The organism is Nocardia altamirensis NBRC 108246 (assembly GCF_001612685.1).
Taxonomy (GTDB): Bacteria; Actinomycetota; Actinomycetes; order Mycobacteriales; family Mycobacteriaceae; genus Nocardia; species Nocardia altamirensis.
In genome coordinates, this window is sequence record NZ_BDAY01000013.1 from 1 (window position 1) to 86,096 (window position 86,096).

Sequence of the window (86,096 nt, forward strand, 5' to 3'; positions counted from 1 at the left end):
CGCGGGCCGGTGGCGGGCGGCGCACCGCGCCTGGCCACCGCCTCGTTCGGCCGCTCGATGCGCTGGGTCGCCTGTGCACCATTCGGCGCGCCTGCGGCAGGCCTGCCCTGCGGGGGTCGCTGCTGCGGCGGCGGGCCGGGCCTGCGCTGCGGCTGCGGTTGCGGCCCACGGAGTTCCCCTGGATAGGGCGCTGGACGCTGCGGCGGCGGGCCAGGCCTGGCACCGGGTGGCGGTCCCTGGCGTGGGTGCGGCTGCTGCGGGGGTCCTGGATGTGAACCGCGTGGAGTACGGCCGCCGTGCGGGTCATCGCCGTAGGGGGAAGTCTCGTAGGGCGAATTCACTGACAAGATCTCCATAACTCGTGACGTTGCTGGTGGCTCGGAGCGGCGGGGTGCGCCGCTGCGGACACGTTGTGGCTCCGCGAGTCACCCGACGGGCAGATGACCAGGCACTTCATTCGGCTGCGGTGCGCCGGTTGGCTCGGGTTCCCGCGCGGCGGCGCGGCGGCGCAGGCGTGTTCCCGAGCACGTAGGACTGCACCAGATGATTCCAGCTGCAGCTTCGGCATACCTCGACGACATGGACCGAGAACTCTTCACGAGTCTCGGCGAGGCGCGTCAGCTCCTCCGGTGCGCGAGCCGATCCTGCCGCCGGACCGAGGGTGTCGCCGTAGACCCAAGATACAAGCGTGAGTTGTTCTTTCCGGCAGATGGGGCATGTGACCTCGCTCCCCCGCCCGTGGAACTTCGCCGCACGCAGCAGATAGGGATTTGCGTCACATACTTCGGCCACGTCGACGCGGCCCGCATACACGTCGGCCAGCAACGACCGCCGCCGAAGGGCGTAGTCGACCACTTGCCGCTGGATTCGCACGAGAACCAGAGTAGCGGTGTTGTCGTGGGGCCGCCCCGGCTCAGGGGTACCGAAAACCCGCTGAAGGGCCGTTTATATCGGCTAGAACTGTAGACAGTTATATCGCTCCGATATAGTTTGGAGTCGCATCCATCGGTTAGGTCTGTACATAGTCAGGGAGGTGAAGCCCGGTGCTCGAGCTGGCAATCCTCGGGCTGCTCCTCGAATCGCCCATGCACGGCTACGAGCTGCGTAAGCGGCTGACCGGCCTGCTCGGCGCGTTTCGGGCCTTCTCCTACGGGTCGCTCTATCCCACGCTGCGCCGCATGCAGTCGGACGGACTGATCGCCGAGGAGATCCCAGCGGGCGTGGTCGCGCGCAGAGCGCGCCGCGTCTACCAACTGACGCCTGCGGGCCGTGAACGGTTCAGCGAACTGCTCGCCGACACCGGACCGCAGAACTACACCGACGACGGCTTCGGCGTGCATCTCGCCTTCTTCAGCCGCACCCCCGCCACGGCGCGGATGCGGATTCTGGAGGGCAGGCGGCGCCAGGTCGAGGAGCGCCGAGAAGGACTCCGGGAGGCGATCAAGAAGGCCAGCGGGTCGCTCGATCGCTACACCCGGCAGCTCCACCAGCTCGGACTCGAATCAAGCGAGCGCGAAGTGCGCTGGCTCAACGAGTTGATTGCGGCGGAGCAATCGACGAAGGCGGCACCACAGAAAGAGGGAAATATCGGCCATGAGTGATGACAAGAAGGCTGACAACGCCAACGAAGTTCGCGTCGCCATCGTAGGCGTGGGCAACTGCGCTTCCTCGCTGGTCCAGGGTGTGCAGTACTACAAGGACGCGGACGAGACCGCGACCGTGCCAGGCTTGATGCACGTCAAGTTCGGCAAGTACCACGTCAGGGACGTGAAGTTCGTCGCCGCATTCGACGTCGACGCCAAGAAGGTCGGTTTCGACCTCGCCGAAGCGATCTTCGCCAGCGAGAACAACACCATCAAGATCTCCGACGTGCCGCCGAGTGATGTTGTCGTGCAGCGCGGTCCGACCCTCGACGGCATCGGCAAGTACTACGCCGAGACCATCGAGCTGTCCGAGGCCGAGCCCGTCGACGTGGTGCAGGTGCTGAAGGCCAACAACGTCGACGTCCTGGTGTCCTACCTGCCGGTCGGCTCGGAAGAGGCCGACAAGTTCTACGCGCAGTGCGCCATCGACGCGAACGTCGCGTTCGTCAACGCGCTGCCGGTGTTCATCGCCTCCGACCCGGTGTGGGCCGAAAAGTTCACCAAGGCAGGCGTTCCCATCGTCGGTGACGACATCAAGAGCCAGGTCGGCGCGACCATCACGCACCGGGTGATGGCGAAGCTGTTCGAGGATCGCGGCGTGCAGCTCGACCGCACCATGCAGCTGAACGTCGGCGGCAACATGGACTTCAAGAACATGCTCGAGCGCGAGCGGCTGGAGTCGAAGAAGATCTCCAAGACCCAGGCTGTCACCAGCAACCTGAAGAAGGAGCTCACCGCCAACGACGTGCACATCGGCCCGTCCGATCACGTCGGCTGGCTCGACGACCGCAAGTGGGCCTACGTCCGGCTCGAGGGTCGCGCCTTCGGCGACGTGCCGCTGAGCCTGGAATACAAGCTCGAGGTGTGGGACTCGCCGAACTCGGCGGGCATCATCATCGACGCGGTGCGTGCGGCGAAGATCGCCAAGGACCGCGGCATCGGCGGACCGGTCATCCCGGCGTCGGCCTACCTGATGAAGTCCCCGCCCAAGCAGCTCGCCGACGATATCGCCCGCGAGCAGTTGGAAGCGTTCATCATCGACGCCTGAGTTCCCCAGCAGCCCTTAGGGAGTCAGAAAAGCCGGTCGGAGTTTTCCGACCGGCTTTCTGCTGTCCGGGGGTGTTCAGTCGAGGGAGACGTAGACCTCGACCGAGGTCGGGCCCGTGTAGCGCTCGATTTCGGCGGTGTGCGAGCGGGTGATGGTGCCGGCGCTCTCGGCCTTGCGCACCTGGGCCCACGCGGTGCGTAGCAGGTCGTAGGGCTTGTCGGAGACGACGAACTTGGCGTAGCGGCCGGTCGGCACGCGGGTCAGCACGTCGCCTGCGTCCATCTCGGCCATCGACGCGACCTCGTAGCCGAGTACGGCGACGGCGTGATCGTTCTGGCCGATATAGGCGGCCACCCGCGGCACGTTCTTGTCCCGCGCCAGGTAGCGGTCCCAGGTGAAGTTGACCAGGTCGAGGTCGCGCGCGGTGACCTCACGGCCTGCTAGCGGGACGGTCAGTCCGGCGACCAGGCTCTCGTCCAACGTGACAATCTCGAAGTCCACAGTGTTGTTCCTACCCGTCGACTTGATCGTCTGCCAGAGCTACGAAGACTTCGACCGTGCGCGAGTCGGGATAGTGCTCCCAATCGCCGGTGTAGGCGCGCACGAATCGGCCTGCCGCCTCGGCGTCCCACACCGAGCGCCAGATGTAGACGACGGTGTCGCCGAGGTTGTCGCCGCTGGCGATGAACCGGGCGAATCGACCGGCGGGCACCCTGGCCAGCACATCGCCGGGGAGTAAGTCGTCGAGGTTGCGGCAGCGGTAGCCGACGATGTGGGTCAGGTACGAATTGATTTCCGGCGCATGGTCGACGTAGGCGGTCGTCGGCGGCCCAGGCAGCTGGCGAGCCAGGTTGCGCTTCCACGCCTCTTCGACTTTCGCGCGGCGCGGTCCTTCGACCGCGAGCGCCGGGCTGCGAAGTACTGTTCCCGCCACCAGCGTCTCGGGTTGGTCAACGACATTGAAATCCACCGGCGTAGCCCCTATGTCTCGTCTGTCTCCAATTGGCGGCGCTCCCGGGCTCCTCCGTGGTCACGCTAGCTGCCACTGCCGGGTCTGCCGCTCGCGCCGCCGTCTTCATTCGGCAGCATTCCCCGCACGGTGGTGTGCCATTCGGGTTTGCCGCTCGCACCGCTGTCTCTAAGTGGCGCCGCTCTCTGGCCCTGCGTGGTGACGCAAGCTACCTCCTTCGGGCCTGACGTTCGCACCGCTGAATCTGATTGGCGCCGCTCTCTGGCCCTACGTGGTTACGCAAGCTACCTCCTCCGGGCCTGAAGTTCGCACCGCGTGTCGTCGCTCGAGCGCATATCCTTCCGCATCGATCCCGCGGCGTCGGCGTCGGCCTGGTCCGACACAGTCGTTATTCGCTCTCACTCTGGCAAACGATGCTGCCATGTCATCCGTTCCCCCGGGGACGCCGAAGGTCACAGCATCATCGCTATCCAGGAACCGGGATGCTCAGCCCGGGAAAAATTTCCATTTCCTTAGGTCCTTCCGGGGCGGGCGGGATGATGATGACCGGTTCCCGCGGCGCGCCCTGCGGCGGATTGAGAATGTCGTAGCTGCCGCCCGAGGGCTTGCTGGTGGTGGGGGCGGCCTGTGCGGCCGCCGCTCCTGGCCCGGGGAACTGCTCGACCGGGGTGCCGTCGAGCGCGTTGTCCATCACCTGCTTCCAGATATCGGCGGGCAGGCCTGCCCCGTAGATATCGCTGCCGCGGGCGGTGCGAATCGGCTGCGATTGTTCGGTGCCGATCCAGACCGCCGTGGACAGCGACGGGGTGAACCCGATCATCCACGCGTCCTTGTTCTGCTTGGACTCGCCGAGTTGGGTGGTCCCGGTCTTCGCCGCGGACGGGCGGCCACCGGCGAGGGCGTGGCCGTTGGAGTACGCCGCGATCGGCGTCATCGCCTGGGTGGTGTTCTCGGCGATGGTGCGCGGAATGCGTTGCTGCCCAGCGGGGAGCTGCTTGCCGACCTGTTGATCGGGGGCGCCGCGATCCAGCAGCACCCGTCCGTCGCCGGTCACCACGCGCTGCACGAAGTAGGGCTGGCGGTACATGCCCGACGCGCCGATCGTCGCGTACGCCGACGCCATGTCGATGGGACGAACGAGGTACTGCCCCAACACGATACCGTTCAGCGGTCGCCCGCCGTCCTCGGTGAGCGTCTTGCCTGGGACGCCGGGGATCTCCTCCGGAATGCCCGCCGCGTGCGCCGCGTCGGCGATCGCCTTCGGCCCGTCGAACATCGACATGGTCAGCCGGTAGAAGCTGGTGTTCAGCGAGCGCTTGAGTGCCTCGGCCATGCTGCACCGTCCGCACGATTCGCCGTCGACATTGGTGATCTTGGTGCCGCGGTCGGTGACCGGTGAGCTGTCCAGCATGCGATTCATCGGCACGCTCTGCTGCTGCGCGGCAATCGCGGCGAACGGCTTGAACGCTGAGCCGGTTTGCAGCGGCGCCTGAGCGAAGTCGTAACCGATGCCGTCGAATCCGCCGAAGTAGGCGCGCACCGCGCCGGAACGCGGGTCGACGGACACGACCGCGGCGCGCAACTCGGGCGGCTGCCCGTCGAGCCTGCCGCGCACCGCGTCGAGCACGGACTGCTGCGCCTTCGCGTCGATGGTCGTGATGATCTGCAGCGCACCGGTATTCAGCTCGTGCTCGCTGATCCCTGCGGAGCGCAGCTCGCGCACCACCTGGGCGCGGATCAGGCCCTCCGGCCCGCGCGCCACGTTGTCGTCGGGGATCTCGCTGAGCGGGATGATGGCCGGGAACTTGGTGGCGTCCCGGTCGCCTGGCGCGAGGACACCCATTTCGACCATGCCGTCGAGCACGTACTGCCAGCGGGCGGTCAGGTCGGGGAGATGGGTCTCCGGGTCGAGGATCGACGGCGTGCGGACCAGCGCCGCGAGCACCGCGCCCTCGGCCAGGGTGAGCTGGTTGACCGGCTTGTTGAAGTAGGCCTTGGTCGCCGCCGCGATGCCGTAGGCGCCGCGGCCGTAGTAGATGGTGTTGAGGTAGGCGGCGAGGATGTCGTCCTTGCTCCACTGCCTGGCCATCTTCGCCGCGATGACGAGCTCGCGCATCTTCCTGGTCAGCGTGCGCTCGGAGCCGAGGAAGGCGTTTTTCACGTACTGCTGGGTGATGGTCGAGCCGCCGCCCGCGTTCTCCCGTCCGGTCAGGTTGTCGCGGGCTGCGCGGAGGAACCCGGACGTGGAATAGCCGGGGTTGCTGTAGAAGTTGCGGTCCTCGGCGGAGAGCATCGCGTCGCGCACCGGCTGCGGCACCTCGGCCAGCGGGATCGGCGTCCGATTGCCGTTCGGCGGAACCACTTTGGCGATCACCGTGCTGCCGTCGGCGGCAAGGACGGTGGCGATCTGGTTGGTCTGCACCGCGGCCGGATCGGGGATCTCGGCGCTCCAGTAGACGAGCACGCACAACAGCAGCGGCACCGCACCGAAGATGACGAAGAGCGCGAGCACCAGTCGCCTGATGCGTTCGGCTCGGGTGCGCGGCGGGCGATTCGGATCGGGGGTCGGAGTTGGCCGCGAAGGTTTGGCCGAGTGTGCATGTCGCTTGCCACGCGCGGGGCTAGTCGTCAGCTCATTCCAGCCTGCCAGCGAGGCATACGGTGCCGCCTGTCTACGCCGTTTGCCGAACGAGCCCACGATCATCTCCTCCCGGAGCGTCGGTCGAAACTCACCTGCACGAACAACGATCGGAAATGGCCCCAGAATCACGACTTTACTCGCGCCCCAGGTGACCGGCGATGCTAGCAGCGCGTGTTTCGCACCGTCTGAAAACGGTGAGACAAGCCCGCATACGGCGGTATTCGGGTCGGCACGGCCGCAGCAGCCTGCCGTGCCGACCCGACGAAACTCAGCTCTTCACGCCACCAGCGGTGAGGCCGGAGATGATCCGACGCTGGAACAGCAGCACCATGATGACCAACGGAATCGACACGATGGTGCCAGCGGCCATGATCGCCGCGTACGGCTCGACCAGCGGGTTGTTCCCGGAGAACCGGGCGACCGCGACGGTCACCGGCTCGGTCGAGCCACTGGAAAGCAGTCGGGCCAACAGGTATTCGTTGACGGCGGCGATGAACGCGAGGATCGCGGTGGTGAACACCGCGGGCGCGGCCAGCGGCAACATCACCAGCCGGAACGCCTGCATCTTGGTCGCGCCGTCGATCCGCGCCGCCTCTTCGAGTTCCCAGGGGAGCTCGGCGAAGAACGAGGCGAGGATGTAGACCGTCATCGGCAGCACGAACGAGATGTTCGGGATGATCATCGCCTGGTACTGCCCGATCCAGCCGAGGTTGGTGAACAGCTGGAACAGCGGGGTGACCAGCACGACCACCGGGAACATCGACGCGCTCAGGATCAGCCCCGACACCAGGTACTTGCCCCGGAAGGTGAGCCTGGCCAGCGCATACGCCGCGAGCACGCCGATGACCAGCGCGATAACGGTGGTGATCGACCCGATGATCACGCTGTTGAGCAACGCTTTGCCGAAGTTGTTGCCTCGGGTGGTGTCGAAGGCGTTGCGGAAGTTCTCCAACGTCACGTGGGTCGGCCACGGGGTGTTGTCGAAGGTGAAGTCGGGGTCGCGGAACGCGGTGACGACCATCCAGTAGAACGGCCCGAGCCCCCACAACAGCACCACGATCACACCGGTGTACAGCCGCACCGAGCGCAGCCGATGCGTCCACGGAACCGATTGCCCGGCAGGCTTTTCCGTTGTCTGTGTCGACATCAGTGTGCCTCCCGCTGTTCTTCCTGCGTCCGAACCGCGTTGGCGCCCAAGACTTTCACCAGCACGAACGCCACCGCGAAGATCATCAGGAAGGTGATCGTCGACAGTGCGGCCGCGCTGTTCGGCCCCTGCCTGACCTGGTCGACCACCAGGATCGACACCACCCTGGTCGCCGGGTTGTTCAGCGTCATGATCGCGGGCAGGTCGTACATGCGCAGCGCGTCCATGGTCCGGAACAACACCGCGACCAACAGGGCAGGCTTGAGCAGCGGCAGCGTGATCTGGGTGAACCGCTGCCAGGCCGAGGCGCCGTCGACCCTGGCCGCCTCGTACACATCGGCCGGAATCACCTGCAGTCCGGCGAGCAGCAGCAAGGCCATGAACGGAGTCGTCTTCCAGACGTCGGCCGCGATCACCGCGAACCGGGCGGCCCACGGGTCGGAGGTCCACAGGATGTGCGTGCCGAAAACCCGGTTCACCACCCCGTCGTACTGGAACATGAACTCCCACAGCCGCGCTGTCACCGCGGTCGGGATGGCCCACGGGATCAGCACCGCCGCGCGCAGCAGCGCACGGCCGCGGAACGTCTTGCCCATCACCATGGCGAAGCCGAGACCGAGCGTGGCCTCCAGCGTCACCGTGATCACGGTGAGGAACAGCGTGACGCCGATGGCCATCCAGAACTGCGAACCGAGGTTGCCGGTCGGGCAGCTGACCGTCTCGCCCGCCGCCTGACACTGCTGCAGCAGCCAGTGCGTGTAGTTCGAGAAGCCTGCGCTGCCGCCCTCGACGAACATGCCGGTCGTCTTGTCGAGGCCGGGATCCTTCTGGAAGGACATCCAGACGGCCCGGACCACCGGGTAACCGATCACGACCGCCAGCGACAGCAGCACCGGGGCTATGAACAGCCAGGCTTTGCCGGAGCGGCGCATTTCCAATGCCAGGGTTTCGCCGAGGCCACGCTTACGTGGCAGGAACTCATCGCTCGACACAGTGCTGGCCGCTCCCGAGGGATCCGACACCGTTTCTCTCTCCTACGGGTCTCGTCGGGTCCGTTTCGCTCTCCGCGCTACGATCCCGCGGTCTCGATGCCCTTCTGCATGCCGATGATCGCGTCGTCGACGGACTTGGTCTTGTTCAGCGCAGCGTAGGCGTTCTCCTGGATGGCCTTCGACACCGGCGTGTAGAACGGCGTGACCGGGCGCGGCACCGCGCTGGCGATGGAATCCTTGAGCGCGGGCAGGTACGGCATCTTCGCGATGAGCGCCGGGTCGTCGTACATCGAGGCGCGCACCGAGGGCAGCGCGCCCGAGGCGACGATGTGCTGGGCGTCCTCGCTGATCAGGAAGCGAAGGAAGTCGAGCGCGGTGGCCTTGTTCTTCGAGAACGCGCTGATCGCGGCGTTGTAACCGCCGAGGGTCGACGCGCCGACACCCTTCTCGCCCGGCAGCGGGGCGACGCCGAACTTGTCCTTCACGGTGGAGGCCTCGCCGCCGACGTCACCGTAGGTGGACGGCCACGACCGCAGGAACATCAGCTTGCCCTGCGCGAAGGCGTTGCTGCTCTCCGGCTCCTTGAAGGTGATGGCTTCCTTCGGGATATCGCCGTTGGCGAAGGCGTCGACGAGCACCTTGAGCCCGGCCCGCGCCTGCGGGCTGTTCACCGTCGGGGACTTGCCGTCGGCGCCGACGAAGCTGCCGCCGTAGGCGTTGATCACCTCGGCGGCGTTCACCGTCAGGCCTTCGTACGGCGCGAACTGGCCCGCGTAGCAGCCGATGTTCTGCTCCTTGGCGATGGTGCACTGGTCGAGCAGCTCTTTCCAGGTCTTCGGCGGCTCCGGCACCAGGTCCTTGCGGTAGAACAGCAAGCCGCCGTTGGTGTTACGCGGCGCCGCGTACAGCGTGTTGTTGTAGGTGGCGCTGGCGACCGGCGGTGAGAGCAGGGCAGAGGTGTCGATGCTGAAGGTGTCCTTGAGCGGCTGGATCCAGCCCTTCGCGGCGAACTCGGCGGTCCACGGCACGTCGAGGGCGACAACGTCGTAGTTGGACTGCTTGGAGCGCATGTGCTCGACCAGGTCGTCGTACTGCTGCGAGGCGTCGTTCGACTGCTCCTTGAACGTCACCTGCTCGTCCGGGTGCGAGGCGTTCCAGCGCTCGATGAGCTGCTTGACCGCACCGGTCTCGGTGGTGTCCTTGCCCTCGACATAGGTGATCGGCCCGCGGCCGGTCAGGTTCTGGCTGGTCGGGCTGCCGCCGCTATCGCTGGAGCAGGCGCTGGTGAACGTCGCCGTCAGCAGCGCGACCGAGACAGCCGCGACCGCGGCCTTCGGTACGAGCGACGTACGTAGGGACGACACCTTTTTCACAGCCATCGCGGACTCCAGATCGATCGTGAGCATTCGCACACCCTGCCGGTTGCACAACGCAAGATACATGGTGTGGGAGTGACTCGCGGGATTGTGACGCGAAGTCCCCGCGATCTACGGACGGATCCACCCCGTCCGCGCTAGTTATGCTCGCTGGTGATGACATCGCAGAATCAGGTTCCCGAGCGGATGCTGACACGCATCGGTGGGCTGCTGCGTCAGGCCGAGTCCACCGACAACGAGCACGAGGCCGAGGCGTTCCTCGCCGCCGCGCAGCGGCTGGCAACGACCTCGTCCATCGATCTCGCGGTGGCGCGTGCCCACATTGCGGGTCGCGAGCGCAGGCCGACGCCGATTCAGCGGGTCATCCCCATCGGCGAGCCGGGCAAGCGCGGGCTGCGCACCTATGTCCAGCTGTTCGTCGCGATCGCGTGCGCCAACGATGTGCGCTGCGATGTCGCGCGCACGTCGACGCAGGTGTACGCCTACGGGTTCGATTCCGATATCGACACCTGCGAGGCGTTGTACGCGAGTTTGCTGGTGCAGATGGTGCGTGCCTCGGATCAGTACATCAAGTCGGGGCAGTACCGCTCGGCCACGGTGGAGAAGGTGGTCACCGAGCGGCGCTGGGGTCGCCGGGTGCAACGCCGCGTTGAGGCGCCGGTGGCCGGCGTGACGGCCCGATTGAACTTCCAGATGGCGTTCGCCGCGCGGATCGGGCAGCGGCTCGCCGCGGTGAAGGCGGAGGTCGAGGCCGAGGCGGTGCCCGAGCAGTCCGCCTCGTCCGGCACCGCACTCGCCTTGCGCAACAAGGAGATCGAACTCACCGACTTCTACACCCAGAACTCGGAAGCGCGGGGCACCTGGCGCGGACCGCAGGCCTCGGCCGGGCATTCGGCGGCGGCCCGCAGGGCCGGTGACCGGGCAGGCAAAGCGGCACGGCTCGGGACGTCTCCCGAACTCGGTGCGCCGCGTGGGCAATTGACGCGCAAGCCGCGCGGTGCGGACGACGGTTCCGCGTGAGCGCCCGCCGAGGACGATGCTCGTGACCGTGCGGGACACGCAGCGCGCCAAGGTATACGACGCCGAGCAGCTGGTCCGTGGCGTGTTCGACCGTGCCGACGAACACGGTAGCCGCACCGTCGAGCTCTACGGCTCGCACATCACGCTGCCGATCGAGCGGCGGTTCGCCTCGGTGGATTCCGTGCAGACCTACGCCGACAAGGTGCTTGCCCTCAATTGGGTTCGCGCCCACTGGGATCGCGCGGGCACGCCGGTGCGCGTCCGCTCCCGTGCCGGGACGACCGCCGCGCACTACGAGTCGGCGGACGCCGTCCTCGCCGTGCCACTGCACACCGACGGCGGCACCGCCTGGGCGCTGCGGGAACTGGTTGTCCTGCACGAACTGGCCCATCACCTGGAGTCCGTACCCGGCTCGGTCGCCGCACACGGCCCCGAATTCTGCACCCGCTACCTGGAATTGGTGGACGGCATCATCGGTCCCGAAGCGGCCCTGCTGCTCCGCGCCACCATGCTCGGCTGCGGCGTCCGTCTCGGCTGAGAACCTGGCCCACAGACCTTCGACACTGTTCACAGGAGTTCTAGCTGCTGTGAACAGTGTGAACCTTCTGTGCTCCGGAGCAGCCCCATACTGGTCGGCCTACACGTTGGTCGGGAACCAAGGGGCAGACCTTCGGCTGTGAAGTCGCTGTGGGGCGGTGCTTTACGGGGCCCAGCCCGCGGGAGGTGTTCAAGCCGACTCTGGTGATGTCTCGATGAGGCGCATGGCCCGCTCGAGTCGGTGGTGCCACCAGGCGGTGCGTTCCGGATCTTGCTGACGGTACTGCTCGGCGAGTGCGGGGTCGGGCTGTGGTGGTGTGCGCGGGACCGGCAGGTAGCCGTCCACTTGACGCAGGGAGTCGGTAACCAGGTCGCCGGTGAGCAGCGACAACGTGCCGAGGCCGCAGGCGAAGTCGAGGGTGGGGAGCGCACCGGCGAGGGCGAGTTGGGCGGCCAGGCCGACACTGGTTTCCAAGGCCGAGGAGACGACGCAGGGCAGGCCTGCCGCTTCGGCGACGCGCAACGCGCGACGGACGCCGCCGAGCGGGGTGCATTTGAGCACCGCGATGTCGGCGGCGCCCGCGACGGCGACCCGCAGCGGATCCTCGGCGCGGCGGATGGATTCGTCGGCGGCGATGCGGACCTCGACGCGGCGGCGGACCGCGGCGAGTTCCTCGATGGTCCGGCACGGCTGTTCGACGTACTCCAAACCGCCTGCGGCCTTGTCGATTCGGGTGATGTGCCGGACCGCGGTGTCGACATCCCATACCGCGTTGGCGTCCACCCGGACGGCACCGCCGGGACCGAGTGCGGCGCGCACCGCCTCGACCCTGGCGAGGTCTTCGGCGAGCGAATCGGGATGGTCGGCGATCTTCACTTTGGCGGTGCTGCAGCCGGACTCGGCGACGATCGCGTGCGCCCGCTCCGGATCGACCGCAGGCACCGTGCAGTTGATCGGAATCCGCTCCCGCACCGGTGCGGGCCAGCCCACCGTCACCTGCTCGAGCGCGGTGGCCAGCCAGCCTGCCGCCTCGCGGTCGTCGTACTCGGTGAACGGACAGAACTCGCCCCACCCGAGCGGGCCACGAATCAGCATCCCCTCGCGCACGGTGATGCCACGGAACCTGGTCCGCATGGGGATCGCGTAAACGATGCTCTCAACAGCGTGATCGGTCATCGCCGCCAGCCTAGTAGGGACGCTGTTCCGCCCCAACCAGCCCGGATTTCCCCTATGGGGACTGAGTAGTTTTGCGGTCCTGCCCGCGCCGCCGGTTCGCGATGCTCGAAGCATGACGACGTACTACCCGATGGCGCAGCCGCAATTCCCGGCTCGGCCGCAGCAGCGGACCTGGGACCTGGTGCTTGCCCTCGTGCTGTATTCCATCGCGGCGGCACTCGGACTGGTCGCCGCCTACTTCACCGTCTTCTTCGCCTTCGCGGCCGACCCGTGTTCGGCGAACAACTGCCGCGACGGCTACCTCGGCGCCGCGTTCGCGGTGTCATGGGGCGGCACCGCGGTGGCGCTGGTCGGCTCGCTGGTGATGGTCATCGTTGCGGCCGTGCAGCGCTGGTACCAGTGGTACTGGCCGGTGCTCGCGATGATCATGATCGTCGCGTCGTTCCTCGGCGGTGTCGCGCTGGCCTCCCAGGTCTACACCGGTTCTTAGCCTTGGCGTTTGAATCGCCGTGTCCGAGGGCAGATCATTCGTATGTGGCCTGGCGAGCACGGGAGTGGGTGCCGGACATCATGCGTGCACTACTCGCTTCGCTGATCGCGCTCGGATGCGCCGGGCTGGCAGTGGCTTTCGTGTCGCTCTACGAGCTGGTCGCGCCGGACAGCAGATACCTGGCGATCGCCCAGGTAGTCGGCTGGGGTGGCGTAGTGGTGGCGCTGATCTGGACGATCGCGCTGGTGATACGAAAACTGCGCTACCGCATGCCGATCGCCTGGACCCCGATGACGGCGGTGCCGCTGATCATCGGATCGTGGCTGCTCGGCTTCCTGATCGCGCTGGTCCTCGCCGAGATCTGACGCGGCGCCCACCGCGAACGATGGGCGCCGGCTCAACTCGAGATCACAGGCGTTCGAGGATCATCGCGTTCGACAGACCGCCTGCCTCACACATGGTTTGCAGGCCGTAGCGGGCGCCGCGGTCTTGCATGGCGTGCACGAGGGTGGTGGCCAGGCGGGTGCCGGAGGCGCCCAGCGGGTGGCCGATGGCGATGGCGCCGCCGTTGACGTTCACCTTGGCGAGGTCGGCGCCGGTTTCCTCGGCCCAGGCGAGGACGACCGGGGAGAAGGCCTCGTTGACCTCGAAGAGGTCGATGTCGGCGATCTGGAGTCCCGCGCGCTGCAACACCTTTCGGGTCGACGGGATTACGGCGGTGAGCATCAGCAACGGGTCGTCGCCGACGACGGCGAAGCTGTGCAGGCGAGCCAGCGGCTTCAGGCCGAGTTCCTTCGCGCGCTCGCTGGTCATGATGAGAACCGCCGCGCTGCCGTCGCTGACCTGGCTCGCGGAGGCCGCGGTGATCTCCCAGCCGATCTGCGGGAAGCGGGCGCTCATCGCCTCGTCGTAGTAGGCGGGACGCAGCTTGGCGAGGGTGTCGAGGGTGCTGCCGACGCGGATGCCCTCGTCGGTCTGCAGCCCGTTGATCGGCGCAAGTTCGCGGGTGAACAGGCCGTTCTTCGTTGCCAGGGCGGCCTTTTCGTGGCTGCCGATGGCGAACTCGTCGAGCTGGGTGCGGGTCAGTCCCCACTTGGCGGCGATCAGTTCGGCGCTGATCCCCTGCGGCACAAGACCTTCCGGATAGCGGGCGGCGAAGCCGACGCCGGAGACGTCCTCGGAGCCGACCAGGTTGGCGCCCATGGGAACTCGTCCCATCGACTCGACACCGGCGGCGACGACGATGTCGTACGCACCGGAGATGACACCTTGGGCGGCGAAGTGGATGGCCTGCTGGCTGCTGCCACACTGCCGGTCCACCGTGGTCGCGGGCACGGACTCGGGAAAGCCCGCGGCGAGCGCGGCCCGGCGGGTCATGTTCATGCCTTGCTCGCCGACCTGGGTGACGATGCCGCCGATCACGTCGTCGATCAGTGCCGGATCGATGCCGCTGCGGTCCACCACCTCGCGCAGGCTGTTGGCGAGCAGGTCCACCGCGTTGACGTTGTGCAGAGCACCGTTCGGCTTGCCCTTGCCGATCGGCGTGCGTACCGCTTCGACGATTACCGCGTCCCTCATGACGCTTCCTTTCGGACCGTGAGCCCGGCGGCCTTGCCTGGCTCTATCAACACATAGTCAGGTTACACCTGGCAATAGTTGAGGAAAGTCAGCATGGCTATGATGTTCGTCATGGCAGCAGTGATGGAAGGGCAGTTGGCCGATCTGAGCTCGTGGCAGACGACGGATTGCTCGATCGCCAAGGCGATGGATCTGGTCGGCACCCGGTCGGCCATCCTGATCCTGCGCGAGGCCTACTACGGCACCACCCGGTTCGACGGTTTCGCCAATCGGGTCGGCATCACCGACGCGGCCGCGGCCAGTCAGCTCCGCAAGCTCACCGAGGCGGGACTGCTCACCAAGCAGCCCTATCAAGAGCAGGGCAAACGCACCCGGCACGAATATGTGCTGACCGATATGGGCCGTGACCTGCTGCCTGCGGTGCTGGCCCTCATGCAGTGGGGCGACGCCTACCTGCAGCCGGGACCGGCGCCGCTGCTGCTTGTCGAGGAATCCACCGGTGCTCCGGTGCGCGTGCAGGTCCGCAGCGAGTCCGGCCGCGAGATCGCGCTGGAAGAACTCGGCGTGCGCGTCAACGACGACTATCTGGACGCCCGCAAGGCGGCCAGGCACTGATCTCGCTCAGTCCTTGCGGACGTTCCCATCCTCGTCCGAGGGGAACCACCGGCTCGCCCATCGATTGAGTGCGGCGACCGCTTCCTGTAGATCTCGGCCCATCTCGGTGAGCTCGTACTCCACGCACACCGGCGTCTCGTCGTAGACGGTCCGCGAGACGATGCCCTCGGCCTCCAGCTCGCGCAGGCGAGTGGAGAGCATGCTGTCGGTGAGTGCCGGGATGGCCCGCCGGATCTCGACGAAATGCTTTGCGCCGAGGAGTAGCTCGCGCAGGATGACGCCGTTCCAGCGCTTGCCGATCAGCTCGATTCCTCGGTGATAGCTCGCGCAGAACCCTGGGCGCAGCTCGAAGTGCGCCGCCACTGCCTCGTCCACGTTCCCACCGTAACACGGATACGTATTGACTCGCATCTCAGTAGTCACTATAAATTTAATAGTGGCTTCGGTTGGGATGAGATCGGGGCTGTCACAACAGAGTTGGAGATGGAAGTGGATACCGTCGACCACAAGAAGACTTTCCGTGCGGCCTGGGAAGATTCGGCCAACACGACATGCGAACTACCGCCGCTCGACGTCAACCAGGTGCTCGCCGATCGCTACGAGCTGGCGAGCCCGCTGATTTTCACCCGAACCATGCTGTGGGACATGGAGATTCGCAAATCCAGGCGTCCGGACATCTACATCCCGTACGTCGTCTCCGGCGCAGCGCAATCATGGGGCGAGGACGATATCTTCGTGCGGAGCTCCACCCAGCGGCTGTGGCTCGCACCAGAGACGTACGGCCTCGTGCTCGAACAGACTCACCTCGACCACGCGAACCAGATCGTCACGTTCATCGGTGCCGCCGAAGTGCCCGGCCCCGACGGCGAACTCCTGCATGCGGGAACGGGTCAGCCGGTCTTCCATGTCGAGCACGGGGTGTCGGGCACCGAGGAGCGACCACTCAACACGTGGCGAATCGTCTCCCTGACCGAGACCCCCGATCCCCGCTTCGTCGAGGTCTTCGACCGAATCGCGGCGAGCCCCTACCTGCCGGGTTTCTTGGAGATCTACATTCGCGAGGTGCTGGAGATCGAACTGACCCGCCGCTGAGCATCTGAGTACACCCCCAAGGTCGCACAAACCCTGCTCGCTATCCACAAAGGCTAGAACCTCTGTGAACAGCATCGAACATCTGTGACCCAGCAAAATCCGCGGCCCTGCCAAATCCGCACCCCTTCCGTAGGTCTGCACCCCCGGGGCTGCTAGAACGTGTCTCGAGTGACAGCACATCGGGGCCGGTTTGCCGAGGAGGGTTTGGCTGGTCTGATGCCGCGTTCGCGCAGGCCCAAGACCAGCCCGACCCGCACCGGTGAGTAGATGGCTTCGTTGATCGCCGCAGAAATGTAGGCGTTACGAAACTGAACAGCGGCGCGATTGACGCGCGGGCGTAGAAAATGGATCTACCTGGGGTATTGACCCGAATCTTGTTGTCACGCTAGCCTTCTGTCGATCGGGCATACATCTGCCCGTGCAAGCCTCAACCTTCCTGGTTGGGGCTACTTTCGTTTCGAGGCCTTCGGCGTATCACGCGCCGGAGGCCTTTCGTCGTTTCCGGGAAGGGATGTCATGTCGATCGGTGCGATCTCCGCTGCGGTGGCAGGTACGGGCTGGACGGTGTTCTGGGTGCAATTACCGGTGCTCGTGCTTGCCGTCGCGGTCATCATTGTGGCGACCACTGCGCTACGGCGCGCCCGCCCGGAGGATGTTCCGCGTGTGTTCGAGGCATTCGCTGCGGCATTCGGCCGCAGGGCCGGTCGCTCGAACCGTGCAAGGCGCCCCTTGAACGCGCCGAAGCGGAACCTGGACGAGGAGGCCCGATGAGCCGTCGACGTGTCCGCCCACCGGACGCATTGGCCAACCTGGTGGCAGACGGGTTTCTCGGCGCGGACCTCAGCCGCGCCATCGCCGGGGCAATGTCACCGGCGGACGCGATATTCGTCCGCCACATGCTCGGTCTCAACCCCGGCGTACAGGGCCGCCGCGACGGCGATCTCGCCCTCTACATCGGTAGTCGCTTGGCAAAGGTACGCGGCAACTCCGACTACATGGCCGCGCTAGCGGCTTACTGCGGTGACCGGCTTCCGGCAGAGAGTCAGGAGCACTGTCGCACCTGCCGAACGTCCTTGGAACGACATCGAAAGGTGCGCAAAGAGTGCCAGCCCTTGTGGTACGAGCTCCTCGCGGCAGGAGAGCCGATACCGCGATGGATGTTCGAGGCGAAAGGACGTCCGCGGCAGTACTGCAGCCAGCGCTGCAAACAACGGGCTTACCGTGATAGAAAACGGGGAACGGACTGAGTCGAAATACCAGGCGCCGCATTGATATCAGACGCGACGCCTGGTCGGTGCTCAGTTCAGGCGACGCCCGTCTTGGGTGGAGAAGAAGTAGGTGTGGGTCGGGTCGGTGGACAACCGCACCCGGGTGCCCTTCGACGGCGGGTTGCGCCAATCTGCCCGCGCCACAATGGTTTCCCCGGCGGCATTGCCCTCGGAGGTGGTGCGGCCGTAGATGTAGGCGTCGGAGCCGAGCTCCTCGACCACATCGACCTCCATCTCGATGCCCGTCCCGGTGCCGTTGCCGAGTTCGAAGTGCTCGGGCCGGATGCCGACCACCACCGAGCCCTCGGCGGCGTCGACGACCGAGCGCGGCAGCGGCAGCTCGTGCCCGCCGAGCGAGATGGATCCGTTGGGCACCGGCAGCGTGAACAGGTTCATCGCGGGCGAGCCCATGAAGCCTGCGACGAAGACGTTGACCGGGTCCTGGTACAGGTCGCGTGGGGTCGCGCACTGCTGCAGCAGGCCGTCCTTGAGCACTGCGACGCGGTCGCCCATGGTCATCGCCTCGACCTGGTCGTGCGTGACGTACACGGTGGTGGTGCCGAGCCTGCGCTGCAGCTGCGCGATCTGAGTGCGGGTCTGCACGCGCAGCTTCGCGTCCAGGTTGGACAGCGGCTCGTCCATCAGGAACACCTGCGGCTGGCGCACGATCGCCCGGCCCATCGCGACGCGCTGGCGTTGACCGCCGGACAGCGCCTTCGGCTTGCGGTCCAGGTACGGCTCCAGGTCGAGCAGTTGTGCCGCCTCGAGCACTCGCTTCTGCGTCTCCGCCTTGGCGACCTTGGCCAGTTTCAGCGCGAAACCCATGTTCTCGGCGACGGTCATGTGCGGGTAGAGCGCGTAGTTCTGGAACACCATCGCGATATCGCGTTCCTTGGGCTCGGCGTGCGTCACGTCGTTGGGGCCGATCAGGATCCGCCCGTCGCTGACGTCTTCCAGGCCGGCCAACATGCGCAGCGAGGTCGACTTTCCGCAGCCGGAGGGGCCGACGAGAACAAGGAATTCGCCGTCTGCGATCTCGAGATTCAAGGCATCGACAGCGGGTTTGGTTGAGCCGGGGTAGAGCCGCGTAGCGCGGTCGAAGGTCACCGTGGCCATGACAAATCACATCCCATCACCGGCAGGAACGTGCCGGACGATCCGAGTAAGGGTTGACCCGCGATGCTACTGGATCTGAGCGACTCGCGCACGAATTGCTCGAGTTCGCTCGCGATAGGTCCAGATCGGCGTCACCGGCCATGCAACTTCCGCATTGTGCAGGCACTCGCACTCCGGTCAATTCGCGGTTCATCGCGCCGCCACGCCGAGCCCACGCCAACGAGATGTTCGATGCCGCCCAGGGCCGTTGGGTCCCGGCGCCACCAGCGACTCCGGCCGGGTTGGCACCTGACAGATCGGGTCCGGCATGGGTCTACGCGACCGGCCCGGCCGTGCTGATCAACCGTCACGACGGCACCGAAGTCCGTGTGCCCCAAGGTGGTTCCGATGGCGCCGACCGGCCATGGACCGACGCGCGCATCCTCGACAACCAAGGCCGCGAACTCGCCCACTACAGCGAGTGGGCTAACGGTAACAAGACTTATCGGCTCGGCCTGAACCACACCGTCACCGTTGGACCCGACAACAAGGTCATCGATCCCAAACACCTCGACCAGTCACCGCTGTGGGACATGCACGACTACAACCGCGATGACGGCTCAGTCACATTCAACCCGAGTGAAGTAGCGATCGATGGAGCCGTGCATCGATTGATGGAAATTCGCAGCCGCCGCAGGATAACTGGCGAGAACTGGTCAGGAACAATTTTCCAGTCACGGCTGAACACGGAGAGAATGGGTCAATCCACTCTGGGCGCGGCGCTGTCCATGAGCACGCCGCCCCGACGCGAGGAAGAGCGAGAAGATGAGTGAGTACACGCCGAGCCTGGTCGGGATATTCGAATTAAGAAGTGGGGGTTTGCATCGCAACATGGAATTCCGACTGTTGGCGGACAGTCGAGCTGCGGTGACGGTCTTCGAGCCTGATGCTATCCCTTTTGCAAGGAGTTGGTATGTTAGTGGTTTCGAATACCTCGGCGGCGAGTACGAGGCGATTCGAGGCGACAATGGTCCTGCTTTTATGCGAACCTTGTTGAAGCCGTATAACATGAGTTACGTATTTCTTCGAGATGAGAGTGTTGAGAGCGCCGGCTCGCGCGTAGAACCTCGAGAAGAAATGGGTGACGGTACACCTGCGTCAGTAGGCATGTATATGTTCAGTAACAGATTTAAGAACAAAGGCCATCGTCGCACCGCTGAATTCCGATTGATGGCAGACGGCCGTGCCTCCGTGACGGTCTTCGATCCGTACGCCGACAATGAGGCGTGGAAATGGTTTGAAGACGGCATAGAAATCCAAGGCACCAAGGGTGTGGTGCGTGCAGACGATGGTCCTGCCTTTATGCGAGCATTGCTGCAGCCGACCGATGAGAGCCGCATCATTTGCCGAGATGAGAGCTCGAATAGCTGACGTTCCTGTTGGCGGGCTTCAGATCTCGGTGCGGTAGTCCGGCATGGTGCGCTTCGTCCAGTCCGTGTGCGGCTTCGGTGACGATGGCGACCGTGCGCTGAACGCTGGATCGGACTTCCGCAGCGCCGGTAGCCTCGATCGGGAAACCCAACGCGACGAGGAGATGCCATGAGTCGAGCGGTGCGGATCGGAGTCCAACTGCAGCCACAGCATGCGCCGAAGTACGGGCTCATTCGTGACGCGGTGCGGCGCGCGGAGGACGCGGGGGTCGACATCGTCTTCAACTGGGATCACTTCTATCCGCTCACCGGTGACCCCACCGGCGCGCACTTCGAATGCTGGACCATGCTCGCCGCCTTCGCCGAGCAGACCGAGCGGGTGGAGATCGGTGCGCTGGTCACCGGCGGCGGTTACCGGAATCCGGACCTGCTCGCCGATATGGCCCGCACCGTGGACCACATCAGCGACGGCCGCCTCATCCTCGGCATCGGCGCCGGCTGGTTCAAGAAGGACTACGACGAGTACGGCTACGAGTTCGGCACCCCGGGCAGCAGGCTCGCGCTGCTGAAGGAGAACATGGCCAGGCTCAGCGCGCGGTTGAAGACGCTGAACCCGCTGCCGACCAGGGACATCCCGATCCTCATCGGCGGCGGTGGCGAGAAGAAGACCCTCCGCCTGGTTGCCGAGTACGCGGACGTGTGGCACAGCTTCGCCGACCTCGATGACCTCGCGCACAAGAACAAGGTGCTCGCCGACCATTGCGCCGCCGTCGGCACCGATCAGGCGCGGATCGAACGCTCGGTGCAGTGGCCTGGCCTCGCGAAGGCGCCTGCCTTTGTGGAGGCGGGTGTTTCGCTGTTCACCATCGGCGTCAGCGGGCCCGCGTACGACCTCAGCGAGGTCGAGCGCGCGATCCGCTGGCGGGACGAGGTGAACCCGGAGCCGGTGAGCGGGCTTGCCTGAGCCGGTGAACCAGAGTTCGGATCACCATGATTCGAACCCCACCGGCCCTGGTCCGACTTGTCCCGTTCCTGGTGGCGGTGCGCTGACGTCGGGGTAGCTGCGGGTTAGCACCTCGCGCGCGGCTAGGGTTATTCATCATGGCTGGTCTGCCCGCTGTGCGGTCTCGTGCGTTGATCGCCGTGATATTGCTTGCCGTTGGCCTCGCGGCCACGGCCTGCGGTTCCGGCACCGAGGGTGATGCGTCGTCGGAACGCAACCTGTGCTCGCCGCCCGGGGTGAGCTCGGCGTCGGCCGCGCCGACGAACCTGGCTTCCGCGCAGACGGCAGGCGCGGACAAGTACACGACCGCGACCACCGCGCCGCTCGCCTCGATCGACACCGCCAAGCTCGGGCTGATCACGCCGGGCAAACTGAGCGTCGGCACACTGTCGGACGCGCCGCCGAGCATCTGCGTGAACGGCAAGGGCGCGTTCACCGGCTTCGACAACGAGCTGCTCACCGCGATCGGCGCGAAACTCGGCCTGCAGGTGCAGTACTCGGGCACCGAGTTCGCCGGGCTGCTTGCCCAGGTCGCGGGCGGTCGCTTCGATGTCGGCTCGTCGAACATCACCACCACCGACGCGCGTCGTCAGCTGGTCGGCTTCACCAACGGCTACGACTTCGGCTACTTCTCCCTTGTCGCGCCGAACAGCAGCGCCATCAAGGGTTTTACCGACCTGAACCGCGGCACCCGCATCGCCGTCGTGCAGGGCACGGTGCAGGACGAGTTCGTGGTCAACACCCTGCACCTGGACCCGGTGAAGTTCCCGGACTACAACACCGCGTACGCGAACCTGAAGTCCGGTCAGGTCGACGCCTGGGTCGCGCCCGCCGTGCAGGCCGAGGGCCTGATCAAGCCGGGTGACGGAATAGCGGTGTCGCAGAACACCTTCAGCTTGGACAACTTCGTCGGCTACGCCGTCGCCAAGACCAACCAGCCGCTGATCGACGCGCTCAACAGCGGGTTGGACGCGGTCATCGCGGACGGCACCTACGCCAGGCTCTACGCCGAGTGGGTGCCGAGGGAGCTGCCGCCGGGCTGGAAGCCGGGTTCCAAGGCGGCGCCGCTGCCGCAGCTGCCGGACTTCGCGGCCATTGCCGCCGAACGCAAGCCCGCCGACGCCGCCGACAACGCGCCGAAATCCACGCTGCAGCAACTGCGCGACACGTTCTTCGATTGGTCGTTGTACCGCAAGGCGTTCCCCGACCTGTTCAAGACGGGTCTGCCGAATACCCTGATCCTTGCGGTGGTTTCGGGTGTGCTCGGCACTGTCCTCGGCATGTTGCTCGCGGTGGCAGGCATCGCGCGGACGCGCTGGCTGCGCTGGCCTGCCCGGGTCTACACCGACATTTTCCGCGGGCTGCCCGCGGTGGTGATCATCCTGCTGATCGGCCTCGGCATCGGCCCGGTCGCCCGCAGCATCACCGGAAACAACCCGTACTGGCTCGGCGCGGTAGCGCTTGCATTGTTGGCATCGGCCTATATCGGCGAGATCTTCCGTTCCGGTATCCAGTCCGTCGAGCCGGGCCAGCTGGAGGCGGCGCGTGCCATCGGGTTCGGCTACCGGCAGGCAATGACCTTGGTGGTGATCCCGCAGGGCGTCCGCCGGGTGCTGCCCGCGCTGATGAACCAGTTCATCGCGCTGATCAAGGACTCCTCGCTGATCTACTTCCTCGGCCTGCTCGCCACCCAGCGCGAGCTGTTCGCGGTCGGCCGCGACCTCAACGCGCAGACCGGAAACCTCTCTCCGCTGGTCGCCGCCGGTCTGGTGTACCTGCTGCTGACCATCCCGCTCACCCACCTGGTGAACTACATCGACCGCCGCATGCGCACCGGTCGGCCGGACCGGCCGATCGACCAGGTCGAGGCCGCCACGATCACGGAAGGGCGCGGTTAGAGATGAGTGCCTCCCTCACCGGTACCGGTTTGCATCTGCGGCTCGGACACAATCATGTGTTGCGCGGCATCGACATTCACGTCGACGCGGGCAAGACCACGACGGTCATCGGCCCGTCCGGCTCCGGCAAGTCGACGCTGCTGCGCGTGCTGAACCGGCTGCACGAGCCGGATCAGGGTGATGTGCTGCTCGACGGCAAGTCCGTGCTCACCGAGGACCCGGACCGGCTGCGGCAGCGCATCGGCATGGTGTTCCAGCATTTCAACCTGTTCCCGCACAAGAGCGTTGCCGACAATGTCGCGCTCGGCCCGCGCAAGCTGCGCGGGTTGTCCAAGGAGGCGGCGCGTGCGGTCGCGGCGGAGCAACTCGAGATTGTCGGCCTTGCCGACAAACTCGACGCGCGGCCCGCGAATCTGTCCGGCGGACAACAGCAACGGGTCGCCATCGCCCGTGCGCTGGCGATGAAACCCGAGATCATGTTCTTCGACGAGGCCACCTCGGCGCTCGACCCCGAGCTGGTGAAGGGCGTGCTCGCGCTGATGGCCGATCTCGCCTCCGGCGGCATGTCGATGATCGTGGTCACCCATGAAATGGGGTTCGCCCGCACCGTGTCCGACAGCGTCGTTTTCATGGACGAGGGCCAGGTCGTCGAGACGGGAACGCCCGATGCCCTTTTCGACAGCGCCGAGACGCCGCGACTGCAGCGTTTTCTGTCCCAGGTGCTGTAGCGTCGCCTAGCGCACCCTTGGTTAACTCCATTGATGCGCACCTGTTAATGTGTTGTCGCTCACATATCCATCTGTCCACGCGAGGAAAGAGGGAGATCTGATGACAACAGCGCACATGGAGCACACCGCGCACGACCACGCGCACGGCCCCAATTGCGGCCACACCGCGGTCGAGCACGGTGACCACGTCGACTACGCCCACGATGGCCATCTGCACCGCGAGCACGACGGCCACTACGACGAGTGCGAGCCGAGTGGCCATGTCGAACACGCCGGCCACGACCACGTGCACGGGCCGGACTGCGGCCACGAGGCCGTGCAGCACGGCGACCACGTCGACTACTTGCACGACGGCCACCGCCACGCCGCCCACAACGGGCACTACGACGACCACTGAGATCGCCCATGGTCGCGGAACAGGATTGCTTCCGCGACCACAGGCGGGCGGCATCGTCGGTGTGAGGTTCTAGAGTCGAGTCCGTGATCGAGGCAATCGAGATTCCTACCGCTGCGGGCACCTTCGATGCGCTGGCCTGCGGGGACGTCGGCGGGCGGGAAGTCATGCTGCTGCATGGGTTTCCGGAGTCGGCCATCGAGTGGGAGTTTCAGCTTCGCGCGCTCGGCGGCGGCGGATGCCACGTGGTCGCGCCTGATCAGCGCGGGTATTCGGCCGGGGTGCGGCCGACTCAGGTCGCCGACTATCGGCTCGAAGAGCTGGTCGGCGACGTCACCGCGATCGCGGACGCACTGGGTTGGCAGCGCTTCGATCTGGTCGGGCACGACTGGGGTGCCTACGTCGGGTGGGCGGCAGCGGCGGAACTGCCTGAGCGGATCCGCAGCTTCACCGCGGTGTCTTTCCCGCACCCCGCCGCATTCTTGCGGGCGATGACCGAGGACGAGGACCAGGCGCAGCGCTCGCAGTACTTCGCACTGCTACGCAAGCCGCGAGTCGCCGAGCGGGCACTGCTCATGGACGACGGCGCTGGGCTTCGGAAGATCTTCGAATGGAAGATCCCGGAGGAGCGCGTCGACGAGTACGTGCACCGGTTCAGCCAGCCGGACGCGCTGACCGCCGCGTTGAATTGGTATCGGGCGATGCACCTGTCCGGCCCGACCGCGCCGGTGACAGTGCCGACCCTCTACGTGTGGAGCACCGACGACACCACGGTCGGCTCCACCGCGGCGTTGGCCACCGAGAAATATGTGACCGGACCCTACCGATTCGAAATGGTCGAGGAAGTGTCGCACTGGATTCCGGAGCAGGCGCCGGAGGAGCTGACCCGCTTGATCATGCAACACCTGCTCGCGCACCGTTCTTGACGTGGTTGGGCGAACCGGATTCGTGCAGGCACCACATCATTAGACTGGGATTGCAAGCGCCACATTGCGTTCGGTGGGGAACGTAGTCCGCGAGGGGACTGTGATGTCGTACGAATGGCCGTTGGATCCCGAAGACCTGTTCGTCGAACGGTATCCGCAGATGTTACGCAGCGGCCTGACCACCACCGATGTCCGCGAGGTCCGCGCGGCGGTCGTCGAGATGTGGCCGGACGCCCCTGGCGGCTGGGTCTACGAATGGTCGAAGCTCGCCGCGCACTATGCGGCGGACGGACGGCATGATCGGGCCGCGGCGGCCTACGGGTGGGCGAAGTTTCCCTGTCTCGCCGACGAGGCCAAGCGTGAGGCCCTCGATCGCCAGCTGGCGCAATATCTGCTTGCGGCACCGGGTTTCGGCGTCGAGTTCGAGCGGCGGATCCTGCGGCTGCCGTATCGCGACGGCACGACCGCGGTGCCCGTGCACCTGTTCACACCGCCCGAACTGCCCGACACCGCACCGGTGCTGCTGGCCAGCGGCGGTGTTGACACCTGGAAGATGGACCTGCACAGCCTGTTCGTCTTCTTCGCCATGCAGACCGGAGTCCGGTTGCTGGCCTTCGATATTCCGGGCACCGGCGAGAGCGCCGTTGCGATGTGCGCCGACGAGGGCGGCCAGCTGGTGGACGGCCTGATCGAGGTGGCCCGAAAACTCGGCGGCGGCAAGGTCGCTCACCTCGGCATCTCGATGGGTGGCTACTACTCGGCCCGCTCGGGCCTGTCCGGTGCGGTCGACGCCGCCCTGGTCCTCGGCGGCCCGGTCGAGCGCGCGTTCACCGAGGACCACCGGTGGCGATACGGGATGTCCGGCATCATCGGCAATGCGCTCGGCTTCGACGCACCACCCACCGACGCCGCCCGCGCCGAAGCGCTGCACGGGTTCTCGCTGCGTCCGCTGCTGGACAAGGACGACAACGCGCCCATGCTCGTCATCAACGGGGCCGACGATGTCCATGTCCCGCAACACGACACGCTGGTCTTCTCGGGTCGCCGCAGTACGGAGGTCGCGCTGCTTCCCGGCACCGGCCATTGCGCGACCAGCGAATTGGCGCAGGTCGTGCCGCGGATGACCGGCTGGCTCAGCGCGACGCTTGCGTCATGAGTGCGCCGAGGTCACAGCATTCGATGATCTTGGTGACGATTCGATGACACGCCGATCCGTTCGGCGCACCGCTCCGAATGCGGAGCATGCCCACGAGTACACGCAACCTGCATGAGCTGCCAACGGAGATCGCCACCGTCATCCGTGCGGTTGTCGCGACCGGCGAAGACGCGGTCATCGCCGACGGCGGCACCGAGATCGCGGTGATCATGTCGATCGCCGACTACGAGCGACTGCACGAGTACGCCGATATGGCCGACGCCGCGCGGCCGGGCTACGTCGGCGAGAGCGAGGTCAAGGCGATGTCCATCGCGGAGATGCTCAATGTGCTCGGTGTCGACCCGACGGCGGTCCGCACGTTCCGAGACTGATCTATACCTGGAAGGTGGCGAAGGCCGACCACAGCAGTGGCGAGTGCTCGATGGTGCGTTCGGTGCGCCAGGCACTCAACTGCTTGCGTTGCCATTCGGCAAGGGCAGCAACCGGATCCGGCTGCTCGTGCGCCGCATCGATGGCGCAGATGGCCTGCTGCAGCGGGGTCGCCTCGGGTGGCGCGCCCGCGATGCGATGGAAGGCGAGGTCGGTCGGCAGCGGCCAGCGGCTGGCCGTCACCAGCTCGGCGCCGCCGCTGATCATGGCGGCGGTGAGGCCGAGCGCCTCGGTGAAGCGCAAGTCGCCGCCGCTTTCGCAGGCGATGAGCGCGACCCGGCTCGGGATCGGCCAAAGATCGTGCCCAGCAGTGGGTTCCACGGTCAGTGTGTGCGTGCCGAGCAGGAAGTCCTTGGCGGACAACGGGCGATGGGCGCGGGTCGGGGCGGCGAAGCCGAGTGTGTCGGCGGTGCAGGCCAGATGGAGTTCGGCCGCCTCGCTCTGCCCCGATTCCGGTGCCGCAGCCGTGACGTGGCCGACGTAGACGAGCCGGCTTGCGCCCGCGCGCAGTGCGGCGCTGAGCCACTCGCGGTCGACATCGGTCCGGCGGAAGACCTCCGTCGGATCGGCCACTGCGGGGCACAGCCTGTCGTGTGCCGCGTAGTCGGCGATGCGTTGGGCCAGTGGGGCATCCGCCGTCATCCGGCCGAGCACCGAGCCGAGCAACGAGTCGGCGCGGAAGCCGGGGATGCGCGGGTCGAGCACCGCGACGATCGGTGCGCCGTTGGCGTCGGCCCAGGTGCGCGCGGGACGCCCTGGCGCATGCGCGATGCTCGCCGGCGCCAGCAGGCTGACGTCGGCGATGTCGATCAACCGCACCTCGGGGCCTGGCGCGATGAGCTCCCACGGCACCTGGGCCACCCGCGGCGATGGTTGCAGCCGAAGGTGCGGGCGCACGCCACGCTGATACAGCTCGTACAGCTGGGCGGCCAGGGCCTGAGGGAGCAGGGCTCGGGAAAGAGCCTGGGCGACTAGGTATTCGGCGTCGTAGTCGGCGAATGCGCCGGTGGTCATGGCGCGTTCGACGCCGCCGGGTTCGGCCGGGTTCGGCAGGGCGGCGGCCAGTCGGTGCACGGCCTCGAGCACCGGTTCACCGGGCAGCATGGCGGCGCCGCGCGGTGCGGTGTCCCCGGTCCACCGCCAGGACATGTACACATCGCCCGCGTCGGCCATGCGCACCACGACGGTCGGTTGCTGTGCGGTCATCGGGTCAACACCAGCGGTCATACGGTCAGCACCAGATCGTCTCGGATCGCGCGGCCATACCGTTGTTCGGCCGCTTCTATGTAGGGAGCCAACGCGATTCGGCCCTCCGCCGCCAAGGCGAGGCGCGGTGGCGGGGAGACCGGCAGTCCGGCGCTCGCCGCGACCCCGGCCAGCGCCACACCCAACCGCACGGGGACGGCAGCTGGCGCGAGGGGTGCGTGGAGTGTGGTGGCACCCGGTTGGGTGGCGGGGTCGACCGGTGGCTCCGGTAGTTGGAACGGCAGCTGCGTGATGTGACCGCCTTCGGCCCGGTCGATGTTCACGGTGGTGCCCGCGCACTGTGTTTCGATCAGGTCGGCGAGCAGTAGTCCGTTGCCCGTCAAGTAGGCGAAGCGGAACGCCAATCGCATGGCAGGGTCGGCGATCTGGCGGTTCCATAGGTCGCGCTGGGTGCCGGTGGGCAGGGTGTAGCGCACGGCGTCGATGGCGAGCGCCGCCGGGACGGCGAGGCCGACCGCCGCGGTGAGCACCTCGATCGACGGCGTCTGTTCGGCCTCGATCGTTGCGTCGATCGCACCCTCCAACAACGTGGCATGCCAGTAATCGAGCTGGGCACAATGCATGCCGAGTCCATGTGCGGCGTAGATCTGGAACGCTTCGGCGAGCAACTGCTCGCACTCCTCGGGCCGTCCCGTTTTGAAGGCCACGGTCGACAACCGGATGCGCAGGTCGGCGGCGTCGAGCACCGCACCGGACGCGACGAAATACGCGAGACTGCGGCCGTAGAGGTCTGCGGCTTTGGCGAGATCGTCGCGACCCTCCGCAAGGAACGCCATGGTCTTGAGCCCGATTCCGGCGCGGTAGCCGAGCCCGGCCTGCTCGAAATACTGCTGACTGGCCTGCAACGGCGCCTCGGCCGCGTCGAGGCGGTCACTGCGGACGAACATGGTGGCCAGATTCTGCTGCGTCTCGGCGACGGCATTACGGTCGCCCGCCGAGTCGAACGCCGCGAGGGCCTGCTCGGCGAAGTCGATGCCGAGCTCGCGCCGCCCGGTCTCGAAATGCGTTGCGGCCAGGTTCATCAGCGGATGCCCGGCCAGGTGCGGTGCGAAACGTAAAGCCGCGTCGAGAGATTCGGTGGCCAGCTCGGCGGCGTAGGCCCACTGCTGCCGATGCATGGCGACGGCGGTCAACGACAGCAGGCACGCGACGCGCAGCACGCCCTGGTCAGTACTGTCTGCCAGCAATTCACGCGCCTGCTCCAACGCGGCCTGCGCCTCGTCGAGCTCGCCGAGGTGCTGTAACGCCTGCGACATGTTGACCAGCGCACTGGGCCGAAGTCGCGGCGCATCAGCAGGCATCTCCGCCAAAGCCTCCCGGTACAGGCCGAGTGCCTTGGTGTGCTCACCGAGTTCGTCGGCCATGCTCGCCGCATTGACCATCGCGCTCAGGCGCATAGTGCCGGTGAGAGTGCGGGCCGCATCTTCGAAGATGCGCAACGCCCCTGTCGTGTCGCCGCGGGAGTACGCATCGGCGCCCGCGGCGAGCAGGGCCGTGCCCTCGTCAGGTGTTTCGTCGTCAGCGGAGGTCATGGCGGAAATCCGAATCGAAGAGGTCCGCCGAGGCGGCGACACAGCGGGCCGGGACGTTGTCGGGCAACTCGTTGTCAGCGGATGTCATGTCAGAAGTCCGATTCCGAGTCGGCTGCCGCGATTTCGGCGAGCAGAGGGAGATCGGCCGTGCTGCCCGGCGCTTCGGCCGCACGGCGCAGCCGGGCCGCGGCCAGCTCGCGCACGCGGCGGCGCAGTTCCGCCTCGTCGGCGGCGCGCGGTGACTGAATCCCCGTGGAAGCGGCTGATTCTGCGTCATCGGCAACGGCGCTATCGGCATCAGGCGTCGCGATTTCCGTGGCAGCGAGGGGATCAGCGATGTCGACGGCGTTGCGACCGACGCCTGGCACCGAGACTTCGACGGACAGAGCTGATTCCGCGCCCTCGGGTGCGGCGACCGTCGCACGCCAGGTGTCGCCGTTCAGCTCCATGGTCGCCGTCACGGCACCGGTTGCCGTGTGGATCAGCGCGTGTGGATGCAGGTGCGGTGGTACCTCACCGCGCAATTGCGGTGCGGCGACCGCCCGCACCTGGACCGTCGTTGTGCCTGCGACGCGCAGCACGTCCCAGGACACCGCGCGTTCGGAGGCATCGAGCAGGCCGGGCGGGCAACGGCGCCAATCCCAGCCGCCGGTCCCTCTGGCCAGGACGAGTGCGCCCGGTGGTGGCGTGGTCGAAGGCCCTGCGGCGAGGGCATAGTCCTCGGCGCGGCCAAGGGCCTCAGGCGCGAGCTGTCTCTCGTCCACCCAGAGGGGCGCATCGGCACCGTCGATGAGCATCTCGCACTCTTCGGCCAGCGCGGCGATCTCGTCGAGGAGCAGCCGGTCGTCCAAGGGTGCGATGGCCTCGATGATCGAGGCGGGCCACCATCGGGACGCCCAGTGCGCGTAGCCGAGCCGCCACGCGTTCGCGACGAGCTCAGGAAGGGCTGGGGCGGCAGGGAATTCGCCGGTGCTGCCCTCGTCCACCGCGAGAGCGACCGCTTCGCCGAACACTGCCCAGATCCACTCCTGCGCCTGCTCGGCATCGTCGAGGACGGCGGCAGGCAGCCGCTGGTCGCCGAGCAGCCCCCAGGACAGGTGCCCGCCCAGCACTTCGAGCACCAGCGTATCGATCGCCGGTACCCCGTCGAGGACGGTCGGCGCGCCATCGGGTCCGATGACGACGAGGTCGTCGTCCAGCCGTCGGATGTGCACGATATCGAGCATCAACTCGCCCTCGATTCCGTCGAATCCGGCCCGGCGGCAAGGGCACTGGCGCTCAGCGCCTGCTTGACCCTGGTCCGGTGGTCGAGCATGACCGAACGGGCGACACCGTCGAGCAGATCCCACAGCTCGTTCGGATCGAACACACCGAGCTCGCGAACATCGCGGCCGTGCAGGCGAACCCACAGTCGCCGCAGGTACGGCCGCCACGGGGTGGACAGCTCGGCGGCGATGGCGGCCAACGGGCCCGCCGGCGCGGCGTCGGTGTCGATCCGCACCGCTAATCGCCGGGCTTGCAGCACATAGGCCTCACGTTGCCAGCGGCTGTTGATGATTCGATGCGCGGCGGTCTCCTCGGCCGCGTCCCCGTGCCGTCGCGCCTGCCCGGCGTCGACTCGATGCCGCCGGGTCGCGGTGCCGATCGGGGAAAGCCCTTGGGCAAGCGTGATGCCCGCTGTCGCCGTCACCCGCAGCGTCTCGTCCAGCAGTGCCAACGGCGCACAGCTCCGCGCGATCTCGGTGGTCACCAGCTCCGGAACGGGCGGCAGTTCGGCACGTTCGGTCGACGCCTGCAATGCCGTGAACACTCGCTCGTACACGGTGCGATCGAACGGAAGTCCCAGCGTTGCTGTCGAGGCCGACGCCCCGACCGCAGGCCGTGGCGGTGCCCGGTGCGCGGTGAGCCCGAGTTCGCCAGCGGAATACCCAGAGTCGCTGCGCCACAGTCGTATTCCGGCGTGGGTGCCCGCATGGGCGGACACCAGGCGATCCAGTGCCGCCTGTCCGTTGTCCCTGCGCTGTGCCAGTCGCGCGGTGGCGCAGGTGTCGAGGAGCGCGCGCAAGGCGGCCGTGTGGTCGGCGCCTGCCGGACCTTGCAGCGGTCGCCGCCCCCAGGCGACCTCGATCAGCCCGGCAAGTTCCGAAGTCCGTTCGGCGACATACTCCTTCAGCGCCTGGGTGGTCCGGCCCGCGGTGTACTCATGAATGTCACGCAGTGCCGCCTCGGCTACCGCCTTGTCCCGCAAGGGATCAGGTAACCCCGCCGTCGTCGCGAGTTCGAAACAGCGCTGGAAGTACAGATCCTGCGGATTGCCCTCGGTGATCCGCAACGTCCGTCGCACCTGCTTGAGCAGGGTGAACCAGGCCGCGGTCGCGCGCAGCACGTCGGCCGCCGCGTGCACCCGTGCCGCGAGCAGCACCGCACCGTCGGCCGTGAGGATCGGCCCCGCGCAGGCCGGATGCTGCACCGGCCGGATCACCAGCGGATCGAGCACGAGCTTCACCGTGCGGCGCAGCGGACCGCCGTGCGGGCCGCTGAGCGGTTCGACACCGTCGAGCTTGCGCCACACCTCGTCGAGCACCATGGCGCGCGGTCGTCGCATTCGACCAGGCTAACGGACTTTTCCCGAATCCGACCCGGCGAAAACCTGGGATCGGTAGGCCGCAGACCGTTCCTACCTTTCTCGTATCGGCCCACCCACTCCCGGGGGGAACGAACCGAGAAGGGCACCGGCCCTTCGCCGAAAGGAAGCATCATGAACACCAAGTCCGTCACCGCCGCCCTCGCCGCTGCCGCCGCCGCGACCGCGCTCTTCGTCACCGGCTGCAGCGACAACGCGAGCAGCACGCCGGCCAAGTCCTCGGCGGCGCCTGCCACGCAGGCGAAAACGACACCGTCGGGCGACTCGTCCGCCTCGGTCGACGGCAAGCAGCTCGCCGCGAAGTTCACCACCACCTGCGCGAAGCAGGCGGGGACGCTGGCACTCGCACTGACCGACACCGCCAACGGCACCTACGGCAACCTGTCCGTGAGCGCCACCATCACCGGCACCGACACCGTCCAGGCGGTGGGCATCGCGGGCAGCAAGGGCGGCGACTCGGGTCAGCCCTACGCGCTCGGCTTCGGCAACGGAATGCCGGGCGGCTCGGCGAAGCTCACCAAGGACGGCAACACCTACAAGATCAGCGGCGAAGGCGTCGGCGCCCCCGACCTGACCAACCCGCTGGCAGGCCCGAAGACGTCGAAGTTCGACGTCACCTTCGCCTGCTCCTCCGTCGTCGGCGGCTGAGCTCACCCCTAGCACCCGAATTGTCCACGGCCCGCTCGAGTTCGAGCTCGAGCGGGCCGACAACACCGGCGCGCACGCCGAATAACCAAGGACCATCATGAAATCCCTCCGCTGGATCGCCGTCGCCATCGCCGCGCTCGCCATCGGTTACTACCTCCTGCACGGCCTGACCTACGTCCGCACCTCCGAGTACGAGCCCGCCGGAATGGGTTGGCTCGGTTGGCAGATGGCGTTGCCGATCATCGCCCTCACCCTTGTCCCGATGGTGTTCGCGTTCACCGGCGAAGGCATCATCGCCGCGTTCACCGGTCGCAACAGCGCCGCCTTCCGTAACGGCCTGATCGGGCTCGGCACCATCACCTCGTTCCGGCAGACCGGCTTGACGGTCAACGAACAACCGCAGGTGCGCATCGAGTTCCGCGTCGAGGGTGTGGACGGCAAGACCTTCGACGCCGCCGCGAAAATGATTGTGCCGCTGACGGAATTGGCGCTGCTGCAACCCGGCGTCGTGCTCCCGGTGCGTTATCTGCCCGACCGGACCGACAAGGTCGAGGTCGACCTGTCCGGCGACCCGGCGACGGCGCAGCAGGCGCTGAACGAGTCGCTGATCCGCAAGGGCATCACGACCAGGCACAAGCTCGACATCGCCGAGCGCGGCATCGCCACCCAGGCGGTGGTGCAGGCGCTGTCGGTCACCGGCACGATCCGGGACGGGCACTCCGAGGTCGCGCTCGGACTGGTCGTCACGCGCCCGGACGGTTCGACCTATCGCACCCAGGTCACGAAGTTCCTGGCGCCGAGCACCATCGGCCAGGTGCAGGTCGGCCGGATCCTGCGGGTGCACTATCTGCCGGGCAACGAAGACGAAGTGGTCATCGCTTTGCCGGTGAATGCCTGACAGGCAAGGCCGACCTCGGCCCGCATCGGGCGGAGGCCAGGCCGGAAGTCCACACCCCGAATGCCGCGTTGATTCGAGTCTCTCGAACAGCGCGGCATTTGTTTTGCTTGGAAATTGCTCGAATTGGTAAGCGTGCCCTAATTGGGCAACTGTTCACCTGATTGTCGTTTCCGGATTGTCCGAATCGTTTACCGTCCGGCTGTGAGCTTGCAGCCCCTCGCCCTCTTTGTGAAGCACGACGGTCAGTCGGCACGTGCCTCCTTGACCTGCGAATACAAATGCGCCAACGCGTGCTTCCACGAAGTCCCCAACACCTCGGCCGGTCAGTACTTCGGCGATATCGTCAGTTCCCTGAATCGGCGCGGACTGATCAAGGGTGGCGCGGCGGCCGTGCTTGCTGTCGGTGCGGGCAGTGTGCTCGCGGCGTGCGGCGACGATGTCGCGCAGACCGGGTCGTCGAGCCCGTCGCCGAGCGGCCCGCCCGGTACCGGCACCGGTTTCACGGCGGTCGCGCCGAACAAGGACGACGCCATCGTGATCCCGGACGGCTACGAGCAGTCCGTCGTGATCCGCTGGGGTGACCCGCTTTTCGCGGACGCACCCGCCTTCGATTTCGAGAAGCAGACCGCCGCCGCCCAGGCCAAGCAGTTCGGCTACAACAACGATTTTGCCGCGTTGCTGCCGATCGAGGGTCAGGCGAATGCCTTCCTGCTCGTGGTCAACCACGAATACACCACGGGCCCACAGATGTTCCGCGGCTACGACAAGGCCAACCCGACCGACGAGCAGCTCGAGATCACCAAGGCCGCGCACGGCATGGCGGTCGTCGAGGTGCGCGGCGAGTCCGGCACCGGCAAGCTGGTGCCCGCCTTCGGCAAGTACAACCGCAGGATCACCGCGACCACCGAGTTCAAGCTCACCGGCCCTGCCGCGGGCAGCGACTTCGTCAAGACCTCGGCCGATCCGAGCGGCACCAAGGTGCTCGGCACCTTCGCCAATTGCGCGGGCGGCGTGACCCCTTGGGGCACTGTGCTTTCCGGCGAAGAGAACTTCAACGGCTACTTCGCCAACGGTGACAAGGTGACCGAGGCCGCCGCGGCCGCGCGGATCAAGCGCTACGGCTTCACCGCCGGCAAGACCCCCAACCAGTGGGAGCGGACCGACAAGCGCTTCGACCTGGCGCAGGAACCCAACGAGGCCAACCGATTCGGCTACGTCGTCGAGGTCGACCCGTGGGACCCGACCTCGACCCCGATCAAGCACACCGCGATGGGCAGGCTCAAGCACGAAGGGGCCACCATCTACGTCACCAAGAACGGTGACGTCGTCTCCTACACCGGCGACGACGAAAAGTTCGACTACATGTACAAATTCGTGTCCTCGCGCAAGGTGCAGTCGGGCGGTGGCGCGTCGAGCATGCGGCACAACCTCACCATCCTGGACGCGGGCACGCTGTATGTCGCGAAGCTGACCGGCGACCATGCCGACAAGATCGACGGCACCGGCGCAACGCCGTCGGACAAGGGCTTCACCGGTAAGGGCCAATGGATTCCGCTGTTGGAGACCGGCGCCGACGGCAAGGGCAAGTCGCTGGTCGACGGCATGAGCGCGGAAGAGGTCGCGGTGTTCACCCGGCTGGCCGCGGACAAGGTCGGCGCAACCAAGATGGACCGCCCCGAGGATTTCGAGGCCAACCCGTACACCGGCAAGGTCTACGTGGCGCTGACCAACAACGACAACCGTGGCGCCGAGGGCAAGCAGGCCGCCGACGAGGCGAACCCGCGCAAGCTGAACAAGAACGGCCAGATCCTCGAGATCGACGACCAGCACACCGGCACCACGTTCACCTGGTCGCTGCTGCTGGTCTGCGGCGACCCGAAGGCGGCGGACACCTACTTCGCCGGCTACGACAAGACCAAGGTCAGCCCGATCTCCTGCCCGGACAACCTGGCGTTCGACCCCTACGGCAACCTGTGGATCTCCACCGACGGCAACGCGCTCAAGTCGAACGACGGCCTGTTCTCCGTGGTGCTCGACGGCGCGAATCGCGGTGAGACCAAACAGTTCCTGACGGTGCCGCGCGGCGCGGAGACCTGTGGCCCCGTGGTCACCGAATCGCGGGTCATGGTGTGCGTGCAGCATCCGGGCGAGGCCGATGACGCCACCCCGGACAACCCCCTGTCACACTGGCCGGACGGTGGCACCGCTCAGCCGCGGCCGTCGGTCGCGGTCGTGTGGAAGAAGAACGGCGGCCGGATCGGCGTTTAGCCGGCCAGCGCCACCACGCCACGAAACCGCCACTGTACCTGCAGGAGTGGCGGTTTCGTGGTTTCTACATGTTGGCGAAGCGCGCGAAATCGCCCTGGGCGCCGCTGTAGACGTTGAGGTCGGTCGGCCCGGGGATGCCGTCGATGCCGCCGCGGTCGGTGGTCTGCCAGAACGTCCAGGTCGGCCAGCCGCCGGGCACCTCGGGGTGCTCGTTGCCGCGGTAGTCGGCGATCCACAGTGGGTACCTGGTGAATTCGTTCGTGTCGGCCATCGCGGTCCGCCAGAAGTACGGATAGGTGTAGATGATCGGGACCCTGCCGGTCAGTGTTTGCACCGTATTCAAGTACCGGCGCGTCCAATCGATCAGCGCGGCAGGCGGTAGGCCACCCGTCGTCTCCAGATCGAGCACCGGAGGCAGGTCGAGTGCGCCGTTCTGGCCGAGCACCACCGTCGCGTACAGCATGGCCTGCGGTTCGGGTGGCAGGTTCGGCCTGGCGTAGTGATAGGTCCCGCGTGCCACCCCTGCGGCCCGCATGATCAGGCTGTCCGGCACGAAGTACGGGTTGAGATAGCTCACGCCCTCGGTGGCCTTCACCATCGCGAAGTCGTGGCCTGCGCGCTTGACCGCGAACCAGTCGATCAGTCTGCCGCCGCCGTGCTGCCAGGACGAGACATCCGGGCCGGTCGGCGCGGCCGTCGCGGTGCCGGACAGTGTTGCCACCAGGATGCCCGATAGCGCGATCAACGACAGCGCAGTGCCGCGGCGACGAAAGGTCGAGCTCCAGCGAAGGTTGCCCATGGCGTTCGACGATAGCCATTTGATGTTGCTGTGGCCAGTGTTGCGCGAGTGCCGATTGCGCACTATTCGCTCAGCCGAGCCAATCCAGCACCGACGCGGCCGTCCACGACTGCTGCATGCTGCCGAGCGGTTCACCGGTGAACGGCTCGTAGTACTCGGCGAAGCTGCCGTCACTGGCCTGGCGCAGACCCTCGGCCCGAAGCATGAACGAGCGCTCCGCCCAGCCGCGCCTGGCGAACACCCAGGAGAACAGCCAGCTCATCACCGGCCACACCGGCCCACGCCAATACTCGCGGGAGCGGAAGTCCCGCGACACCGGCGACGTCGACGGCGGCAACGCATAACGCAGATCCGGATGCCCGCAGAAGCGCGGGCCCTCGAACGTGCGCAGCAGGCTGCGCTCGGTATCGCGCGGCAACCCACCGCACAGCAGCGGCGCGAACATCGACAGCGTCTCGGTACCGATCCAGCGCTGCAGCCGCACATCGAAGTCCCGTGCCGCGCCGGTGCGGGCGTCCGTCGTCGCGATGACACCCGCACGGAAGCGGTCGGCCCACGTGTACAGGTCGCGCACGTCGGCGTGCGGCTGCTTGTACTCCTCGCCGATATGCGCGAGCACCTCGCAGGCGAGCGCGAAGATCCCGGTGACGAACACGTCCTCCACAGCGAAGCTCATCGTCGAGGCGAGCAGATAGTCGTCGTAGCCCGCGCGGCGCATCTGCTCGACCAGCCACAGATACCGGTCGTACTCGCGGTCGCTCGGCCGCTGGGTGCGATCGGCGACCACGAGCACGTCCTCGCGGTGGTACGGCGGCAGGTCGCCGGGAATCACGTTGTCGTAGGCGCGATCCCACCGCGGCGAGTTGTCCATGCCCGATTCCCAGCCGTGATACAGCGTGATCCGGCCGGTCTCCTTCGGGTCCCGTGCGTGCGCCAGCCAGCGGTGCCAGCGCACCAGGTCCGGCCAGCGGCGGTTCAGGAATTCCTCGGCGACCGCGCGGGTGCTGCGGCCGTGCCGCCGGGAGTGGTCGAGGATGCGCTGCACCGCGATGGCGTGCACCGGCGGCTGGGTGATCCCCGAGGTGTCCGGGCCGTCCGGCGCGTTGACCGCCAGCTTGCGGCATTCCCAGCGCGCCGGGCCGGGAAAGTAGCCGTCGACGCCGTTGGCGAAGACGATGTGCGGGATCATCCCGTTCTTCCACTGCGCCGACAACAACGTATCGAGCTCGATCACGGCCCGCTCCACGCTCAGCGGGGCGAGTCCGACCGCGACGAACGCGGCGTCCCAGCTCCACATGTGCGGATACAGCCGCGGCGCCGCGCTGGTCATGGTGCCCAGATCGTTGCCACGCAGCAGGTAGGCGGCACGGGCCGCGAGCTGTGTCGGTGTGAAACCCGGGTGCGCCATCCCCCTATTCTGCGACGCCACCCGCAGGTACGCCCGCTCGGCGGTGGCCTGCCCGGCCTCGGTATGCACGCTCGAATGCCCCGTCCGTAATTCAACGCTCGAGATTTTTCCGTAGATGTCTGCAGCATCGTTCATTTTTCGCGGGCCATTACGGTGGTCGCATGACCAATGCCGTGACCAGCCATCCGCAGCCGACCGCGCTGATCACCGGGGCCAGCCGCGGGCTCGGTGCCGCCATCGCCCGTGAGCTCGCGCCGACCCACGATCTGCTGCTCGGTGCCAGGTCCGTCGATGCGCTGCGCGACATCATGAAGGAACTGCCCGACGCGACCGGCTGGCCGGTCGACCTCACCGACTATCCGGCGGTGGCGGACGCGACCGCGCCGATCCAGCGACTGGACGTGCTTGTGCACAGTGCCGGCGTCGCGGACCTGAACAGCATCGCCGAATCGACCGTCGACCAGTGGCGGAACACCTTGGAAGCCAACCTGATTGCGGTTGCCGAGCTGACCAGGCAGCTGCTTCCCGCGCTGCGCGCCGCCAACGGCCATGTGGTGCTGATCAATTCGGGGGCCGGGTTGCGCGCGAACGCGGGCTGGGCCTCCTACGCGGCGAGCAAGTTCGGGCTGCGTGCCTTCGGCGACGCGCTGCGGCTGGAGGAGCCGGCGCTGCGGGTGACCTCGATCCATCCCGGTCGCATCGACACCGACATGCAGCGCGAGATCATCGCCCACGAGGGGCGGGAATATCGGCCCGAGCAGTTCCTGCGGGCCGAGACCGTCGCCGGCGCGGTGCGCAATGCGGTCGAGACGCCGCGCGACGCGCATCCCACCGAAATCGTGCTGCGGCCCAACCCGAGTTAGTCCGTGCTGTTCAGCTCGCGGACAGATTCGATCGGTATCGTGCCGCTGTTTTGCATGGTCGTCGCACTGATCGACGGTGCGGCGACCTTCTAGAGTGGGGATTCGAAAACTGTGGACAGACGTCGAATGTTGTCGTTGCTCGCGGTCGGTACCGCAGCCGCATTGACGGGATGTGCGGCCGCCGAGGGTGATCCGCTCAACAGCGGGTCGGCGGGAAGCGGGCCGCTGGCACCCCCTGCGCCGCCTGCTCCGCGACTGTTGCCGCCGCCGCCCGGCGGACCGAAGACACCGATTCCCGCCGCGACCATCACCGCGCTGCCGGGGCCGGGCACCAGCATGGCCCTGACGGTGGACGACGGGGCAAGCCCGGAGGTGGTCGGCGCCTACATCAAGTTCGCCAGGGACACCGGCGCCCGGTTCACCTTCTTCGTCACCGCGCACTACGACTCGTGGACGATCCACCGGGACGCGTTGCGGCCCCTCGTCGATTCCGGTCAGATCCAGCTCGCCAACCACACCTGGGATCATCCCGACCTGACCAAGCTGTCCGCCGGTGCGGTGTCCGGACAGCTGGAGCGGGCGAAAACGTTCCTGCGCAACAACTTCGGTGTGGACGGCACCCCGTACTACCGGCCGCCGTTCGGCAGGCACAACGGCACCGTCGACCGGGTGGCTGCCGACCTCGGCTACACGGTGCCGACCATGTGGTACGGCTCGCTCTCGGACTCCGGTGTGATCACCGAGGAGTACCTGATCGAGTGCGCGCGCAGGTACTTTCACCCGCAGACCATCATCATCGGGCACGCCAACGCGCCCGCGGTGACGCACTGCTACGGCCAGCTCGTCGACATCATCAAAGAACGCAACCTCTCGATGGTCACGCTCAACGACGTGCTGCTGCCGCCGCGCTGACCGGCCGCACCCCGAACCCGCCGCACCCCTTCCGATTTCCCGCACACGATGTTCGTGTGCGGGAAAGCAGCGCAGGAGATCAGGCGACGATGTTGATGAGCCTGCCGGGAACGACGATCAGCTTGCGGGGCGGTGCGCCGTTCAGCAGCGCGGCGACCTTCTCGTCGGCCAGCGCCGCTGCCTCGATGGCGGCGTTGTCGGCGTCGGCCGCGACCTGAATCCGGCTGCGCACCTTGCCGTTCACCTGAATCGGGTACTCGACCGACTCGTCGACGAGCAGGGTGGGATCTGCCACCGGGAACGGGCCGTGGGCCAGCGACTCGGTGTGGCCCAAGCGTTCCCACAGCTCCTCCGCGATGTGCGGCGACAGCGGGGCAAGCATCAACACCAGCGGCTCGACCACCGACCGTGGCGCACCGTCCGGGTAGGTCTTGGTGAGGTGGTTGGTCAGCTCGATGAGCTTCGCGCCTGCGGTGTTGTCGCGCAACAACACGTAGTCCTCTTCGACACCGGCGATCGTCTTGTGCAGCAGGCGCAGCGTTTCCGGGGCGGGCTCGACTTCGCTCACCCTGGTGCCGCCGGTCTCCTCGTCCACCGTCAGTCGCCACACCCGCTGCAGGAACCGGTGCGCGCCGACGACATCCTTGGTCGCCCACGGCCGCGAGCTGTCCAGCGGTCCCATCGACATCTCGTAGAACCGGAAGGTGTCCGCGCCGTACAGGTCGTACATCTCGTCCGGCGAGACCGCGTTCTTCAGCGACTTGCCGATCTTGCCGTACTCCTGGAACACCTCGATCTCGGTGCCGGAGTCGGTCCAGAAGAACTTGCCGTCCCGCTCGACGACCTCGGCTGCGGGCACATACGCACCACGTGCGTCGGTGTAGGCGTATGCCTGAATGTAGCCCTGGTTGAACAGCTTTCGGTACGGCTCGGAACCGCTGACGTCGCCGAGGTCGAACAGCACCTTCTGCCAGAACCGCGCGTACAGCAGGTGCAGCACCGCGTGTTCCATGCCGCCGATGTACAGATCGACGCCGCCCGGATCGTTCGGGCCGTGTTCGGCCGTGCGCGGGCCGAGCCAGTACTGCTCGTTCTCCTTGGCGCAGAACGTCTCGGTGTTGGTCGGGTCGGCGTAGCGCAGCTGATACCAGGAGCTGCCCGCCCAGTTGGGCATCACGTTGGTGTCGCGGCGGTACCGCTTGACGCCCTCGCCCAGGTCGAGCTCGACATACACCCAGTCGGTGGCCTTGGCCAGCGGCGGCGACGGCTCGGAGTCGGCGTCGTTCGGGTCGAAGGTGACCGGCGCGAAATCGTCGAGTTCCGGAAGTTGCACCGGCAGCATGGATTCCGGCAGCGCGTGCGGCCGGTCGTGCTCGTCGAAGACGATCGGGAACGGCTCGCCCCAGTAGCGCTGGCGCGCGAACAGCCAGTCGCGCAGCTTGTACTGGATGGTGCCCTTGCCGTGGCCGTCGGTCTCCAACTCGGCGATGATGGTCGCCTTGGCCTCGTCCACGGACAGGCCGTCGAGGTAGCCGGAGTTCACCAGCGCGCCGTCGCCCGAGTAGGCGGCCTCGGTGACATCGCCGCCGGAGATGACCTCGACGATCGGCAGGCCGAGCACCGAGGCGAATTCCCAGTCCCGTTGATCGTGGCCGGGCACCGCCATGATCGCGCCGGTGCCGTAGCCGCTCAGCACGTAGTCGGCGATGAAGACCGGAACGGCCTGACCGTTGGCCGGGTTGGTGGCGTAGGTGCCGAGGAAGACGCCGGTCTTCTCCTTGTTCTCCTGACGCTCCAGATCCGACTTGGCGATGATCGACTTGCGGTAGGCCGCAACGGCATCCGCGGGGTTCGCGGCGTTGCCGTTGGTCCAGCGCGGATCGACGCCGTCGGGCCATGCGGCCGCGGTCAGCGTGTCGACCAGCTCGTGTTCCGGGGACAGCACGACATAGGTTGCGCCGAACAACGTGTCCGGCCGGGTGGTGAAGACCTCGATCTGCTCGCCTGCGGCGTCGAACTTCACCTGGGCGCCGCGCGAACGCCCGATCCAGTTGCGCTGCATCGCCTTCACCTGATCCGACCAGTCCAGGTGGTCCAGGTCGTCGATCAGCCGGTCGGCGTAGGCGGTGATCCGCATCATCCACTGCCACAGGCGCTTACGGAACACCGGGAAGTTGCCGCGCTCACTGCGGCCGTCGGCGGTGACCTCTTCGTTCGACAGCACCGTGCCGAGGCCCGGGCACCAGTTGACCATCGAATCGGTCAGGTACACCAGGCGATACGAATCGAGCAGCGCGCCGCGTTGGGCGGTGGACAGGTCGGCCCACGACCCGCCGTCCGGGACCTGCCGTGCGCCACTGGCGAATTGATCTTCGAGCTCCGTGATCGGCCGGGCGCGGTCCAATTCCTGGTCGTACCAGGAGTTGTAGATGCGCAGGAAGATCCACTGGGTCCACCGGTAGTACTCGGGATCGGTGGTCGCGAACGAGCGCCTGCTGTCGTGGCCGAGGCCGAGCCTGCCCAATTGGCGCTGCATGTTGGCGATGTTCGACTCGGTCGTCACCCTTGGGTGTGCGCCGGTCTGCACCGCGTACTGCTCGGCGGGCAGGCCGAAGGCGTCGAAGCCGAGGGCGTGCAGCACATTGCGGCCGTGCATCCGGTGAAAGCGCGCGAACACATCGGTGGCGATGTAGCCGAGCGGATGCCCGACGTGCAGGCCCGCCCCGGAGGGGTACGGGAACATGTCTTGGATGAACAGCTTGTCCGTCGGCGTTTCACCCGCAAGCGGACCGACCGGGTTGGGCGCATGGAAGGTTCCGCGCTCAGCCCACGTCCGCTGCCACCGCTGTTCGATGCGGCCGGCAAGCTCGGCGTTGTACCGGTGCTCGGGTACATCGCTATCGGTTGCACGAGTGTCCTGCACGGTCCTGCCTTCTTGTCATCGTCGATCCCCGACAAACTTCGTCTATCAGGGTAGAACGTGTGCACCGCAGTACCGAAAATCGGGCTGTGCCGACTCCGTCGGCGTGTCCGCGCCGCTGCTGTGATCCGGGTTACCTGCCCGTCGGTATGTGACTGCGGCGCAGCGGATTCGCGGCTCTCGCGGGTTGGCGTTCGCCTTCGGGCGGAGCCGACAATGCATTGGGTTGCTACATTCGCGCCCGGGAGCGGCGCAATGTGGAAAGCGCTCGTCCGGTGTGGTGACAGGCCGAGTGCCGAACAGTTGCGGGGGAGTGGCCGACGGTCTGTCGCTACCGATGCGCTAGCCTGCATGGGTGTTCGTCGTCGCTCTGCTCCTGTTCGTGCTGGCCCTGGTGGCCGTCACCACCGGTGCGCTCGGGATGATCGGCAGGCTGCCGCGCAACCGCTTCGTCGGAGTGCACACCGAGGCCGCGCTGTCCGATGCCGAGACCTTCCGCGTCGCGAATCGGATCGCCGCCCCCACCTCACTTGCTGCCGGGGCCCTGCTCTTCGCCGGTGGCCTCGTCGCACTCGCCGCGAGTGGCCTCGTCTCGATCCTCGTCGCCGCCGGCGCGGGCATCATCGCCCTGTTCACCCTCGGCGCCGGAGCCAACGCCGCAGCCTCGACCGCCGAAGCCCTCGCGCCGCCCGCCGAAGTCGGTGGCTGCGGCAGTGCCTGTGGCGCCTGCTCGTTGCGCGACGCCTGCCAGCCCGCCAGCTGATCTCACCGCACAGTCACCCGAGCCGATTCGGCTTATCAATGAACAGATCGGTATCCGTCTTCGAATCCTGTTGGCAGCGGTAGGGGGTGGTCCCATACTGAGGGCGGCAGTACTGGCTCTATTCCGGGGTGGATATGGGTGTGATCGACCGGAGCTTCGCGGCGAGCTCCGAATTTCTTGTTTCGGCGGGCGATACCTGGGGGATATCAGGACCCGAATTCCTACGGCTCTACGTGCTGTTCGTGGTGCTGGCGGTGCTACTCGGTATTTGGCTTCGGCTACGGGTGACCCGCGGCGCCATCGATAACCAAGGAATCGCCCAACCCGGTAGCGAGTTGTCGGCGCCCGAAGTGGCGATGCTGTTCGACGACAAGCGCGCGGTGCTGACCGCGCTGGCGCAGCTGCGCAGCCGAGATCTCATCGACTCGGCCGCAGTGCCGCGGCGGCCGATGGAGCAGACGGACCGGCAGGGACTGGACCCGTTCACGCTGTCGGTGTACGAGCGGATCACCTCGGGAGTCAAACCGACGGTTGCCTCGCTGACCGCAGGATCGTCGGCGGACGTCCGGCAGCTGCGCGACTCGATGATCAAGCGTGGGTACTTTCCCGACGCGGACTTCCGGCGCAAGCTGTGGGATGCCGGGCTGCCGGTGCTGATCGTCGGTGGCGTCGGCGTTGTGCGTTTCATCGCCGGGACCTTGAACGACAATCCCGTCGCCTTCCTCGGCCTCGCGCTGCTGGTGCAGGCCCTCTGCTATTGGTTCCTGACGGGCAAGCCGCGGCTGACCCCGCTCGGCCGGTTGGCCAGGACGAACGCGATGCGCAACAACGGGCACCTGCGGCCGTCGAATTCGCCCGCCTACGCCACGTATGGCGTCAACAGTGCCGCGCTGGCCGCCGCGATCTTCGGCGGTGCCGCGCTGATCTCCCTCGATCCAGGCTTCGCGCAAGCCGTTGAGCCGCCGAGCTCGTCGAGCGGCAGCGACGGCGGTGGTGGTGGCAGCGACGGTGGCGGTGGTGGCGGCTGCGGTGGGGGTGGCTGTGGCGGCTGACGGCATGCGGCCGTGAAGGCACCGCTCCGGGACGGTGCGCTCGGCATCGGCTGGCGGCCGGAGATCTGCGGGGTGATCGCGGAACTGGACGGGCTCGGATTCGCGGAGGTCATCGCGGAATCGCTGCCTATGCACCGGGCCGGTCGGCGCGCGCCGGAGATCGCGATCCCCGCTGAGCTGACGGCGTTGCTCGACCGCGGGGTTGCCGTTGTGCCGCACGGCATTTCGTTGTCCCTCGGCGGTGCGGACCCGGTGGACGAGCACCGGATCGAGCATCTCGCCGCCTGCGCCCGTGCACTCGGCGCACCCTTGGTGAGCGAGCACGTCGCGTTCGTCCGCGCCGGCGGACTCGAAGCCGGACACTTGCTGCCGGTGCCGCGTTCGAAGGCGGCACTGGAGGTGTTGGTGCGCAACATCTCCCGCACTCAGGCGGCCCTCGACGTGCCGCTCGCCGTCGAGAACATCGCGGCGCTGTTCGACTGGCCCGACGACGAATACACCGAGGCCGAGTTCCTCACCGAACTGATCGACCGCACCGGTGTATACCTTCTGCTCGACATCGCCAACGTCTATGCGAACGCTCGCAACCGCCACCGCGATCCCCTCGCCGAACTGCTGCGGCTGCCCGCCGAGCGGATCGCCTACTGTCACGTCGCGGGCGGCCACGAGGCCGACGGACGCTACCACGACACCCACACCCATCCTGTTCCCGCCGAAGTGCTCACTCTCGTAGGCGAATTCACCGCCACCCACCCGGTGCCGTTGATGCTGGAGCGAGACGGCAACTATCCACCCGCCGCCGAGCTGCTCGACGAACTCGACGCCATCGCCGCGGCGGCGGACCGCACGTCGCTCACCGGCCGAGCCCGATCGGCACACCCGTGATCTCGCCACCGGACCGAGCGGCCGAGACGCTCGCCGAACGCCAGGCAGAGCTGGTCCGCGCGTTGGTATCCGGCGGTCCGACCCCTTCCGGTTTCGATACCGAAGCCGTCGCCGCCGCTGCGCGCGCTCTGCTGCACAAGCGCGCACGCGACGTGGCGCGCCGCTATCCCCAACTGGCGCATGCCTGCGGCGACGACTTCACCCCTCGCTTCACCACCTGGGCCGCCACCGTGCCGAAGACCTCCACCGCAACGGACGCAACAGCTTTCGCCGACCATGCAGGCTTGTCGACTACCCTCCTCGGCAGCCGACGCAGGCCCCTCCGCCGTTGGCTACGGCAGGCGACCTGAGGTGGTTTGTGCTGCCAGGTCGAGGGATTCGCCTGGCGCCAGGACGGTGACGTGCGTGTCGAGGTCGGCTGCGGCTGCCTGGAACTTGGCCAGCGCGTCGTCGACTTCGACGTAGAACGGTGGTCGCGCGAGGCCGAAGTGGATCGGCACGAGGGTGCGGGCATCGAGGATGTGGCCTGCCATGGCCGCCTGCTCGGGGGTCAGATGTCGCGGTATACATCCTTCCGCCATCCGACTTTCACGACCAGGATCACCAGGACATCATCCTGTACTTGGTAGACGACCCGGAACCGGCCGACCCGCAGCCGGTAGGCGTCCACGCCAACCAGCTTTCGGATGGCCAGCCCCTCTGCATACGGATCGTCGCCGAGGGTCGTGAGCGCTGTGAGGATGCGCATGGCGTCCCGCTGCTCGAGGTCGCGAAGTTCTCGCCGGGCCGATTCGTGGAACCGGAACGCGTACTTCACTTACGCGCCTCGAAGATGTCGGCGAGCACTTCGGCCATGCTCACGGTCGCGGTGCCGTCGCCGAGTCGGATGGCTGCCTCGCGTGCCAGCATTTCGTCTTCGGCATCGTCCACCGCTTCAACGACGGACAGCGATACGAGTGCGGCGGCGGGTGTGCCGTCACGGAGAATGATCACTTGCTCGCCAGCCTCGGCGGCGTCGATGTACTTCGCCAGGTTGGTGCGTAGCTCGCGGGTGCTGATCTCACTCATGCCTTGAGTGTACACGGTAACGTGTACACGTGAAAGTTGCGTCCTTTTGCGGCGACGATGTTCGCATTTGTCTGATGCCAGCACTATGCGTACCAGCTTGAAGGTGTGAGCAAGTACGTACTCTTCGACCCGGGGTCGGGACGAGCTTGGCGTTAGCCTGAGCTGTGCGATTCCTCAGCAAGTTCTATATAGACGGATTTATCCTGGCGATCCTCGCCTCCGTCGCGCTGGCCAGTGTTTTTCCCGCTCGGGGCACGGCTGCCGACGTCGTCGACGTGCTGACGAAGATTGCCATCGCATTGCTCTTCCTGCTGTACGGCACCCGTCTCTCGCCGAAGGAGGCCTGGGCGGGCCTGACGCACTGGCGGCTGCACACCGTCGTGCTGGCATGCACATTTCTGCTGTTCCCGTTGCTCGGGCTGGCCGCGCGGTTCCTGGTGCCGAGCGTGCTGACCGACGACCTCTACACCGGCCTGCTGTTCCTGTGCCTGGTGCCGTCCACCGTGCAGTCCTCCATCGCCTTCACCTCGATCGCGAAAGGCAATGTGCCAGGCGCGATCGTGAGCGCGACCGCCTCGAACCTGCTCGGCGTCTTCGTCACGCCGCTGCTGGTCATCCTGTTGATGAACACGACAGGCCACGCCAGCGTCGACTTCTCCTCGGTCGGCGACATCGTGTTGCAGCTGCTGGTGCCCTTCGCGATCGGCCAGCTGATCCGGCCGAAGGTGATCGGCGTGCTGCGCAGGTACGCCGAGCCGACGAAGCTGGTCGACCGCGGTTCGATCCTGCTCGTCGTCTACAGCGCGTTCAGCGCAGGCATGGTGGAGGGCATCTGGCACATGCTGTCCCCGTGGCGGATTGTCGCGCTCGCCGCCGTGTGCTGTGTGCTGCTCGCCGTCATCATCGGCGTGACCATGCTGGTCGGCCGGTTCGCAGGCTTCTCCCGCGAAGACCGGATCGTGATCGTCTTCTGCGGCTCGAAGAAGAGCCTGGCCACCGGCCTCCCCATGGCGACAGTCCTTTTCGCCAGCCAGCCGATCGGCCTCATCGTCCTTCCGCTGATGATGTTCCACCAGATCCAGCTGATCACCTGCGCCGCCCTTGCCCAGCGCTGGGCGAAAACCGCGGAGCCCGAACCGGAACCGGAACCGGTCGACTAGCGCAGCGACGTCAAGGCCTGCAGCACCGCGCGGTCGGCATCGGGGTCACCGACCGAGATGCGGGCGCTCCCATCGGGATACGCCTTCGCCGCGATGCCCGCGCGACGTAGCGCTGTCGCTACACCGGGACCAGGCAGGAAGAGGAAATTCGCCTGGCTCGGTGGTGCCGTGATGCCGCAACGCCGCAACGCGGCGCGCAACGCCTCCCGCTCGGTGGTGATGTGCATGATGCGCGCGGCGAGTTCGGGTTCGGCGGCGTAGGACGCGGCAACCGCGGCCGACGCCGCCGAACTCACCCCGAACGGCAATTGCAGCCTGCGCACCCTGGTGATGACCTCGCGCCTGCCGAAGGCGTAGCCGATGCGCAGCCCGGCCAGTCCGTACGCCTTCGAGAAGGTGCGCAGCACAAGCAGATTCGGGTGCCGGTTCAGCAGCGCGAAGATGTCCAACTGGTCGGCGGCGCCGACGAACTCGACGTACGCCTCGTCCAGGATCACCGGCACCCTGGCGGGCACCTCGCACAGGAACGCCTTCAGCGCGCTCGCGGGCAGCACCGTTCCGGTCGGATTGTGCGGACGGCACACCACCACCAACCCGGTGCGCTTGTCGATGGCCATGGCCATCGACACCAGATCCTGGTTGCCGATCGCGTCGAGCGGCACCGGAACCACCTCGAGCCCGGCCATCTCGGCCATGATCGGGTAGCCGTCGAAGGTCGGCGACGCACAGACCAGACCTGCCCCCGGTGTGGTCAGCGACTGCATGATCTGCATCGCCACCCCGGTCGCGCCGGACCCGACCACCACCTGCTCCTGCTGCACGCCGAGATGCTGGGCGATCAGCGTCGGCAGCCGGGTCGGCAGGAACTCGGGATACCGATTCGCCTGCGCCAGTGTGGTGTTCACGGCACGGAGTACAGAAGGCAATGGCGGGAATGGGTTTTCGCTCAGGGTTAGGTCGAACCGATGCCGTGTCGACGAGACGCCGCGCTGGCGCGACGGCGTTGTCTCGTCGATCAGGGAGGTGCTCACCGTGCCGCGCCCCAGCGGACGGCCGCTGCGCCCGCGAAATCACCGGCATGCGCGAACGCCGACAGCAGGACGACAGAGCCGTTGCGCAGCCTGCCCGCCTGGTTCTCGATGTCCAGTGTCACCGGAATGCCTGCGGCGAACAGGTTTCCGCACTGGTCGAAGGTGTCGGGATGCCGTTCGGCGGGCAGCTCGAGCGCGTCGTGCCAGTTGCGCAGGAACAGCCGGTTCGGCTGATTGGTGACGAAGGTGTCGATGTCGCGGCCCTTCACGCCGATCCGATCGCACACCGCGAGCGCCACTTCCGGCACCAGCCGGTTGCCGCGGGCGAACACCTTGGTGATCTTCGATTCGGTGAAGTTCAAGCAGCCCTGACCTTCGCCCGGCTCCCAGTACTTGCGGCCACTGTCGGTCGTGAAATTCATGTCCCCGGAGAATTCGGGGTACGTGCGGCATTCGATGTCGAGGATCGGCGCGCTGTCGTCCTTGACCAGCAGGCCGACACCACACCCGTCGCCGGGTATCGGCGCTTGCGCCAGCTTGCGGATCTCGGACTGGGTGAAGATCGGGCCAGCGCAGTTCTGGGTCGCCGCGATCAACGCCGTGCGCGCGTCGGTCGTCTGCAAGATCATCCGCGCCAGCGACATCATGTGCACGAACGCGGCGCAGCCGCCGTTGCGGACGTCGTAGGCGTAGCTCGGCCGTGCACCGATCCGTTTGGCGACCTCGGGGCCGCAGCCCGTCACCGGATTGGTCGGCATCTGGGTGTGCGTGATCAGCACGTCGATGTTCGAAAGATACTGCGCCCCATGGCGTGCTATCAGCGGAGCGATGGCGCGCTCGATCATGTCGATGTCGCTCTCGTCCTGACCGACATGATGGCGGGCCTTGGGGGACCGGAACATCACGTTCTTGGCCATCCGGTCCGAGCGGGAGAACTGGGTGAAGTAGTCGGTGCCGACCGGCTCGCCGGGCAGGTAGCTGGCGACGTCGACCAGGCTGACCGCGGGGAACGCGGAAGCGCGGGAATCGGTGGGGATCATGCGGATCTCATTTCATCCAGTCGGGCTTGATGGGCAGGCCGTTGGCCGCCCGGTACTCACAGATGGCCTTGAGGTTGTCCATCTCCAGCTGGTGGCCTGCGGAGAACATCTCCCAGAAGTCGCCGACCCACACCGGCCGCTTCGGCGGCGCGGTCTCCGGGTACGGATTCTGGTCGTAGAAGGGGTGTTTGCAGTTGACCCACAGCACCACCGAACCCGGCTTGTCGAACACCGTCTGCGCGTCGACCACCCGAAGCAGGTAGATCATCCAGAGGTGGTCGGCCTGGTCCCAGGCGCAGTGGTAGTCGACGGTCATCGCGTCGGGATGGGCAACGGTGCGGGTGAAGATCTTGGTTTCGCTGCCGAGCCGGTCATAGGCCAGCCACAGTCCCGGGTCGTCGGCCGGGACGAACCCGCGCAGGCTGTAGGTCCACTCCTCCAGTGAGCGGGTGTCGGCCAGGTATTCGTAGACCTCCTGCGGTGGCGCGGCGATATACGCCTGCACCGGACAGAATTCGCCGAAGATCTGGTCGTGCGGATAGACCGACCGCAGCATGTCGACGATGATCGGCGTGGTGGCGTCCTTGTCCGAGTTCTCGATGCGAACGACCCCGGGGATGACGTCCTCCGGGATATCGCTGAGTGCGGGCAGAGCGCTGGTCGCCCCGCCGTCACCCCTGCGGGAATCGATACTCGATGCGGTCATTGGGTACTCCTGGATTGTTCGATGGCGGTCAAGAACGGCAGAAACGGTGGGACCTCGTCCGGGTCGACGTCGATCGAAATGAACGACGGCCCTTCGATTTCCATGCAGCGCCGCAATGCGGTGCCGAGCTCGTCCCGAGCTCGCACGGAGAAGGTCGGTAGCTCGGGGAACATGGCGGCGACACCGTCGCCGAGGTGCGCGGGCTGGAACCGGTTGAAGCTGTACCGATTTCGGTAGTACAGCTGTTCTCTGGTGACGCACATGGCATGGGCGTTGTTGTTCAGCACGATGAAGGTGATCGGCAGCGCGTGCTCGACGGCGGTGTGTATCTCCATGCCGTGCATGTAGAACGCGCCGTCGCCTGCGACGACGACCGTGCGCCGCGTCCCGTCCGGCCCGTGCCGCCGCGCAAACGCCGAGCCGATGCCCGCACCGAACGCATAGCCCATGCCGCCCATGCCGAGCGCGACGACGAACCGGCCACCACGCGGCACCCGCAGGTGATGCACCACGGCGGCACCGGTATTGCCCGCGTCCGCGTACACGTCGGTGCCCTCGGGCAGACCTGCTTCGATGGTCTCGATCAGGTGCCGATAGCGCAGGCCGGGCCCGGACGCCTCCGGGACATGAAGCGGGAGTAGTGGTGCAGGCCCGCGGCGCTCGGAAATGGTTGTTGTGGTGCTGAATTCGTCGGCCAGCTCGGCGAGGGTGGGTGCCAGATCGGTGCTGATCACATGGATCGTCGGCAGATACGGCAAGGTCACGCCGATGCTCGCCACGGTGGTGCCTGCCAGCAGCTCGTCGAGGCCGGTGCGCGCGGTGATCGGCATCGGGGTGCCGATCACCAGACACAGTGCGGCCGAACGGATCGCCGCTGTCAGCTCGGGATGACCCATGCTGCCCGCGACACCGCAGAAGCTCGGGTCGGTGTTGTCGTAGACGTCCTTGGCGTCCGGCGCGACGCCGACCACGGCGTCGAGGCCGGCGGCCAGCCTGGCCAATGCGTCACGCGCGTCGTCACGGGCGACCTGGTCACCGGCGATGATGACGATCTTGCCGGTGCTGCGGGCCGCTGTGAGAGCGGCGCGCAGCCGGATCAGTCCTGCCTCGTCGCGTCGATATTCCTTGGCGGGCAACCGAAACGGCGGCGCCGCGTCGATGCTCGACTGCTGCACATCCTTGGGCAGCAGCAGCACCGCGGGGCCGCCGCCGCGGGCGGCGCCGACCGCCATGGCCACCACGTCGGGCAGGTCGGCGCCGGTATCGACGCGGGCACAGTACCGGGTGATCGCGTCGAACATGCGGACAGCATCGATGGTGCCCGCACGGCCACTGGAGTCCTGAAACGCGCCGTTGCCCTCCAGCGCCGTCGGTGGCTGGCCGACCAGGGCCAGCACGGGTACCCGCGACGCGAACGATTCGGCAAGTCCGGCAACGAGATTCATCGCGCCGCCGCCGGATGTCGCGATGACGACGCCGAGGCCGCCGGTGGATCGTGCATAGCCGTCGGCCATGGTTGCCGCCGAGAATTCATGCTTGGCAACTACCCCGGTGAGGTCGTACGGCGCGTCGAAGATCGCGTCGTACATGTCCTCGATGTTCGCACCGTCGACGCCGAAGATATGCCGGACGCCAAGGGCAGAAACGGCGTCTACCAGGTAGTCCACAACCCTGGTCCGCATCGGCACTCCTTCATCGCCTGTGCATCGCACACACGCGAGATCACTTTCCGTGTACAGCAGTGATACGGGTCGGCGGACCGGATGGTTCAACGCTGAACGGAAAGTGGGTGGAGTGGTTACCTCACAGCGTGATCGGGTCGCTGTAGATGGCGTCGCTGGTTTGACCCGCCGCGGTGATCAGGGTGAATTTCACGAAGGTGCGGATGGTGACCGGGCCGAGCGCACCGGTGACGGTGAGATGGGTATTGGACAGGTCGGCGTAGGCGAACGGCCGGGTCAGGGTGAACTTGGCCAGCGTCGTCTCGGTGATGCCGCCGTGGCCGACCTGGAAGGACAGCTGCTGGGACGGCAGGATCGTCGCCTGCGCGCCCAATTCGGCGCCGAGCTTGGCGGACAAGGGGAATTCGACCTGGGCGCCGGGGACGGGCGCGATGTTGAGCTGCGGCGTCACGCCGGCCGAGATCTCCGGCCTGACCGCGCCGGTGACCGAGACCGACGGTGAGTTGAGGGTGACGGTGATCCCGTTGGGCGCGAAGGCAACCGGGTAGCCGACCTCGTAGCCCACCTCCATGAAGGCGCCGCCGACGTTGGCGCCGGCCGGCCCGTCGACCTGGCCGATGCCGACACCGTTGAGGAAGGCCTCGCGGCTGAACGGGCTGCCGTCCAGCGGTGGGATGGTTCTGGCGCTGGTGTTGGCCTCGGTGGTCATGATGGCGTAGCCGTCCAGGGTCGGCTTGACCTGCTGGTGGCCGACGCGGACCGGCAGGGTTGCGGTGTCGAGGAAGTCCGCCGAGGCCGGCGTCGCCCCGCTCAGCAGCATGGCAATGGCGATAGGGCAACTGACTAGCATGGTGCGGAGTCGTAGCGTCCGCCGAGCACTCTGAGGCATCACTGCAGCACTTTCTCGCGACTTACCTGGGATATTCAGGGGACTGGCCAGCGGCATTGCGGCTCGGACCTGAGTTCAGACGTCGTCGGCTAGAACTTCAGTGAATGTTCGGCAAACTTACAAGAATCAGCTTTGAAATGGAAGCATTTCGCCAGGGTGGCGCCCGCCACTTGCGTGTACGTATACATCTACGTATAGTCGGATCATGCCCAACAAGACGATTTATGTTGCCGATGACGATCTGCCGCTGTTCCAGCGGGCCCAGGAACTGGTCGGCGGCAACCTGTCCGGGGCGGTGACCACCGCGCTGCGGCGATTCATCGAACTGGAAGAGGGTCGGCAGGAGGGCTACGAGGAGGTCGTCCTCCGGGTCGGCCACAACGGCGCCCGCCAGGTCCGATTCTCCGGTGCACTGCTCGGCGAGTTCAAGGACTTCGATGCCGAGCAGACGACCGAACGGCTCTACAAGGTGTACCGCAGCCGCAAAGGCAAGTTCGTGATGCATGCCCAGTACGTCAACTGGGGCGAATATCCCCAGTCCGACAACTGGATCAAGGATCTGACGAACTGGCGGCGCTTGCTCGGCGTCGGCGGTCAGGACTGGGGCGATTTCGTGCTGGAGATCGTGGATTCGCTCGACGAACTGAAGGGCAAACTGCCCGACACGCTGTACCAGCGGGTGGCTGACATCGCGAAGCATCCGCAGGTCGAGGACCTCGACATCTAGTCGAATTTCACTACCGCACAACTGAATACGCACAATTCGACACCTCCAGCCGCACCGGGACACCGGGAGCGGTGTCGATCAGTCATGCATTCATGCGCATTCGCATATGAAAATCGAAAGGACCGTCATGGTCAACGGCCATCGCGCACCCGCCATTTCGGCGCTCGGCTTGCGCAAAGCATTCGGCGAGCACGTGGTGCTCGACGGCATCGATATCACCGTGCCCGAGGGCACTGTCTATTCGCTGCTCGGCCCGAACGGCGCGGGCAAGACCACCACCGTGCAGATCCTGAGCACGCTGATCCACGCCGACGGCGGCGAAATGCGGGTCGGTGGCTACGATCTGGAGGCCGAACGCGACGAGGTGCGCAACGCGATCGGGGTCACCGGTCAGTTCTCGGCGGTCGACGAGCTGCTCACCGGCCGGGAGAACCTGGTCCTGATGGGCGACCTGCAGCATCTGCCCAAGCGGGAAAGCCGAAGGCTGGCAGCGGATCTGCTGGAGCGCTTCGATCTCGCCGAGGCGGGCGACCGGCCGGCGAGCACCTATTCCGGTGGCATGACCCGGCGGCTCGACCTGGCCATGACCCTGGTCGGCGATCCGCGCATCATCTTCCTCGACGAGCCGACCACCGGACTCGACCCGCGCAGCCGCCGGGTGATCTGGGATCTCATCCGCGGCCTGGTCGACGATTTCAACGTCACGGTCTTCCTGACCACGCAGTACCTGGAGGAAGCCGATCAGCTCGCCGACCGCATCGCGGTGCTCGATCAGGGCCGGATCGTCGCCGAAGGCACTGCGGCAGAACTGAAGCAGCTGGTGCCCGGCGGTCACATCCGGTTGCAGTTCGCCGACCGAAACGCGTTGTTCGCCGCCGCGACCGCGCTCGGGGTCAGCGGCGGGATGGTCGACGACGACGAGGAGTTCACGCTCGCGGTGCCGAGCGACGGCAGCGTGAAATCCCTACGCGCCCTGCTGGATCGGCTCGACTACGAGCAGATCGAGGTCGACGGCCTTGCGGTGCACACGCCCAATCTCGACGACGTATTCCTCACCCTCACCGGCCACCCGACCTCCGAAAAGGAAACGGTTTCATGAGTATGTCCTACGCACTCGCCGATTCGGCGACCATGCTGCGGCGAAATCTGATGCACGCCAAGCGGTATCCGAGCATGAGCGTCGGTGTCATCCTGATGCCGACGGTGCTCATGCTGGTATTCAAGTTCGTGTTCGGTGGTGCGCTCGAGCAGTCCTCCGGGGGCAACTACATCGACTACCTGGCGCCAGGCATGCTGCTGATGATCCCGGCGTACATCACGGCGTCGGTGGCGGTCTCCATCTGCACCGACGCCACCAAGGGCATCGTGAATCGGTTCCGCACCATGGGAATCACCCAGTCGTCGATGCTCACCGGACATGTTCTCGGTGCGCTGCTGCAGGCCCTCGGCGGCGTTGTGGTGATGAGCGCGGTCGCGCTGCTCATCGGCTGGCGGCCCAATGCCACTGTGCTGGAGTGGGTCGCCACGTTCGGGCTGCTGACCTTGATGATCTTCGCGCTCAACTGGCTTGCGGTCGCCTTCGGGCTGCTCGCCCCGAACCCGGAGGGGGCGAGCAACATGCTCTTCCCGGTCATCATGCTTCCGTTCCTCGGTAGCGGCCTGGTCGGCACCGACACCATGCCGGTCGGACTGCGCCAGTTCGCCGAGTACCAGCCGTTCACCCCGATCACCGAGACCATCCGCGGCCTGCTGATGGGCACCGAGATCGGCAACAACGGCATCCTCGCGGTCGCCTGGTGCCTCGGCATCGCGATCGGTGGCTTCCTGTGGGCGAACTCGATCTTCCGCCGCAAGACCGCCTGAGCGATATCAGCGAAATCCCCCGCCGGCAGAGGGGTCTGGCGGGGGATTTCGGCGTCGCGGCTCAGACCGTCGCGGTCAGCAGCACCTTTCCCGTTGCGGCGGAACGGATCTCGACGGCACGGACCTGATCCGGCGCGCCGTCCAGGGTGCGGTCGATGGTCAGCTCGGTGCCGGGATTGGCAGGCCACGTGTCCAGCGGTTCCTGCTGCCCGTTGGTGCGGATGACATACAGCGCGAGGTTCCAGTTGTAGCGCTGCTCGCCGGGGCCGTAGCTGCAACTCATGATCAGCCGCGTCTTACCGTCGGACTGAACGAGTTTGACGCTCGCCGAGACCGGCGTCGGCTCCAGCGGCTCCATCCGCCGTTCGGCGAAGACCACATCGGTGGTGCCTGGACCGTTCGAGCCGGTCACCGTCGCCACCACCGGCACCGCGATCGCCACCGCGGCGGCGGCCGCGGCCACGGCGGCGCCGACGGTCACCCACCGGCTCCGGCGCCTGCGTCGCTCCGCCGCATCGGCGAGCTTCGGCAGCAGTTGCGGCAGCGGCGGAGTCGTCTCGGCCAGCGGCGCCACGTGCGCCTCGGGCGGTGCGATCATCGCCAGTGCGGTCTCGTTGTCGACCATCGCGAGCATGCCGGGCAGCCCGGCCAATTCGGCAACGGAGGCCTGGCAGGAGGGGCACCCCGCCAGATGGTCCTCGTATTCTCTGCGCTCGGTTCTGGTCAGGGAGCCGAGCACGTACGGCGCATCCCACGTGGTGTAGTCGTCGGCAAGATCCGTCATTGGTTCGTCACCCCCATCTCCTGTAGGGCGAGCCGTAGGGCCCGCATGCCGTAGTGCATCCGGGATTTCACCGTTCCCGCGGGAATGTCGAGCTCCGCGGCGATCTGGTGCGTCGAGAGGCCTCGATAGTAAGCACGCACGATCACCTCGCGGTGGTCGGCGCTGAGCTTGCCCAATGCGTCCGCGACCAGCCAACCGTCCAACGCGCGGTCGGACTGGTCGGGTGCGGCGACCTCGGGCGGGCTGTCGGTGCGGAACTCGCGCCGGTTGCGGGCGCTGCGATGCTCATCCACGGCGAGATTGCGCGCCACGGTGAACAGCCACGCCCGCGCCGACGTGGTGGATTGATCCAGCACATTCGGGCGTTGCCACGCCCGCAATAACGTCTCCTGCACGATGTCCTCGGCCCGGCCGGGGTCGCGGACCAAACCGAGCGTGTACCGCCACAGAGCAGCCGCGTGTTCGTCGTGTAAGACCCGCAACAACTCGGTTCGGTTGTCCGGCATTGCTCACCTCCCGCTCATCCCACGAATCAGCAGGGGTAAACGGTTCAACACGAACCAACATGTCAATTGCGCTCGAGTTCGATCGGGTGGGTGGCGAGCAGAGAAAGCGGCAGCGGCTGGCGGCGTAGCACGTGGGCCCACAGGTCGGCGCGGCCGGTGCTGATCGGATCGGAGGGCAACGCGGACAACACGATCCAGTCGTTGTTCTCCAGCTCGCCTTCGAGCTGCCCGAAGGTCCAGCCCGCATAGCCTGCGAAAATGCGGATGCCCTCGACCAATTGCCCGATCTCGTCCTGGTCGGCGTCCAAGTCGACGAGGACAACGCGGCCGTCGATCCGGCGCAAACCGTGCACGCCGTCGATGCTCGCGCCGACGCGGACGGTGCCGAGGCACAACGCCGCGTCCCGCTTGACCGGACCGCCGATGAACAGCGTGCGCGGTGCGGCGGCCAACTCCGTCCAGCGGGGTAGTACGTCGTGCACCGCGGTATCGCTCGGGCGGTTGAGCACGACACCGAGGCTGCCCGCCTCGTTGTGCTCGATGATGTAGACAACGGTGCGCCGGAAAGTAGGTTCGGCCAGTTCGGTCGCCGACACCAGCAGGGTGCCGGCGCGCACCACCTGCTCGCCGTGCCGGAAATCGCGCCGCTTGCGGTCGCCGTGCCCGCCGCGAGTTTTCCGATCATCCGGGTCGTCTGCGCGTGCCACTCGGACATCATCGCAGTTGTTTCCGTGATATGCGCCTTCTGCGGACGAGTTCGGGTCATCGGATTTTGTGTCAGGGCCCCGTAACCGGCGATTCCGGGCATCGTAGAGTCCGTGTCATGGAACCGCCCGAGGTGCGCCTCGAGAACAGCGACACCGTGTACGACTTCTATCTGACGCATCGCCAGAATCGGCTGAAGGCCTGGGGTGCCTACGCCATTCTGGGGCGTCGTTACCACCCCCGCGTCTCCTATGCCGAGGGTGCGCGCGCGGGTTTGCGCGCGGCGATCAAGCAGGGACGACCGCTGTTGATCTCGATCAATCATCTTTCCGAGAACGATCCGTACACGGTCGCGGCGGCGGCGTGGCGCAGCGGGCTGCGACCGGTGATCGGGCGAACGCGAGTGCTTGCCAAAGACGAGTTGTTCGTCGAGGACGAACAGCGCCGCAAGATCGACATGATGGGCGGAATTCCGGTGTTTCGCGGTAAGGACCACGGCATTCGCGCGGTCAATGCGGCAGGGCAGCGAATGATGGATATCTGCGCGCAGCGGATGGCCGCGGGTGACGGTGTCGCGGTTTTCCCTGAGGGCACCTGCAATGAGGTCGACCCGACCCAGGTGCAGGCGGTCGGCAGCGGCATCGGGCATATTGCGTTTCGCGCCATGAAACTCGGCGCCGAGCCGGTGCTGGTGTCCATGGCCATGAGCTATGGCCCGCGCACCGACCCGACGGTGCAGCCGACGAAGGAAGAGGCGATGGGGGCCAGCTTCTACTTCGGTGTGCCGATCGCCGAGCTGCCAACCAAGCCCGGCGATATCGCGCGGCTCGTGCGCACCGATCTGCAGCAGGCACTCGACGGGGCGGTCGCCGCCTACTGAGGCAGGTTCAGCCCGTCGCGGGCCCAATGCGGCACCATCACCAGGTATTCGGGTCTGGTCTCGATGAAGTGGTGCACCATCGGACACATCGGCAGCGCGCCGAGTTTGTCCCGCGCGGTGCTGTTCAACGCCGCTTCTACTAACTCGCGGCCATAGCCGTGGCCCTCGTACTCGGGGGAGATCTCGGTGTGGACGAACGCCCGTTCCGACTGTGTGTCCTGATATTCGACGTAGCCGGCGATCGCACCGTCGACATGGATCTCGAAGCGTTCCAGTGCGGTGTTGAGACGGACCTCGGTCGACATGGCTCGACGCTACCCCCGTGGGCCGCCATCTGCGCATTCTGCGTCAGGTACCTGCGGAATCGGACGCTCGACTTGTCTGGCCGTCCCCTCCTGCGCAGAATGCTCATGATCGGGGTCGCGCGGTTACGCGCGGTGGCGGCCCGGGGAGGTACGAAACATGATGAAGGTTCGGCTGTTCTCCCGCGCCGCGGTGGCGCTGGCTGCCGCGTGCGCGCTCGGCGGCTCGATGCTGCCCAGCTTTGCCGGTGCGGCGCCAGGGGTTTCCTTCGGCGACTGCCCGGCGGATGCGGTGGCGCCAGGGCACGGTGTGCAGTGCGCGGTCGTCGAGGTGCCGATGAACTACGCCGAACCGGACGGTGCGCGGATCGAGCTGACCGTCAGCCGGATCGCCGCGAGCGGGCAACGCCGCGGCGCGCTGTTCGCCAATCCGGGTGGGCCCGGCGCCGAGGGGCTGGACTTCTGGGGTCAGCGCACCGACGTGCTGCCTGCGGCGCTCGCCACCGACTACGACCGGATCGCGGTGCAGCCGCGCGGCCTGCGCTTCGCCACGCCACTCGACTGCATCGGCCCCGACGGCGCCCCGGTTTCGCTCGGCAACGGCAACCGCGACGTTGTCAAGAAGGCTTGCGACGCTTCGCACCCCGGCTACCTCGACACCATCACCACCGAGAACACCGCCCGCGACATGGACGAGGTGCGCGCCGCGCTCGGGCTGGATCGGATCAGCTATCTCGGCACCTCCTACGGCACCTACCTCGGTGCGGTGTACGCCTCGCTGTTCCCCGACCGGGTGGACCGAATGGTGCTGGACTCCAACGTCAATCCCGACTGGGTGTGGACCGAGGAGTTCGCTCAGCAGCAGGTGGCAGGCAAGCAGCGGCTCGACGACCTGTTCGCCTGGATCGCCGATCATCGTGCCGAATACCGCCTTGGTGACACGGCTTTGCAGGTCTATCAGAACTGGGTACGCATGGCGGTCGACCAGGGCGGCGGCTGGTACGCCAACCTGACCCCGCCGCCGGCCAGCCTCGCCGACCTGCCCGGCAGCTTGCCCGAGCCGCTCGCCGAGATCGCCCGCGACGGCTACAGCGGCGGCATCGAGCAGACCGGCAAGCTGCAGAACCTGTTGCGTGCCTTGGTCTCCGGCGGCGCCTCCGCGCAGGGTCCGCTGCTCGGCGCCACCCAGGTCGCCACCTACACCAGGACCTACTGGCCCGCCTTCGCCCGTGCGATGTCCGAGGCCGCCGCCGACCCGGCGAACGTGCAGCGCCTGCGCACCATCGAGGGCGCGACCTCGACCGGCACCACCGGCCGCTCCGTGTTCGCCGCGATCACCTGCAACGAGAACGCGATTCCCGGCAGGCTCGACGTGATCGGCTCCGCGATCGCCACCATCGCCTCCGGCGGCAACGCCATGGATGCCCGTGCCGACCTGGTCCGTTCCGGAATGGCGTGCGGCGCTTGGAAACCCGTCACCAAACCGGTCCCGATCAGCAACGCGGGCCTGCGCACCCGCCCGCTGATCCTGCAGAGCAGAAACGACGCCCTCACCAAATACGAAGGCGGACCGGCCATGGCCAAGGCTCTCAACGGTGCGCTGGTCACGGTCGCAGGCGGTGACCACGGCAACTTCGGCCGCAACAACCGCGCGGTCGACGACGCGGTCATGACCTACCTGCGCACCGGCGAGGTCACCATCACCGAGGCCCCCGAGGCATCTCTACCCACCCGCTGACGGCCGGTCGTGCGCGAAGGTCTGGTCGCCCAGACAGTTACTCGGCCGGAGTGCACCATGGGCGAATTGCGGGGATCACACTGCAGACCATGATGACGTGGACTCCACTGCACGGGCAGCCGTATCAGCCAATTCCCTACCACCCGAACCGGATTCCCGTTGCCGACGCGCTGGCCGCGTCCGCCGCGTTTCGCGCGCGGATGGACGAGCGCCGGACGGTGCGGATGTTCTCGTCCGAACCGGTGCCGGTGCAGTTGGTGCTCGATGCGGTCGCGGTGGCGAATACCGCCCCGTCGGGAGCGCATCAGCAGCCGTGGACGTTTGTTCTGGTCGAGGATCCCGCGGTGCGGGCCAAGATTCGGGAGGCGGCCGAGGAGGAGGAGCGGATCTCGTACCGCGGGCGCCTCGGCGAGGAGTGGCTGTCCGCGTTGCGCCCGCTCGGCACCGACGAGCACAAACCGCATCTGACCGACGCCCCGTACCTGCTCGTTGTCTTCCAGCAGCGCTTCGGACTTCGCGCGGACGGCACCACCTACAAGCACTACTACGGCGACGAATCGGTGGGCATCGCCGTCGGCATGCTGCTCACCTCGCTGCACATGGCAGGTCTCGCGGCCCTCACCCACACCCCGAGCCCGATGGGCTTCCTCTCGAAGGTGCTCAACCGTCCCCGTAACGAAAAGGCTTTCGCGGTAATCCCGATCGGCTATCCCGCCGACGATGCGGTGGTGCCGAATCTGGTCCGCAAAACCATGGACCAGATTCTCGTACGCATCTGACGGGCCTCACGGGACGAGGACGACCTTGCCTGTGACGGTTCCGGATTCGGCGAGCTCCATGGCGCGCGCGGCCTCGGTGAGCGGAATGCGTGCCGCCACCTGGGCGCGCAGCGTGCCTGCTGCGGCGAGGTCGAAGACCGCGCCGAGGTCCTCGATGATCCGATTGTGGAACCGCGTGGCGTTGCGCTTGCCTGCCCAGATGTTGAAGAAATGCGCGCTTCGCTTGTTGGGCAGCGCATTCCACCACAGCAGCCTGGCGAACAGGCGCAGCACCGGCAGCCGCGAATTGCCCTCGTCGTTCTTGGTCGATGCGGTGCCGTAGGACACCAGGGTGCCACCGGGCGCGAGCAGCCGGAACGAGTCGACGATGCCGGGTCCGCCGACATGGTCGAAGACGGCGTCGACGCCGTTCGGCGCGAGCGCACGGACCTGCTCCGCCACGTCGCCGCGGTAGTCGATCCAGGTCGCGCCGAGCGCCTGCACCGCCGCCGCGTTGCGGGCCGAGGCGGTGCCGATGACGTGTACGCCTGCCGCGCGGGCCAATTGGACCAGCGTCGAGCCGACGCCGCCGTTGGCGCCGTGCACCAGGATGGTCTGACCCGGCCGCACCGACGCGGTGCGGTACAGCATCTGCCACGCGGTGATCCCGTTCACCACAAAGGTTTCCGCTTCCGCCGGATCGAGTTCGCCGGGGACGCGCACCAATTCGGCGGCGTCTAGGACGACCAGGCTGCTCCAGCCGCCGGTCTTGGTCAGCGCGGCGACCCGCCTGCCGATCAGCGCCGGATCGACCTCGGCGCCGACCTCGATGACGGTGCCGACGAGGTCGTAGCCTGGCACGAACGGGAAGGCGGGCTGGTCGTAGTACTTGCCGCGGCGCATCTGCTGCTCGGCGAAGGAGACGCCGGATGCTTCGACGCGGACGAGTGCCTGGCGGGGTCCCGGTGCGGGCAGGTCGCGCCGGGTGACCTGCAGGCCGTTCGGCTCGACGCGGCCGGGCAGGACGATTTCGAGTGCGGTGTTCATGATGTTCTCTCCTGGTGTGTGACTGGTCAATCACTACTGCGGTAAAAAGAGTGCCCCGCGGACGGGGCGGTGTTCGAACTAGTGGGCGTTCGGGTGACGAATGCCCTCGGTCAGGATGGCGGCCCACGGGCCGTCGTGGTTGTCGAGGTCGAGGGTGGTGATCATGTGGCAGAGCTCGCCGTACGCGATGAAGCGCTGGACGTGCTCGTCCGCGGCTCCCGAGCGTTCCTTGGCGAACGTGGTCACCCGCCCCATCCCACGCCGGACCGCCTCGGCGATCTCGGGGATATCGCAGACCGACCGCGCATGCACCTGCAGCATCAGCAGTTTCTTGTCGGCGATGAGTTCCGCATAGGCGCCGCCCATTTCGTACAGGATCTGCTCGGGACTGCCGCCTGTGGCGCGCGCCGCGCCTGCCGACATCGCTCGCTCGACCAATTCGGTGCACCGATCGAGCGCGGCGACGAACAGTGCCACTTTGCCGGGGAACAACTTGAAGACGTACGCGGGGGAGATTTCCGCCCGCGCGGCCACGTTGTTGATCGGCGTGCCGTGGTATCCGCTCTTGGCGAACTCGGTGATGGCCGCGTCCACCACGGCGTCGCGCCGGACGTCCGATGTGGAAAGGGTGGCACCTCGTTTGCTCATGTGAGTGACTGTACACTCACTCTTTCGAAAGCGTCAACACCTATCGCTTAGAGCGCAGGTCAAGGCCGGTTTTCGGGCTACCGGGCCGGTGGCGACTCGGCCCAGTCGGGTGCGTCGGCGACCAGTTGTTCGGGGGCGGTCAACCGCCATGCCTCGAAGACGAGTTCCGCTAGTTCGTCGGCCTCGATGCCGGCGAGCTGGACCACGACCCAGCCGAAACCGCCCGCGGTGAACTGGATCTCGAAGACGTCGGGCCGCTCGGCGACCAGCGCCTGCTGTTCGGAGAGGGTTTGCTTCAGGCCGACGGTCTGGGTGCGTGGCCAGTAGTAGCCGAACGGCCTGCCGTTGACCTTGAACGTGGTGTATTTCCCGCCCGGTATGGATTGGGCGTCGGCGAGCGTGCCGACGATCCGGAAGAGCTCGTCACTGTCCACTGCCATCTCGGTCCCTACGGTCTTGTCCGTCAACGCTCCCGTAATCGTGACAGAGTCGGCACCCGGCCGACGACGAGACCGATCCGGCAGCACACCTCGCCGCATGCTGCCGGGTTCTCGGGCATTGCAGACCGCGTTCAGCCCTGTGCGGCAGGCTCCGGCAGTGTCTCGCCGGTCTCCAGCAGGGTCTTGAGGTTCGCGAGGATGCTCGGCCAGCCTTCGGTGATGCTGGTCAGCAGTGTGCTGCCCGGCCCGAAGCCGTCGTGCACGACGGTCAGCTTGACGACCTCGCCCGTCTGCTCCAGCTCGAAGCTCACCTTGGAGCGTGGTTCGCTCGCCCAGCGAGCGACATCGTCCTTGTCCATCTCGAAGGTCTCGGCAAACGCCTGATCGAAGGTATGCCAGGTGTAGGCGAGCCTGGTGTACGGATTCGCTTCCAGGACAACCTGTTCGGCGTCCTTGCTGGTCCAATCCCGCTGATGCCAGACCATTTCGGCGCCGGGCTGCCAGTCGGTGTCGAAGGAGGCGCCCCAGTAGCGGTCGGTGAAGGCCGGGTCGGTGAGTGCCTGCCACAGCTTTTCCGGCGTGGTCTTGATGTAGGTCGTGTAGACGAAGGTGTTGTCACTCATCGGGTTTCCCTCCAGTGCTTTCTTGAGATCGGCCAGCGCATGCACGCGGGCCCTGTCGTAGCGGGTGATCCAGCGCTCGGTGATGGCGTTGATGGGCTCGGCATTGAGGTAGTGCAGCTTTTCGCGGCCGCTGCGGCGGGTGGTGATCAGGTTGGCCGCCTCGAGCACGGCGAGATGCTTGCTGACCGACTGGCGTGCCATCTCCAGTCCGGCGCACAGCTCGCGCAAGGTCTGCCCGTTGCGGGCGTTGAGGCTGTCGAGCAGCCGCCGACGGTTGGGATCGGCCAGTGCCTTGAAGACCTCGTCCATGCCACCTTCCTGATTTATGCAGCCTATCGGCTGCATGTCCGAGAATAGGCAGCCGAACGGGTGCATGTCAAGGGCGGCGGAAAAGGGCATTGTGACGGCAGTATGTAGTAGATATGCTACGGGTGATCGAATTCTCACAACGGGAGGATGAGAATGACCGTGGGCACCGGCGTCGCGCTCGACGTCGACAAACTGCGGATGCGATACGGGACCACCGACGTCTTGCACGACGTGACCTTCCAAGCGCATCACGGCGAAGTTCTGGTGCTGCTCGGCCCGAACGGGGCGGGCAAGACCACCACCATCGAGATCCTGGAGGGCTTCCGCATGCGCTCGGCGGGGCGGGTCGAGGTGCTCGGCGTCGACCCGGCGCATGGCGACGAGGCCTGGCGCGCACGCATCGGGGTCGTGCTGCAATCGTGGCGCGACCACGGCAAGTGGCGGGTGCGGGAACTGCTCGAATACCTGGGCGCCTTCTACGCGTCCTACAGCACCGATCGAATCCAACGGCCTTGGGACACCGACGAACTCATCGCGGCGGTCGGACTGACCGAGAAGGCGAACAGCAAGCTCAGGGATCTGTCCGGCGGGCAGCGCCGCAGGATGGACGTGGCGATCGGCATCGTCGGCCGCCCCGAGGTGCTCTTCCTCGACGAGCCGACCGCAGGCTTCGATCCGAAGGCGCGGCGCGAGTTCCACGATCTCGTGCACCGGCTGGCCGATCAGCAGACCACCATCTTGCTCACCACCCACGACCTGGACGAGGCCGAGAAACTCGCCGACCGGATCCTGATCCTGGCGGGTGGCCGGATCATCGCCGACGGGTCGGCCGACGAATTGTCCCGCCGGATCGCGGGTGAGGCCGAGGTGAGCTGGACCAACGACGGACAACGCTTCGTGCACGCGACGACCGAATCGACGAAGTTCGTCCACGAACTGTTCAAGCAGCACGGCGACGCGATCGGCGACCTGGAGGTGCGCCGCGCCTCGCTGGAGGACACCTACATGACCCTGGTGCGCCGGTTCGAATCCGGTCAGATCGAGTCCGAGGTACACACGCTCGAGGAGGTAGGGCGATGAACCCGATCGCCATCGCGGTTCGGCAGGGCTGGACGCGCGGCACGATCGAGCTGCGCCAAACGCTCACCAACGGGCAAGACCTGTTCGGGTTGCTGTTCTGGCCCGTTGCCATGCTGGTTGTGCTGTTCTTCCTGCGGAACGCGACATTCCAGTCGAGCGGCTTGTTGCTCGGCTCGCTGGCGCTGCCGAGCGTGCTCGGCATGCTGGTCGCGGTCAACGGGATGATCGGCATGGGTCAGCAGCTCAGCCTGGATCGCGAAGACGGAACACTGTTGCGGGCCAAGGCAACCCCGAACGGCATGGTCGGCTACCTGATCGGCAAGATCGTCCTGGTGGCCGGGCAGGTGATCGTTCCTGGCGCCATCATCCTGATCCCCGGCGGGTTCCTGGTCGACGGCTTGGACCTCGACAGCGTCGGGTCGTGGCTGACGTTGCTGTGGGTGCTGGTGCTCGGACTGCTTGCCACCTTGCCGCTCGGCGCGGTCTTCGGATCGTTGTTCTCCAATCCGCGTAACTTCGCCCTCATGACCTTCCCGATCATGGGCTTGATCGCGGTGTCGGGCATCTTCTATCCGATCACCTCGATGCCGGGCTGGCTGCAAGGTGCGGCCCAGGTGTTCCCGGTGTACTGGCTCGGGCTCGGCATGCGCTCGGCGCTGTTGCCGGACGCGGCGGTGGCGGTCGAGCTCGAGCATTCCTGGCGGACGATGGAAACCCTGGGGGTGCTCGGCTTCTGGGCGGTCTTCGGGTTGCTCGTCGCACCGGTGGTACTGCGTAGGATGGCACGTCGCGAGTCCGGGTCGAGCGTGGCAGAACGCCGCGAGAAAGCGATGCAGCGTGCCTACTGAGGTCATCTACAACCGCATCGCGATGCTGCGCGCCGAGCGCGGCATCTCGCGGCGCGAGTTGGCCGAGGCCCTCGGGGTGCACTACCAGACGATCGGCTACCTGGAACGCGGCGAATACAGCCCGAGCCTGCACCTGGCACTGCGGATCGCCGCATATTTCGAGGTGACAGTGGAGGTCATCTTCTCGACCAACCCCTTCCCCCGCCTCGGCTCCCACGCCGAACCAGCCTGACCCGCAAGGTAATCCGGACCCAGCGCTGGCAGCGCACCAATAGCGGTGATGGCCGCCGCGGTGATTCGCGGCGGCCATCTGTCCTGAGAACGCTCTCGGCTACGACTTGTCGCCGCGCATGAGCGCGTAGGTGGAGACCGCCTCGCCCTTCTCCTCGCTCGCGGCAACGGCCTTGCGCCAGAACGTCTGTGCGGTGTGCGAGAAGGTGGCGTCGACGCCGACCTCCTCGCTGGCGTCGATGATGTGCTGCGCGCCGGCGTCCATCATCTTCAGGCTCGCCACCGTCGCCCAGCCGCCCGCCTTGTTGGCGGCGGAGAACTCCGCCATGAAGTAGGGGTATGCGGCGCTGGAGCGGACGGCGAACGGAAGGAACCGATCGATGTCGTGGCCCGACTTCTCGATCATCGCGGTGGCCTGGTCGAAGGCGAGCAGCCACGGGTGGAAGATCGTGAGCAGGGCCTGGTAGTAGATCTGTGCCAGGCCGTCGTCGGCGCCGAGGTACTCCTGCGGGCTCAGCGGACGCAGCAGCTCGGCGTGTGCGTCGAAGACCTCGCGCGGCCCGCTGTAGAAGATGTACGACGCGGGATGGGTGATGTTGTCACCGGCCGACATGACGCCGCCGGAAAGGAATTCCGCACCGTGCGCGCGGACCCATTCGCCGCCCTTGCGTGCCTTCTCCGGAGAATCCGAGGACAGGTTGGCGATCACCTTGCCGTCGAGGTGATCGACCGCGGGGCCGAGCACGTCGTACATGGCGGCGTAGTGGGTGAGGCTGAGCACCGTGACGTCGTTGGCGGCCAGTGCGTCGGCGACGGTGGCCGCCCGCTCGGCGCCGAGTTCGACCATCGCGTCGACCTTGTCGGTGCTGCGGTTCCACACGGTCACCTCGACGCCTGCCGCCAGGAAGGCCTTGACCATCGACTGACCCATCGGGCCGAGGCCGACGACGGAGACGGAACGGCGGGTGGTCTGTTCGGACATTGTGTGCCCCTTCGGTTCTGGATCGGTGAGTGGGTTTCGATCCGGTTCGGATCGTCTCGGCGCCGGAATCCATAGTCGTTCTCGCAGGTAGAGTCGGGAAGACCGCACGTTCAGGTGTGGTTGCTTACCTCGAGGTTCGAAATATCGTCAGAAGGGTTTGGGTAGGCATGAGCAGTGACGCAGATCACGACGTGTGCGGCATGTCCATGGCGATCGATGTCGTCGGCGGCAAGTGGAAGCTGCACCTGATGTGGGCGCTGAGCGCCAGCCCGCAACGCTTCGGTGAGATCCGCCGCCTGCTGACCGGGGTCAGCGAGAAGGTGCTTTCGGAGAACCTGCGCCAGCTCGAGGCCAGCGGGGTCGTGCACCGCGAGATCTACCCGGAGATCCCGCCCCGCGTCGAATACTCCCTCACCCCGCTCGGCGAGGAACTCGCCGTCGCCCTGAAGCCGCTGGAGGATTGGGGCGACAAGCATCGCGACGAACTCCTCGGAAAGACCCTCGCGTCGGTGGGCTAGCGCCTGCCAGTCCCGGTGGCCTGCACGACAGTTGGCCGGTCGCGCTGCGGGAAGTGGTTGTGCACAGTACTTTTCATCGCAGGTGGCGCGCGGCTATTCGGGCGCCGAGATCCTCGAGCAACGGTCCCGCGTGCGCGATCGAGCGGGCCGGGTCCGGTTCGAGGTCGCTGAGGGCGTAGCAGGCGGTGAAGCCTGCTGCCTCGATCTCGTCGGCACTGAGAAGCGTGCGCCCGACCGCGGCGACGACCGGGACGTCCGCCTTGCGTGCGGCATCGCAGACACCGATCGGAGCCTTGCCGTGCAAGCTTTGCCGATCCAGGGAACCCTCGCCGGTGACAACGAGATCGGCGTCCGCCAGCAGCGTGGGGAAGTCGAGCAGCTCCAGGATCACCGCGATGCCGCTGCGCACGCGCGCGCCGAGTATCGCGAGCGCGCCGAAGCCGGTGCCGCCTGCGGCGCCCGCGCCGGGCCTGTTGGCGAAGTCCGGACCTGCGAGCCGCGCCCAGTTCGCCAGTGCCGCTTCGAGAATGCCGAGATCGGTTGGGCTTGCGCCCTTTTGCGGTGCGTAGACCGCGACGGCACCGGTGGGCCCGAGTAGCGGGTTGTCGACATCGCAGGCCAGGGTGAACGTGGTGTCCGCGATTCGGGGGTGCAGCTGCGAGCGGTCCAACCGTGCCGCGTCGGCCAAAGCCGCTCCGCCCGTGGCCAATGTGTGACCCTCGGCATTCAGAATGCGCGCGCCGAGCGCTTGCGCCATCCCTGCCCCGCCGTCGGTGGACGCGCTGCCGCCGAGTCCGACCACGATGTCGGTGACGCCGCGATCGAGAGCATCGGCGATCACGACGCCGAGTCCGAAGGTGCTCGCGCCGAGGGGGTCTCGGTGTCCTTCCGGCAGCTTCTCCAGTCCGACAACTGCAGCCAGTTCGATCACCGCCGTCGTGCCGTGCACCGCGTAGGACGTCTCGCCGGGTGTTCCGGTCGGACCCGGCGCGGTCACCGTGACTCTGCGCCAGCCTGCGGCGACGAACGCGTCGACCGTCCCGTCACCACCGTCGGCCACCGGCACCTGCCTGATCGCGGTCTCCGGCGCGACCCGGGCAATGCCCGCGGCGAGGGCCGCCGTCACCTCCGGCGCCGTCAGTGACCCCTTGAACTTGTCGGTGGCCAGCACTACCCGGCGAACGGCATCGCGCGTCATCCCCACATTCTCGGCCGCTGCTCGATCGGTCGCACACCGGCCACGCCGCTTAGCACCCGTGATAGGCCGCTGACCAGCAACAACAAGAAAAGAGAGCAGTGCTCTTGACTTTGCCGTCGCCGAAGTGGAACACTAATCACAACAGAGAGCAGTGCTCACTAAGAGGAGTTAGTCATGGACCACAGCACCCGCTACATCGGCCCGGCCGGCCTGGATCCGATCGTGAACCGGATCGCCAACATGGTGCCCAAACTCGGGATCAGCGTCATGGGCTCGCGGCTGCTCGCGGTGCGTGGGCGCAAGAGCGGCGAGTGGCGGACCACGATGGTCAACCTGATGGTGCGCGAGGACGGCGCCCGCTTCCTGGTCGCCCCGCGCGGCCACACTCAGTGGGTGCGCAATCTGCGCGTCGCGGGCGGCGGTGAACTGCGACTCGGCCGCAAGGCGGAGGAATTCACCGCCACCGAGATCGCCGACGCCGACAAGGTCCCGCTGCTGCGGCTGTACCTGCAGAAGTGGGGCTGGGAGGTCGGCAAGTTCTTCGAGGGCGTGACCAAGGACGCCACCGACGCGGAATTGGCCGCCATCGCACCGGGATTCCCGGTTTTTCAGGTCAATTGAGCGGCTTCGGGCGTGGCACGGACGTTCGCGCCTGCCGTATCAGGAAGTGCGGACCAAGAATTCGACCGCGGCCGAATACCCCTGAATCCCCATCCCGGCGATCACCGCGGTCGCGATCGGCGAGATATACGAGTGATGCCGGAACTCCTCACGCGCGTGCACATTGCTGATATGCACCTCGACAATGGGGAGTTCCGGGATCACCAGCGCGTCCCGCAGCGCCACCGACGTGTGGGTTAGCGCGCCGGGATTGATCACGATGCCCGCCTCGGCACCGCGTGCCCGATGGATGCGGTCGATCAGCGCGCCTTCGGAATTGGATTGGAAGGCGACGATCTCGCGGCCGTAGCGGTGCGCGGTCTGCCTGCAGAGCTCGACGACGTCGTCGAGCGTCGTCGACCCGTATACCTCCGGCTGGCGCGTGCCGAGCATGTTCAGGTTCGGGCCGTTGAGGACCAGAATCGGACCGTGTGCGGACATGCCAGCAACAGTAGTCGCACCGAGCCGCGGGACCTGTGTCCTAAAGCCCCTGCGGACCTTCCGAACGCAGGTCGTCCACCTTGCGCATGGCGCCGCGTAGTTCCTCCAGCCAGGCTTCCGCGTGCTTGCCCGCCAGCTTCACCGTCCAGGCCAGCGCGTCGGCGCGGGAGCGGGCCACGCCCGAGTCGACCAGAGTGTCGAGCACCTGGCGTTCCGGCTGGCGCAGCCTGGTCATGACCGGAACCGCGAGGTGGGTGAACATGATCCGCTCGCCGTCCACCGAGACGCCCCACGCGACGCTGCGTCCGTAGCGGTGCTGCGCCTCGTCGGCGATCTGCATCCGGGCCGGGCGGGTCGACTCGCGGAAGCGCGAGATGGCGCCGTCCTTGGTAGCCTGCGGAACGCTCTCGGCGGGCGTCTCCGCGTCGACCTTCGCGTCCGGATCGGCGGTGGTCTTCTCGGGCTGCGGTATCGGCAGCTCGCCGATGACCACGATCTCGTCGCGATCGATCTCGATGACCGGCGTGCCCGTGAACCAGTTGTCGGGCAACCTGCCCGCGAACCAGTCTGCCGCGTCCGAGGGATCCGGGAGGTCGGCCTGCTGCCAGCCGCCGGATCGACCGAAACCCCGTCCTCGATGTGTGTGCCTCATGAGGGGTTCACCTACTTACCGTGAAGTGTTGCTTACATTGATTACAAGATTACTTCGCATCGGCTCGGAATGGTTCCGCTCTGTGCGAACGTAGTTAGCCGGTGATTCACAGGCACGATTCACGGTTGGTTGAAGGTGCATGTGGGTACTCATTGATCCGAAACGCCGAGTAAGGCAGTAAGTGCACAACTTTGCGTGGGTCCCGGTACGGTAGCGGCGCCGGTTCGTCGCCGTAGCAGTGGACAACGATCATGATCGCTCCCCAGCGATGGGAGATTTCGGGCACAATTGAGATGCTGAGCATGGGTAACGTCCCTGCGGCGGAGGCACCGCAGACAGGTCTTTTTCAGGTACGGTGGTCTTGTTACTGGAGTGACAAGAGTGAAGAGTGGGCGACATGGATGTGTGGGGATCCCGCCGCTTTCGCGTCCGCGGCGCTATGGCACTCGCGGGGGTGGCGGCGCTTGCGATCGCGATGGGATCGTGCGGGATACACGAGAGCAAGAATGAGGCCGAGGCTGTCGTCGAGCGCTTCACCGAACTGCTTGACAAGCAGGACTACACGAAGGCGTCCGAGCTGACGTCGTACCCCTCTGCGGCTTCAGCAACGCTGAAGCAAATGTTCGCGGGTCTGCAGCCGGGCAAGGTCGACTACCGCAAGACCCAGTTCATCGGCCTCGACTCCGACGCGGCCATCTTCAGCATGGACGCCGACTGGACCTTCGGTGACCGGAAGAACTGGAACTACAGCCTCCAAGGCAACGTGCGCAAGCTCGCCATCGGCTGGCGGATCTCCTGGGATCCGGCCATCGTCATGCCGCAGCTCGACCACAACCGCACCGTCCGCCTGGTGCGGACCCAGCCGTCACCCGCCCCGCGGGTCAACGACATCGCGGGCCAGCCGCTGATGACCGAGCAGACCATCAACGTGATCAAGCTCGACCCCTCGAAGATGCCGGACCCCGTCGGCTCCACCAACGCGCTGGCCAAGGCCATCGAGCCGGTCGCGCCGCTGATCACCGGACCGTCGCTGATGCAGCAGGTCGCGACCTCGCAGGGCAAGCCGGTCATCGCAGTGAACCTGCGTCAGTCCGACTTCGAGCTGCTGGAAAGGGACATGGCGCCGATCCAAGGCGTGGTCATGGAGAAGCAGCCGCGGCTGATCTCCGCCGACCGCAGGGTCTGGTCGCCCATGCTGGACGCGCTGCGCAAGGTGCAGCAGGAAAGCCAGGACCAGCACGCGGGCTGGGGTGTGCAGATGTTCGAGCAGGACGGGCGGTTCGTCAGCCAGCTTGCGGGCGAGCAGGGTCCACCGGGCCCCGACATCGCGGGCACCATGGATCAGCGCCTGCAGCGCGCCGCCGAGGACGCGGTCGTCAGCTCGGCGACGCCGTCCTCGATCGTGGCGATTCAGCCGTCCAGCGGCGCGGTCGTCGCGGTCGCACAGAACAGCCAGGCCAGTGAGCACGGACCGGTGGCGTTCACCGGTCTCTATCCGGTCGGCGGCAATATCGAGCTGTTCCGCGCCATCGCGGCCGTCAACAAGAACAAGGCGCCGCACGACGTTTCGGTGCAGGAGGCGGCCGAGGCCGCGACCGCGCTCGGCGTCGGCATCGACTTCAAGGTTCCCGGACTGGACGAGGTGACCGGGCGGCTTGCCGTGGCGGGTCGCGGCGCCGAGCAGGTCCGGCAGGGCGGCGGGTCGGATGCGGTGCTGGCCAGCCCCTTCGGGATGGCGATCGCCGCCGCCGCGATCGCGCGCGGCGAGGTGCCGCCGCCATTGATCGAAGTCGCCAGGCCGAGCACAACGGACGCGCAGCTTGCGCCGCTCTCGCCCGCGATCAGCGATCGGCTGCACGGCATGCTGCGCGACGCGACCAACGCTCCGGAGTTCGCGAGCCTGCGGATGTACCGCGACGTCACCGGGTTCAGCGCGACCGCGGGCCGGGACGGCTGGCTGATCGCGATCATGGGTGACCTCGCCTTCGCCGTCCACATCAACGACGTGGACAGCGGCGACGCCACCGCGCGGATGGCGGCGCGGATGCTGCAGTCGCTGGCGACGCCGGAGCCGACCGGCCAGCCGTAAGTCGGTGCCTGGCGTCTAGTTCAACGCCTTGATCGCCGCCCGCCAGCCGAGCAGGAACAGCGCGAGCACGGCGCCCGCGACCAGGATGAAGCTGGCTGCCGTGCCCTGACCGCTGACGACGCGCAACAGCATGCCGCCGCAGAGCGTGCCGAGCCAGACCAGAATTCCGGTGGGCCACAAGGCGGTTCCGTCGAAGCGCGCGTCCCGCCCGGCATCGCCGAACACCCGGCTCGCCGCGGCCACCGCGACCAGCCAGCCGATCGCGAGGCCGATGGCGAACGGCCATAGCGTGTGCAGGAGTCCGGTGAGCACCGATTCGTCGTGGCTGCGCCTGCCGATCGCACAGAACAGGATCACCAGCAGCGCATCGACAACCAACGGCACCAGTTTCTTCACGCGGCCAGAGTAATTGGCCGCGTGGCCGCGGCGTGGTTCGCGGCCCCTTAGTCTCGCGTGTCAGCTGTCGAGACTCGCGCCTGCGGCGCATGCGCTTCGACAGCTGACACGCGAGACGGCCGCGAACGGGTCGCTCGTAAGACTCGCTCCGTGGTGGCTGGATGGGGATCCGGGTGCGGTTGTGGGCACGCGGCCTAAAACCTGCGCTGGGAGAATTCCTTTTCGAACTCGGCGTCGTCGGCCTGCGGTGTGCGGAACAGGAACAGGAAGACGATCCAGCCGACGATCGCCACCAGGATGAAGCTCACCAGCCGGTAGACGAACGCCGCGGCGACTGCCTGCGCGGCGGGCAGCCCGGCGGCCGCGGTGAGGCTGTAGATGAGTGTCGCGTCGACATAGACGATCCCGCCCGGTGCGAACGGGATCGAACCGACGGCCTTGCCGATCGCGAAGGCGAGCAGCAGCCCGGCCAGTCGTGGCTCCGCGCCGACCGCGTAGCAGGCCGCACCGAGGCAGGCGACGTCGGCGAACCGATGCACCAGTGCCCACACCGCGACCCAGGCGCCGTCGCGCTTGCCGAGGTCCACCGACTCCAGCTGTGCGAGCACGTCACCGATCTTGTTGGCGCCCTGGTCCGCCGGGCGCTTGCGCAGCCGGTTGACCAGGCCGAGCGCCTTGCGCAACAGCGCCTCGAGCGAGCCGGGATTGCGCGAGACGTAGTTGCCCGCCCACACCAGCGCGATCACCCCGACCACCGACAGGATCAGCTTGAACGGCCCGATGCTCCCGCCCGACAGCAAGGTGCCGCTGACGCCGAGCAGCGCAAGCCCGACCGCGGCGACCACGCCGGAGAACACCAGCTGCCAGGAGGCGACGATCGGGCTCGCGCCGAAGCGCCTGGTCTGCCGATAGGTGAAGGCGGTGGAAAACACCTGGCCCGCAGGCAAACTGACGGACATGGCGGTGGCGCCGTAGACCACGGCGACGGATTTGCGCTGGTTCACCTCGACGCCGCCCGCGTGCAGCAGTTGTTTCTGCACCCGCCCGAATCCGCTCATCGACAATGCCTGCAGCCAAATGCAGGCGGCGACCCACCCCCAATGAATGTCGCTGAGTTTGCGCCACGATTCGTGTAGTCGTGGCCAGAGATAGATCCCCTCGCCGATCAGCAATGCCAGCAGGGCGGCCCCTAGCAGCCATTTCACCCACCAGAATTTGCCACGGCGGGGTTCGGCCGTTGGCGGCGGCGGTTCCCCTGCCAGTTCCCCGTTGGCCGTCACCCGGTCAGCCTAACGAACGCACCGTTTCGGCGTCTGGAACGTCGAGCGCGTCGACGCGGTCTCGCGGCCAGGCCAGCAAAGTTTTTCGGCGCCGTCCGCGCAGCTGTACCTCGTCGCCGGTTTCCCACTTGTCCTGCTCGCTTTCCTCGGCGAAATACAGCGCGCTCCCCGAGGCCAAAGTACGGCCGGGTTGATCTTTGGCGAGCTCGGTCAGCCTGGATGCCTCATTGACCGGATCCCCGATCACCGTGTATTCGAAACGATTTGCCGCACCGATATTTCCGGCGACGGCAAGACCCGCCGAGACGCCGATGCCGATATCGAGACCTGGCACTTCTCTGAGTACCTCGCGCAGTTCGCGGGCGGCGGCCAACGCGGCGGTCGGCGCGTCGGGGCGGTCGAGCGGTGCGCCGAAGATGGCCAGCGCCGCGTCGCCGACGAACTTGTTGACGAAGCCGTTGTGCCGGTCGATGACGTCGACGACGATCCGGAAGAACTCGTTGAGCAGGCTCACCACCTCGGTGGGTGGGCGCTCGGCGGCCGTCGCGGTGGAACCGACCATGTCGACGAACAGCACCGCGACGAACCGGGTTTCGCCGCCGAGTTCGGTGCCGTAGTCGAGGGCGCGCTGCGCGACCTCCTCGCCGACGTGCTGACCGAACAGCTCCTGCAGCTGGCGCCGCTTGGCGGCCTCTTCCATCATCCGGTTGAAGCCGACCTGCAGCAGGCCGATCTCGCTGCCGTCGAACACCTCGACCTGGACGTCGCGCGCGCCCTCCTGCACCCGGTCGATGGCCTGGCTGAGCTGGCGCACCGGGTCGGAGATGCTGGATCCGGTCAGCATGGACAGCGCCAGCGCCTGCAGGATCACCACGCCGCAGAGCAGCAGGATCGAGATGGCCAGCGATTGGGCGGAGAACTTCACCTCGGACGAGATCTGGGTGATGCAGAGCAGCACGATGGCGATGGTGGGGGCGAAAGTGCCCATGCCCCAGGTCATCGCCATCCTGGTGCCGACGCCGGGCGTCAGAGTGTGATCGAAGGTGCCCGCGGTCAGTGCCTCGGCGGCGACCGGGCGCAGGATGCGTTCGCCGAGCATGTAGGTGAAGCCGAACACAATGGTCGCGGCCATGCACTCGGTGACGATCACCGCGCCCGCCAGCTTGGGTTCGTCGGCGATGATCAAGGCCGCGAGGATGGCGCCGCCGATCATCCACAGCGCCAGATGCAGGATCGCCTGGCGCAGCGGAGCATGCAGCGCGGCCATCTGCTCCTGGCGGCTCGGCGGCCCGCCGCGCATCTGCCAGCGCATCACCGGGCGCAGCATCAAGGCCGACGCGCCGACGCTGAGCAGGCCGCCGGTCACGAAGACCAGCGCAGGGACCACCAGGCCGGTGCCTCTGGCGCCGTGCTCGGCGCCCTCGGGGACGGGCAGCCCGTACTGGATGAACGCCCACACCAGCACCGCGCCGAAGGCATTGGCCAACAGCATCGAGGCCAGGTACAGCGGCCAGCGCGTTCGCATGGTCTGTTTGACCGCTTCCAAGGGCGCTGACACAACCAACAATCTAGCGTTTCGGTCATGTGAGCATGTTCTCGGCGCAGATGAGCGGGTTAGGCTCAGCCAGGTGACGGACCCTAAGCCAAGCTCATCGCGGAAAGCCTCCCTGACGCGGCCCGCCGCGGACTCGGTGCACCCGATCGTCCGAGTGTCGGCGGAGTGGGGCTGGCGGCTGCTGATCCTGTTCGCGGTGGCGCTCGCGCTCGCCGCGATCGTGCAGAAGCTGGCGACCGTGATCATTCCGATGGCCATCGCGTTGCTCGCGGCCGCGTTGCTCGCGCCGCTGGTCGACTGGCTGCAGCGGCTCGGGGTGCCGCGGTCGGTGGGGGTGTTCGTCGCGCTGATCGGCTCGCTCGGGCTGGTCGCGGGGGTGATGACCTTTGTGGTCGAGCAGTTCGTCGCGGGCGTGCCGCAGCTGTCGAACGAGTTCACCAACAGCATTCACAAGATTCAGGATTGGCTGATCACCGGCCCGCCGCACCTGAGCAACGAGCAGATCGGCAACGTGGGTGACCAGATCGTCAAGACGATCCAGTCCAATCAGGACCGGCTCACCAGCGGCGCGCTGACCACGGCAACGGTGATCTTCGAGCTGTTGACCGGCATCTTCCTGACGTTGTTCATCCTCATCTTCTTCCTCTACGGCGGCTACCAGATCTGGCACTTCGTCACCAGGATCGTGCCGACCCCGCAGCGGGAACGGGTGCGCACGGCCGGACAGCTCGGCTTCGGGACGCTGGTCGGGTTCGTGCGGGCGACCGTGGTCGTCGCGGCGGTGGACGCCATCGGCATCGGCGCCGGGCTCGGCATTCTCGGTGTCCCGCTGGCACTTCCGCTGGCCTCGCTGGTGTTCCTCGGCGCGTTCATCCCGATCATCGGCGCATTCGTCGCCGGGTTCGTCGCGGTGTTCATCGCGTTGGTGACCAAGGGCCTGATCACCTCGCTGATCGTGCTCGGCATCATCATCGCGGTCATGCAGCTGGAAGGGCATGTGCTGCAACCGCTGCTGCTCGGGCGGGCGGTGAGCATCCATCCGCTCGCGGTGGTGCTGGCGATCACGGCCGGTGTTGTGCTCGGCGGGATCGCGGGTGGTCTGCTCGCGGTGCCGTTCGTCGCGGTGATGAACACGGCCATTCGATCGCTGCTCGCGGAAAGCCCGGAGGAGTTGTTCGAGGAACTACAGACCGGCGAGAGCGAGGTCGAGCCGGACGAACCCGATCCTGGACGCTTCGATGTGCCGACGACGCTGGCGAAGGCCGCGGCCGAGACGCCGGAGGGGCGGGCGGCCGAGCCGGGATCCGATGACGGCGTCCTGAAGGACTGAGTTCGATGCAGGCACGCAAGGCTGAGCCGCGTCCCTCCGATGTGGCGACCACGCCGCTGTGGCGGGCCGTGCAGGCGTTGCGGCTGGTGACGCTGCTCTACGCGGTCGGGCAGCAGTTCGCGTCCGCGCCGTACTACCAGAACCAGCGGTTGAGCTGGGTGCTGATCGCGTTGATGGCGGTGTGGTCCGGCGCGTCGGCAATCATGTTGTCGCAGTGGCGGGTTCCCGACGTGCGGCGGTTGCGGGCCTGGGTGGTATTCGGTGACCACGTCGTTGTCATCGCGCTGATGGCCGCGACCAGGCTGGTCGCCGACTACGACTGGTATCACGGGCATCAGACGCTGCCGACCACGCTGTGGGCCGCGAACGCGGTGATCGGGGCGGCGATCCTGCTCGGGCCGGTCGCGGGGGTGTGCTCGGGTGGGTTGATCGCGGCGGTGGCGCTGACCGTGCGGGATCAGTGGGGGCAGGACGTGTGGACCGATGCGACCGTTCCGGTGCTCGTCTCCGTCGGCCTCGCGCTCGGGTTGGCCGCGAGCACCGCGCGGCGGGCACAGGATCAACTCGAACGTGCGGTGCGCCTGACCGCAGCCGCCGAAGAGCGGGAACGACTTTCCCGCGAGGTGCACGACGGGGTGCTGCAGGTGCTCAGCTACATCAAGCGGCGTGGCACCGAGATCGGCGGTCCGACCGAGGAATTGGCGCAGCGAGCCGCCGAACAGGAAGTGGCGCTGCGGGTTCTGCTCTCCGAGCAGGGCGATCGTGGCGATTCCGGCGGGGCCGAGGTCGATCTGCGGCCGTTGCTGACCGTGCATGCGAAGCCGACGGTGTTCGTCTCGACGCCGGGCAGTCCGGTGCTGGTCGGGCGCTGGGCCGGGTCGGAGATCGCCGCTGCGGTGGCGACGGCGCTGTCGAATGTCGAGCTGCATGCCGGGCCCGACGCGAAAGCCTATGTGCTGCTGGAGGACACCGGGGACGAGCTGGTGATCAGCGTGCGCGACGACGGGGTGGGGATACCGGCAGGCCGGCTTGCGGAGGCGGAAGCCGAAGGGCGGCTCGGCGTTTCCCGGTCGATTGTCGGGCGGATCGGGTCGCTCGGCGGCACCGCGGATCTGCTGACCGAGGTCGACGGCGGGGTCGGCTTCGGCACCGAGTGGGAATTCCGGGTACCACGACCATGACAGAGCAAGGAGGTGCACTGTGGCCGATGATGCGGTGGCTCAATCCATTTCCGTGATGGTGGTGGACGATCACCCGATGTGGCGGGACGGGGTCTCTCGCGATCTCGCCGAGGCGGGCTTCGACGTGGTCGCCACCGCCGACGGGGTCGGCGCGGCGGGCAGACGGGCCGCTGCGGTGCGGCCCGCGGTGGTGCTGATGGACATGCAACTGCCCGACGGCAACGGCGCGCAGGCGACCGCCGAGGTCCTGCGGGTTTCCCCGGCGAGCCGGGTGCTCGTGCTGTCCGCGTCGGCAGAACGCGAGGACGTGCTCGACGCGATCAAGGCCGGTGCCTCGGGATACCTGGTGAAGAGCGCGTCGGTGCTGGAACTCATCGAGGCGGTGCGGGCGACCGCGGCCGGGCAGCCGGTGTTCACACCGGGGCTGGCTGGGCTGGTGCTCGGCGAGTACCGGCGGATGGCGACGGCGCCCGTCGCGCCCGACGAGCCGCACCGACCCGCGCTCACCGACCGGGAGACCGAGGTGCTGCGGATGGTGGCGAAAGGGTTGTCCGCCAAGCAGATCGCGTCGCGGCTCGGGTTGAGCCATCGGACCGTGGAGAACCACGTCCAGGCGACGTTGCGCAAGCTGCAGCTCGCCAACCGGGTCGAGCTCACCCGGTGGGCGATCGAGCAGGGCCTCGAGTAGCGGGTGACCACCGCTGGTCGTATAGCGGAATCGGGGATCGCCCTGATACCCGCGCGGCCGCCGTATCGGTAATCTCGAAACCATGGGCGGACCCGAATCGGTTTCCAATGGTGTCGGCTCCGGCGACGCGGTAGGTGAGCGAGACCTACGCGTGTCCGATGTCGAGCGCGAACATGTCGGCCAACTGCTGCAGCGGGCCGTCGGCCTCGGCATGCTCTCACTCGGTGAGTTCACCGAGCGGATGGACACCGCGCTGGCCGCGAAGACCCGCGGCGAGTTGAACTCCGTGCTGATCGATCTGCCCGGCGTGCGGTTGGTCGGTCAACCCGCGGCAGCGCCGACAACCTTCGTGAACACCGCGCCGTCGATGGTGAAGCACCCACGCCCGGTGCCGCCGATCGCTGCGGCCAACACCGCGGGTGGGGTGATTCGCGCGCGGATGTCGGGGGTGAACCGGCGCGGCCCATGGCAGGTCGCGCCGTCGCTGCAGCTCAACAATTGGCTCTCGGGCGTCACCCTGGACTTCACAGAGGCCATCATGTCGACGCAGGTGGTCGAGGTGATCGTCGACGACTACTGCAGTTCGCTCACCTTGATCGTGCCGAAGGAGGCGACCGTCGATCTCAACGAGGTCGATCTGATCGGCTCCAGCATCAACAACAAGGTCCGCACCGGCCCCCCGATCGGCCCGCTGCACCTGGTCGTTCGCGGCCGCGTCCGCTTCGGCTCGATCACCGCCAAGCACACCTTCTTGTCGCACTGGCGCCGGATGATGGGCTAGCACGCGTTCAAGAATGCTGCCTGCCTCGGTGCGGCAGCGTAGTCCTGCGGAATCCTAGGTGTTGACGCCGAGGCGACGGGCGAACGCGCGCAAGGGGACTCGGCGATCGTGGTCGAGCAGTTCGGAGACGATGTGGCGGGGCAGGGACTGATACTTGAGCCAGTCGGGGCCGCCGACGCGTTCGGCGGTCAGCAAGGTGTCGAGTGCGCGCTGGTGTTGGCCGGTGCGGGTCAGCGCGACGGCGGTGTCGGTGAGGTGGCGGGCTCGCGACGATTGTGGGAGGCCGCTGTTGGCAGGCATGTCCTTCGCGGCCGCCAACGCCTCCGGGTACCGCTCCGAGGACACGTTCACGTCGACCGTCTGCATGACGACTTGGGAAGGGCCGAAATAGGTTTCGTAATCGCGCCGGTCGCTGCCGATGCGCAGCGCGACCTCGCTCGCGGCCTCGACAAGTGCCAGCGCGTCCGGCACACGCTGGGCTCGGCCCGCGGCCGTCGCGCCCTGCAGCACCAGCGATCCGTAGGCGGACAGCTGTGCCTGACTGACCTCGCCTGCGGGTTCCAGGTCCGCCGCCGCGCGCACCGCCACCCCGCGCGATTCGTCGTAGCGGCCCTGCACCAGCAACTGCCAGGCGACCGAGCCGCGGATGGTGCCGAGCAGCAGCGGATCGTTGCCCGCCTGCGCCGCCGCGAGCGCCTGGCGGATCGCGAGGAACGCCGGATCGGTCTGCCCGAGATGCACCAGGGTGCAGCCGGTGACCCAATACATCCGGGCGAGTAGCTCGTTCGCGGGCGCGACCGAACCGTTGCGGGCCGCGTGCACGGTGGCGCGCAGCTGGGTGATGCCGAGCGGCAGGATCGAAGTGAGCAGTTCGTAGCGGCCGACCCAGTAGGCGCCCCACGCGTAGTCGACGGCGCGGCGGCCGTCGTCGAGGGTGACCGCCGCGTCCTCGTTGGTCTCGCCGAGCAGATCGTCGACCGGAGTGAGTGCGCGGCGAATCGCGACGATGCCGGAATCCGGGTCGGTGGACGGAACGCCCGCGCGTTTTCCGACGAGATCGGCGATGTCCACATCCAGTGCGCGGGCCAGCTTCTGCAGGCTGGCGATCGAGGCGGTCTGGCGGCCGCCCTGCTCGAGTTTGCGCACTAAATCGACGCTGACCCCGGCCTGATCCGCAAGTTGCCGCTGGGTGAGCGTCTTGCCGCGGAACATTCGGATGCGAACGCCGATCGACGAATCGTCCATGGACCCAATTCCTTTGTTAAATCTGGGTTTCAGGGTACGACGCTAAGTCATCGCACTCGCGCAAAGTGGGACATTACGTACGACTCGTTGGCTGCTGGATGGAATACCGTTGCCTTTCTGCAACTTTCATAACAAAGGGCGGCGGCAAATGAACATCGTGCCGAACACCACCGCGCAGGCCGGGGGCGCTGATCGCGTGCCAGGACCCGAGCGCTGTCCCACATCCCTCGAAATCGCAGCCATTCTCCGTCATCGCTACGGTCTTCCGGTCCAGCTGATCGCAGGCAGGCCGATGGTCACCACCGGTTCCATCCTCGGCGCCATCGTGATGCCGCCCGAACTGGGCCGCAAGGTTCTTGCCACGCTGGACCGCACGCACCCGGCACCGGTGATCGTCGAACCTGAGGAGTGCAGCTGGACCTTCCTGGTCACTCCGCCGATTCCGGCCCGGCCCGTCGAGTTGGCCGTACGGCGCTGTCTCGCCGGACATCAGGTGACCGTCGTCCCCGGCGGACGTCACATCATGCTGCCGACCACCGCAGCCACCCCCGGCTGGCAGTGGGCGGGAGAACCCGCACCCGGTGCTTTACGGATGCCGCCGCGCGCAGCCGTGATCACCGCGGTGCATCAGGTGACCACCCGGCAAGCCGTCACCCGCTGACCCATCAGCCGCACCGGAACTGTTCGGCCGCTCGGCAAGTCGCGTCACAGCATCTTTCGGTAACACACGACACGTTCGCGTTCTTCGAAGCCGAGAGCGGCATGCACGTCCTGCCCGGTGGCGTTGCTCAGCAGGGCATCGGATCCGAGTTCGGTGCAGCCCATGTCGCGGCCCCAGGCTTCGACCGCATCGCCGAGCGCTCTGGCTACTCCGGCTTTGCGGTGGGTGGGGATCACGAAGAGTCCCTCGAGAAACGCAACCGGTGAGGTGTCGCATCCGTTGACGTAGTCATGGCGCAGCGTGGCTTCGCTGAAGCCGACTGCGGCGCCATGAGCGTCGCGTGCGAGAAATGCGGCTGCGGCGCGGGAGCCGTCATAGTCGGCACCGATGTCGGCCCGGTGCTCGTCGACAGAGCTGTCCGGCCACAGTTGTGCGCGCAGGACCGCCAACTCATCCCAATCGTCCGCCCCACAGGGATGTATCCGCATGAGCGAACGGTATGTGCGGCTGGGGGTTCTCGCAACGGAATTCGGCCGCTGACGTGCACCGGACGGCGCCGGCGGGGATCGCTGCCGGAATCAGGTAGATATTGCCTGCCCACCAGGGGTTACTACTCATGTTTCGCGAGGGCCGGAGAATCAGCATGGTGTTATGACCACGTCTATCGACCCGGCGCTGATTTCGCGCCTCTCGGGGGAATTCACTGCGTTGGGGACGCAGATGGGTGTGCTCGGGCGCGACCTGGAACTGTTGCGCGCCCAGGTTGTCGGGGATTCGGCTGGGGCACAGAAGGTTTCGCCGGAAACCGGTGCCGCTCCCGTCGCCACCGGATCGCCGGAGGGGCCGCGGGCTTCCTCGTCGCCGACGCAGCAGCCTGCCCCGCTGCCGGGTTCAATAAATCCGCAGGGAGGTTCTTCGGTGCCGCCTCAGGGTGCGCCGATCCCGCAGGGAGGTTCTTCGGTGCCGCCTCAGGGTGCGCCGATCCCGCAGGGAGGTTCTTCGGTGCCGCCCCAGGGTGCGCCGATTCCGCAGGCGCCAGCTCCGGCTCAGTGGCCGACTCCCGTCGGCTCGGTACCGCCCGCGCCGCAGTATGTGCCCAGGTATGCCCCGGCCGGAGCTGCCGGGTGGGGTGCGCCGGGTGTTCCGATGCCACCAGGAGCGCAGCCGCCGATGCCGCCGCGTGGGATGGCGCCGATGGCGCCAGGAATGCGCCCGCCCGTTCCGCCGCGCGGCAAACCGCCTGTCCCGCATACACCGTGGTGGCAGCGCGACGGAGTGATCAGCCGGGTGCTTGCGATCGCTGGCGTGGCCGTCACGCTGATCGGTGTGGTCATGCTGCTTGTGCTCGCCGCACAGGCGGGCTTCTTCGGGCCGGTGCCCAGGGTCGTCGCGGGTGCACTGTTCTCGGCGGGCCTGGTGGCCGCAGGTATGCGCGTGTTCAGCAGGACCGGTGGCCGAGTCGGCGGTATCGCGTTGGCGGCCACCGGCATCGCGGGCGCCTACCTGGATGTTGTTGCGGCGACCGCGATCTACCACTGGCTGCACCCGGTGCTCGGGTTCGCGGTCGGGCTCGGCGTCGCGGCCGGTGGTGTCTCGTTGGCGGTGCAGTGGCGCTCGCAGCCGTTGGCCGTGCTCGTCGTCGTCGGCGCTGCGGTGCTGTCGCCGGTGCTGACCACGGAACTGGTGCTGCTCGCTTTCCTGATCGTGCTGCAGTTGGCGTGCACGCCAGTCCAATTGGTGCGTGACTGGCCGTATCTGCACGTGGTGCGGACACTGCCCGCGGTGCTTGCCACCTCCCTCTTCATCGCCGGTGCCATCTTCGACATCTCGTCCGGCAGCGAGCGTGCCTTGCTGCTCGGCGCCGCCGCGACGGTGGCAGCGGTCGGCCTGGTCGGCACGGTCCTCGTCGTCCGCCACCGACCCGCCGACCTGACCGCCTCGCTGATGCTCGCATCGGCCACGGTGCCGATGTTGGCCGCCCCGGGGATGTTCGACCATGACCGGGCTGTCGCGTCGCTGATCGCCGGTGTCTTTGCGGCTGTGCTGCTCGGTGTGGCAGCGACTGCGCTGATTCCCAAAATTGCCGCGGTGGTGAAGATTCCGGGACACACCGCGATCGTCGCCGCTGTCGCAGGCTCGATCGCCCTGCTCGAAGTCTGTGTCGCAGTGACCGATCCGCGATCCCTGCCGATCGCGTGGTTCCTCGTCGCACTCGCGTATTTCGGCGTCGCCGGACAACGGCGCTCCGGTCTCACCGCAGGCATCGGCGCGGCCTTCGCGGTGCTCGGCGCCTTTGCCTTCCTGAACGTCGCAGGCCCGGAAGTCCTGGCTTCCCAGCGCTATTCGGAGGACAACCTGGGCGTCGCGACGGTGCTCGGTGCAACGCTGGCGCTCGCGGTGGTCGCCGTCGCCATCTGGTGTGCCCGCCGTCTGCCCGCCATGCACGCCACCGCTGAACTGCAGTGGATCGCCGCCAGCCTGGCCGGTCTGTACGCCGTGACCGCGGCGACGGTCGCGATCGGGGTCGCCACCGGTGCCGCCGACGGCTTCCTGATCGGCCACAGCGCCGCCACCATCCTGTGGATGGTCGCCGCCACCGCATCCTTGTTCTACGGCCTGCGTAATCTCGCCAAGCCGACCAACGTTCCCAAACTCGCACTCGGCTCCGGATTGTTGGTCACCGCGGCGGCCCTCGCCAAACTGTTCCTCTTCGACCTGGCCACCCTCGACGGTCTCGTCCGGGTAGCCGCCTTCCTCGCCGTCGGCGTCCTCCTCCTCGTCGTAGGCACCCGCTACGCCCGCGCCTTCGCCGAAGCGGGAGCCAAATCATCCCCCAACCCACCGGCCTGAAATTGGTACAACAAGTCGTACGACTTAGCTGTACGCTATGTCGTACGACAACCAGGAGGACCGTATGCAGGCACTGCCGATCTCGAACGTCCGCCAAGACCTATTCGGCCTGGTGAAGAAGGTCAACGACAACCATGACCCGGTCACGGTCGTGACCAAAACCGGCGACAACGCGGTCCTGGTGGCCGAATCCGATTGGAGCGCCATCATGGAAACGCTCTACGTCCTCCAGACGCACGGCGGCGCACAGCTGCTGACCTCGGTCCAGGATGCCCGCGCAGGCCGCACCGAAGCCCGCACCCTCCTCGACCCGGACGCCGACGGCGCCACCGAGGCGACCGCTTCCCCGCGGCGGCACGATGTGACCTGGCTGGACTACGACCTGCCCTCCGGCAGAAAAACGAAGCACTACGTGGTTGCCCCGGCAGAGATGCTCGCGGCGATCGCCGAGAAGGTCTACGGCGACGACGCAGCAGACACCCGCCCGGACAACCGCTTCCAGCGTTTCGCAGCGGAGTTGCAGGCCAAGGGCATCGACGCGTCGGACGTCGAAAAGTTTGTCGCGCTGTGGAAGTCGATCGCACGCGACGACACTGCGGCCAGCTGGTTCGACTCCCGCCGAACGACGGCGTGACGCCATGGCTGACCGAAAGCTGACCTTTACTGACCAGGGGTGGCGTAGTTACTCAGCGTGGCTGACTCGGGATCGTGCGGTGCTGAAGGCTGCCAATAAAGTGATCAAAGCTGTTCTGGCTGATCCGTTTACAGGGATAGGTAAACCAGAACACCTACGCCATCACCTCACGGGTCATTGGTCGCGCCGGATCACGCACGAGCACCGGCTGATTTATTACGTCACCGATGTTGAGGTCGTGATCGTTCAGGTGGGAACTCACTATGAGGACTATGCGACTCGGGGTGTTTGAGGTCGGGAGCTCTCGAGACGGGACCACAGCCAAGTGACCCGGCTGGGACGAGAGAACGCGTGACTGACTGCGGAGGTCAGCCGGGTA

General features: G+C 66.9%; 93 protein-coding genes. 50 read left to right on the forward strand and 43 right to left on the reverse strand.

Annotation, left to right across the window (positions count from 1 at the left end; genetic code table 11):
* On the forward strand, window positions 1-275 hold a 275-nt coding region (locus NA11_RS45545; RefSeq protein ID WP_218023271.1), incomplete at its 5' end, for a hypothetical protein.
* 178 nt (window positions 276-453) lie between these two features.
* On the opposite strand, the gene NA11_RS08950 is transcribed toward NA11_RS45545, so the two are convergent.
* A complete protein-coding gene (locus NA11_RS08950) occupies window positions 454-873 on the reverse strand; it encodes a DUF5318 domain-containing protein (RefSeq protein WP_167837604.1) in 420 nt (139 codons plus the stop codon).
* A gap of 170 nt (window positions 874-1,043) precedes the next feature.
* On the opposite strand from NA11_RS08950, the gene NA11_RS08955 reads away from it, so the two are divergent.
* Both NA11_RS08955 and NA11_RS08960 read left to right on the forward strand, forming a co-directional pair.
* Window positions 1,044-1,601: a PadR family transcriptional regulator gene (locus tag NA11_RS08955; RefSeq protein WP_069161339.1), complete on the forward strand. Its 558-nt coding sequence runs from the start codon at window positions 1,044-1,046 to the stop codon at window positions 1,599-1,601.
* Window positions 1,594-2,691 carry an inositol-3-phosphate synthase gene (locus NA11_RS08960; protein ID WP_069161340.1) on the forward strand — a complete coding sequence of 366 codons (1,098 nt, stop codon included), beginning with the start codon at window positions 1,594-1,596 and terminating at the stop codon, window positions 2,689-2,691. Before NA11_RS08955 ends, NA11_RS08960 begins: the two co-directional genes overlap by 8 nt.
* Window positions 2,692-2,766: 75 nt before the next feature.
* Here NA11_RS08960 and NA11_RS08965 read toward each other — a convergent pair whose 3' ends face one another.
* From NA11_RS08965 to NA11_RS08990, 6 genes are all read right to left on the reverse strand, one after another.
* Window positions 2,767-3,192, reverse strand: coding sequence for a GyrI-like domain-containing protein (locus NA11_RS08965; RefSeq protein ID WP_069161341.1), 426 nt, complete (start codon window positions 3,190-3,192; stop codon window positions 2,767-2,769).
* Window positions 3,193-3,202: 10 nt separating this feature from the next.
* A complete protein-coding gene (locus NA11_RS08970) occupies window positions 3,203-3,661 on the reverse strand; it encodes a GyrI-like domain-containing protein (RefSeq protein ID WP_069161342.1) in 459 nt (152 codons plus the stop codon).
* A 466-nt stretch (window positions 3,662-4,127) separates the two neighbouring features.
* Window positions 4,128-6,365: a transglycosylase domain-containing protein gene (locus NA11_RS08975; RefSeq protein ID WP_069161343.1), complete on the reverse strand. Its 2,238-nt coding sequence runs from the start codon at window positions 6,363-6,365 to the stop codon at window positions 4,128-4,130.
* Between the two features lie 205 nt (window positions 6,366-6,570).
* Window positions 6,571-7,449, reverse strand: coding sequence for a carbohydrate ABC transporter permease (locus tag NA11_RS08980; protein WP_174567672.1), 879 nt, complete (start codon window positions 7,447-7,449; stop codon window positions 6,571-6,573).
* Window positions 7,449-8,381, reverse strand: a complete 933-nt coding sequence (locus tag NA11_RS08985) for a carbohydrate ABC transporter permease (RefSeq protein WP_069161415.1) — start codon at window positions 8,379-8,381, stop codon at window positions 7,449-7,451. Before NA11_RS08985 ends, NA11_RS08980 begins: the two co-directional genes overlap by 1 nt.
* 137 nt (window positions 8,382-8,518) lie before the next feature.
* Entirely contained in the window at window positions 8,519-9,820 is a 1,302-nt protein-coding gene (locus NA11_RS08990; protein ID WP_069161416.1) for an ABC transporter substrate-binding protein, read from the reverse strand.
* 153 nt (window positions 9,821-9,973) lie between these two features.
* On the opposite strand from NA11_RS08990, the gene NA11_RS08995 reads away from it, so the two are divergent.
* On the forward strand, window positions 9,974-10,837 hold the full coding sequence (locus NA11_RS08995) for a DUF2786 domain-containing protein (protein WP_069161344.1): 864 nt from the start codon (window positions 9,974-9,976) through the stop codon (window positions 10,835-10,837).
* 16 nt (window positions 10,838-10,853) lie between these two features.
* Entirely contained in the window at window positions 10,854-11,375 is a 522-nt protein-coding gene (locus NA11_RS09000; RefSeq protein WP_069161417.1) for a TIGR04338 family metallohydrolase, read from the forward strand.
* A gap of 189 nt (window positions 11,376-11,564) precedes the next feature.
* Here the strand turns inward: NA11_RS09000 and NA11_RS09005 are convergent, their stop codons facing one another.
* Complete coding sequence (locus tag NA11_RS09005; RefSeq protein WP_069161345.1) at window positions 11,565-12,551, reverse strand: o-succinylbenzoate synthase; 987 nt, start codon at window positions 12,549-12,551, stop codon at window positions 11,565-11,567.
* A gap of 112 nt (window positions 12,552-12,663) precedes the next feature.
* Between NA11_RS09005 and NA11_RS09010 the strand changes: the two genes are divergently transcribed.
* A complete protein-coding gene (locus NA11_RS09010; protein ID WP_069161346.1) occupies window positions 12,664-13,041 on the forward strand; it encodes a hypothetical protein in 378 nt (125 codons plus the stop codon).
* 44 nt (window positions 13,042-13,085) lie between these two features.
* Window positions 13,086-13,406, forward strand: a complete 321-nt coding sequence (locus tag NA11_RS09015; RefSeq protein ID WP_069161347.1) for a hypothetical protein — start codon at window positions 13,086-13,088, stop codon at window positions 13,404-13,406.
* 43 nt (window positions 13,407-13,449) lie between these two features.
* Here NA11_RS09015 and NA11_RS09020 read toward each other — a convergent pair whose 3' ends face one another.
* Window positions 13,450-14,619, reverse strand: a complete 1,170-nt coding sequence (locus NA11_RS09020) for a thiolase family protein (RefSeq protein WP_069161348.1) — start codon at window positions 14,617-14,619, stop codon at window positions 13,450-13,452.
* 99 nt (window positions 14,620-14,718) lie between these two features.
* On the opposite strand from NA11_RS09020, the gene NA11_RS09025 reads away from it, so the two are divergent.
* On the forward strand, window positions 14,719-15,234 hold the full coding sequence (locus tag NA11_RS09025; protein ID WP_084654393.1) for a winged helix-turn-helix transcriptional regulator: 516 nt from the start codon (window positions 14,719-14,721) through the stop codon (window positions 15,232-15,234).
* Between the two features lie 6 nt (window positions 15,235-15,240).
* Here NA11_RS09025 and NA11_RS09030 read toward each other — a convergent pair whose 3' ends face one another.
* On the reverse strand, window positions 15,241-15,609 hold the full coding sequence (locus NA11_RS09030; protein WP_218023272.1) for a winged helix-turn-helix transcriptional regulator: 369 nt from the start codon (window positions 15,607-15,609) through the stop codon (window positions 15,241-15,243).
* A gap of 108 nt (window positions 15,610-15,717) precedes the next feature.
* Between NA11_RS09030 and NA11_RS09035 the strand changes: the two genes are divergently transcribed.
* The 3 genes from NA11_RS09035 (at window position 15,718) to NA11_RS09045 (ending at window position 17,573) form a co-directional block, all read left to right on the forward strand.
* Window positions 15,718-16,326, forward strand: coding sequence for a hypothetical protein (locus NA11_RS09035; protein ID WP_069161349.1), 609 nt, complete (start codon window positions 15,718-15,720; stop codon window positions 16,324-16,326).
* 516 nt (window positions 16,327-16,842) lie between these two features.
* On the forward strand, window positions 16,843-17,097 hold the full coding sequence (locus NA11_RS09040; RefSeq protein ID WP_069161350.1) for a hypothetical protein: 255 nt from the start codon (window positions 16,843-16,845) through the stop codon (window positions 17,095-17,097).
* Complete coding sequence (locus tag NA11_RS09045) at window positions 17,094-17,573, forward strand: hypothetical protein (protein WP_141717489.1); 480 nt, start codon at window positions 17,094-17,096, stop codon at window positions 17,571-17,573. The genes NA11_RS09040 and NA11_RS09045 overlap by 4 nt, the downstream gene beginning before the upstream one ends.
* 51 nt (window positions 17,574-17,624) lie before the next feature.
* Here NA11_RS09045 and NA11_RS09050 read toward each other — a convergent pair whose 3' ends face one another.
* The gene (locus NA11_RS09050; RefSeq protein ID WP_069161352.1) at window positions 17,625-18,710 is read right to left on the reverse strand and encodes an ABC transporter ATP-binding protein; all 1,086 of its coding nucleotides are present in this window, start codon (window positions 18,708-18,710) and stop codon (window positions 17,625-17,627) included.
* A 224-nt stretch (window positions 18,711-18,934) separates the two neighbouring features.
* Between NA11_RS09050 and NA11_RS09055 the strand changes: the two genes are divergently transcribed.
* From NA11_RS09055 to NA11_RS09090, 9 genes are all read left to right on the forward strand, one after another.
* Window positions 18,935-19,522, forward strand: a complete 588-nt coding sequence (locus NA11_RS09055) for a hypothetical protein (protein WP_167837606.1) — start codon at window positions 18,935-18,937, stop codon at window positions 19,520-19,522.
* Window positions 19,515-20,120, forward strand: a complete 606-nt coding sequence (locus tag NA11_RS44670; RefSeq protein WP_141717491.1) for a hypothetical protein — start codon at window positions 19,515-19,517, stop codon at window positions 20,118-20,120. The genes NA11_RS09055 and NA11_RS44670 overlap by 8 nt, the downstream gene beginning before the upstream one ends.
* Window positions 20,121-20,288: 168 nt before the next feature.
* On the forward strand, window positions 20,289-21,083 hold the full coding sequence (locus NA11_RS09060) for an LLM class F420-dependent oxidoreductase (protein ID WP_069161354.1): 795 nt from the start codon (window positions 20,289-20,291) through the stop codon (window positions 21,081-21,083).
* Between the two features lie 137 nt (window positions 21,084-21,220).
* The gene (locus NA11_RS09065) at window positions 21,221-23,020 is read left to right on the forward strand and encodes an ABC transporter substrate-binding protein/permease (RefSeq protein ID WP_069161355.1); all 1,800 of its coding nucleotides are present in this window, start codon (window positions 21,221-21,223) and stop codon (window positions 23,018-23,020) included.
* Window positions 23,021-23,022: 2 nt separating this feature from the next.
* Entirely contained in the window at window positions 23,023-23,748 is a 726-nt protein-coding gene (locus NA11_RS09070; RefSeq protein WP_069161356.1) for an amino acid ABC transporter ATP-binding protein, read from the forward strand.
* 100 nt (window positions 23,749-23,848) lie between these two features.
* The gene (locus NA11_RS09075; protein WP_069161357.1) at window positions 23,849-24,145 is read left to right on the forward strand and encodes a hypothetical protein; all 297 of its coding nucleotides are present in this window, start codon (window positions 23,849-23,851) and stop codon (window positions 24,143-24,145) included.
* A gap of 83 nt (window positions 24,146-24,228) precedes the next feature.
* The gene (locus NA11_RS09080) at window positions 24,229-25,068 is read left to right on the forward strand and encodes an alpha/beta fold hydrolase (protein WP_069161358.1); all 840 of its coding nucleotides are present in this window, start codon (window positions 24,229-24,231) and stop codon (window positions 25,066-25,068) included.
* Between the two features lie 103 nt (window positions 25,069-25,171).
* On the forward strand, window positions 25,172-26,224 hold the full coding sequence (locus NA11_RS09085) for an alpha/beta hydrolase (RefSeq protein ID WP_069161359.1): 1,053 nt from the start codon (window positions 25,172-25,174) through the stop codon (window positions 26,222-26,224).
* A gap of 86 nt (window positions 26,225-26,310) precedes the next feature.
* Window positions 26,311-26,595, forward strand: coding sequence for a type II toxin-antitoxin system Phd/YefM family antitoxin (locus NA11_RS09090; protein WP_167837607.1), 285 nt, complete (start codon window positions 26,311-26,313; stop codon window positions 26,593-26,595).
* A gap of 1 nt (window position 26,596) precedes the next feature.
* Here the strand turns inward: NA11_RS09090 and NA11_RS09095 are convergent, their stop codons facing one another.
* The 4 genes from NA11_RS09095 to NA11_RS09110 form a co-directional block, all read right to left on the reverse strand.
* Window positions 26,597-27,880: a CHAT domain-containing protein gene (locus NA11_RS09095; protein WP_245745792.1), complete on the reverse strand. Its 1,284-nt coding sequence runs from the start codon at window positions 27,878-27,880 to the stop codon at window positions 26,597-26,599.
* Entirely contained in the window at window positions 27,877-29,451 is a 1,575-nt protein-coding gene (locus tag NA11_RS09100) for a tetratricopeptide repeat protein (protein WP_069161361.1), read from the reverse strand. The genes NA11_RS09095 and NA11_RS09100 overlap by 4 nt, the downstream gene beginning before the upstream one ends.
* An 89-nt stretch (window positions 29,452-29,540) precedes the next feature.
* Complete coding sequence (locus NA11_RS09105; RefSeq protein ID WP_069161362.1) at window positions 29,541-30,677, reverse strand: hypothetical protein; 1,137 nt, start codon at window positions 30,675-30,677, stop codon at window positions 29,541-29,543.
* Window positions 30,677-32,038 (reverse strand): hypothetical protein, encoded by a 1,362-nt coding sequence (locus tag NA11_RS09110; RefSeq protein WP_069161363.1) that lies wholly within the window; start codon window positions 32,036-32,038, stop codon window positions 30,677-30,679. The genes NA11_RS09105 and NA11_RS09110 overlap by 1 nt, the downstream gene beginning before the upstream one ends.
* Window positions 32,039-32,209: 171 nt before the next feature.
* Here NA11_RS09110 and NA11_RS09115 point away from each other — a divergent pair, with 171 nt between their 5' ends.
* The 3 genes from NA11_RS09115 (at window position 32,210) to NA11_RS09125 (ending at window position 35,909) form a co-directional block, all read left to right on the forward strand.
* A complete protein-coding gene (locus tag NA11_RS09115) occupies window positions 32,210-32,743 on the forward strand; it encodes a lipoprotein LpqH (protein ID WP_069161364.1) in 534 nt (177 codons plus the stop codon).
* Between the two features lie 94 nt (window positions 32,744-32,837).
* Window positions 32,838-33,641, forward strand: a complete 804-nt coding sequence (locus NA11_RS09120) for a hypothetical protein (protein WP_069161365.1) — start codon at window positions 32,838-32,840, stop codon at window positions 33,639-33,641.
* Window positions 33,642-33,842: 201 nt separating this feature from the next.
* On the forward strand, window positions 33,843-35,909 hold the full coding sequence (locus NA11_RS09125) for a PhoX family protein (RefSeq protein ID WP_069161366.1): 2,067 nt from the start codon (window positions 33,843-33,845) through the stop codon (window positions 35,907-35,909).
* A 64-nt stretch (window positions 35,910-35,973) separates the two neighbouring features.
* Here NA11_RS09125 and NA11_RS09130 read toward each other — a convergent pair whose 3' ends face one another.
* Together NA11_RS09130 and ggh are read right to left on the reverse strand one after the other, a co-directional pair.
* A complete protein-coding gene (locus NA11_RS09130) occupies window positions 35,974-36,708 on the reverse strand; it encodes a glycoside hydrolase family 25 protein (RefSeq protein ID WP_069161422.1) in 735 nt (244 codons plus the stop codon).
* A 70-nt stretch (window positions 36,709-36,778) separates the two neighbouring features.
* Window positions 36,779-38,116 carry a glucosylglycerate hydrolase gene (ggh, locus tag NA11_RS09135; protein WP_069161421.1) on the reverse strand — a complete coding sequence of 446 codons (1,338 nt, stop codon included), beginning with the start codon at window positions 38,114-38,116 and terminating at the stop codon, window positions 36,779-36,781.
* A gap of 161 nt (window positions 38,117-38,277) precedes the next feature.
* On the opposite strand from ggh, the gene NA11_RS09140 reads away from it, so the two are divergent.
* Together NA11_RS09140 and NA11_RS09145 are read left to right on the forward strand one after the other, a co-directional pair.
* Complete coding sequence (locus tag NA11_RS09140; protein WP_069161367.1) at window positions 38,278-38,979, forward strand: SDR family oxidoreductase; 702 nt, start codon at window positions 38,278-38,280, stop codon at window positions 38,977-38,979.
* Window positions 38,980-39,105: 126 nt separating this feature from the next.
* The gene (locus NA11_RS09145) at window positions 39,106-39,891 is read left to right on the forward strand and encodes a polysaccharide deacetylase family protein (RefSeq protein WP_069161368.1); all 786 of its coding nucleotides are present in this window, start codon (window positions 39,106-39,108) and stop codon (window positions 39,889-39,891) included.
* A gap of 79 nt (window positions 39,892-39,970) precedes the next feature.
* Here NA11_RS09145 and leuS read toward each other — a convergent pair whose 3' ends face one another.
* Entirely contained in the window at window positions 39,971-42,814 is a 2,844-nt protein-coding gene (gene leuS / locus NA11_RS09150) for a leucine--tRNA ligase (RefSeq protein ID WP_069161369.1), read from the reverse strand.
* Window positions 42,815-43,166: 352 nt separating this feature from the next.
* Between leuS and NA11_RS09155 the strand changes: the two genes are divergently transcribed.
* From NA11_RS09155 to NA11_RS46265, 4 genes are all read left to right on the forward strand, one after another.
* Complete coding sequence (locus tag NA11_RS09155) at window positions 43,167-43,574, forward strand: SdpI family protein (RefSeq protein WP_069161370.1); 408 nt, start codon at window positions 43,167-43,169, stop codon at window positions 43,572-43,574.
* Between the two features lie 134 nt (window positions 43,575-43,708).
* Entirely contained in the window at window positions 43,709-44,626 is a 918-nt protein-coding gene (locus NA11_RS09160; RefSeq protein WP_069161371.1) for a TIGR04222 domain-containing membrane protein, read from the forward strand.
* Window positions 44,627-44,638: 12 nt separating this feature from the next.
* Window positions 44,639-45,511, forward strand: a complete 873-nt coding sequence (locus NA11_RS09165; protein WP_069161372.1) for an MbnB/TglH/ChrH family RiPP precursor modification enzyme — start codon at window positions 44,639-44,641, stop codon at window positions 45,509-45,511.
* Window positions 45,508-45,861 (forward strand): SCO6045 C-terminal-like domain-containing protein, encoded by a 354-nt coding sequence (locus NA11_RS46265; RefSeq protein WP_069161373.1) that lies wholly within the window; start codon window positions 45,508-45,510, stop codon window positions 45,859-45,861. Before NA11_RS09165 ends, NA11_RS46265 begins: the two co-directional genes overlap by 4 nt.
* Here the strand turns inward: NA11_RS46265 and NA11_RS09175 are convergent.
* From NA11_RS09175 to NA11_RS09185, 3 genes are read right to left on the reverse strand one after another with little or no spacing between them, the layout of a single operon-like run.
* Complete coding sequence (locus NA11_RS09175) at window positions 45,844-46,044, reverse strand: hypothetical protein (RefSeq protein WP_069161374.1); 201 nt, start codon at window positions 46,042-46,044, stop codon at window positions 45,844-45,846. The genes NA11_RS46265 and NA11_RS09175 overlap by 18 nt on opposite strands.
* Before the next feature lie 17 nt (window positions 46,045-46,061).
* The gene (locus NA11_RS09180; protein WP_069161375.1) at window positions 46,062-46,328 is read right to left on the reverse strand and encodes a type II toxin-antitoxin system RelE family toxin; all 267 of its coding nucleotides are present in this window, start codon (window positions 46,326-46,328) and stop codon (window positions 46,062-46,064) included.
* A complete protein-coding gene (locus NA11_RS09185; RefSeq protein WP_069161376.1) occupies window positions 46,325-46,579 on the reverse strand; it encodes a type II toxin-antitoxin system Phd/YefM family antitoxin in 255 nt (84 codons plus the stop codon). The genes NA11_RS09180 and NA11_RS09185 overlap by 4 nt, the downstream gene beginning before the upstream one ends.
* Window positions 46,580-46,743: 164 nt before the next feature.
* Between NA11_RS09185 and NA11_RS09190 the strand changes: the two genes are divergently transcribed.
* Complete coding sequence (locus NA11_RS09190) at window positions 46,744-47,739, forward strand: bile acid:sodium symporter family protein (RefSeq protein WP_069161377.1); 996 nt, start codon at window positions 46,744-46,746, stop codon at window positions 47,737-47,739.
* Here NA11_RS09190 and NA11_RS09195 read toward each other — a convergent pair.
* The 5 genes from NA11_RS09195 to NA11_RS09215 all read right to left on the reverse strand — a co-directional run bounded on the left by NA11_RS09195 (window position 47,736) and on the right by NA11_RS09215 (window position 53,018).
* Complete coding sequence (locus NA11_RS09195; protein ID WP_069161378.1) at window positions 47,736-48,770, reverse strand: aminotransferase class I/II-fold pyridoxal phosphate-dependent enzyme; 1,035 nt, start codon at window positions 48,768-48,770, stop codon at window positions 47,736-47,738. The two genes, NA11_RS09190 and NA11_RS09195, sit on opposite strands and share 4 nt — an antisense overlap.
* Window positions 48,767-49,810 carry a 3-oxoacyl-ACP synthase III family protein gene (locus NA11_RS09200; RefSeq protein WP_069161379.1) on the reverse strand — a complete coding sequence of 348 codons (1,044 nt, stop codon included), beginning with the start codon at window positions 49,808-49,810 and terminating at the stop codon, window positions 48,767-48,769. The genes NA11_RS09195 and NA11_RS09200 overlap by 4 nt, the downstream gene beginning before the upstream one ends.
* Before the next feature lie 7 nt (window positions 49,811-49,817).
* A complete protein-coding gene (locus NA11_RS09205) occupies window positions 49,818-50,516 on the reverse strand; it encodes a hypothetical protein (RefSeq protein ID WP_069161380.1) in 699 nt (232 codons plus the stop codon).
* Window positions 50,513-52,198: a thiamine pyrophosphate-binding protein gene (locus tag NA11_RS09210; protein ID WP_069161381.1), complete on the reverse strand. Its 1,686-nt coding sequence runs from the start codon at window positions 52,196-52,198 to the stop codon at window positions 50,513-50,515. Before NA11_RS09210 ends, NA11_RS09205 begins: the two co-directional genes overlap by 4 nt.
* 121 nt (window positions 52,199-52,319) lie before the next feature.
* On the reverse strand, window positions 52,320-53,018 hold the full coding sequence (locus tag NA11_RS09215) for an MspA family porin (RefSeq protein WP_069161382.1): 699 nt from the start codon (window positions 53,016-53,018) through the stop codon (window positions 52,320-52,322).
* A 274-nt stretch (window positions 53,019-53,292) separates the two neighbouring features.
* Here NA11_RS09215 and NA11_RS09220 point away from each other — a divergent pair, with 274 nt between their 5' ends.
* From NA11_RS09220 to NA11_RS09230, 3 genes are all read left to right on the forward strand, one after another.
* A complete protein-coding gene (locus NA11_RS09220; protein WP_069161383.1) occupies window positions 53,293-53,814 on the forward strand; it encodes an EXLDI protein in 522 nt (173 codons plus the stop codon).
* A 127-nt stretch (window positions 53,815-53,941) separates the two neighbouring features.
* The gene (locus NA11_RS09225) at window positions 53,942-54,913 is read left to right on the forward strand and encodes an ATP-binding cassette domain-containing protein (protein WP_069161423.1); all 972 of its coding nucleotides are present in this window, start codon (window positions 53,942-53,944) and stop codon (window positions 54,911-54,913) included.
* Entirely contained in the window at window positions 54,910-55,677 is a 768-nt protein-coding gene (locus NA11_RS09230; protein WP_069161384.1) for an ABC transporter permease, read from the forward strand. The genes NA11_RS09225 and NA11_RS09230 overlap by 4 nt, the downstream gene beginning before the upstream one ends.
* 61 nt (window positions 55,678-55,738) lie before the next feature.
* Here the strand turns inward: NA11_RS09230 and NA11_RS09235 are convergent, their stop codons facing one another.
* From NA11_RS09235 to NA11_RS09245, 3 genes are all read right to left on the reverse strand, one after another.
* A complete protein-coding gene (locus tag NA11_RS09235; protein WP_069161385.1) occupies window positions 55,739-56,461 on the reverse strand; it encodes an anti-sigma factor family protein in 723 nt (240 codons plus the stop codon).
* Window positions 56,458-56,967 (reverse strand): sigma-70 family RNA polymerase sigma factor, encoded by a 510-nt coding sequence (locus NA11_RS09240; RefSeq protein WP_069161386.1) that lies wholly within the window; start codon window positions 56,965-56,967, stop codon window positions 56,458-56,460. The genes NA11_RS09235 and NA11_RS09240 overlap by 4 nt, the downstream gene beginning before the upstream one ends.
* Window positions 56,968-57,029: 62 nt before the next feature.
* On the reverse strand, window positions 57,030-57,674 hold the full coding sequence (locus tag NA11_RS09245) for a YqgE/AlgH family protein (RefSeq protein WP_084654400.1): 645 nt from the start codon (window positions 57,672-57,674) through the stop codon (window positions 57,030-57,032).
* A gap of 116 nt (window positions 57,675-57,790) precedes the next feature.
* On the opposite strand from NA11_RS09245, the gene NA11_RS09250 reads away from it, so the two are divergent.
* Entirely contained in the window at window positions 57,791-58,552 is a 762-nt protein-coding gene (locus NA11_RS09250) for a lysophospholipid acyltransferase family protein (protein ID WP_069161387.1), read from the forward strand.
* On the opposite strand, the gene NA11_RS09255 is transcribed toward NA11_RS09250, so the two are convergent.
* On the reverse strand, window positions 58,546-58,857 hold the full coding sequence (locus NA11_RS09255; RefSeq protein ID WP_069161388.1) for a GNAT family N-acetyltransferase: 312 nt from the start codon (window positions 58,855-58,857) through the stop codon (window positions 58,546-58,548). The two genes, NA11_RS09250 and NA11_RS09255, sit on opposite strands and share 7 nt — an antisense overlap.
* A 157-nt stretch (window positions 58,858-59,014) precedes the next feature.
* Here NA11_RS09255 and NA11_RS09260 point away from each other — a divergent pair, with 157 nt between their 5' ends.
* Complete coding sequence (locus tag NA11_RS09260) at window positions 59,015-60,592, forward strand: alpha/beta hydrolase (RefSeq protein ID WP_069161389.1); 1,578 nt, start codon at window positions 59,015-59,017, stop codon at window positions 60,590-60,592.
* A gap of 89 nt (window positions 60,593-60,681) precedes the next feature.
* Entirely contained in the window at window positions 60,682-61,371 is a 690-nt protein-coding gene (locus tag NA11_RS09265) for a nitroreductase family protein (RefSeq protein WP_069161390.1), read from the forward strand.
* 6 nt (window positions 61,372-61,377) lie between these two features.
* On the opposite strand, the gene NA11_RS09270 is transcribed toward NA11_RS09265, so the two are convergent.
* The 4 genes from NA11_RS09270 to NA11_RS09285 form a co-directional block, all read right to left on the reverse strand.
* Window positions 61,378-62,397 carry a medium chain dehydrogenase/reductase family protein gene (locus tag NA11_RS09270; RefSeq protein WP_069161391.1) on the reverse strand — a complete coding sequence of 340 codons (1,020 nt, stop codon included), beginning with the start codon at window positions 62,395-62,397 and terminating at the stop codon, window positions 61,378-61,380.
* A gap of 78 nt (window positions 62,398-62,475) precedes the next feature.
* Complete coding sequence (locus tag NA11_RS09275) at window positions 62,476-63,045, reverse strand: TetR/AcrR family transcriptional regulator (protein WP_069161392.1); 570 nt, start codon at window positions 63,043-63,045, stop codon at window positions 62,476-62,478.
* Between the two features lie 77 nt (window positions 63,046-63,122).
* The gene (locus NA11_RS09280) at window positions 63,123-63,485 is read right to left on the reverse strand and encodes an MmcQ/YjbR family DNA-binding protein (protein ID WP_069161393.1); all 363 of its coding nucleotides are present in this window, start codon (window positions 63,483-63,485) and stop codon (window positions 63,123-63,125) included.
* Window positions 63,486-63,616: 131 nt separating this feature from the next.
* Window positions 63,617-64,417, reverse strand: coding sequence for an ArsR/SmtB family transcription factor (locus NA11_RS09285; RefSeq protein WP_069161394.1), 801 nt, complete (start codon window positions 64,415-64,417; stop codon window positions 63,617-63,619).
* Window positions 64,418-64,570: 153 nt separating this feature from the next.
* On the opposite strand from NA11_RS09285, the gene NA11_RS09290 reads away from it, so the two are divergent.
* The 3 genes from NA11_RS09290 to NA11_RS09300 are packed head-to-tail and all read left to right on the forward strand — an operon-like array spanning window position 64,571 to window position 66,577.
* Complete coding sequence (locus NA11_RS09290) at window positions 64,571-65,497, forward strand: ABC transporter ATP-binding protein (protein WP_069161395.1); 927 nt, start codon at window positions 64,571-64,573, stop codon at window positions 65,495-65,497.
* A complete protein-coding gene (locus NA11_RS09295; RefSeq protein WP_069161396.1) occupies window positions 65,494-66,345 on the forward strand; it encodes an ABC transporter permease in 852 nt (283 codons plus the stop codon). Before NA11_RS09290 ends, NA11_RS09295 begins: the two co-directional genes overlap by 4 nt.
* Window positions 66,335-66,577, forward strand: coding sequence for a helix-turn-helix transcriptional regulator (locus tag NA11_RS09300; protein ID WP_174567674.1), 243 nt, complete (start codon window positions 66,335-66,337; stop codon window positions 66,575-66,577). The genes NA11_RS09295 and NA11_RS09300 overlap by 11 nt, the downstream gene beginning before the upstream one ends.
* A 99-nt stretch (window positions 66,578-66,676) precedes the next feature.
* On the opposite strand, the gene NA11_RS09305 is transcribed toward NA11_RS09300, so the two are convergent.
* Complete coding sequence (locus tag NA11_RS09305; protein ID WP_069161397.1) at window positions 66,677-67,558, reverse strand: NAD(P)-dependent oxidoreductase; 882 nt, start codon at window positions 67,556-67,558, stop codon at window positions 66,677-66,679.
* Between the two features lie 167 nt (window positions 67,559-67,725).
* On the opposite strand from NA11_RS09305, the gene NA11_RS09310 reads away from it, so the two are divergent.
* Window positions 67,726-68,076, forward strand: coding sequence for a winged helix-turn-helix transcriptional regulator (locus tag NA11_RS09310; protein WP_069161398.1), 351 nt, complete (start codon window positions 67,726-67,728; stop codon window positions 68,074-68,076).
* Between the two features lie 73 nt (window positions 68,077-68,149).
* Here NA11_RS09310 and NA11_RS09315 read toward each other — a convergent pair whose 3' ends face one another.
* The gene (locus tag NA11_RS09315; protein WP_069161399.1) at window positions 68,150-69,274 is read right to left on the reverse strand and encodes a glycerate kinase; all 1,125 of its coding nucleotides are present in this window, start codon (window positions 69,272-69,274) and stop codon (window positions 68,150-68,152) included.
* Between the two features lie 174 nt (window positions 69,275-69,448).
* On the opposite strand from NA11_RS09315, the gene NA11_RS09320 reads away from it, so the two are divergent.
* On the forward strand, window positions 69,449-69,895 hold the full coding sequence (locus NA11_RS09320) for a nitroreductase/quinone reductase family protein (protein ID WP_069161400.1): 447 nt from the start codon (window positions 69,449-69,451) through the stop codon (window positions 69,893-69,895).
* Window positions 69,896-69,934: 39 nt separating this feature from the next.
* Here the strand turns inward: NA11_RS09320 and aroQ are convergent, their stop codons facing one another.
* Entirely contained in the window at window positions 69,935-70,375 is a 441-nt protein-coding gene (gene aroQ, locus NA11_RS09325; protein ID WP_069161401.1) for a type II 3-dehydroquinate dehydratase, read from the reverse strand.
* 40 nt (window positions 70,376-70,415) lie between these two features.
* Window positions 70,416-71,027 (reverse strand): ATP-binding transcription factor AbmR, encoded by a 612-nt coding sequence (gene abmR / locus NA11_RS09330; protein WP_069161402.1) that lies wholly within the window; start codon window positions 71,025-71,027, stop codon window positions 70,416-70,418.
* Window positions 71,028-71,424: 397 nt separating this feature from the next.
* Here abmR and NA11_RS09335 point away from each other — a divergent pair, with 397 nt between their 5' ends.
* Window positions 71,425-73,116 carry an NTF2-like N-terminal transpeptidase domain-containing protein gene (locus tag NA11_RS09335; protein ID WP_245745794.1) on the forward strand — a complete coding sequence of 564 codons (1,692 nt, stop codon included), beginning with the start codon at window positions 71,425-71,427 and terminating at the stop codon, window positions 73,114-73,116.
* 15 nt (window positions 73,117-73,131) lie between these two features.
* Here the strand turns inward: NA11_RS09335 and NA11_RS09340 are convergent, their stop codons facing one another.
* From NA11_RS09340 to NA11_RS09350, 3 genes are all read right to left on the reverse strand, one after another.
* A complete protein-coding gene (locus NA11_RS09340; RefSeq protein WP_069161404.1) occupies window positions 73,132-73,512 on the reverse strand; it encodes a DUF3054 domain-containing protein in 381 nt (126 codons plus the stop codon).
* 194 nt (window positions 73,513-73,706) lie between these two features.
* Window positions 73,707-74,792 carry a lysylphosphatidylglycerol synthase transmembrane domain-containing protein gene (locus NA11_RS09345; protein WP_069161405.1) on the reverse strand — a complete coding sequence of 362 codons (1,086 nt, stop codon included), beginning with the start codon at window positions 74,790-74,792 and terminating at the stop codon, window positions 73,707-73,709.
* Between the two features lie 4 nt (window positions 74,793-74,796).
* A complete protein-coding gene (locus NA11_RS09350) occupies window positions 74,797-76,317 on the reverse strand; it encodes an adenylate/guanylate cyclase domain-containing protein (protein ID WP_174567676.1) in 1,521 nt (506 codons plus the stop codon).
* A 103-nt stretch (window positions 76,318-76,420) separates the two neighbouring features.
* On the opposite strand from NA11_RS09350, the gene NA11_RS09355 reads away from it, so the two are divergent.
* The 4 genes from NA11_RS09355 to NA11_RS09370 all read left to right on the forward strand — a co-directional run bounded on the left by NA11_RS09355 (window position 76,421) and on the right by NA11_RS09370 (window position 80,327).
* The gene (locus tag NA11_RS09355) at window positions 76,421-77,677 is read left to right on the forward strand and encodes an AI-2E family transporter (RefSeq protein WP_069161406.1); all 1,257 of its coding nucleotides are present in this window, start codon (window positions 76,421-76,423) and stop codon (window positions 77,675-77,677) included.
* A 5-nt stretch (window positions 77,678-77,682) separates the two neighbouring features.
* Window positions 77,683-78,858 (forward strand): MacS family sensor histidine kinase, encoded by a 1,176-nt coding sequence (gene macS / locus NA11_RS09360; RefSeq protein ID WP_069161407.1) that lies wholly within the window; start codon window positions 77,683-77,685, stop codon window positions 78,856-78,858.
* A gap of 55 nt (window positions 78,859-78,913) precedes the next feature.
* On the forward strand, window positions 78,914-79,546 hold the full coding sequence (locus NA11_RS09365) for a response regulator (protein ID WP_069161408.1): 633 nt from the start codon (window positions 78,914-78,916) through the stop codon (window positions 79,544-79,546).
* A gap of 82 nt (window positions 79,547-79,628) precedes the next feature.
* On the forward strand, window positions 79,629-80,327 hold the full coding sequence (locus NA11_RS09370; protein WP_069161409.1) for a DUF1707 SHOCT-like domain-containing protein: 699 nt from the start codon (window positions 79,629-79,631) through the stop codon (window positions 80,325-80,327).
* 54 nt (window positions 80,328-80,381) lie between these two features.
* Here NA11_RS09370 and NA11_RS09375 read toward each other — a convergent pair whose 3' ends face one another.
* On the reverse strand, window positions 80,382-81,572 hold the full coding sequence (locus NA11_RS09375; RefSeq protein WP_069161410.1) for a helix-turn-helix domain-containing protein: 1,191 nt from the start codon (window positions 81,570-81,572) through the stop codon (window positions 80,382-80,384).
* Window positions 81,573-81,720: 148 nt separating this feature from the next.
* On the opposite strand from NA11_RS09375, the gene NA11_RS09380 reads away from it, so the two are divergent.
* The gene (locus tag NA11_RS09380; RefSeq protein ID WP_069161411.1) at window positions 81,721-82,233 is read left to right on the forward strand and encodes a hypothetical protein; all 513 of its coding nucleotides are present in this window, start codon (window positions 81,721-81,723) and stop codon (window positions 82,231-82,233) included.
* A 44-nt stretch (window positions 82,234-82,277) separates the two neighbouring features.
* Here NA11_RS09380 and aac(6') read toward each other — a convergent pair whose 3' ends face one another.
* Complete coding sequence (gene aac(6'), locus NA11_RS09385) at window positions 82,278-82,721, reverse strand: aminoglycoside 6'-N-acetyltransferase (protein WP_069161412.1); 444 nt, start codon at window positions 82,719-82,721, stop codon at window positions 82,278-82,280.
* A 163-nt stretch (window positions 82,722-82,884) separates the two neighbouring features.
* On the opposite strand from aac(6'), the gene NA11_RS09390 reads away from it, so the two are divergent.
* From NA11_RS09390 to NA11_RS43785, 3 genes are read left to right on the forward strand one after another with little or no spacing between them, the layout of a single operon-like run.
* Window positions 82,885-85,083 carry a DUF2339 domain-containing protein gene (locus tag NA11_RS09390; protein WP_281196842.1) on the forward strand — a complete coding sequence of 733 codons (2,199 nt, stop codon included), beginning with the start codon at window positions 82,885-82,887 and terminating at the stop codon, window positions 85,081-85,083.
* A gap of 37 nt (window positions 85,084-85,120) precedes the next feature.
* Window positions 85,121-85,717 (forward strand): type II toxin-antitoxin system Phd/YefM family antitoxin, encoded by a 597-nt coding sequence (locus NA11_RS09395; RefSeq protein WP_069161413.1) that lies wholly within the window; start codon window positions 85,121-85,123, stop codon window positions 85,715-85,717.
* A gap of 4 nt (window positions 85,718-85,721) precedes the next feature.
* Window positions 85,722-86,009, forward strand: a complete 288-nt coding sequence (locus tag NA11_RS43785) for a Txe/YoeB family addiction module toxin (protein WP_084654402.1) — start codon at window positions 85,722-85,724, stop codon at window positions 86,007-86,009.
* Window positions 86,010-86,096 lie beyond the last annotated feature (87 nt).

Coding starts and splice junctions, on each gene's coding strand:
- NA11_RS09020 (WP_069161348.1), bottom strand. CDS start 14,619: ATGAGGGACGCGGTAATCGTCGAAGCGGTACGCACGCCGATCGGCAAG.
- NA11_RS09225 (WP_069161423.1), top strand. CDS start 53,942: ATGGTCAACGGCCATCGCGCACCCGCCATTTCGGCGCTCGGCTTGCGC.
- NA11_RS09000 (WP_069161417.1), top strand. CDS start 10,854: ATGCTCGTGACCGTGCGGGACACGCAGCGCGCCAAGGTATACGACGCC.
- NA11_RS09280 (WP_069161393.1), bottom strand. CDS start 63,485: ATGGCAGTGGACAGTGACGAGCTCTTCCGGATCGTCGGCACGCTCGCC.
- NA11_RS09365 (WP_069161408.1), top strand. CDS start 78,914: ATGGTGGTGGACGATCACCCGATGTGGCGGGACGGGGTCTCTCGCGAT.
- NA11_RS09230 (WP_069161384.1), top strand. CDS start 54,910: ATGAGTATGTCCTACGCACTCGCCGATTCGGCGACCATGCTGCGGCGA.
- NA11_RS09115 (WP_069161364.1), top strand. CDS start 32,210: ATGAACACCAAGTCCGTCACCGCCGCCCTCGCCGCTGCCGCCGCCGCG.
- NA11_RS09335 (WP_245745794.1), top strand. CDS start 71,425: ATGGATGTGTGGGGATCCCGCCGCTTTCGCGTCCGCGGCGCTATGGCA.
- macS (WP_069161407.1), top strand. CDS start 77,683: ATGCAGGCACGCAAGGCTGAGCCGCGTCCCTCCGATGTGGCGACCACG.
- NA11_RS09055 (WP_167837606.1), top strand. CDS start 18,935: ATGTTCGATGCCGCCCAGGGCCGTTGGGTCCCGGCGCCACCAGCGACT.
- NA11_RS08995 (WP_069161344.1), top strand. CDS start 9,974: ATGACATCGCAGAATCAGGTTCCCGAGCGGATGCTGACACGCATCGGT.
- NA11_RS09305 (WP_069161397.1), bottom strand. CDS start 67,558: ATGTCCGAACAGACCACCCGCCGTTCCGTCTCCGTCGTCGGCCTCGGC.
- NA11_RS09105 (WP_069161362.1), bottom strand. CDS start 30,677: ATGCTCGATATCGTGCACATCCGACGGCTGGACGACGACCTCGTCGTC.
- NA11_RS09185 (WP_069161376.1), bottom strand. CDS start 46,579: ATGAGTGAGATCAGCACCCGCGAGCTACGCACCAACCTGGCGAAGTAC.
- NA11_RS09175 (WP_069161374.1), bottom strand. CDS start 46,044: ATGGCAGGCCACATCCTCGATGCCCGCACCCTCGTGCCGATCCACTTC.
- NA11_RS09265 (WP_069161390.1), top strand. CDS start 60,682: ATGATGACGTGGACTCCACTGCACGGGCAGCCGTATCAGCCAATTCCC.
- NA11_RS43785 (WP_084654402.1), top strand. CDS start 85,722: ATGGCTGACCGAAAGCTGACCTTTACTGACCAGGGGTGGCGTAGTTAC.
- NA11_RS09070 (WP_069161356.1), top strand. CDS start 23,023: ATGAGTGCCTCCCTCACCGGTACCGGTTTGCATCTGCGGCTCGGACAC.
- NA11_RS09025 (WP_084654393.1), top strand. CDS start 14,719: ATGATGTTCGTCATGGCAGCAGTGATGGAAGGGCAGTTGGCCGATCTG.
- NA11_RS09255 (WP_069161388.1), bottom strand. CDS start 58,857: ATGTCGACCGAGGTCCGTCTCAACACCGCACTGGAACGCTTCGAGATC.
- NA11_RS09270 (WP_069161391.1), bottom strand. CDS start 62,397: ATGAACACCGCACTCGAAATCGTCCTGCCCGGCCGCGTCGAGCCGAAC.
- NA11_RS09010 (WP_069161346.1), top strand. CDS start 12,664: ATGACGACGTACTACCCGATGGCGCAGCCGCAATTCCCGGCTCGGCCG.
- NA11_RS09250 (WP_069161387.1), top strand. CDS start 57,791: ATGGAACCGCCCGAGGTGCGCCTCGAGAACAGCGACACCGTGTACGAC.
- NA11_RS09275 (WP_069161392.1), bottom strand. CDS start 63,045: ATGAGCAAACGAGGTGCCACCCTTTCCACATCGGACGTCCGGCGCGAC.
- NA11_RS09065 (WP_069161355.1), top strand. CDS start 21,221: ATGGCTGGTCTGCCCGCTGTGCGGTCTCGTGCGTTGATCGCCGTGATA.
- NA11_RS09145 (WP_069161368.1), top strand. CDS start 39,106: ATGTTGTCGTTGCTCGCGGTCGGTACCGCAGCCGCATTGACGGGATGT.
- NA11_RS09315 (WP_069161399.1), bottom strand. CDS start 69,274: ATGACGCGCGATGCCGTTCGCCGGGTAGTGCTGGCCACCGACAAGTTC.
- NA11_RS09260 (WP_069161389.1), top strand. CDS start 59,015: ATGATGAAGGTTCGGCTGTTCTCCCGCGCCGCGGTGGCGCTGGCTGCC.
- NA11_RS09090 (WP_167837607.1), top strand. CDS start 26,311: ATGCCCACGAGTACACGCAACCTGCATGAGCTGCCAACGGAGATCGCC.
- NA11_RS09235 (WP_069161385.1), bottom strand. CDS start 56,461: ATGACGGATCTTGCCGACGACTACACCACGTGGGATGCGCCGTACGTG.
- NA11_RS09050 (WP_069161352.1), bottom strand. CDS start 18,710: ATGGCCACGGTGACCTTCGACCGCGCTACGCGGCTCTACCCCGGCTCA.
- NA11_RS08960 (WP_069161340.1), top strand. CDS start 1,594: ATGAGTGATGACAAGAAGGCTGACAACGCCAACGAAGTTCGCGTCGCC.
- NA11_RS09350 (WP_174567676.1), bottom strand. CDS start 76,317: ATGCGAACGCGCTGGCCGCTGTACCTGGCCTCGATGCTGTTGGCCAAT.
- NA11_RS09390 (WP_281196842.1), top strand. CDS start 82,885: ATGACCACGTCTATCGACCCGGCGCTGATTTCGCGCCTCTCGGGGGAA.
- NA11_RS09130 (WP_069161422.1), bottom strand. CDS start 36,708: ATGGGCAACCTTCGCTGGAGCTCGACCTTTCGTCGCCGCGGCACTGCG.
- NA11_RS09110 (WP_069161363.1), bottom strand. CDS start 32,038: ATGGTGCTCGACGAGGTGTGGCGCAAGCTCGACGGTGTCGAACCGCTC.
- NA11_RS09075 (WP_069161357.1), top strand. CDS start 23,849: ATGACAACAGCGCACATGGAGCACACCGCGCACGACCACGCGCACGGC.
- NA11_RS08980 (WP_174567672.1), bottom strand. CDS start 7,449: ATGTCGACACAGACAACGGAAAAGCCTGCCGGGCAATCGGTTCCGTGG.
- NA11_RS09290 (WP_069161395.1), top strand. CDS start 64,571: ATGACCGTGGGCACCGGCGTCGCGCTCGACGTCGACAAACTGCGGATG.
- NA11_RS09060 (WP_069161354.1), top strand. CDS start 20,289: ATGAGTCGAGCGGTGCGGATCGGAGTCCAACTGCAGCCACAGCATGCG.
- NA11_RS09380 (WP_069161411.1), top strand. CDS start 81,721: ATGAACATCGTGCCGAACACCACCGCGCAGGCCGGGGGCGCTGATCGC.
- NA11_RS09395 (WP_069161413.1), top strand. CDS start 85,121: ATGTCGTACGACAACCAGGAGGACCGTATGCAGGCACTGCCGATCTCG.
- NA11_RS09320 (WP_069161400.1), top strand. CDS start 69,449: ATGGACCACAGCACCCGCTACATCGGCCCGGCCGGCCTGGATCCGATC.
- NA11_RS09205 (WP_069161380.1), bottom strand. CDS start 50,516: ATGACCGCATCGAGTATCGATTCCCGCAGGGGTGACGGCGGGGCGACC.
- NA11_RS09310 (WP_069161398.1), top strand. CDS start 67,726: ATGAGCAGTGACGCAGATCACGACGTGTGCGGCATGTCCATGGCGATC.
- NA11_RS09035 (WP_069161349.1), top strand. CDS start 15,718: ATGGAAGTGGATACCGTCGACCACAAGAAGACTTTCCGTGCGGCCTGG.
- NA11_RS09375 (WP_069161410.1), bottom strand. CDS start 81,572: ATGGACGATTCGTCGATCGGCGTTCGCATCCGAATGTTCCGCGGCAAG.
- NA11_RS08985 (WP_069161415.1), bottom strand. CDS start 8,381: ATGCGCCGCTCCGGCAAAGCCTGGCTGTTCATAGCCCCGGTGCTGCTG.
- NA11_RS09200 (WP_069161379.1), bottom strand. CDS start 49,810: ATGATCCCCACCGATTCCCGCGCTTCCGCGTTCCCCGCGGTCAGCCTG.
- abmR (WP_069161402.1), bottom strand. CDS start 71,027: ATGAGGCACACACATCGAGGACGGGGTTTCGGTCGATCCGGCGGCTGG.
- NA11_RS09220 (WP_069161383.1), top strand. CDS start 53,293: ATGCCCAACAAGACGATTTATGTTGCCGATGACGATCTGCCGCTGTTC.
- NA11_RS09210 (WP_069161381.1), bottom strand. CDS start 52,198: ATGCGGACCAGGGTTGTGGACTACCTGGTAGACGCCGTTTCTGCCCTT.
- NA11_RS09285 (WP_069161394.1), bottom strand. CDS start 64,417: ATGGACGAGGTCTTCAAGGCACTGGCCGATCCCAACCGTCGGCGGCTG.
- NA11_RS09215 (WP_069161382.1), bottom strand. CDS start 53,018: ATGCTGCTGAGCGGGGCGACGCCGGCCTCGGCGGACTTCCTCGACACC.
- NA11_RS09160 (WP_069161371.1), top strand. CDS start 43,709: ATGGGTGTGATCGACCGGAGCTTCGCGGCGAGCTCCGAATTTCTTGTT.
- NA11_RS09040 (WP_069161350.1), top strand. CDS start 16,843: ATGTCGATCGGTGCGATCTCCGCTGCGGTGGCAGGTACGGGCTGGACG.
- NA11_RS09295 (WP_069161396.1), top strand. CDS start 65,494: ATGAACCCGATCGCCATCGCGGTTCGGCAGGGCTGGACGCGCGGCACG.
- ggh (WP_069161421.1), bottom strand. CDS start 38,116: ATGGCGCACCCGGGTTTCACACCGACACAGCTCGCGGCCCGTGCCGCC.
- NA11_RS44670 (WP_141717491.1), top strand. CDS start 19,515: ATGAGTGAGTACACGCCGAGCCTGGTCGGGATATTCGAATTAAGAAGT.
- NA11_RS09240 (WP_069161386.1), bottom strand. CDS start 56,967: ATGCCGGACAACCGAACCGAGTTGTTGCGGGTCTTACACGACGAACAC.
- NA11_RS08990 (WP_069161416.1), bottom strand. CDS start 9,820: ATGGCTGTGAAAAAGGTGTCGTCCCTACGTACGTCGCTCGTACCGAAG.
- NA11_RS08975 (WP_069161343.1), bottom strand. CDS start 6,365: ATGATCGTGGGCTCGTTCGGCAAACGGCGTAGACAGGCGGCACCGTAT.
- NA11_RS09045 (WP_141717489.1), top strand. CDS start 17,094: ATGAGCCGTCGACGTGTCCGCCCACCGGACGCATTGGCCAACCTGGTG.
- NA11_RS09140 (WP_069161367.1), top strand. CDS start 38,278: ATGACCAATGCCGTGACCAGCCATCCGCAGCCGACCGCGCTGATCACC.
- NA11_RS09005 (WP_069161345.1), bottom strand. CDS start 12,551: ATGACCGATCACGCTGTTGAGAGCATCGTTTACGCGATCCCCATGCGG.
- aroQ (WP_069161401.1), bottom strand. CDS start 70,375: ATGTCCGCACACGGTCCGATTCTGGTCCTCAACGGCCCGAACCTGAAC.
- NA11_RS09085 (WP_069161359.1), top strand. CDS start 25,172: ATGTCGTACGAATGGCCGTTGGATCCCGAAGACCTGTTCGTCGAACGG.
- NA11_RS09370 (WP_069161409.1), top strand. CDS start 79,629: ATGGGCGGACCCGAATCGGTTTCCAATGGTGTCGGCTCCGGCGACGCG.
- NA11_RS09095 (WP_245745792.1), bottom strand. CDS start 27,880: ATGACCGCTGGTGTTGACCCGATGACCGCACAGCAACCGACCGTCGTG.
- NA11_RS09100 (WP_069161361.1), bottom strand. CDS start 29,451: ATGACCTCCGCTGACGACGAAACACCTGACGAGGGCACGGCCCTGCTC.